Genomic DNA, 114,716 nt, shown 5'->3' with positions numbered 1-114,716 from the left:
GCAGGCGACGGGCCTCGGTAAGGACGCGCTCGATGTCCGGCCGCAGGGCGCCCAGGTCGACGCTGTCGCATTCATCCAGGATCAGTTCGCTGTAGCCCATGATTGCGTTCAGCGGCGTGCGCAGGTCGTGGCGCAGTTTGGCTTCGACAATCGCCAAGTCGCCGTCGGAAGCAATGTCCGGCATTCCTGCCGGATCGAGCAGACGGTCCAGCAACTCGGCCAGAGTTCGGACGGCGCCAAGAATGCGGCCCAGATCGGCCAGGATTGCATGGAGACCAAGGCGCTCGGCCTCCTCGACGACAATCTCCTGATAGCCGATGATCGAAGTGACCGGCGCGAGCAACTCTTGACGGATGTGAGCCAGGCTGGCGCGGCGCTGGCGCTCGATCAGAGAGTCGGTCGTGGTCACCGGTCGGCAGGCTCCGTGGCCACCTCGGCACGGGATGCCCCGAGGAGGCGTTCGATCTTGTCGAGCAACCGACCGAACTCCACCGGCTTGGTGTCATACTCGTCGCACCCCGCCTGAAGAGCCTGCTCGCGATCCGTGGACATGGCGTGGGCGGTCAGGGCGACGACTGGAATATCCCGCGTGTCGGGCCGTGACTTCAACCGCCTCGTTACTTCCCACCCGTCGAGCACGGGGAGGCTCATATCCATGAGGATCAGGTCTGGGCGCCGACCGACTGCGAGGTTGAAGCCGGCCTCTCCGTCTATCGCAATCAGGACCTCGAAGCCCTTGCGCACAAGCCTGCGCGAGAGCATGTCGCGGTTCATTTCATTGTCTTCGACCAGGAGGATTGTCGCCAAGCGTCCGCCTCCCCAGAGTTGCCAATAGCGGGGCGCCGGCCCGCGATTGGCGTTGGATTAAAGGTTACGACACGGCCAGACGCCGCGCCAGCATTTCACGGATGACCCGGATCAACTCCGACCGCCGATACGCACCCTTATGGAATACGCGTTCGGCGTGGTCCCGAAGCCACTCGGCCTCATTACGCGAGAGATCCTTGGCCGTTATCACGACCACCGGAATCGTCCGTAAGGTTTCGGCCTGCCGCATGGTCTCGAGCATCTCGAGGCCGTCCATCTCAGGCATCATGAGGTCAAGCAGCACGAGCGCCGGCGTGGAATCGCTGAGCGCCTCCAGGCCCTCTCGGCCATTGGTCGCCTCACGCACACGCCAGCCTTCCCTGGTCAGCATCCGCCGAAGCACGTCCCGTGTCGCGGGGTCGTCATCGACCACGAGCACTTCGCCCGTCCCGTCGACGGCGCGGTACCGCGTGAGCAGCCGGAGCAAGGATTCGGTATCGACCGGCTTGACGAGGAAGTCGGTCGCGCCGAGCGCATAGCCCATCTCCCGGTCGCCCAGGACGGTGACCATGAGCACAGGGATGTCGGACACGTCCGGATCCTGTTTCAGCGAGCGCAGGACGGACCAACCATCCATCTCGGGCATGATCACGTCGAGCGTGATTGCGTCCGGCCGGGTTTGTCGTGCCAGCCTCAGCCCTTCGGCCCCGCTCATCGCGTGGATCACGCGGTAGCCATGCGCGCCAAGTTCGCGCTCCAAGAGTGCATGAGTGGAGCGTTCGTCGTCGATCACGAGGATCGTGCCGCTACGGCCACGCACGAGGTCGACGGTGCTCCGCTCGATCGTTTCACCCTCCCGGATCGCCGGCAGAAGGACGGTGAACGTCGAACCCTTGCCATGTTCGCTCTCCACTCGCACGTCGCCGCCGAGCATGCGGCAGAAGTGCTTGGTGATGGCGAGACCGAGACCGGTGCCGCCGTAATGGCGCGTGGTCGAGGCATCGGCCTGCGTGAAGGGTTGGAACAGCTTGGCAAGTTGCTCCTGCGTCATCCCGATACCGGTATCGGTGACGCGAAACTCCAGCCATTGCCCCGAATCGTCGGCCAGCCGGCGCGCGCTCAACGTGATCTGGCCATCCTGGGTGAACTTCGCGGCATTGCTCAGAAGGTTGAAGAGGTTCTGGCGTACTTTCGTCGGGTCGGAGCGCATACGGCCAAGCTCGCCCTCGAACAGAACTTCGAGTGTGTTGTTCTTGCGCTCGATCAGCGGTTCGATTGTGGTCCGGACGTCGTTCAGCATCGCCGCAACGTCGAATTCCTCGATAAACACATCCATCTTCCCGGCTTCGATCTTCGACAGGTCAAGTATGTCGTTGATCAAGGCGAGCAGATGCCGGGCGGCCGAACGGATCTTCTCAAGGTCAGCCGCCAAACCGTGCTGTCCCAACTCGTCCGCCTCTTCGAGCAGCATCTCGCTATAGCCGATAATGGCGTTGAGCGGCGTCCGGAGTTCATGGCTCATGTTGGCGAGGAACTGGCTTTTCGACTGGTTTGCTTCCTCGGCTTGATCCTTGGCGACCAGCAGTTCGGCGTGCTTCAGGGCGCGGTCGCGCGCGGTCTCCTGGAATACCTTGAGCGCCGCTGCCATCTCGCCGATTTCATCGTGACGATGTAGTGCTGGCACCGTGATCTCGGTATTGCCCGCAGCAAGCTCCCTCATGGCGCCGATAATCCTGGCCATCGGCCGAACCAGATTGCTGGCGCCGAACCAGCCGAGTGCAAGCGCAAGCGCGCAGGATATGGCGCCAAGCACCAGGAATTGCGTCTGCAATCGTCCAAGACCGGCGAGCGCAACATCCGTCGCGACGGCGGCGTGGAGTTCCCAATGCGGGTCGGCGAACGGCGGCTGCGCCCGGGAGAACGCGGTCGCGACCAGGTACGGACGCTCGGCGAGTTGAACCTCGCGGATAGCGTCGTCTCCATGAGCACCGAAGGACGCGTCGGCCTCGATCAGGTCGGAGGCATAGGGAGTCGTGTAAAGGGTAACGTGACTCTGATCCTGGCCGCGTCCCCGGGGCTGTCCCTCGGTCTCTTCGGACTTCGCGTGCTCGCTCGTGAGCAGCGCCACGATCAGGTCCTGGCCTTGTTCCGTGCCGGCGATCGAAATCTGCTCGAGACGGCCCTGCACCCGGTCCCACCCGACGACGCCGACCAGGCTCCCGATCACCAGATCCGGATCGTAATTCGCCCGGATCGGCATGGCGAGGATCATCGAGAGGCCCGGCCGAAGCTCTACATGCTGGACATCGCCTTGGTAGATTTCGCCAACTTGCGTGGCCGCGAAGAACGGCTCTTCCGCAAGAGATCGGCCGATATTGGCCGGATCCGCCGCGGCAACCGCCGTGCCGTGCCGATTGACGACCAGCAGGTCGGCGAAGTGCGGATACTGCTCGCGAAGACGTGGTAGCTCGGCAGCGATGCCGCCGCTTGCATCGTCGATCAGGACCTCCTGCATGACTTGCAGTCGGCTCCAGGTCGACAAATCGACCAAGGCATCGCTGAAAAACAACTCGAACTGGCGAAGCGTGTCACGAGCGACGAGGGTCAATTCGGAATCGACCAGATGCCGCAGAGCCTGCTTCGCTGTGATGAAGGAACCGATCGCCACTGCACAGAGCGGCAGGAGCGCGCAGAGCACGAACAACGCGATCGACTTCTCGCGGATTTTCAGATGCGTGCGCCGTGGGCGGGGCGCATCACCGCCGACGGCCCGGCCAGGGTCGGCCGATACCGACCAATCTCCAGTCTTGGACGACCCGGAAGGCGACATCGCACCCCACACCGTCGGTAGTCAGGGTTGCCGAACCGATCCCGCCGTCCAAGCCGATCCCCGACCGGGGCGCCGGGAAATCGTCGTCACTCGATTATTTGTACGGTAGGCGGATGGCGCAACACAATGACAAATCAAAGCCGCCCGACGAAAGATTTTCGACTTTTAGTTCTCCGGCGACTGGTTACATCACCGCGATCAGCCGGCCGCCGCCGGCGGTGGTGGAGACGGGGGCGCGGGCGCCGGGGGCGAGGCGGAGGCGTTCGACGGAGCCGCCGTCGAGCTGGTAGACCACGACGATGGTCCGTGCGGAATGCCGGTTGCCGACGAAGATGGCGGGCCGGCCTTCGAAGGACCCGCGCGCCAGGTAGGCGGGCCCGTTCTCCGCGATGGTTTCCAGCCCGGCCGCGCCGGCGTCCTGGAGGCCCGTATCCTCATAGCCGTAGGGCCACAGCTCCTCCCCCGGCTTGGCGAGGTCCGCGCAAGCCGACAGGGCGAAGGCGGCCGCCGCCGTGATCAGGAGGCCCGGAATCTTGGTCATGATCGTCATGATATCTCCCTGATGTCTTCGTCGGACGACATGGATCGTGGCAGAACTCTATGATGGCTCGCGGCTTCGCGCCACCGGCCACCCTAATCGGGGGAGGAATCGCGAGGTCAGGAGCGTGAGGAACCGCCTCAGGGAATCGAGCGACCGACCCGGTCGCTCCGGGTCCAGCAGGTCGGTTTCCGTCAGCGCCTTCTCCTCCTCCGTCAGTTCGGGCGGGACGAAGGGGCGGAGCGAGCGTTCGGAACCGCGCAACCCCTCCACCGCCTGGATGAAGGAGGCCGACCGCGCGAAAGCCTCACCCGCCTCCTCCACGCTCTTCCCCAGATGCTCGGCCAGGAGCCGGTTGCGGAACGCGACGATGGCCCGGCGGAGGTCGCGATCCTCTTCCCCGGCTTCCACGGCCAGGTCGCACTCCGTGTCCAGCCCCAAGGACCGGTTGTTGAGGTTCGACGAACCGACCCGCAGCAGCCTGTCGTCGATCACCATCACCTTGGCGTGGACATAGATCGGCGTTCCACCCTCCGTCACCGGCGTATAGAGCCGGAAGCGTCCATGGGTGTCGGACCGTCCGATCAGGGAGAGAAGCCGCGCGCGGGCCGATCCCATCACCTCTTCCTCCAGCCAGCCGTCGGCGGTCTCCGGGTTCACGACCACGATCTCCGGCCCTTCGGGCTCTCCCAACCGCCGGACGATGGCCTCCGCGATCCGGCGGGAAGCAAAGTACTGGCTTTCCAGATAAATTGTCCGCTGTGCCGAACCTATGGCTTGAAGATAGAGCGCCTCGATCTCCCGCGCTTCCGGCTGGTCTTCATGTTCCGGCTGGGATCGGGCGATGGCGACGTCGATATCGCGCAGCATCGGCGCCAGCCCGTCCGGCCAGAGGTCGCCGCCTTCCGGCGGGACGGGAAGTCCCTCGCCGGTGGCTTGACGCCATCGCTCCCGCGCAAGTTCGCCCAGCGCCCTGGCGACTTCCCCGTCGACGGCCGTCGTCACGTCGTGCCAGGGGCCGTGAAGGCTGCCGTCCGGTCGCCGCCTGTTGGGGTTGCGGTCGGCATGGTCGGAGGTGTCCCAGCGATCCACCGTTATGTCGATGCCGCCGCAGAAGGCCAGGGCGTCGTCGATCACCACGATCTTCTGGTGATGGCAGGCGGCGACGGGATGGTGGCGGTCCAGCTTGAAGCGGACCCGACGCCGGCTGGCCATCTGCAGCAGGACCAGCGGCATGATGCCGTGCCCCAGCGACTGCACGATTCCCGGATCCCATTTCAGCAGGTGGATTCGGAGATCTGGTCGCTCCCGCACCAGCCAGCGGAGGAACCGCCCCAGCCGGTTCGGCGCATCCTGCCGGTGGCCGTCCCGTTCGAGCGTGATGCGGGTGTCGAAGTCCCAGCCGACCAGAAGGATCGAATGGCGCGCCTTCATCATCGCCGATTTCGCCGCCGTGAAGTAATCGGCGGCGTCAACGATCGGCGTCATCCGGCCGGCGCGGGCGATGCGCCAGCAGGTCTCTCCCGGACGGAGAATCGGCTTCCTGTCGGCTGGAGGGCTGTCCATCGCATCGTCCGTCATGGCCGGAGGCGTCCTGGGAGAACTATTCCCGCCGCCCGAGGAACTGGCCGAGGGGTTCCAGCGGTTCCAGATGATCGCAGAAGATCTTGACCGCGGCCAGTAGCGGAACCGCAATCAGCACGCCCGCCGCGCCCCACAGCCAGCCCCAGACCAGCAGGGAAAGGAAGATGACCACCGGGTTCAGGGTCAGACGCCGGCCCAGCAGCATCGGCGTGAGGAACTGGCCTTCCAGCGAGGTCAGGCCGAAGAAGATGAGCGGCGGGACCATTGCCTGGAACACCGTTTCGAAGGTCAGGAGCGAGATGGTCGCGATCACCGTCAGCGAGACCAGCGACCCCAGGTAGGGGATGAAGTTCAGGAGCCCCGCCATCGCGCCCCACAGATAGGGATTGGGCAGGCCGCACCACCACATGGCCAGCGTCGTCGCGATGCCCAGGCAGGTGTTCACCGCCGTGATGGTGAAGAGATACCAGGAGACGTCGCGCTGCGCGTGGCGCGCTATCTCCACCGCCCGCCGCTTGTCCTGGAGCCTCGGCAGCACCGTGACCAGCTTGCGAAGGAAGAGATCTCCCGACGCCAGAAGGAAATAGAGCAGGACGAGCGTAACCGCCGCCGACGCGATCACCGACGCCGTGCCGGTGAGGAAGCTGGCGGCGACGCTGGGTCCCTGGATGACGACCGGAACCGGGTTGACGCCTTCATCGCCACCGCCCTGGTCGCCATTGTCGGTCAGCGTCTGCACCTGCTGGGTCGCTTCCTCCATCCCCTGCATGGCGTCGCGGATGCCGGCTAGCTTCGATCGCGCCTCCAGGAAGGAATAGGGCGCGCGGTTGATCCAGTCCTGCGCCGGGCCGGACAGCCACCAGCCGACGACCGCGACCATGCCCAGCACCGAAATGAGCACTATCGCCGCGCCGACGCCGGTCGGAATCCTCATCCGCTCCAGCCGCTGCACCACGGGCGTCAGCAGCAGGTTGAACAGGAAGGCCAGCACGATGGGGATGAAGAGAGCCTTCGCCATATAGAGCGCGGCGAAGGTCATGATAACGAAGATGCCAGTGACGGAGATCGCCGTCACCATCTGCCGGTTGATCGCCACCTCCGCCGGCGGCGGGGGCGGATCGTCCTTCACGGCCTCGTCGGTGGTCTGGTCCTGAACGTTTTCGGAGATGCTGGCGCCGGTCATGCCAAGAGGAACGCTCCGGGGAGGCTGTTGATCCCGGCGATGTGAATATCCCGCCAACTGGACAGGTTGAACGCCGACAATGTAGCCGTTGACCCAACCTCTGGGGGGCTGCACCGTCGGCGGATCATTCGCCGGAGACGCCGCCATGCCCATCGCCCCAATCCAGCCCGTCACCCTTGCCGGCCGGTTCGTCCGGTTGGAGCCGATCGAGGAGCGCCATCGGGAAGGCCTCCGCGCCGCCGCCGACGATCCCCGCATCTGGCCCTACATGCCGATGAACGGCGCGCCGGGGGCGGATTTCGACCGGATGGTCACCGATGCGATCGCCGCGAAGGAAAGCGGGACGATGCTGCCCTTCGTCGTCCGCCGCCTGTCGGACGACACGGTCGTCGGGTCCTCCCGCTATCTCAACATCGCGGTCGAGGACGGCAATCTGGAGATCGGCTGGACCTGGTACGCGCCGGCCGCATGGGCGGGCGCGGTCAATCCAGATTCCAAGCGGCTGATGCTGAGCCACGCGTTCGAGACGCTGGGCGCGGTGCGCGTCGGCCTCAGATGCGACGGGCGCAACCAGAGAAGCCACGACGCCATCCTGCGGCTGGGCGCGGTGAAGGAAGGGGTGTTGCGCCGCCACAAGCTGGTCCATGACGGCTTCATCCGGGACACGGTCCAGTTCAGCATCCTGGCGGAGGAATGGCCCGCCGTGCGCGACGGGCTGGACCGCCGCCTCGCCCTTTTCGGCGAGGCCGCCGCCGTCTAAGGTGCGGCGTCCTTTAGACATCCTCATCCAACGGAGAGAAGCAGAATCATGGCCGGAACCATCGATGCGCGATTGAAGGAGCTGGGTGTAACCCTGCCGCAGGCCGCCGCCCCCGCCGCGAACTACGTGCCCGCCGTCCGGTCTGGCGCGATGCTCTATATCTCCGGTCAGCTGCCGATGGCGAATGGCGAGATCAAGGTCAAGGGCAAGCTGGGCGGCGGCGTCTCGCTTGAAGACGGCGCGGAGGCGGCGCGGCTCTGCGCGCTGAACATCGTCGCCCAGGCGAAGGCGGCGCTGGACGGCGATCTGGACCGGGTGGTCCGGGTGGTCAAGCTGGTCGGCTTCGTCAACTCCGCACCCGACTTCACGGACCAGCCGAAGGTGGTCAACGGCGCGTCGAACATGATGGCCGACATCTTCGGCGATAAGGGCAAGCATGCCCGGTCGGCCGTCGGCGTCGGCGCACTGCCGTTCGATGTCTCGGTCGAGGTCGAAGCGATTCTGGAAGTCTCCTGAGGTTGGAGGCCTTGTCGCGGGCGGGGCGGGCTTCCAGATGGAAGACGATATGAAGGCCCTCCCCCATGCCCGACGGCGATAGTCCCGTCATCCTGAAGCTGGTCGCCGACCTGACCGCGATCCCGGCGGAGGAGTGGGATGCCTGTGCCGGCCAGGACAACCCCTTCCTCACCCATGCCTTCCTGACGGCGCTGGAGGAATCCGGTTCGGCGACCGGCGAGGCGGGCTGGCAGCCCCACCATCTGATCCTGGAGGATGAGCGGACAGGCCGTCTGCTGGGCGCGGTCCCGATGTATCTGAAGGGTCATTCCTTCGGCGAGTATGTCTTCGACCATGGCTGGGCCGACGCCTATGAGCGCGCGGGCGGACGCTACTATCCGAAGCTGCAGGCCTGCGTCCCCTTCACGCCGGTTCCCGGCCCCCGGCTGCTGGTCCGGCCCGGCGTCGATTCCGGTCATGCGGCCGATCTGCTAGTCGACGGGCTGCGGCAGGTTTGCGACCGGATGGGCGTCTCCTCCGTCCATGTGACCTTCGCGACCGAACCGGAATGGGCGCGGTTCGGAGAGGCCGGATGGCTGCTCCGCACCGGAGAGCAGTTCCACTGGGAGAATCGCGGCTACGCCACCTTCGATGATTTCCTCGACACCCTGGCGAGCCGGAAGCGCAAGACCATCAGGCGGGAACGAAGGGCGGTGGAGGAAGCCGGGGTGAGCTTGCGGATCCTCACCGGCGACGATCTGAAGCCCCATCACTGGGACGCCTTCTTCGATTTCTACCAGAACACCAGCGACCGCAAATGGGGTTTTCCCTATCTGACGCGCGCCTTCTTCGAGTTGATCGGGGAGAGGCTGGCAGACCGGATCGCGCTGGTCATGGCGGAGCAGGACGGCCACCCGATCGCCGGCGCGCTCAATTTGATTGGCGGCGACGCGCTTTACGGACGCAACTGGGGATGCATCGTCGACGTTCCCTTCCTGCATTTCGAGGCCTGCTACCACCAGGCGATCGAATTTGCGATCGAACGGGGACTGAAACGCGTGGAGGCCGGAGCCCAGGGCCAGCACAAGATCCAGCGCGGCTACCTGCCGGTGCGGACCTACAGCGCCCACTGGATCCGCGATCCCGCGCTGCGCGGGCCGGTGGCGCAGTTCCTGGAACGGGAGAGGCAGCAAGTGGATTGGGAGATCGAGGCCCTTTCGGCCGATTCCCCCTACAGACGAACGGAGGATAACTGCCCATGAACGCTCAACGGCTCCTTGGAACCTTGCTGGGCGGCGGCCTTTCCGGCGCCCGGCGCGGAAGGTCTGGCGGCCTGATGATGCGGGGCGGCCTGGGCGGCGGCTTTGGCGGCACGCTCGGCCGCGCCGCGACCAGCCGCGGCGGCCTCGCCCTGCTGGGCGGGCTGGCGGCGGCGGCCTACGAGCATTTCAACCAGAGCCGGAACCGCCGACCGGGCCATGCGCCCTCCTCCGGCCCTCCGTCAGTTCCTCCTCCACCGCCGGGCATGACCGCCGGCCGTCCCGCGACCGAACCTCCGCCACCCCCGCCGGCCGCCGCGTCGGGAATGTCGGACGAGGATCTGGCGCTCCTGCTGGTCCGCGCCATGGTCGCCGCCGCCAAGGCCGACGGAGAGATCGACGCCGATGAGCGCGGGCGCATCCTGAAGCAGCTTGAAGAAGCCGGCGCGGATGCCGACGACCGGGCTTTCGTGGAGCGGGAGTTCGCGACGCCGCTGGATGTCGACGCGCTGGCGGCCGAGGCCCGCGATCCTACCGTCGCCGCGGAACTCTATGCCGCCTCCGCCATGGCGATCGACGCCGACACGCCGGCGGAGAAGCTCTATCTCCAGCTCCTGGCGACGAAGCTGGGCCTTCCGAACGATCTGGTCGCCTCCATCGATGCCCGGATCGAGGATTCCGCCCCATGAGCCAATGGTATTTCAGCCAGAACGGCCAGCAGACCGCGCCGATGAGCCATTCCGAAGCGGTGGCCTATGCCCGGACCGCGACTGGCGCCTTCTGCTGGCGGGAGGGTTTCGGCGAATGGCTGCCGGTCGCCCAGGTCCCGGAGTTGATGGGCGGCGGCGCCCATTCCCCGACCATGGTCGCGCCGCCCCAGCCCCCGGCGGCCCGCATCCGTGCGGACGACATCGACTTCAAGATCGTCGGCCATGAGATGCAGTTCGTGGAGATCGAGCTGGATTCGGGCGAGAGCGCGATCGCCGAGGCCGGGTCGATGATGTTCAAGGATTCCTCGATCGAGATGACGACCATCTTCGGCGACGGCTCCGGTCCCGAGGATGGCGGCTTCATGGACAAGCTGCTGGGCGCGGGCAAGCGGGTGCTGACCGGGGAGAGCCTGTTCACCACCGTCTTCACCCATAACGGGTCCGGCAAGGGCAGAGTCGGCTTCGGCGCGCCCTTTCCGGGAACCATCATGGCGATCCGGCTGACCGAGGTCGGCGGCCGGCTGATCTGCCAGAAGGACAGCTTCCTGGCCGCCGCGAAGGGCGTATCGGTGGGCATCCACTTCCAGCGCAGGATCCTGACCGGCCTGTTCGGCGGCGAAGGCTTCGTCATGCAGAAGCTGGAAGGCGATGGCTGGGTCTTCGTCCATATGGGCGGCGCTGTCATCGAGCGGGAACTGGCGGCCGGGGAGACCCTCCATGTCGACACGGGCTGCCTCGCCGCGCTGACCGACACGGTGGAGTACGACATCGTCCGGGCCGGCGGCATCAAGACCATGATGTTCGGCGGCGAAGGCGTCTTCTTCGCGACCCTGCGCGGCCCCGGCAAGGTCTGGCTGCAAAGCCTGCCCTTCTCCCGCCTCGCCGGCCGCATGCTGGCGGCCGCGCCGCAGCGGAACGGCAATCAGGGCGAAGGCGGGGCCTTCCGAATCACGCTGGGCGACCGGTGATAGGCTAAAAAATCGTCATGCCGGACTTGATCCCATAGGCGCTAACTTTGGTCGTAATTTTCCCCTCTCCTGCTTGCGGGAGAGGGAGGGACCCGCCGCGAAGCGGTGGGAGGGTGAGGGTTTTGAAGGCGAGGGTGTGAGGCTCACCGCCTCAAAGTTAGCGCCTATGGGACTTGATCCGGCATCCAGGGGCCTTGACCTCAGGAGCTGTCCGGTGTCCGGCAAAGGCTGAAGCGCCGGAGCCGCTGGATTCCCGATCGGGTCGGGAATGACCAAAAAGGGAATGGACAGGCTCAGTAAGGCACCTTGTCCGGCTTCACCGCCCATTCGCGGAAGACCTCCAGCGCCTCATCGCCCATGAAACGCTCCATCGGCAGGGAGCGGCCGTCCGGCGGCAGCGCGATTTCGCGATAGAGGAAGGCGTCGTCGAAATCGATCTCCGCGGCGTCGTCCTGGGTGTTGGCGAACCAGATCCGGTCGACCCGCGCCCAATAGGCCGACGCCAGGCACATCGGGCAGGGCTCGCAGCTTGTATAGAGATCGCATCCGGCAAGCGTGAAGGCGCCGAGAGTCCGGCAGGCTTCGCGGATCGCCATCACCTCGGCATGAGCCGTCGGGTCGTTGGTCGAGGTGACGGCGTTCCAGCCCTCCCCCACGATCTCCCCGTTCCTGACCACCACCGCGCCGAACGGCCCGCCGCGATTGGCCCGCATGTTCTCTCGCGACAGCTCGATCGCGCGCCGCATGAAGCGTTCTCTGCTCAAGGGAGGTTGGCTCCGGTGATGGGGGGGGAGGGAGTTTTCCCCTCACCCAGCCCTCTCCCCGGCGGGGAGAGGGCTACCTTTTACCCTCGCCCCGTTGGGGAGAGGGAGGGACCCGCGAAGCGGGAGGGTGAGGGGCGTTCGGTAGCTACTCGACCAGTTCGGGCTCCTTCTCACGGGCGTTGCCTTGGTCGGCGTCCGGATAGGTGAAGGTCAGTTTGTCGTCCGCCACGCCGATGCACACCGGTCCGCCCTGGGCCAGCTTGCCGAACAGAAGCTCGTTGGCGAGCGGCTTCTTGATGTGCTCCTGGATGACGCGGGCGAGCGGGCGGGCGCCGTAGAGCTTGTCGTAGCCCTTCCGGACCAGCCACTGCCTTGCGTCGTCATCCAGTTCGATGGTGACCCGCCGGTCGGCGAGCTGGGTTTCGAGCTGGATGATGAACTTGTCCACCACCTGCCCGACGATCTCCGGCGTCAGGTGGCCGAAGGGGATGATCGCATCCAGCCGGTTGCGGAATTCCGGCGTGAACAGGCGGTTGATCGCCTCCTGGTCCTCGCCGTCCCGGTCGGACCGTTCGAACCCGATGGCGTTCTTCGCCAGATCGGTGGCCCCGGCGTTGGTCGTCATGATCAGGATGACGTTGCGGAAATCGACGGACTTGCCGTTATGGTCGGTCAGCTTCCCGTAATCCATCACCTGCAGCAGGATGTTGAAGACGTCCGGGTGCGCCTTCTCGATCTCGTCCAGCAGCAGCACCTGATGGGGATGCTGGTCGACGGAATCGGTCAGAAGGCCGCCCTGGTCGAAGCCGACATAGCCCGGCGGCGCGCCGATCAACCGGCTGACGGCATGCCGTTCCATGTATTCCGACATGTCGAAGCGCGTCAGCTCGATCCCCAGAGCGTGGGCGAGCTGGCGGGCCACCTCCGTCTTGCCGACGCCCGTGGGGCCGGAGAAGAGGTAGTTGCCGATCGGCTTCTCCGGCTCCCGCAAGCCGGCGCGGGCCAGCTTGATCGCCGAGGCCAGCGCGTCGATCGCGTTCTCCTGCCCGAACACCAGCGTCTTCAGGTCACGCTCCAGGCCGCGCAGGACCTCCTTGTCGTCGCGGCTGACGCTCTTGGGCGGGATGCGCGCGATCTTGGAGACCACGTTCTCCACATCCTTGACGCCGATCGTCTTCTTCCGGCGCGAGGGCGGCAGCAGCATCTGCGCCGCGCCGACCTCGTCGATCACGTCGATCGCCTTGTCCGGCAGCTTGCGGTCGCCGATATAGCGCGCAGACAGCTCCACCGCCGTGCGGATGGCCTCCTTGGTGTAGCGCACATGGTGGTGCTTCTCGTAATAGGGCTTCAGCCCCTCCAGGATCTTGATCGCGTCGATCACCGAAGGCTCGTTCACGTCGATCTTCTGGAAGCGGCGGACCAGCGCCCGGTCCTTCTCGAAATAGTTCCGGTATTCCTTGTAGGTCGTGGACCCGATGCAGCGCAGCGCGCCCGAGGCCAGCGCCGGCTTCAGCAGGTTGGACGCGTCCATCGCCCCGCCGGAGGTCGCGCCGGCGCCGATCACGGTGTGGATCTCGTCGATGAAGAGGACGGAATTATCCATCGCCTCCAGTTCCGACAGCACGGCCTTCAGCCGCTCCTCGAAATCGCCGCGATAGCGGGTGCCAGCCAGGAGAGCGCCCATGTCGAGCGAGAAGATGGTCGCCGCCGCCAGCACCGGCGGCACGTCCAGATCGACGATCCGCTTCGCCAGACCCTCGGCGATGGCGGTCTTGCCGACGCCGGGATCGCCGACATAGAGGGGGTTGTTCTTCGACCGGCGGCAGAGGATCTGGATCGTGCGCTCGATCTCCAACTCGCGGCCGATCAGCGGGTCGATCTTGCCCTTCAGCGCCTTCTCGTTGAGGTTGACGCAATAGGCCTGGAGCGCTTCCGTCCCCTTCTTGACCACCTTCTCCGCCTGCGAATCCTCGTCCGCGCCGGATACCCGCCGGGTTTCCGTCGTGGTGCGCTGGGCGGTCTTGGCGATGCCGTGGGAGATGTAGTTGACGGCGTCGAACCGCGTCATGTCCTGCTCCTGCAGGAAATAGACGGCGTGGCTTTCCCGTTCGGAGAAGAGCGCGACCAGCACGTTGGCGCCCGTCACCTCCTCCCGGCCCGACGACTGGACATGGATGGCCGCGCGCTGGAGCACGCGCTGGAAGCCGGCCGTCGGCTTCGCGTCCTCGCCCCGCCCGGTGACCAGGTTGGCGAGTTCGGTGTCGAGATATTTGGTCAGATCCTGGCGCAGCCGGTCGATATCGACCGTGCAGGCGCGCATGACGGCAATGGCGTCCTGGTCTTCCGACAAGGCGAGCAGGAGGTGTTCCAGCGTCGCATATTCGTGTCGCCGGTCGTTGGCGAGGGCCAGGGCCCGGTGCAGGGTCTGCTCGAGGTTTCGTGAGAGCATGCCAACGTCCCTTAAGTCATCGTGCGGATGTCAATCCTTCTCCATAATGCATTGGAGAGGATGCTGGTGCCTTCGAGCGAAGTCCATGACCTGCGTCACCTTGGTCTCGGCGATCTCGTAGGTGAAGACGCCGCACACGCCCACCCCGCGGCGGTGGACATGCATCATGATCTGCGTCGCCTCGTCCCGGTTCTTGTTGAAGAACCGCTCCAGGACGTGAACGACGAACTCCATGGGCGTGTAGTCGTCATTCAGCATCAAGACCTTGTACATCGCCGGTTTCTTGGTCTTCGGCTTCTGCTGGACAATGACGCCGGTGCCCGTCCCGTCGTCGCCATTTCTCTCGATGTCGCTCATGCGTGAACGCCAAGCCCGTGCCTGAAAACCAATCTTACCCGCCCATCCGGTGGTGTGTCTGTCTTAAAGGATGATATTGGATCGCCGGGGCAGGAAGGAAGCCCCCATGGCGGAAGCGATGGGCCACGAGCCATCGTCTTCCCGACCCAGATGGATCGGGAAGCGAGGTGATTCAAGGATATCCGGCCGCCCCGGTCGCTATTGCGGATCGGCGAAACCCGCGCTCATCGCGGAGATGCGGCCCTGCCGCTTCGCCCCCAGCGCCCAGGCGAAATCGCCGCCGGCCGGGCTGACGGTCGATTGCAGCACCAGCCGGGGCGGCATCAGGGAGCGGGCGGGCCCGTGGGGCGACAGCGGCACCTCCGTCGTCACGTCTCCATCGGTGCGGAAGACCAGCGCGGTCGCGGCGTCGGGGATCAGGATCTCCGTCGGGCCTTCCGTCTGGGCGTAGCCGACCAGATACTCCTCCCCGTCGACCATGGCGAAGACCGATATCCGCTGGTCGTGGAGCCCGGTCCAGCCGGTATAGCCGTGATTGTCCAGCCTGGAGTCGATGGTCATCCAGACGGCGTCCGGCGGCTGGTAGAGCATCACCCTGCCCTGCTCGGCGGGCTGGGCGTAGGCCTGCCCGGCCAGGGTCGAGAAGGCCTCGGCGGAAAGGGAGCCGGTGTCGTTCACGCCCATCACGATGTTGGTGATGATGCCCGGCGCGGCGATCCCCAGCAGCAGCGCCTGGCGGGCGTCCCGCTTGTGGTTCAGCGCGAAGGAGATGCCCATGCCGACCAGGAAGAAGAGCAGCAGCCCGAACAGATAGCCGACGCCCGGAATGGGCGTCTCCGGCGCGGCGGCGAAGGTGGCCGCCGTTCGTGACAGGGTCGGCAGGCACCCGCCGAACCCGCCGACGATGATGTTGATCAGCCAGACCATAGCCTCCCCGGCGCCTCCCCTCCCCCGGCGTCGTCCGTCCTGACGGAAGAATGACGCTGTTGTTTGCCGCCGGGCGAGAGTTCTTCTAGAGTCGAAGGTGAAGAGCGTTGAATTATTTCAAATTTTGCTCAGAATTGATGCTTGATCTTTCGGGGAGGACTTCATGGCGCATCGTGGGAGCTGTCATTGCGGACGCGTGGCGTTCGAGGTCGAGGGCGAGATCGACCGGCTGATGGAATGCAACTGCTCCCATTGCAGCCGAAAGGGTTTCCTCCTCTGGTTCGGCCCACGCGACGCGTTGCGCATCACGACGCCCTCGCCCGGCCTGACCAGCTACCAGTTCAACAAGCACGTCATCACGCACCAGTTCTGCCCCACCTGCGGCTGCGCGCCCTTCGCCTTCGGCACGGACCCGTCCGGCAACGAGGTCGCGGCGATCAATGCCCGCTGCCTGGAAGATTTCGACCGGTCGGCCGTAGAGATCGTTCAGGTGGATGGGAGGAGCCATTAACCCCCTCACCCTCCCGCTTCGCGGGTCCCTCCCTCTCCCACAAGGGGAGAGGGTAAGTTGGTAGCCCTCTCCCCTTGTGGGAGAGGGTTGGGTGAGGGGGTGTACCCTTATTCCTCCCCCTCCTCCTCATGATCGTCATGGCCGCCCTCGACGTCGATGGGGACGCCGGGGAGGGCCTTGCCGGTGCGGATGGCGAGTGCGGATTTGACGTGGCTGACGTTCGGCGCGGCGGTGAGCTGGGTGGTCAGGAAGCGCTGATAGCTGTCCCAATCCTCCGCCACCACCTTCAGCAGGAAGTCCGTCTCGCCCGCCAGCATGTGGCATTCGCGGACCAGCGGCCAGGTCGCGACCAGCGATTCGAACTGCCGCAGGTCGCTCTCCGCCTGGCTGGAAAGACCCACCTGGGCGAACACGGTGACGCCGAAGCCAAGGGATTCGGCATGGATGTCGGCATGGTAGCCGCGGATGAAGCCCGCCTCCTCCAGCGCGCGGACGCGCCGCAGGCAGGGAGGGGCGGAAATGCCGGCGCGCCGCGCCAGCTCCACATTCGTCATCCGGCCGTCATCCTGGAGATCGCGCAGGATTCGGCGGTCGATGCGATCCAGCTTAACACGACGCATGGGTTGTCTCATGAAAGTAAGGTGCCAGTTTTGTGAAAGGATATTACGCAAACGCGGCGCGGACGCAAGTCTTAACGCCCCTATAGATATTGCCGATCCATATTGGTTGAGCGGTTGCGCCCGCCAATACCCAGGATCATAGTGCGGCGCACATAAATCACCGTCCGTTCATGACTTCAATCCCCACCTGCTGGATTCTCACCGACGGCAAGCAAGGCATGATCAACCAGTGCCTGGCCTTGGCCGAATCCGTCGCCCGGACCGTTATCGACAAGCGCGTCGCCCTGCGCACGCCCTGGCGGCAGTTGAGCCCCTGGCTGCGGCTGGGCGGCCTGCTGGCGATGGCGCCGGAGAGCGACCCGATCGAGCCGCCATGGCCGGACATCGTCGTCGCCTGCGGCCGCCAGTCCGTCGTCCCGGCATTGCGGGTCAGGCGGAAATCCGGCGGCGCCGTCTTCACGGTCTATGTCCAGGACCCGGTGATCGACCCCGGCCACTTCGACCTGGTGGTCGCCCCCCGGCACGACTGGCGGCCGGAATGGGAGAAGGCGACCAACGTCATCGTCACCACGGGCGCGCCCAACCGCGTCACAAGGGCGCAACTTGCCGAGGCGGCGGAGCGGTTCGGGCCGAGACTGGACCATCTGCCCCGGCCGCGCGCGGCGGTGCTGATCGGCGGCCCCAACGCAGTCTTCCGGTTCGACGCCTCCGACATGGCGGCGCTGGCCGACCGGCTGGCGGCGCTGGCGCGGAGCGGGATCGGCCTGATGGTCACGACCAGCCGCCGCACCGGGGCAGAGAACGAACGCATCCTGCGCGACCGCCTGGCGGGGTTGCCGGCGGAAATCTGGGATGGAACGGGGGAGAACCCCTATTTCGGCTATCTGGCCCTGGCCGACGCCGTGATCGTCACCGCCGACAGCGTCAACATGGTGTCCGAGGCGGCGATGACGGGAAAGCCGATCCATGTCTTCGAGATGGCGGGCGGATCGGACAAGTTCCGCGCCTTCCACGAGAATATGCGGCAGCGGGGCTACACCCGGCCCTTCGTCGGGCCGCTGGAAGAGTGGAGCTATGAGCCGCTGGACGACACCGCCATGGCGGCGGCGGAAATCCTGCGCCGCATCGCCGTCCGAAAGGGTGCGGAGGGGTTGGACGGAAGGCGCGAAAGGGCGTAAATCGGCAAAGCCTTGCAAAACTGCCCCGCGTACTCATTTTTTCGCGTGGAAGGATTATTCATGACCGCCATCGATCTGGACGCGTTCCGCGCCACCCCCCTCTCCCGCGATCCGTTCGATTATGTGATCGTGCCCCAGTTCGTGCGCGGCGAAGCCCGCGAGGCGATCCACCGCGATTTCCCCGAGATCGCGAAGCCCGGCAGCTTCCCGTCCTCAGAACTGAAGTTCGGCCCGGCCTTCAAGGGGCTGATGGACGAGATCCAGGGGCCGGAAATGACGGCCGCCTTCGCCGAGAAGTTCGACATGGACCTGACCGGCCGGCCGACCATGGTCACCGTCCGCGGGATGTGCCGGGCGAAGGACGGGCAGATCCATACCGACAGCACCACCAAGCTGATCACCGTCCTGATCTATCTCAACGGCGAGTGGGAGAGCGATTCCGGCCGGCTGCGGCTGCTGCGGTCCCCCGACAATCTGGACGACATGGTCGCCGAGGTGCCGCCGGAGGAAGGAACGCTGCTGGCCTTCCGCAACGCGCCCAATGCATGGCACGGCCACGGCTCCTACGAAGGACGCCGGCGGGCCATCCAACTCAACTGGGTGACGGATGACGAGGTCGTGCGCCGCGAGCAGGCGCGCCATCGCCTCTCCGCCAAATTGAAGAAGCTGAACCCCTTCGGCTGACGCCTTCCTTCCGCCGCTTCCCGCCCAAAGACGATCGGTTCCGCCAATGGCTCTCAACATCCAGACCTTCAGCAACGTCACGGGCGGCAGCACCTATTTCAAGGCGCTGGGACACCCATTGGCCGCCGAGGCCGGCCGGGCGCTGGCCCGCCGCCTCAGCGAGGACGGCTCGGTCGCGGTATATGATCCCAACGACATGCTGGAGGGCTTCGCCGCCTTCTTCGACCTCAGCGGTTTCAGGCCGGCGGGTGTGTTCGTCCAGGATATCGAGAAGATCGGCAGCGAGCGGCTGGGGCTGAAGGCGCGGCCGGTCACCGAACTGTCCGGAAGCGGCGCGCGCACGATCTTCGTCGTCGCCTTCGACGCCGACCGGCTGACGGCCCAGATCCGTCATCTGATCCCGGAGGGGACGGAGGTCGTGACGCTGGACGCCATGCGCCTGCCGGACGAGATGCTGACGAACCGGCGCGCCTATCTGGTGCCGCTCAATTTCGCGACCAACTTCGCCTTCTTCCGCGATGGCGACGGCCATCATAGCCGGGTCGTCACCGCGAATTACTGGAGCATGTACGGCGCGAAGGACCCGAAGGCCTGGCTGTGCCTGTTCGACGAGGCCGGCTCCGTGGTCGGGACCTGGACGGAAGAGCTTCCCGGCCCCGCCGGCACGGTCGTCTTCGACAGCGCGGAGATCGCGGCAAAGCTGGGGCTGGACCGGCCGGTGACGGGGCAGATGTTCGTCCACATCATCGGCGCGGCCGGGCACGACATCGTCAAATACGCGCTGGACACCTATGGCGACAGCGACGACGTCTTGTCCTGCACGCACGACGCCAACGCCTGGCCGGCCGATCTCTATGCCGGCCTGCCCGCGCCCAAGGAGGGCGAGCAGGTCATCCTCTGGGTCCAGAACAGCCATCCCTGCCCCATCCCGCGCGGCGGCGTCGGCCTCAATCTGATGGGGTCGCCGGAGATAAGCTGGCTCGACCGCGAGATCCCGCCCTTCGGCACCTACGCGCTGAGCGCGGCCGACCTGCTGCCCGACGCGCGCTGGCCGCAGCAGATCGAGATCCAGGCCGGCAAGCATTTCGTCCGCCCGCGCTATGAGGTCGTGACCGCGCCCAACGGGACGGCCGGCCGTCGGCGCATGGCCCATGTCAATGTGGAGCGCATCGACCTGAAGCCCGACCCGTCGATCGCGGAGATCGGCAATCTGATGGGCAAGGGCTTCCTGCTGCCGGCCCCGATCCTGCCGGCCGATCGCTTCCGGTCGATCGCGCTGCCGACGCCGATGTCGACGGCCCAGGCCAATTTGCCGCTGGCGGCGATCGTCTACGACGCGGGCGGACGGGAAATGCTCCACCGGCCGCTGGGCAAGCTGGACCGCGCCCAATCCGTCGCCTTCGACGCGGCGGAGCTGCTGGAAGACGTGGGCGCGGCGCTGCCGTCCGGGTTCGGCCATATGGAGCTGATCTACGATTTCGCCGAGGGCGGCGAGGCCGATGGCTGGCTCCACGGCCTGTTCCGCTATGAGGACATGAAGTCCGGCCATGCGGCGGAGACCAGCTTCGGCGCGCATATCTTCAACACGGCGCTCGTCTACAAGAACGAGCCGCAAAGCTATGCCGGCCGGCCCCCGGGGCTGACGACGCGCCTCTTCCTGCGGCTGGGCGTCAACGGGCACGACACGATCTGCCATCTGATCTACGCCGCCTCCACGCCCTGGCATGCGACCTCCGACACCCATCTGATCCTCCACGACCGCGAGGGGACGGAGATCGCGTCCCGCGCGGTCGCCATCCCGTGCAGCGGATCGCACTTCTTCAAGGTCAGCGAGACGTTCGAGAAGGACGAACTGGCCCGCGCCGGCGACCATGCCTACGTCATCGTGCGCGACACGACCTGCCGGCTGTTCGGCTATCACGGGCTGATGAACGGCGACGTATCGTTCAGCCTGGACCATATGTTCGGATTCTAGATCGGCCGGACCCTCCGGGTCCGCGCCCCTATATCTTGAGGCGGGGAGCAGGCTCGCCTATCTTTGAGAGACGCCGCTCAAGACACCATCCCCGCGAAAGCCGTTTCCATGCCCCAGACCATCCGCACCAAGGTTCTCATCATCGGCTCCGGGCCGGCCGGCTACACGGCCGCGATCTACGCCGCGCGCGCCAATCTGGCGCCGATCATGGTGCAGGGCATGCAGCCGGGCGGGCAGCTCACCATCACCACCGATGTCGAGAACTATCCCGGGTTCGCCGAGGCGATCCAGGGGCCGTGGCTGATGGAGCAGATGGCCGAGCAGGCGCGCAATTGCGGGACGGATCTGCGGTTCGACCTGATCACGGAGGTCGACTTCGCCAGCCGGCCCTTTCGCTGCGTCAGCGATGGCGGCGACATCTATCTCGCGGATTCCGTCATCATCGCCACCGGCGCCCAGGCCCGCTGGCTGGGGTTGGAGAGCGAGCAGCGGTTGCAGGGCAAGGGCGTATCGGCCTGCGCCACCTGCGACGGTTTCTTCTTCCGCGGCAAGGAGGTAGCGATCGTCGGCGGCGGCAACACGGCCGTCGAGGAAGCGCTCTACCTCACCAACCACGCCACGAAGGTCTGGCTGATCCATCGCCGCGACAGCCTGCGGGCGGAAAAGGTCATGCAGGACCGGCTGTTCCGCCACCCGAAGATCGAGATGATCTGGGACAGCGTGGTGGAGGAGGTGCTGGGCGGCGGCGAGCCGGAAGCGGTTTCCGGCCTGCGCCTGCGGAACGTCAAGACGAACGCCCTCCGGGACCTGCCGGTGGAAGGCTTCTTCGTCGCCATCGGGCACGATCCGGCGACGGCGGTCTTCAAGGGCAAACTCGCGATGGACGAGGAAGGCTATATCGTCACCGCCCCCGATTCGACCGCCACGGACATTCCGGGAATCTTCGCCGCCGGCGACGTGAAGGACAAGATCTACCGCCAGGCGGTAACCGCCGCCGGGATGGGCTGCATGGCCGCCCTGGAGGCCGAGAAATTCCTGGCTGAGCATGAGCAGTTCGACGCGACGCCCCAGCTTGAGGGCCGCGAACCGGCCGTCGCCATTGCCGGGGAGTGACTAAATGCGGGCTACGGCCTCACGGCGGTTGCGCCGGTGCGGCTGAACCGCAACACTGTGGCGCGCGTGCTATGATGAAAGTCCGCCGGGGGTGGGGATAGCTCCCGACGGCGGCGCGGGGTGGGCCTTGGGGAGAGGTTCGGCCGCCCGACCTAGCGAGGTGGCCTTCGGGGAGGAAGGATGGACTGGGACAAGCTGCGGGTGTTCCATGCGGTGGCCGAAGCGGGAAGCTTCACCCACGCGGGGGACAAGCTGAATCTGAGCCAGTCGGCGGTCAGCCGGCAGATCAGCGCGCTTGAGGAAAGCCTCAACGTACCGCTGTTCCACCGCCATGCGCGCGGCCTGATCCTGACGGAGCAGGGGGAGCTCCTGTTCAAGACGGCCCGCGACGTCTTCTCCAAGCTGTCGATGACCGAAGCCCAACTCACCGAAAGCCGGGAGATGGCGCGCGGCCCGCTGAAGGTGACGACCACGGTCGCCTACGGCTCCACTTGGCTGACTCCGCGGGTGCGGGAATTCCTGCAGATTCATCCGGAAGTGGCGTTGACGCTCCTGCTGGACGACAGCGAGTTGGACCTCGGCATGCGCGCGGCGGACATCGCCATTCGCATGACCGCGCCGCGCCAGCCGGACCTGATCCAGCGCCACCTGATGACGGTGCGGTTCCATATCTACGGCTCCGTCGATTATCTGAAGCGGCGGGGCATCCCGCAATCGGTCGATGACCTCAAGGAGCACGACCTGATCATCTACGGCACCGATTCCCGCGCGCCGGTGGAGAATGTGAACTGGCTGCTGGACATCGCCGGCCGGACGCCGATCGACCCCAACATCGTCCTGCGCGTCAACAACCAGTACGCCCTCTACCGGGCGGTGCGCAGCGGCCTCGGCCTCGCCGCCCTGCCGGACTTCATGGTCGACCAGAACCTCAACGTCGTGAAGGTCCTTCCCGACGTCGCCGGCCCCTCGACCGAGTGCTATTTCGTCTATGCCGAGGAGCTTCGCCACTCCAAGCGCATCGCCGTCTTCCGCGACTTCCTGGTCAAGAAGGTGGCGGAAAGTAAATTTTGACGCTTATTTTCCTTAAGCACGCATATTAGAAAACTGTGACGCACGTCATTTACGGCACCGTCTAAAGCCGTGGCAAAATTGGCATAAGCCATTGATAAAGATGTGAGAAAACGCATAACTCGAAAGCCATGCAGTGCGCGCATGGATGCGTCACGATTTTATGCATGGCACAAAGACGGCATATGACTATTTACTGTTCATGACCGCGCTGCATTGCAGCAACGTCCGTTTCCTCCGAACTTCGGTTCGGGGTTGAGGGCCCGGTTTCTCATCGGGTCCTACGTCTCCCAGACGTGAAGCCTCCCTGTTCAACTCGCCGGGCCCTGTGCCCGGCGTTTTTTTGCGCCTAACGTAAACTGGGGGGCGACAGGCTCATCATGAGGGGAGGCGGACCCCCGCCTGATTGGTCATTCCGGACTTGATCCGGAATCCATTGGCCGTCGACGCCGCGCCGCCGGCGAAGATGAAACACCGACCATGTTTAAGGCGGGCGGCGTATGGATGCTTGATCAAGCCAAGCATGACGAGCTTTTTCTGGCGTCAGCGACTGCATGGCTCGACGGTCTCACCAGCCGCGTTCGATCATCTTCGCCGGAACGGGCCCGGCGGGCCGATCGCTATTTCCTAGAATGATTATGGCTTGCCGCGCCCCATGCGATTGTTGCAACGCAGCATAGCAGGCGTTTCGCTTGTGCAACATTCGCCGGGACTCATATAAAGCCGCGCGAAAAGTGACCGGGCGGTTACTTCCGAAGGACCAGCCCGGCGGCGACGGAGGGAACGAATGGCGCAAGGCTGGCGGTACGACATCCACGGGTTCGGCGAGAACCCGCCCCTTTCGGGCCGCGCCGGTGAACTGTTCGACCTATGGCGCGACCATGCCGGCGATCGCCGCCCGCCGCGGCGACGAGATATCGATGTGGCGAAGCTCCGTCCCTGGCTCGGCCGCCTGATGATGGTCGACATGTTGCCGGGCAGCCAAGATTTCCGCTTCACCCTCGTCGGCACGATGGTCGCGGAGATGCTTCAGGCGGATATGACGGGGGAGCTTCTTTCGGAAACCTCCGCGCTCGGCTGCCATGCGAGCGAGCTCGGCTCGATCTGGCGCGAACTCGTCGGCGGACCGGCGACCGCAATCTCCGTCGGCACGCTGGACTGGCAGGACCGCCGGCATGTCAGCTTCTTCTCCCTCTTCCTGCCGCTGGCCAACGACAATGACGAGGTAACGAAGATCCTGGGCTTCACAAACTTCGACACCGTGTCGAGCGCGCAGGGCAGCGCCTGACGCCCGACGCCCGACGCATCGGGCGGGACTCCTTCATTAACACTTTGAAGTCATTCCGGACTTGATCCGGAATCCATGGGCCGTCGCCGTTTCACTGACGGCGAAGCCCGGACGCCGCTCAGGCAGGTTTCGAGGCCGCATGGATGCTGGATCAAGTCCAGCATGACAGTCTTTGGAAGGGCGCGGGCGCATGGTTCGAAGGCCCGCCACGCGGGGCGGACCGGAAGTCACGCCAGCATGCTGCGGAGCATCCAGGCCGTCTTTTCGTGGGTCTGCATTCACATGGCCTGCGGCTTCGATCCAGGCCATCCCCCGCGCCTGTCGCAGCCGAGACATAAGGACGCCCTTCAGCACCGGTCGCGAAGCGCCCGCCATTCGGTGTCGGTCAGGATGGATATTCCACTCTCCTCCGTCGCGGCCCGCCTCAGCGCATCGGCCCGCGACCGCGTGTCGGGGTGGGTGGAGAGGAAGGAGAGCGCTTCCATTGTATCGCCCTCCTTCTCCGCCAGCCGGTCGAACAGCGCCGCCGAGGGCTCCAGCGGGACGTCGGCCCCTTTCATGAGGTCGATGGCAAAGGCGTCGGCGGCCAGTTCGGCCTCCCGCGAATAGCTGGCGTCCAGCATCCGCTGGCCGACCGCCAGCATCGCCGCGCCGCCTGCGAAATCGCCAACCACCAGCCCCAGCAGGATGCCGGTCGCGCCGGTGCGGATGGCGGCCTCCGTCGGGTGGTTGAGCGCGGCATGGCCGATCTCATGCGCCAGAATGCCGGCCAGCGCCTCCGGCGAGCCGGCGAACTCGATCATCCCCTTCGGCATCAGGATATGCCCGCCCGGCAGGGCGAAGGCGTTGACGAGGTCGGCGTTGGCGATGTGGATTGTGTAGGCATGCGCCTTGTCTTCCGCCAACCGGCGAACGATCCCGTCCATCGCCTCCCGCATCGCCGGATCGGCGCATTCCGCCGGGCCGGCCGCGCTACTCTCCCCCTGCGCCAGCAGCCAGACGAGCCGGCCCGCGACACGCGCGCCCAACTGCCTCTCCCAGCTTTCGGGCATCGCCGCCGCGGCCTGTACGGCGAAGCGCGGGATCATCACCAGCACGATCAGCAGGATTGCCGCGGCGGCCGCCATACCCCAGCCGGCGACGCGCCAGACGGCTCGGTGGTCCTTCTCCGTCCGGCGCCAGAGATCGGGCAGGTGACGGCGGAGCGCGTCATGGGCGACGGGATCGTCGAAGACTAGCCGGCAGCCCGGCTGGCCTTCGCGGGACAGCACCACTGGCCCCGGCCTGGCCGGCAGGTCGACCGCCCTTATGGCGGCGGCGGGCCAGTGTTCCTGGAAGCCTTCCTCGCTCCTCAGCGTCAGGCCGTCCGGCGCGATCTCCACCAGTATGGGACGGGTGCGGGCGACAAGACCGTCATTGTAGCGTGCCGGGAACGGGCCCATGGGTCAGAAGCCGCCCACATCCAGAGCGTCGGCCAGCCCTTCGCCATGGGCCGGGCCGGGCCTGTCGCTCCTCAGCACCGCCTCGACCGAATGGAGGTTGCGGATGGAGAGTGAGGCACAGACTACTTTGTTGGTTTGATATTACACCCAGACGAGAGATACGACAAAATAACCACCTAACACAGACAAACCCCATGAAATTACTAACAACAACATTTCCGATTTTGTTGGTATTGCCCCTGGATTGAACCAGTAATCCACACGAAATAATATTACAGCGCATATCGATATAGTTATAATATATAATATTGGAGACATCGCATAAATGAATACAATCTTATAAGATGCCAACCTCGACGTTACTCGCAGATTCAGGAACCGCGTCGATTCCACGAAGTAACGGAACTCGACCACGTGATACCGGACGAAGGCAATGGTGGTTCCCAGCCCGCACGCCAAGGTCAGGATGCTCTGGCCGCCGAGCCAGTCGTCGCCATTCTGATGGATGTCGGTAAGCAGAATAGAGAGGATCACAGTGGCGACCGCCAGTCCCCAGACAATTAGCCACGTCGGCATCAACCGCGTGGCCGTGGCCTCAAGCGAGGCGCGTTCGTCACCGAACCAGGTGTTGCCGGTCCGGTAGCGCTGCAAACGCACGCGCTGCCACGGATAGGCGAGACCGAGCGTAATCATCACGACGCCAGCGCTCACCATCGCCATACGGGCGTAGTCTAACGCCCGCCCGCTCTGGTCGAACCGTACGCCGCGCCATTGCGTCCGGCTCAGCTTGTATCGCCGCGCCCGGTAGATCGCGACCTGGACGAGGAAAAGGAGGACCATCGTGTTCAGGGAACCAAGCAGACCCAGCAACGTCTCGTCGGCCACCAGATAGCCCAGCACGTAGGGCATTGCGAAAAGCGGCGCCAGGAGGACGATCGCGATCAGGAAGCCGATCAGCAGTTCCTTCGCCGTGCCGGTATATTCCAGCCGGTCGCCGGCGATGGAGATATTCCCCCACAGGAAGCGCCGGATCGCGGTCTTGCCCCAGAAGCGATAGAAGCCGAGCGTGACGATGGACAAGAGCACGGTCTTCACAGCCAGCTTCGCCAAGGGGCCGCGATAGGCGGTGAAGATGACCGATCCGGCCGTATCCTCCGGCGGGGCGGCGGAAACGGCGTCGAACGTGGCGTCTGTCATCACTAAGGGTCCTCCTGACCTCCAATCTTTCGATAAGGATCAGAAGCGATGGGCCGCCTTAACATCTTACTAAGGCGTGCAACCCGCCCACGAAAAAAGCCGCCGAGGTTGCGGCGGCTTCTTCCGGGAAGGGCTGTGAAGGCTACTGCGCCGCGACCGCCGCCTGCCGCATCTCCACCACCCGGTCGGCGGCCTTGCCCGTCAGTTCCGCCAGATGGTCGAAGCGCGTGGTGAAGGTGCCGATGCCCTGGGTCAGGGAGCGCAGTTCTATGATCAGGTCGTGGACCGCCTCCTGCGGCAGGTAGGCGCGGATCTCGTCCCAACCTTCCCAGCCGGGCCGGGCGTCGAAGCCCAGGATCTGGCCGCGACGCGACGACAGCAGCCGCTGCGCCTTGGGAGTGTATTCGCTGGGCACCTGGATCGCGATCTCGCAGATCGGCTCCAGCAGGACCGGCCCGCCCTGGGGCAGCCCGTCGCTCATCGCCATGCGCCCGGCGGTGCGGAACGCCTGTTCGGACGAATCCACCTGATGGTACTGCCCGTTCGTCAGGGTGACGGAGATGTCGACCACCGGGAAGCCGAGCGGCCCGCGGGACATGTAGTCGCGCACCCCCGCCTCCACCGCCGGGATGAAATTGCGCGGCACGGCCCCGCCGACGATGCTGTCGCCATAGCGGAAACCACGGCCGCGCGGCAGCGGCGCTATGTCCACATTCACGTCGGCGAACTGGCCGTGCCCGCCCGACTGGCGCTTGAACCGCGCATGCTGGCTCACCTTGTGGCGGATCGTTTCCTTGTAGGGCACCTGCGGCCGGCGGCCGCCGACCGCGACATTGCCCTTCCGGGCCAGCCGCTCCAGCGCGATCTGCAGATGGATGTCGCCCTGCCCGCTCACCGTCATCTCGCCCGTGTCCGGATCATGGCCGTAGCTCAATGACGGGTCTTCCTCCGACAGCTTGGCGAGCGCGGCCGACAGCTTGACCTCGTCGTTCCGGTTCTCCGCCGCGATGGCCAGCGTATAGACCGGCGGCGGCGGGTCGGCCCACAGTTCGGAGCGGGCGGCGCCGGCCGGCGTCAGCAGGTCTCCGGTGGAGACGCCGTCCATCCGGCCGAGCGCCACGACCTCGCCCTCCCCCGCTTTCGCGGTCTTGGCGTGCGCGCCGCCCTGGATGCCGTAGAGGCCGCTGACCTTATGGTCGCCGAAGGTCATCCCGTCGGCCACGGCGCCCCGCCAGACCCGGGCGTGGGACATCTTGCCGGTATGGGGAGCGTGGAGTGTCTTGAATATCTGAAGGACCGTCTCGCCCTCCGGCACGGCGAGGCGCGCCGCCGTCCGGTCGGGCGCGGGAACATCATGACGCAGCGCCTTCAGCAGCCGGTTGATTCCGAATCCCTGCGCGGCCGATCCCAGAAGCACCGGGACCACCAGGTCGCCGGCGACATCCTTCGCCATCTGCTCGTAGATATCCTGGCGCGCCGGCTGGACATCCTCCAGAAGCTGCTCCAGCAGGCCGTCGTCGAAATCCGCCAGAATCTCCAGCAGTTCCTGCCGCGCCTCCTGCTCCCGGTCCTGGACCGCGGCCGGCAGTTCGATCAGGTCGGACGGCGCGCCGGGCCGGTAGCGGTAGGCGCGCTCCGACACCAGGTCGACATAGCCGGTCACCGCCTCGCCGCCGTCGCCGGAAGTCCGGATCGGCACCTGGCGCAGCGCCAGCGGCCGCGCGGAGACGGCCTGGAGGCTGCCCATGAGATCCCTGAGGCGGGTGTCCCCGGTGTCCATCTTGTTGACGAACAGCATATGGGGGACGCCCAGCTCATCCAGCGTCCTGAGCACCGGGCCCAGCACCAGGACCTTCGCCGCGTCGGGCTCGCAGACCACGATCGCCGCGTCGGCGACCATCAGCGGTCCGGCGCTTTCCTGCGCCAGCTCCACCGATCCCGGGCAGTCCAGCACCGTCCAGGGATCGTCGAGATAGGTGAAATGCGCGATCGACAGTTCCGTCGACATCTGCCGCGCCCGCGCCTCCTCGGAGGAATCGCCGACGGTGCTGCCATCCTTCACGCTGCCCCTGCGCGGCGTCGCGCCTGTCGCCGCCAGCAACGCTTCCATAAGGGAGGTCTTGCCCGACGCCTGCGGCCCGACGATGGCCACGCAGCGGGGCGTTCCCGGTCTTCCTGCCGGGCGTGTCTCCTGGGTACTGGTCATGTGCGCCTCCGGATGTTCGTTGTCCGGGAGTGCGCCAGCGCGCCCCTGTACGGCGTCGCGCGGGAGTTTGGTTGGGATAAGCGCCGCGGCCTCAAGGAAGAGGTCGCGCCGCGACAGCGGGCGCCGGTTCCTCCCTATCGCCTTCATCGTCACACCGCCGCGATGGCGGAGTCTAGGGTAAAAAGGCGGACGTCAGACCCTCAGGACGCGACCTGCCTCATCGCTTCCTGGGGAAAGGACAGGGTAACGATGGTGCCCTGGCCCACCATGCTTTCGACATCGACGCTGCCGCCATGAAGCTCCGTCAGCCCCTTGACCAGCACCAGCCCGAGGCCGGAGCCGCCCTTCGCGCCGCTATAGCTGTTGTCGACCTGCTCGAACCGCTGGAACAGCCGGGCGACATGTTCGGGCGGAATGCCGGCGCCGGTGTCCCGGACGGCGAGAGTTACCCCGAAATCCACGTCGCGCCGCGCCGTCACCTCGATCGACCCACCGCGCGGCGTGAACCGCACGGCGTTCGACAGAAGGTTGAACAGGATCTGCTTCACCGCCCGTTCGTCGGCATGGAACGGCGCGAAGCCGGCGGGCACGTCGATCCGGAGATCGATCCCTTCCTCCATCGCCCGGATGCCGACCAGGTTGACGCAGGCGCGGATGGTCTGGCGCAGGTCGATCAACGACGGGTCGATCTCCATCCGGCCCGATTCGATCTTCGCCACATCCAGGATGTCGTTGATGAGCGCCAGCAGGAAATGGCCGCTGTCATGGACGTGGCCGGCATATTCGGCGTACTGGCGGATGCCGATCTCCCCCAGATGCTGATCGCGGATCAGCTCGGAGAAGCCGAGGATGGAGTTGAGCGGCGTCCGCAGTTCATGGCTCATCGTCGCCAGGAAATCGGATTTCGCGCGATTGGCGGCCTCCGCCGCGATCCGCGCCTGCTCAGCCTCGTAGCGGGCCGTCTCCAGGTTGGCCGCCAGATCCGCCAGTTCCTGGGTCTGTTCCGCCAGCGCGTCCTCCGCCTCCTTCCTCTGGGTGACGTCAACCACCGTGACCTGGGTCGCGGATACGCCCTCCCATTCGACCCGGCGGTCCAGGATCTCCACCCAGATGGGGGAGCCGTCGCGGCGGATGTTCTCGATGCGGGAGATGAAGTTGTTCAGCCGGCCGTCATGGATCTGCCGCCAGATCTCCGACGCGAACGGCCGGTCCCTGGGCGGGACGACGCAAAGCAGGCTGGGCAGGGCCATCATCTCGGCCGGGCTGTCATAGCCGTACATCCGGGCGTAGGCGGCGTTGACGAACAGCGGCGTGAAATTGTGATGGATGGCGATGCCCTGGGCCGATCCGGTGATCAGGTCGCTGAAGCGGGCCTTGCTTTCGACCAGGGCCTGTTCGGCGTCCTGGCGCCGCTTCTCCTGAAGCAGCAGCGTCCCCAGCAGCACCGGGCCGATGAAGTTCATCGCCATGTAGGGCAGACCGGTCGCCTGGAAGAGGGCGACCGTCATCTCCCATTTCGGCAGCATCAAAAGCCCGACGAGCGAAGTGACGGAAACCGCCGCGCCCAGCTTGAACAGATGCTGGTGGCGCAAGGGCCGGCCGCCGCCCGTGCAACGCTCTTTCATGCGGACGGCGGTGAAGGCCACGATGGCGATCGTGACGACGCCGCCGAGCGCCCCCGCCCCACCCATCCAGAAGCGGTATCCGGCGGTGATCGCGGCGGCGACCAGGGCCGCGAGCGGACCGCCGAAGAAGGCGGACAGCGCCACCACGACGGTTCGGCCGTCGATATAGACGCCGTCCTCGGCCACCAGGATCGGCATCAGCATGCAAATGATGCCGGACAGGCCGAACAGCGCCCCATGGGCGATCTGCGCGTTGCGGGAAGTCAGCCGGTCCAGCCTCTGACCCAGAACCGAGTAGGCCAGCACCACGAGGGCGGCCAGCCCCAGATTCTGGGCGAGGCCTGTCACCAGCATGTCGAAGGCGAGGCCCTTCATCGAAAGGTGGCCCTATCGCCCACCGGAGCGCGCGGGACCGCCGACGAAGGGCGAGACGCCCGACGTTCCGGGGTCGGTCCAGCCAAGCGGCGCACCCAGTCGTTCCATGCCCGGAACTTTGAACGACACTGGTTAAGAAAGTATCATTGTCGCCTTGATCGGCTGCGGTTTCGGACCCGAGGGAGGAGCTACCAGATCTCCTCGTTCCCCGAATTGGAGAACAGTTCCTGATCGTTGCCGATCATGCGCGCCACCGGAGACACCAGCAGCGGCTGGCCGATGAAGCTTTCGATCGGTCGGGTGGCCATCAGGCGAATGACGGCCAGCGGATCGGGGCAGATCGTGCCGATCGTGCAGTCGTTCATCTGGAAGTCTTCGGGAATCGGGTAGTTCGGGTTGTTGAAGGGCAGATCCAGAAGCCGCCGCCGCCGCGCCTCGTAGGCCGCCCCGAAATGGTGGAACTGGGCGACCTTCCCATAGACCGTCGCCCACCGCCCGCTGACGAACAACGCCCCGACGTCGAAGGCGCGGTTCGGGTGGGGCTGGGTGGTGACGCTGCCATGGATCAGGTCGGCCGTCATGACGACCGCGCCCGTGGTCCGGAACAGACCGTTCACGACGATATTGCCATCCGTGTCGCCGACCGCGTCGGCGGCGGCGAGGATGGTGTCGCTGGTCAGGTCGGCAAGGTCCACGCCGGGCGGAAAATCATAGGAGGACCCGACGATGACGCCGCGCAACGGCGCTTGCGCGCCGACCGCGGCGTTGAAGAACACGTCGCGCAGCGCCAGCACGTAGAGGTCATGGCCGCCATCGATCCGGCCGTTGAAGATCGCCCGCCCGTCCGGCGCGCGCAGGATGTTGCGGCCGCCCATGAAATGGTTGGCGTCGAAGATCAGGTCGCCGCCGGTCGCCGTCAGATCGACCGGCCCGGCATCGATGCCGTAAACGCCGGCGACGGTCCCGACGCGAAGCGTGCCGTCATTGACGAAGCTGAAGGCTCGCCCCGGCGCCCGCACCGCCAGGACGCCGATCCGGTTCGGATGGGTGAGGTCGACGGTTCCGTCCGAGATGATCGCCAGACGCCCCGCCGCCAGCCCGGCCCCGTTGCTGGTGACGCCGCCCGTCCCGGCGTCCAGCACCATGGTCCCGCCGCCGGAATCGACCGATGCGTTGACGATGACGCCACCCGCCGGGCCGCTGCGCAGCGACACCGCGCCGGCCTGGATGCCGGAATCGACGGTGAGGTCGCCGCTGCCGGCGGCGAGGTTGGCGGAGCCGGCGGTGATTCCGGCGATCCCGCCGACCGTCCCGATGCTGAGCGGGCCGGAGGAGGCGAAGTCCAGCGCCTGCCCGGCGGCGTCGACGGCGATGGTCGAGATATCGTGCGGGCCGGCGAGATCGATCGGCCCGCCCGACACGATGCCCAACCCGTCGGCCGTCATCGTCGCGCCGGCGGTCACGTCGATCCCGCCTGTCCCCGCCGTCAGCAGGATGTCGTTGCCGGCGGCATCGAGGTCCGCGCCGATGGCGAGACCGCTGCCCGTGAGGCTGAGATCGCCGGAGGTCGCAGCAACAGCGCCGACAGTCGTCAGCAGTCCGCCGGCCGAAATGTCCACGCTGTCGCCGCTCGCGTCCGCCACGGTCAGCGCGTTGGCGTCGGCGAAGGCGAGCGAGCCGCCGGCGGAGGCGGATAGGGTGGTGACGTCACCATCCAGATCGATGTTCCCGCCGGCGTCGACATCGAGAAGGCCGGCCGTCACCGATCCCGTCGAGGAAGCGATGTCGCCATCGGTCGCGGTCAGCGTCGCCGCGCCGGTCCCGACATTGAGGGCGGAAGCCAGGGTGATGTTGCCGGCCGAGGCGGTGAGGTCCGCGCTCGCCGCGCTGATGCCGGCCACGCCGTCCACCGCACCCACCGTGAGGCTGCCGGCGTTGGTGAAAGCCAATGCCTGACCGGCGGCGTTCACGGCGATGGTGTCGACATCATGCGTCCCCGTCAGGACCAGCGCGCCCCCGGAGGTGAGCGCCAGCCTGTCGGCCGTTAGGGTCGCGCCTGTGGCGTCGATGCCACCCGCGCCGGCCGTCAGGATCAGATCGTCGGCGGCGGTGAGATCGGCATCGATGTCGAGCTTGGTGGCGCTAGCCAATTCCAGATTGCCGACCGTCGCTTCGGTCGCGCCGATAACGGTCAGAAGCCCGCCGGCTGAAACGTTCACGCTTCCCGCCGTCACATCGACCGTCACATCGTCGCTGTCGTCGAAAGTCACCGTCCCCAACGCATCGGCAGTCAGGCTGTCGACATCGCCGTCCAGCGTCACATCCTCGGCGGCGTCGATGTCCAGCGTCGCGGCGGTGACCGAACCGCCGGTCGAGAGGATGTCGCCGCCGGCGTCGAAGGTCACCGTGCCCGTGCCGACATCCAGGTCGGACGCCAGGGTCAGCGCGCCGTCGGCGGTCACGTCGGCGCCCGTCGCGGTCACGCCGTCGAGGATCAGCCCATCCTCGTCGGCAAATTCGAGCGCACCTGTCAGCGTCGCCTGCAAGCTGTCCACGTCGTTCGCGCCATCGAGCGTCAGATCCTCCGCCGCGTCGATATCCAGCGTGCCGACGATGGCGACCCCGCCGGAGGTGGTGATGTCGCCAACCACGCTGAGCGTCGCATCGGCGGCGGTCATGTCCGAGGCGAGGTCGAGCGCGCCGCCGGTATCGAGGGTCAGGCTGTCGACCGCGACGCCGTCGATGGTGGAACCGCCGATGCCTGTGACCGACCCGATCTCCAGCGCGCCGGTGGCGGAGAAATCGAGATCTTGCCCGGCCGCATCGACAGCCAGCGTGCCGACGCTATGGTCGCCGGACAGGTCCAGCGCGCCGCCCGACCGGATGCCGAGTTCGGCGGCGGCCAGCGTCATGCCGTTCGCCAGTGCGATGCCGCCCGCCCCGGCGTCCATGAAGATCGTGCCTGTCGCCGTCAGGGACCGGTCGAGGGCAATGCCGTCGCCCGCGGCAAGGTCGATATTGCCGGCCGACAGCGCGCTTCCGACCGTCAGGTCCCCGGCGGTCGCCGTAGCCTCTATGTTCGCCGCATCGATGGCGCCGAGGCTGATCGTATCGGCGTCGAGGAAAGCGAAATCATGGCCGGTGAGGGTCGCGGTGACGCTGTCGACATTGCTGGCATTGTCGCTCAGATCCACGTCGCCGCCGGCGACGATGGTGAGGGCGTCGCCGGTGATCGCGCCGCCCGACGAGCCGATGCCGCCGCCGGTCGCGGTCAGGGAAACGTCGCCGTCCGCGCCGTCCACATCCTCCGCCAGGTCCAGCGCGCCGCCGGCCGTCAGTGTCACGCCATCGCCGCTGACGCCGGCGATGGCGTCGATTTCGCCGACTTCCAGCGCGTCTGTAGACTCAAAGGCGACGTCTCCGCTCCCGGCGTCGACGGCCAGCACATCGACATCATGCGCGCCCGAAAGATCGACCGCGCCCGTCGATTCGATCCCCAGCCCGGCGGCGCTGAACAAATTGCCGTTCGTATCCACGCCGCCATCGATCGCGCGGAGCACGATGTCTCCGGCGGTCGCGGTGACGCCGTCATTCAGGCTGAAGCTGTCGGCGGTCAGTTCCATGCCATCCGCCGAAACGCCGTCGAGATCGAGCGCATTCGCCGATCCGAACGCCAGCGTTCCGTCAACGCCAGTCACGCCGGTGGAGAGACCGTCGATGTCGTGCCCGGTGCCGAGCGACGCCGCGCCGCCGGAGGTGACGGAGAGGTCCTGCGCCTTCAGCAGCCCGTTGCCGGAGGTGATCCCCCCGGCTCCGGCGGCCAGGGCGATATCGCCATCCCCGCCATCGGCGGTCACCGCCGCCGTGACGGACAGCCCATCGGCGGCGGAGATATCCACATTCGTCGCGGTCACCACGCCGACCTCGAGGTCGCCGCTCGCCCCGAAGGACAGGTCGCCGCCGGCCGTGCTCGAAAGGTCGGAGACGGCGTGGTTGCCGCCGAGCGTGGCGTCGCCGCCGGAATCGACCGAGAGGCTGGCCGCCGTCAGGACGCCCGCGGCGTGCGATATCGCGCCATCGACCTCCAGGGAGATGGCTCCGGTACCGGCATCGACATTCCCGTTCAGCATCAGGTCGCCGCCCGTGCCGACCGTGACCGAAGACGCTTCGACGCCGTCCAGGCTCAGATCGCCGGAAGCGCCGAAGGTTAGCGCGTCCGCCACAACGGCCGAGAAGCCGTCGATATCGTGCCCGTCGCCGAGGGCCGCCGCGCCGTCCGAGGTGACGTCCAGATCCTGCGCCGCGATCGTGACGCCGGTCGCGACCGTGACGCCGCCCGTGCCTGCATCCAGCGTCACATCGTCGGGGCCGGCATCGATGTCCGCGTTGACGGCAAGAGTCCCGGCGCTTCCCGTCGTCAGGCTGACATTGTCTGCGGTCACGGCCGAGGCGACGGTCAGGTTGCCGCCGGCGCCGATGGTGAGGTCCTGCGCCGTGATGCCGTCGAGGGTGAGGCCGCCGGTGACGCTGAAGGTCAGATCGCCGTCGACCGTACCGGAAAGTCCGGCGACGGTATGGCCGTCGCCCAGCGAAGCCGCGCCATCGGACGTGACGGAGAGGTCCTGGGCGATGATGACGGCGTCGGTACCAGTCGTGATGCCGCCCGTCCCGGCGTCCAGCGTCACGTCGCTGGAACCGGCGTCCATATCGGCATTGATGGCGAGCGCGCCCGAATCTCCTGTCGTCAGCGTCACGTTGGCGCCATCGATAGTGGAGGCGACGGTCAGGTTGCCGCCGGACGAGACGTCGACATTCGCCGCGGTGACCCCCTCCACCGTGCCGACCGTGCCGATGGTCAGGGCAATGGAAGAGTCGAAGGTCAGATTCTCTCCCGCCGCGTCGACCGCCAGCGTCCCGACAGCATGGGTCCCCGACAGGTCCAGCGAACCGCCGGATGTGATGGCGAGGCCAACGGCGGACAGGGTCGCCCCGTTGGCAAGCGCGACGCCGCCGGTCCCGGCGGTGAGGAAGATATCTCCGGAAGCGGCGCTCAGGTTCTCGCCGAGGCTGAGACTTCCCGCCGCACTCGTGGTCAGCGTGATATCGCCGCTCGCGGCGGTGACCGGCGCGGCGTCGGCGACAGTGATATTGCCGGCTGCGGTCAGGGCGACATTGTCGGCAGCCACCCCGTCCAGCGTCCCGCCGGCCTGATCGTCGACCGATCCGACTGTCAGCGCCGCGCTATTGGACAGCGTCAGATTGCCATCGACATCGGCGGCGAGCGTGCCGATCGCGTTGCCTGCGCCGTTCAGCGTCGCATCGCCATCCGAAACGATTCCGAGGGTGCCGGCCGTCAGGTCGCCGCCGGCCGTGACACCGCCCGTCCCAGCGTTGACGAAGATCGCGCCGGCCGCGCCGGCATCAAGATCACCGTCGACCGTCACCGTGCTGTTGGAAGCTCCGGACAGCACGATCGTGCCGTTCTGGCTGCTGGCGGTCAGCGCCTGGATGGTCCCCGACATGTTAATTGTGCCGCCGACCAGATCGGTCAGCGCGCCGGCGCTCAACCGGACATAGCCGCCATCGGCGGTGATGTCGCCCGACTGGGTGACGGAAGTCGCGATGCCAGTATCGAAGGTCAGCAGCCCGTCGCCGGCAAGATCGACCGTGAAGGTTTCCGCGCCCGCCAGTTCGACCCTGCCCAGTTCGGCTGTGATCGTGCCGGAATTGATGACATTGGGGGCGACCAGGGCGGCGAGGCCGGTGTCAGCGACGGTGATCGTGCCGGCGTTTTCGATCGTCGCACCGGCGACGGCGGAAGCTGCATCGAAATTGTAGTTGCCGGCCATGAAATCGGCATTGGCGATGCCTGCGGTCGTCGCTACCAAACTGCCGACATTGACGGTAGAGCCCGCGCCAAACACCACGCCGTTGGGATTGATCAGGAAGATCGTCCCCGTCGCGCCGAGGCTGCCGAGGATGGAGGAGGCCGTAGCGCCACCGATGCGGTTCAGCGCGACGCCGCCCGCCGGCTGATTGAATTGGGTGCTTTCGCCGGCGCCGATATCGAAGCTGGCCCAATCGATGATCGCCCGGTCACTGGTCTGGTCGATGGTGACCGCGTCGGTGCCCTCGCCGCCGATCGTCGCCGTTCCGCCGTTAACGACTCCGCCCGTCGGATTCGCCCGGACATAGCCCGGCGCGACCATCGCCGTGGTCGCCATGAGGACGGCAAGGGGCAGCGCAACCGGCGAACCGCCGGTGCCAATCCTGCGTTCCTGCTTCCCCTTGCCCATCCTGGTTTCGACCCTCGGTTTACCCTTTTGGCCGATAAATATCAGATTCCGCTGTTATCTTTCAAAATATATAAAATGCCATTAACACTTTCCCGACTCCGGGCATCTCAGCGCAACGCGCCGGCCGCCCGCTGGATGCGCAGGCACGCCTCCTCCAGCGCCTCCGTCGACGTCGCGTAGGAGACGCGGAAGAAGGGCGCCATGCCGAAGGCCGATCCCTGCACGACCGCCACGCCCTCGGACTCCAGAAGGTACGTGACAAAGTCCTCGTCGGTTTCGATCACCTTGCCGTCCGGCGTCTTCTTGCCGATCGCGCCGGCGCAGGACGGGTAGACGTAGAACGCGCCTTCCGGCCGGTGGCAGGTGATGCCGTTCGCCTGGTTCAGCATGGAGACGACGAGGTCGCGGCGGGCCTTGAACGCCTCCGCCCGCTCGCCGATGAAATCCTGCGGGCCGTTCAGCGCCTCGACCGCCGCCGCCTGGCTGACGGAGGACGGGTTCGAGGTCGATTGCGACTGCACCTTCGCCATCGCCTTGATGAGGTCCTTCGGCCCCGCCGCGTAGCCGATGCGCCATCCGGTCATCGCATAGGCCTTGGAGACGCCGTTGACCGTCAGGGTCCTGTCGTAAAGGCGCGGCTCCACCTCGGCCGGGGTCACGAAGCGGAAATCGTCATAGACCAGGTGTTCGTACATGTCGTCGGTCATCACCCAGACATGCGGATGGCGAACCAGCACGTCGGTCAGCGCCTTCATCTCCGCTTCGGAATAGGCCGCGCCCGTCGGGTTGTTGGGCGAATTCAGGATCAGCCATTTGGTCTTCGGCGTGATCGCCTTCTCCAGGTCGCCCGGCTGCAGCTTGAAGCCCTTCTCCGCCGGGCAGTCGACGATGACCGGCTGGCCGCCGCACAGCAGCACCATGTCCGGGTAGGAGACCCAGTAGGGCGCCGGCACGATCACCTCGTCCTCCGGGTCCAGCGTCGCCACCAGGGCGTTGTAGAGCACCTGCTTGCCGCCGGTGCCGACGGTCACCTGGTCGGGCGTGTAGTCCAACCCGTTCTCGCGCCTGAACTTGGCGCAGATCGCCTTCTTCAGCGCAGGCGTGCCGTCGACGGCCGTGTACTTGGTCTCGCCGGCCCGGATCGCCTCGATCGCCGCCTGCTTGATGTTGTCCGGCGTGTCGAAATCCGGTTCGCCCGCGCCCAGCCCGATCACGTCTCGGCCGGCTTCCTTCAGCTCGCGCGCCTTCTGGGTGACGGCGATGGTCGGCGACGGCTTGATGCGGGCAAGCGACTGCGCGAGGAAAGGCATGACCGGACGCTCTTGGGATGTTGTGCGGGGATGGATTAAGCGGCGGAACCCTAGCGCCGCTCCGGCTCCGCCGCAAGCGGTCGCGGCCGCATGTTCGCCGCAATTCTTCCCCGAAAAGCCGCGATCGGGTCGGTTCATGGACATGGGCTCCGGCCACCGTCGGAGAACAAGGATCGGACGATCACGAACGGGGACGCGAAACAATGGCCAAGGGACGACCCTCTCACATCAGGCGGCATTTCCGGTCACCCGCCATCCGCGCCGGCATCGTCTTCGGCCTGGCCCTCGCCTTCGTGCTGATCGCCGCCGTCGCCGGGCTTCAGGGGGATTATCGCCAGGTCGCCCATGTCGCCAGCGAGCCGGCTGTGCTGACGCGGCTTTAGGCCCGGCAAGAACGGCCGCCGCCCGGCAAGTCCTGCCCCGCCGCACGCCGCCGCCTGTCGCCGCGGCGGCGGAAAACGCCGATCCGCCCTTTGGCATCGCGCTTGCTTATCCAGGAACGGATCATTTTTTGCGGAGCGATCGGCGACATGGCGATCTCGCACAGTATCGGCGGCTATCAGGTGCCCGACCGCGTCCTCAGCGCGGTGCGCGAAGCGAGCGCGGCGACGGGCATGGATTTCTCCTACATGATGGCCAAGGCCGCGCGGGAGAGCGGGTTCGACGCCGACATCCGCGCGTCGACCTCCAGCGCGACGGGCCTCTACCAGTTCATCGACCAGACCTGGCTGAGCATGGTCAAGGCCCATGGCGCGGAACACGGCCTGGGCCGCTACGCCGACCGGATCGTGGAGCGGACGGGCGGCGGCTATACCGTCCATGACAGCGCGCTGCGGCAGGAGATACTGGAGCTGCGCACCGATCCGCGGCTCAACGCGTTGATGGCCGGGGAATACGCCAACGACAACCAGGCGCATCTGGAGCGCAGCGTCGGCGGCGATATCGGCCCGACCGAACTCTATCTGGCCCACTTCCTGGGAGCCGGCGGGGCGACCGATTTCCTGAACGAGATGCGGCGCAACCCCGACCGCGCGGCGGCCGACCTGTTCCCGGCGGCGGCCGAGGCCAACCGCGCAATCTTCTACGACCGCGCCGCCGGCCGCCCTCGCACGCTGGAGGAGGTCTACGCCAATTTCGACACCAAGGTCGCGTCGGACATGGCGATGGCGGAGTCGATCTCGCCCGGCGAGTTCCAGGACATCGGCCCGACCCTCTGGCGGCCGCTGCGCGACCCGTCGCCGCTGATCGACGAGGGCGGGGTGTTCGACCCGTTCCGGATGGCGTCGACCGCGCCGCTGGAAACCCCGACGCCGCCCATGGCCGGCGACCGCAACCTGTCGCTCTGGACCGTGCTGACCCTCTCCTCCCTGCCGGTACCGGGAGAGAAGGGCCAGGACGGCATCGCCGACTTCCAGTCCGACCGCATGGCGGGGACGCTGTTCGGGTAACCAACACCCTCACCCTCCCGCTTCGCGGGTCCCTCCCTCTCCCGCAAGCGGGCGAGGGTAAAGTTGGTAGCCCTCGCCCCTCCGGGGAGAGGGTTGGGTGAGGGGCCTTCCATGGTTCCCGTTCCGTTCTTGCCTCTGGCAAAGCGGCCGGCGCGCGCGATATAAGGGGGCATGACGACCGCCCCCCTCCTCGCCGCCCTTCCCGAACGTCCCAGCCTGCCGGCGACCGAACTGGTCGCGCCGCTGGAGATCGTGTCCGACTACAAGCCCTCCGGCGACCAGCCGACGGCGATCCGCGAGCTCGTGACCGGGCTTCGCAACGGCGAGCGCGACCAGGTGCTGCTGGGGGTCACGGGGTCGGGCAAGACGTTCACCATGGCCCACGCGATCCAGGAGCTTCAGCGCCCGACCCTGGTGCTGGCGCCGAACAAGACGCTGGCGGCCCAGCTGTACGGGGAGTTCAAGAGCTTTTTCCCCAACAACGCGGTCGAGTACTTCGTCTCCTATTACGACTATTACCAGCCGGAAGCCTACGTCGCCCGGACCGACACCTATATCGAGAAGGAAAGCTCGATCAACGAGCAGATCGACCGGATGCGCCACGCCGCGACCCGCGCGCTGATGGAGCGGAAGGACGTGATCATCGTCGCGTCCGTCTCCTGCATCTACGGCATCGGCGACGTGGAGACCTATACCGGCATGACGATCAATCTGGAGAAGGGCCAGCGGTTGAACCGCCAGCACTTCCTCCAGCAGCTTGTCGAGATCCAGTACAAGCGCAACGACATGGCGTTCGGCCGCGGCGCCTTCCGGGTGCGCGGCGACGTGGTCGAGATCTTCCCGGCCCATCTTGAGGATCGGGCGTGGCGGATATCCCTGTTCGGGGACGAGCTTGAATCGATCCACGAGTTCGATCCGCTGACCGGGGAGAAGTACGCGACGCTGCCGAAGGTCCGTATCTTCGCCAACAGCCACCATGTGACGCCGAAGCCGACCCTCCACCAGGCCACCCGCCAGATGAAGGAGGATCTGAAGGTTCGGCTGAAGGAGTTCGAGAGCCAGGGCAAGCTGCTGGAGGCCCAGAGGCTGGACCAGCGCACCCAGTTCGACATCGAGATGATCGAGGCGACGGGAGCCTGCGCCGGGATCGAGAACTATTCCCGCTACCTCACCGGCCGCGCGCCGGGAGACCCGCCGCCGACCCTGTTCGAATACCTGCCGGATGACGCGCTGCTGTTCGTCGATGAGAGCCACGTCATGGTGCCGCAGATCGGCGGCATGTATCGCGGCGACCGGGCGCGCAAGACGATCCTGTCGGAATACGGCTTCCGACTGCCCGCCTGCGTCGACAACCGGCCGCTGAAGTTCGAGGAATGGGAGGCGATGCGCCCCCAGACGGTCTTCGTCTCCGCCACCCCGCAGGCGTGGGAGATGGAGCGCACCGGCGGCGTGTTCGTGGAGCAGATCGTCCGCCCGACCGGCCTGATCGACCCGGTGGTCGACATCCGCCCGACCGCGACCCAGGTCGACGACGTGATGGCCGAATGCCGGGAGGTGATCGCCAAGGGCCAGCGCGTGCTGATCACGACGCTGACCAAGAAGATGGCCGAGGCGCTGACCGAGTACATGACCGAGGCCGGGCTGAAGGTCCGCTACATCCATTCCGACGTGGAGACGCTGGAGCGGATCGAGATCATCCGCGACCTGCGGCTGGGCGTCTATGACATCCTGATCGGCATCAACCTGCTGCGCGAGGGGCTGGACATCCCCGAATGCGGCCTGGTCGCCATCCTGGACGCCGACAAGGAAGGCTATCTCCGCTCCCGCACCTCGCTGATCCAGACGATCGGCCGGGCGGCGCGGAACATCGACGGGCGGGCCGTGCTCTATGCCGACCGGATGACGAAGTCCCTCGAAGCGGCGATTGAGGAAACAAGCCGCCGGCGGGAGAAGCAGCAGGCCTACAACGCCGCCCACGGCATCACGCCGGAAAGCATCCGCAAGAACATCTCCGACATACTGGAAAGCGTCTATGAGCGCGGCGACCGGGTGACGGTGAAGACCGGCGACAAGGACGTCCTGCACCTCACCGGCAAGACGCTGAAGGACCATATCGCCGATATCGAGAAGCGGATGCGCGCCGCCGCCGCCGACCTGGAGTTCGAGGAGGCGGCCCGCCTGCGGGACGAGCTGCGCCGGCTGGAGGCGATGGATCTGGGGCTGCCCGATACGGACATAACGTCGAGCGCCTCGGCCCGCTCATCTTCGGAGAAATCGGGCCGCAGGCCGCGCCGGTCGCGCAAGGGCCCCTGAACCGCCGCGCCATTCCGATTGCGGCGGGCGTCCGGCGGGACTAGGGTGCGCGCCGCCAGACGGTCGGATGGCCGCTCCCGGCGCTCTAGGGCGATCGGGGGAGGAAAGTCCGGGCTCCACGGAAACACGGTGCCGGGTAACGCCCGGCGGGGGCGACCCTAGGGAAAGTGCCACAGAAAGCAAACCGCCCCGCCTTCTTCGGATGGCTGGGCAAGGGTGAAAGGGTGCGGTAAGAGCGCACCGCGCGCCTGGCAACAGGGGCGGCACGGTAAACCCCACCGGGAGCAAGACCGAATAGGGGCGGAAGGGTCCTTGAGGCCCACGGGCGTTTCCGCCCGCCGCCCGGGTTGGTCGCGAGAGGCGTCCGGCAACGGGCGTCCCAGAGGAATGGCCATCCCCCGTCCGACTTCCCTTAAGGGGAAAAGCGGCGGGGACAGAACCCGGCTTACAGACCGTCTGGCGCTTTCCGGTCGAAACCTTGCGGACCTACGCTACATTCAAGTCCGCGAGGCTGACGCGAAAAGGATGGAAATGCCCCATCGGATCATGATCGTCGGCGGCGGCGCCGGCGGGCTGGAACTGGCCTGCAGGCTCGGCCGGAAGCGGCGCGCCGGGACGGAGATCGTCCTGGTCGACATGAGCCCCTCCCATCTGTGGAAGCCGCTGCTCCACCAGGTCGCCGCCGGCACCCTGAATTCCTACCATGACGAGATGAGCTACATCGCGCTCGCCAGAGCGAACGGGTTCCGGTTCCTGCTGGGCGCGCTGTCGGGGCTGGACCGGCAGGCCCGGACGATCGGCCTGTCGTCCGTCAGGGACGATTCCGGCAAGGTGATCTTTCCCGAACGAACGGCGGAATACGACACGCTGGTGATCGCGATCGGCAGCGTCGGCGCGGATTTCGGCGTTCCGGGCGTGCGGGAGCATTGCCGGTTCCTGGACCGGCGCGACCAGGCGGAGCGGTTCCACCGCGCCCTTCTGGGCCTTCTCGCCCGCAATTCGATCGCACCTGCCCGGCCGCCGGCGCGGGTGGCCATCGTCGGCGGCGGGGCGACCGGCGTGGAGCTGTCGGCGGAAATTCGGGAAGCGGCGCAGATGCTTCGCCGCTACGGCGTCGACCTTCCCGACCCGGCCCTGTCGCTGACGCTGATCGAGCGCGCCGACCGCATCCTGGAGCCGCTGCCGCCGGAAGTGTCCGAGGCGGCGGCGGAGACGCTGGAGAAGCTGGGCGTGCGCATCCTGACCGGCCGGAGCGTCACCGGCGTCGAGGCGGCCTGCGTCCATCTGGACGACGAGACCCGGCTGGAGAGCGACCTCACCGTCTGGGCGGCCGGCGTCAAGGCGCCCTCCTTCCTGAAGGGTCTGGGCGGGCTGGAGACCAGCCCGAAAACCGACCAGATCGTCGTCGGCCCGACGCTCCAGTCGGCGACCGATCCCACAATCTACGCGATGGGCGACTGCGCCTACGCTCCTGGTCCCGACGGCCGTCCGCTGCCGCCACGAGCCCAGACGGCGCATCAGCAGGCGAGCTATCTGGCGAAGGCGCTGCCGGACCATCTGGACCGCAAGACTGTCGCGCCCTTCGTCTATCGGGATCGCGGCTCGCTGGTGTCCCTCGCGCACTATTCGACCGTCGGTAATCTGATCAGCCCACGCCTGCGCCGCAGCATGATGATCGACGGATGGGCGGCGTTCATTGCCTACCGCCTGCTTTACCGCAACCATCAGTCGGTCCTGCTGGGGCCGGCCCGCACCGCCGCCATGATGATGATCGACCAGCTTCGCCGGACGGCGCAGCCCGAACTGAAGATGCATTGAGGCGGCTTCCCTTGGGATTTCATGGGGAAAGTCCTGGCCGGATCAGAACATAAATAGAACAAACTTGTCCGGCCATATTAACTCCACACGCAAAACTCTATTAAACCTTGAACCAGTGGAATAGGTTCACGGGCTTGGTAATCGCGACCAGATCGATGGCGAAACCTCTTGGAAAGCCAAGGTTTTACTGCCAATTCGATTGACGGCCCACAATTTCCCATGATATCCCATAACATCCCAAATCAAGATGGGATGCGCCTCACTTCATCCCGGTGACGGCGTCGAGCAGTCGGGAGGCGCGACCTAAGGGCGGAGGGATCGCCGACGTCGGGGGAATGAAGTGGCCCTGTTTCTGTCCACCTACGTGAATCGGATCGACAAGAAAGGCCGCGTCAGCGTGCCCGCGTCGTTCCGTGCCGCGCTGGAGGCGTCGGGCTCCCCCATCCTGTTCGTCACCCCGCACCACGAACTGCCGACGATCGACGCCAACAGCCATTCCTGGATGGAACAGCTCGTCAGCCGCCTGGACGAACTGCCGATGTTCTCCCGTGAGCGCGGCAATCTGGAACACACGATCCTGGGCAAGACCCGGGACCTGGCGCTCGATCCGGAGGGCCGGATCATGCTGCCCCGCCCGCTGCTGGAGCAGTGCGGGATCGACGGGGAAGCCGCCTTCGTCGGCCTTGGCCGCTACTTCCAGATCTGGCGTCCGGAGACGCTGGAGGCTCACCGGGCCGAGGCGCAGGAAGCCACGCTGAAGAACGGGCTGACCCTGCCGAAATCGCCGGCGGCCGCACCGTCGGGAGAGGCCCGATGACCGGCTTCGCCCACATTCCGGTTCTCCTCAAGGAAGTCGTCGCCGCGCTCTCTCCTCAGGATGGCGACGTGATCCTGGATGGCACGTTCGGCCGCGGCGGCTATGCCCGCGCGCTGCTGACGGCCGCGCGCTGCAAGGTCATCGGCATCGACCGTGACCCGGCGGCAATCCTGGCTGGCAAGGCGCTGCAGCAGGAATTCGGCGACCGGCTGGACCTCTCGCGCGGATCGTTCGGCGATATGGAGCGGCTGGTCGGCGGCCGAGCGATGGACGGCCTGACGCTCGACCTCGGAATCTCCTCCCCCCAGATCGACGATCCGGCGCGCGGCTTCTCCTTCCGCGCCGACGGCCCGCTGGACATGCGGATGGGCGATGACGGCCCCAGCGCGGCCGATGCGGTGAACACTCTGGAGGAAACCGAACTCGCCCGCGTGATCTACGAATTCGGAGAGGAAAGACTGTCCCGCCGCGTCGCCCGCGCCATCGTCGCCGCGCGCAAGGACGCGCCGATCGAGCGAACGGCCCGGCTGGCGGAGATCGTGCGCGGCGTGGTGCCTAAATCGAAGGACGGGATCGACCCCGCCACCCGCACCTTCCAGGGCCTGCGCATCTATGTGAATGACGAACTTGGGGAACTCGACCGCGGCTTGAGCGCCGCCGAACGCCTTCTGCGTCCGGGCGGGCGGCTCGCCGTGGTCTCTTTCCACAGCCTGGAGGACCGCCGGGTGAAGCGGTTCCTGGCCGAACGGTCCGGCCGGACGGGCGGCGTCTCCCGCCACCGGCCCGCGATCGACGCGGAGCATCGCCCGCCGACCTTCACGATCGTCGACCGCAAGGGCGTCTCGCCCGGAGAGGCGGAGCTTCGCGACAACCCCCGCGCCCGCTCGGCCCGCCTGCGCGCGGCGGTCAGGACCGACGCCCCGGCCTGGGAGGCGCTGGCGGCATGATCAAGCTTCCCACCCTCCTGGTGATGGGGCTCGCCGGCGCGGCCAGCGGCCTTCTCTTCCATATCAGCTACGAGGTCCAGGCGCTGGACGAGGAACTGACCTCGCTCAACCGCGAGATCCTGTTCGAGCAGGAATCGATCCGCGTCCTACGGGCGGAATGGGCGTTCCTCAACCGGCCGAGCCGCCTGCGGGAGCTGGGTGCGCAATTCTCCGAGCTTTCCCCGATGACCGCCGGACAGATCGTCGCAAGCATCGAGGAGATCCCGATGCCGCTGCCCGGCCCGCCGGAGATGCCGGGCTATCCCGTGCCTTCCCGCAAGCCCGACCCATCCGCGCCGCCGCTCTCGACCGACGGTCCCGCGCTGGTCGCGGAGCAGGCCCCGGCGCTGATGGATCGCGAAGGAGTGGTCCCGGCGATGGTCGAGGCGACGCCGGAGGTTCCGGCCTTCCAGCCGACCGGGCCGCTGGTCCGCGTCTCCGCGCCGGCGGCCGATCCGCTGGCCGCCGTGCTGGCCGATTTCCGCGCCCGCCGGACGGGAGGCGCGCAATGAGCGACCTGACCGCCGACCGTTTCGCCGAAACCCTGCCGTCGTCGGAGCGCCGCGTCCGGATCAACGGCCGCGCCGCGCAGGCGCTGGAGACCGGCCGCATGCGGCTGATGATCACCGGCGTCGTCTTCGCGCTCGCCTTCGTCACGGTCGGCGGACGGCTGGTCGACGCGACCGTGCTGCAAAGCGGCGTCGAACCCCGGCTGCCCAGCGCCGTCACCGGATCGGCGCCGACCGGCACGCGGGCGGAGATCACGGACCGCGACGGCACGATCCTGGCGACCACCCTGTCGGTCGCCTCGCTCTACGCCGACCCGGCCCTGATCCTCGATCCCATAGAGGCCGCGGACAAGTTGGTCACCATCCTGCCGGAGCTGGACTACGCCAATCTTGTGGAGGATCTGGCGGGCGACGGCCGGTTCGTCTGGATCAAGCGCGGCCTGACCCCGACCCAGCATTACGAACTCAACCGGCTGGGCATCCCCGGCATCGCCTTTCAGACCGAAGAGCAGCGCATCTACCCGATGGGGCCGCTGACTTCCCACATCGTCGGCTTCACCGATATCGACGGGCGCGGCCTGGCCGGGATCGAGCGGTATTTCAACGAACAGCTCATGGTCGGCGGGGAGCCGCTGGCGCTGTCCATCGACATGCGCATCCAGTCGCTGGTGCGCGACGAGCTGGCCGCCAATATCGAGGAATTTCAGGCCATCGGCGGCGCCGGCATAGTGATGGACGTGAATACGGGCGAAGTGCTGGCCATGGTCTCCATGCCGGACTTCAACCCCTACGAGCCGGCTACCGTGCCGCCGGAGACGCGGTTCAACCGCGCCACGCTGGGCGTCTACGAGATGGGGTCGACCTTCAAGATCCTGAACACGGCGATGGCGCTGGAGACGGGCGTCGTCGACATGGATGACGGGTTCGACGCGACCAACCCCATCCGGGTCGGGCGCTTCACCATCAATGACGACCATCCCAAGGCGCGCTGGCTCTCCGTGCCGGAAATCTTCATGTACTCCTCGAATATCGGTTCGGTGCAGATGGCGATGGCCGCCGGCACCCCGGTGCAGCAGGAATTCATGAGCCGGATGGGGATGCTGGACCCCTCCCCGATCGAGGTGCCGGAGGTGGCGGACCCGATCATCCCGGACCCCTGGCGGGAGATCAACACGATGACGATCGCGTTCGGGCACGGCATGGCCGTAAGCTCGATGCAGCTCGTCAGCGCCGTCTCCGCGACCGTCAATGGCGGCATTCTCCACGACGCGACCCTGCTGCGCCACGATCCGGGCGAGGAGTTGGTCGGGACGCGCGTCATTTCCGAGCAGGTGTCCGATCAGATGCGGCGGCTGATGCGGCTGGTCGTGGTCGGGGGCACCGGCGGGAACGCCGACGCCGCCGGCTACATCGTCGGCGGCAAGACCGGAACGGCCGAGAAGGCGGTCGGCGGCGGCTATGACAGGCACGCGCTGATGTCCTCTTTCATCGCCGCCTTTCCGATGACCGACCCACAATATGTCGTATTCATCATGCTCGATGAACCCAAGGGGAACGAGTCAACCTACGGCTATGAGACAGGCGGCTGGGTCGCGGCGCCGGTCGTCCGGCGGGTGATCGAGCAGATGGCCCCGATGGTCGGCATTCCGCCGATCGACGAAGAAAATCCGGAGGTCCGCGAAGCGCTCTACGTGGACCTCAATTCCAGAGTGCCCCTGGAAGGCCGGCTGGCCTCCTACATGAACTGATGACCGTCTTGACCGAACATCGCCCCGCCTCCCCCAGCCCCTCGAGCAATCTCCGGGGGCTTACGTCCGATTCGCGGGAAGTGCGTTCCGGCTACCTGTTCGCGGCGCTGCCCGGCAGCAAGGCCGACGGGCGGACCTTCATCCTGGACGCGATCCGGGCCGGCGCGTCCGCCGTCCTCGCGCCCGCCGGCACGATGCTGCCGCCCGGCGCGGCGGGCAAGGTCGCCCTCATCACCGACGAGAACCCGCGCCGCCGCTTCGCGCTGATGGCCGCGGAATTCCACGGCGCGCAGCCGGAGACTATCGCCGCCGTCACCGGCACCAGCGGCAAGACCTCCACCGTCAGCTTCGCCCGCCAGATGTGGGAACATCTGGGCTGCAAGGCCGCCAGCCTGGGCACGCTCGGCATCACCGCGTTGGGAATGGAGACCTATGGCGCGTTGACGACGCCCGACCCGGCGACGCTCCATGCCGGGCTCGCCGACCTGGCGGCAGCCGGCGTCACGCACCTGGCGATGGAGGCGTCGTCCCACGGGCTGGACCAGCATCGGCTGGACGGGGTGCGGGTGACGGTCGCCGGCTTCACCAATCTGAGCCGCGACCATCTGGACTATCACGCCGACATGGAGACCTACCTGGCGGCCAAGACGCGGCTGTTCACCGACGTTCTGGCGCCCGGCGGCATGGCCGTCCTCAACGCCGACACGCCGGAGAGCATCCGCATCGGATCGGCCGTCGCCCGCGCCGGGCGCAAGATGATGACCTATGGAGCGAAAGGCGCGGACATCCGGATCGAGGAGATCGCGGCCGTTGCCCACGGCACGCAGTTGAAGCTGCTGGTCCGCCGCCGTTCCGTCACGCTGGCGCTGCCGCTGGTCGGCCCGTTCCAGAGCTGGAACGCGCTCTGCGCGCTGGGCCTCGTCATGGCCGGCGGTGTGGAGGACATGGATGCGATCTCGGCGCTGGGCCGACTGAAGGGCGTGCGCGGCCGGATGGAATTGATCGGCCGCCTGCCCAACGGCGCCTCGATCTATGTCGACTACGCCCACAAGCCCGGCGCGCTGGAAACCGTGCTGACCGCGCTGCGCCCGCATACGGAGGGTGCTCTGGTCTGCCTCTTCGGCTGCGGCGGCGACCGGGATTCCGGCAAGCGCCCGGTGATGGGCGGGATCGCTGCGCGGCTGGCCGACCGGGTCATCGTCACCGACGACAACCCCCGGACGGAGGATGCGGCCGCAATCCGGCGGGAGATCATGGCCGCCTGTCCCGGCGGGACGGAGATCGGCGACCGGGCGGAAGCTATCGACCACGCCATCCGGGGACTGGGCGCGAAGGATTTGCTGGTGATCGCCGGCAAGGGGCATGAGACGGGCCAGATCGTCGGCGATACGGTCCGGCCGTTCGACGATGCGGAGACGGCGCGCAAGACCATCGCGGCGCTTGGCGGAGAGGCGGCATGACCGGCGACGCGCTCTGGACCTCTCTCGACGCCGAGGCGGCGACCGCCGGCCGTGCGACGGGTCCCGCCTGGGCGGCGACCGGAATCTCGATCGACAGCCGCTCGGTCCGGCCCGGCGACCTCTTCATCGCGCTGCAAGGGCCGAACTTCGACGGCCATGATTTCGTCGGCGATGCGCTGGCGAAGGGCGCGGCGGCGGCCATGATCCACCGGCCGGTCGAGGGGCTGCCCGGCGACGCGCCGCTGCTGACGGTCGACGATACGATGGATGGCCTGGTCTCGCTGGGCGGGGTGGCGCGGGAACGCAGCCCGGCCCTGATCGCCGCCGTGACCGGGTCGGTCGGCAAGACCGGCACTAAGGAGGCGCTGCGTCTGGCCCTGGAGGATCAGGCCCCGACCTACGCCAATGTCGGCAACCTCAACAACCATTGGGGCGTGCCGCTGTCGCTCGCCCGGATGCCGGAGGAAGCGCGCTACGGCATCTTCGAGCTGGGGATGAACCATGCGGGTGAGATCGCGCCCCTCTCCCGGCAGGTGAAGCCTCATGTCGCGATCGTCACGACGGTCGAACCGGTGCATCTGGAGCATTTCGACTCGGTCGAAGCGATCGCCGACGCCAAGGCGGAGATCTTCGCCGGCATGGGGCCGACCGGCATCGCCATCCTGAACCGCGACAACCCGCATTTCGCGCGGCTTCTCGCCCATGCCCGCACCCAGGGCGTCGGGCGCATCTGGAGCTTCGGGGACCATCCCGACGCCGACGCCCGCCTTACTGATTGCTCGCTCCACGCCAACGCCAGCGCGGTCAGCGCCGTCGTGATGGGCGAACCCGTCCAATATTCCCTTTCCGCGCCCGGCCGCCACTGGGTCACGAACAGCCTCGCCGTCCTCCTTGCGGTCAAGGCGCTGGGCGCGGATCTTTCCTCCGGCGCGCGCGGCCTCGCGCGCATCACCCCGCCCAAGGGCCGGGGCGCGCGGTCCCGCATCCGCTTCGGGCGGGACGGCCGCTCGGGATCGTTCCTGCTGATCGATGAAAGCTACAACGCCAGCCCGGCCTCGCTCGCGGCGGCGCTGACGGTGCTGGGCCAGACCGATCTGGGGCCCCAGGGCCGCCATGTCGCGGTGCTGGGCGACATGCTGGAACTGGGCGAACAGGCGGCGGCCCTCCATGCCGGCCTGCGGGAGGACCTGATCGCCCGTAAGGTCGATCTCGTCTTCGCCTGCGGACCGCTGATGGCGAACCTCTACGACACCCTGCCCCCCGCCATGCGCGGCGGCTACGCGCCGGACAGCGCCGCCCTGGCCCCGCTGGTGGCGGACGCGGTCCGCGACGGCGACGTAGTGATGGTCAAGGGATCGCTGGGCAGCCGGATGGCGCCGATCGTGGCTGCCCTCCAGGCGCTGGAGCCGGGCGGCGACGCCCAAAACGGCCTTCGCACGGCGACGGGGGCCTGACCGAAATGCTGTATGCCCTTCTCGCCCCCATGGCCGATGAATTCATCGCCTTCAACGTCTTCCGCTACATCACCTTCAGGACCGGCGGGGCGCTGCTGACGGCGCTGATCGTCGCCTTCGTGATCGGCCCGCGCCTGATCGCCTGGCTGAAGCGCAAGCAGCGCGACGGTCAGCCGATCCGCGAGGACGGTCCGGAGAGCCATCTCGCCAAGAAGGGTACGCCGACCATGGGCGGGCTGATGGTGCTGGTCTCCATGATCGTCTCCACGCTCCTCTGGGCCGACCTCTCCAACCAGTATGTCTGGATCGTCCTCTTGGTGACGCTGGGCTTCGGGCTGGTCGGCTTCGGCGACGACTATCTGAAGCTGACGCGGCGCAACACCAAGGGGCTGCCCGGACGCGGCAAGCTGGCCTTCCAGATCCTGGTCAGCGCCGTCGCGGCATCCTGGTACATCGCCATCACCCCCAGCCCGCTCGATACCGGCCTGGCGATCCCCTTCTTCAAGGACCTGCTGATCAATCTCGGCTTCCTCGCCGTGCCGTTCGCAATCTTCGTCATGGTCGGCGCGTCGAACTCGGTCAATCTGACCGACGGGCTGGACGGGCTGGCCATCGTGCCGGTGATGATCGCGGCGGCCTGCTTCGGCCTCATCTCCTACCTCGCCGGCAACGCCATCTTCGCCGAATACCTCCAGATCCATTTCGTCATCGGGTCGGGTGAGCTTTCGGTCTTCTGCGGCGCGCTGATCGGGGCCGGGCTCGGCTTCCTCTGGTTCAACGCGCCGCCGGCCATGGTCTTCATGGGCGACACGGGCTCGCTGTCCATGGGCGGCGCGCTGGGGTCGATCAGCATGATGACCAAGCATGAGCTGGTGCTGGCCATCATCGGCGGCCTGTTCGTGCTGGAGACGGTGTCGGTGATCGTCCAGGTCGCCAGCTTCCGGATGACCGGCCGCCGCGTCTTCCGCATGGCCCCGCTGCACCATCATTTCGAAAAGAAGGGCTGGGCCGAACCGACCGTCGTCATCCGCTTCTGGATCATCGCCGTCGTGCTGGCGATGATCGGCCTGTCCACGCTGAAGCTGAGGTGACCATGACCGGCATCGATCTCAGCTTCCTGGAAGACCGGACCGTCGCAATCCTCGGCCTCGGCAAGTCCGGGCTGACGGCGGCCAAGGCGCTGAAGGCGTCCGGCGTCCGCGTCGTCGCCTGGGACGATGGCGCGCCGGCCCGCGCGGCGGCCGAAGCGGCCGGCATTCCCACCGCCGACCCGGCCAACGACGATTTCGCCCGCGCCGACATGCTGGTGCTGAGCCCCGGCATCCCGCGCCGCCACCCCGCGCCGCACCCCGCCGTGGCGGCCGCCCTGGCGCGCGGCGCGGTCGTCGCCAACGACATCGACCTGCTGGGCATGGTCCAGGCCGGCGCAAACTGGCTGGGCGTCACCGGCACCAACGGCAAGTCGACCACCACCGCCCTGATCGGCCATTTGCTGAAGGAAACCGGAATCCGGGCGGAGGTCGGCGGCAATCTGGGCACACCGGCCCTGGCGCTCGCGCCGCTGGGTCCCGAAGGTTGGTACGTGCTGGAGCTTTCCTCCTACCAGCTTGAGACGGTGAGCGCGGTTCGCTGGGACGTCGGCGTGCTGCTGAACGTCACGGCCGACCATCTGGATCGCTATGCCGGGATGGACGATTACGTGGCGGCGAAGGCGAAGCTGTTCGCCCACCAGCCGACCGGCGCGGTGGCGATCATCGGAATCGACGACGATTGGTGCCGCGGCCTTCATGAGACGCTGGCGAAGCGGCCGAACCGCCGCGCCATCGCGATCTCCTCCCAGCACCCCGTTCCGGGCGGCGTCCATGCCGTGGACGGGAAGCTGATCGACGATCTGGATGGCAAGGCCGCGCCGGTCGCGGACCTTCGCGCCATCCCCACCCTTCCCGGCGCCCATAACTGGCAGAACGCAGCCGCCGCCTACGCCGCCATCCGGTCCGTCGGCGTGCCGGCCGACCGGATCGCGGCGGCGCTGAAATCCTTCCCCGGCCTTGCCCACCGGCAAGAGCTGGTGGCGACCATCGACGGCGTCCGCTTCGTCAATGACAGCAAGGCGACCAACGCCGACGCGGCGGCCAAGGCGCTGGGCAGCTACGACCGCATCTACTGGATCGCGGGCGGCAAGCCCAAGCCCGGCGGGCTGGAGGCGCTGGATCCCTGGCTCGACCGCATCGCCCACGCCTATCTGATCGGCGAGGGGGCGGAGAAGTTCGCCGGCTATCTCGGCGCGCGGGTTCCGCACGAGATATCGGGCGATCTGGAGACCGCCGTCCGCGCCGCCGCCGCCCGCGCCCGCCGCGACGGGGCGAGGAACGCGGTGGTGCTGCTGTCGCCGGCCTGCGCCAGCTTCGACCAGTTCGCGAATTTCGAGGAGCGGGGCCGCGCCTTCGCGACCGCCGTCAACGGGCTGACCGAGGGCGGCCGCACCGCGTTGGCGGGGGGAGGACGCTGATGGTCCTGCTCGACCGCACCGATACCTCCGTCCTTGGCCGCTGGTGGTGGACCGTCGACCGCTGGACGCTGGCGGCGCTCGGCCTCCTGGTCGGATTCGGCGCGATCCTGATCGCCGCCGCCAGCCCGCCGGTGGCCGAACGGATCGGCCTGGCCGAATTCCACTTCGTCTATCGGCACATCACCTATCTGACGCTGTCGCTGGGCGTGCTCTTCATCACCTCGCTGCTCAGCCCCACCGGCGTGCGGCGGCTGTCGGCGCTGATGCTGGTCGGCGGCATCCTTGGCCTCGCCGCGACGCTGGTCGTGGGTGTGGAGATCAAGGGCGCAACCCGCTGGGTCCAGCTTCCCGGCATCTCCGTGCAGCCTTCGGAATTCGTGAAGCCGGCCTTCGCGGTGATCGCCGCCTGGCTGTTCGCCGAACAGAAGCTGCGCGACGGCTTCCCCGGCTACCTCGTCTGCACCGCGATCTTCGCGGTGATCGTGACGCTGATGCTGATGCAGCCGGATCTTGGCATGGCGGTGGTGATCACCGCCGTCTGGGGCACCCAGTTCTTCCTGGCCGGCCTGCCGATGGCGCTGGTGATCGTGCTGTTCGTCCTGGCGGTCGGCGGCATGGTCGGCAGCTACTTCGCCTTTCCCCACGTCGCCAGCCGCATCGACCGGTTCCTCGACCCGTCCAGCGGCGACAGCTACCAGATCAACCGGTCGCTGGAGGCGTTCATGAATGGCGGCGCCTGGGGCGTCGGCCCCGGCGAGGGAACGGTGAAGCTCTACCTTCCCGATGCCCACGCGGACTTCATCTTCGCCGTGGCGGGAGAGGAATTCGGCCTCTTCTGGTGCCTCATTCTCGTCGCGCTTTTCGGCTTCATCGTGCTGCGCGGCTTCGTCCGCGTCAGCGACGACAACAACCTTTTCGTCCTCCTGGCCTCCGCCGGATTGCTGATCCAGTTCGGCCTGCAGGCGCTGATCAACATGGGTTCCACACTGCATCTCATCCCCACCAAGGGCATGACTCTGCCCTTCGTCTCCTATGGCGGCTCCTCCCTTCTCGCGATCGGCTTCGGCATGGGCATGACGCTGGCCCTGACGCGCCGACGCCCCGGCGCGGGAGGCTCGCCATGACCGCCGCCGCGATGGACCGGAAGACGATCGTGCTGGCCGCCGGGGGCACCGGCGGGCACATGTTCCCGGCCGAGGCGCTGGCGGGCGAACTGCTGGATCGCGGCCATCGGGTCGTTCTGGTGACCGACCGGCGCGGCCAGACCTTCGGCGACCGGCTGGCGCAGGTGGAGACCTTCCGCATCCGCGCCGCGACCATGGGACGCGGGTTTGTCGGCAAGGCCCGCACCGCGACGGAGCTTCTGATCGGCTACGGCCAGGCGCGCGGCATCCTGCGCGGGCTGAACGCCGATGCCGTGGTCGGCTTCGGCGGCTATCCCTCCGCCCCCACCGTCTTCGCCGCCGGCCGGCTGGGCCTGCCCGTCGCGCTGCATGAGCAGAATGCCGTGCTGGGCCGGGCGAACCGGATGCTGTCGGGCAAGGCGAAGCTGATCGCCACCTCCTTCCCCGGCATCGTGGGGCTGAAGCCGGAGCAGCGGACGCTGATCACGCTCACCGGCAATCCCGTCCGTCCCGCGATCGCCGCCGTCGCAGGCGCGCCCTACCGGACGCCGCGCGGAAGCGACCCGGTGCGGCTGCTGATCCTCGGCGGCAGCCAGGGCGCGCGCATCTTCAGCGAGATCGTGCCCGCCACCCTGGCCCTCCTTCCGGCGACCCTGCGGGCGCGGCTGCATGTCAGCCAGCAATGCCGGCCGGAGGATCTGGAGAAGGCGCGGAAGGCCTATGCCGGAACCGGTATCGAGATCGATTTGTCGGACTTCTTCAAGGACGTGCCCCGCCGCCTGACCGACGCGCATCTGGTCATCTGCCGGTCCGGCGCCTCCACCGTCGCGGAGCTGGCGGCCGTCGGCCGGCCGGCGATCCTGGTGCCCTACCCCCACGCCATGGACGATCATCAGAGCGCCAACGCCCGCGGCTTCGTCACCGCCGGCGGCGGCTGGCTGGTGCCGCAATCCGACCTGGACCCCGAAAGCCTGGCCCGCCAGATGGCCGACCTGATCGACCAGCCCGACCGGCTGGCGCAGGCGGCCGCCAACGCCGCCGGCTTCGGCGCGCTGGACGCCGCCTCGCGGCTGGCCGACGCCGTGCTGAAGCTGGCCGGGGCGGCGACCAACGGCAATGGCGGCCACGCCCATCGGGAGGCCGCCGAATGAGACAGATGCCCCTCGACATCGGGACCATCCATTTCGTCGGCATCGGCGGCATCGGGATGAGCGGCATCGCGGAGGTGCTGTGCAATCTGGGTTATTCCGTGCAGGGATCGGACGTGGCGGAGAACGCCAACGTCCAGCGCCTCCGCACGCTGGGCGTCCGGGTCGCCATAGGCCATGCGGCGGAGAATATCGGCGACGCCGCCGTCATCGTCGTCTCCTCGGCCATCAAGCCCGACAATCCGGAGCTTCAGGCAGCCCGCGCCTCCATGGTTCCGGTCGTCCGCCGGGCGGAGATGCTGGGCGAGCTGATGCGGCTGAAATGGTCGATCGCCATCGGCGGCACCCATGGCAAGACGACCACCACCTCGCTGGTCGCCACCATGGTCGACGCCGCCGGCTTCGACCCCACCATCATCAATGGCGGCATCATCAACGCGCTGGGCACCAACGCCCGTCTGGGCGCGGGCGAATGGATGGTGGTGGAGGCCGACGAGAGCGACGGCACCTTCACTCGGCTGCCGGCGACGATCGCGGTCGTCACCAACATCGATCCGGAGCATCTGGATTTCTACGGCGATTTCGACGCCGTCCGGCACGCCTTCGAACAGTTCGTGACCAACATCCCGTTCTACGGGTTCGCCGCGCTCTGCATCGATCATGCGGAGGTCCAGGCGATGATCCCGCGCGTGCTGGACCGGCGCGTCGTCACCTATGGGATGAGCCCGCAGGCCGATGTCCGGGCGATGAATGTCCGCATCACGTCCGGCGGGTCCAGCTTCGACGTGGTGCTGACCGACCGCGCCTCGGGCCGCCGCCGGACGCTGCGGGACCTGTTCCTGCCGATGCTGGGCCACCACAACGTCCAGAACGCGCTGGCCGCCATCGCCATCGGCGCGGAGATGGAACTGTCGGACGAGAAGATCGCCCAGACGCTGGCCGCGTTCGGCGGCGTCAAGCGGCGCTTCACCAAGACCGGCACGGTCAACGACATCACCGTGATCGACGATTACGGCCACCACCCGGTGGAGATCGCGGCCGTGCTGAGCGCCGCGCGAGCCGCCGTCTCTCAAGCGGGTGGCCGGGTGATCGCGATCGTCCAGCCGCACCGCTACAGCCGGCTTCAAAGCCTGTTCGAGGAATTCTGCACCTGCTTCAACGACGCCGACGCCGTCATCGTCGCCGATGTCTACGCCGCCGGCGAAGCGCCGATCGAGGGCGCGAGCCGCGACGCGCTGGTCGAGGGGCTGCGGACCCACGGCCATCGTCTGGCGATCCCCCTGCCCGGCCCCGACCATCTGGCCGACATCGTCAAGGAAGCGGCGAAGCCGGGCGATCTGGTCGTCTGCCTGGGCGCCGGCAACATCACGCAATGGGCCAACGCCCTGCCGGCGCAGCTTGCCGAGCGGCTGGGCGTGGCCTTGACGGAGGCGCGCGGATGATGCCGGCCGTCAGCCCCCTTCCCCGCCTGATCGACCGGCTGCCCGCCGTCCGCGGCCGGCTGACCGAGAACGCGCCCCTGTCCCAGGTGACCTGGTTCCGCGTCGGCGGACCGGCGGACGTTCTCTTCAAGCCCGCCGACCGCGACGATCTCGCCGCCTTCCTGGCCGGCTGTCCGGAAGACGTGCCGATCACTGTCATCGGCGTCGCCTCCAACCTTCTGGTCCGCGACGGCGGGGTGCGCGGCATCGTCATTCGGCTGGGCCGCGACTTCGCCGGCATCGAGGCGGCTGGCGACACGATCGTCGCCGGCGCCGCCGCGCTGGATGTCAACGTCGCCCGCGTCGCGCAGGAAGCCGGCCTTTCCGGCATCGAATTCCTGGTCGGCATCCCCGGCACGATCGGTGGCGCGCTCCGGATGAATGCCGGCGCCTACGGGCGGGAGGTGAAGGATGCGCTGCGGGAGGCGACGGCGCTGGATCGACAGGGGAACCTCCACACCCTGCCGCTCGCCGAGTTGGGGCTCGCCTACCGACATTCGGACGTCCCGGCGGACTGGATCTTTACCGGCGCGGTCTTCGAGACGGCTCCCGGCGATCGCAACGCCATCGCAGCGCGGATGAAGGAGATCACCGACGCGCGGGGCTCCACCCAGCCGATCCGGTCGCGCACCGGCGGGTCGACCTTCGCCAATCCGGACGGCCACAAGGCCTGGCAGCTTATCGACGCCGCCGGCTGCCGGGGGCTGCGGATCGGCGGCGCGCAGGTCAGCGAGCAGCATTGCAACTTCCTGCTCAATACCGGCGACGCCACCGCCACCGACATCGAAGGGCTGGGCGAGGAGGTCCGCCGCCGGGTGCGCGACGCGTCGGGAATCGAGTTGCGCTGGGAGATCAGGCGCATCGGGGAGGCCGCCCATGGCTGAGCGGATCGCCATCCTCCATGGCGGCTGGTCCGCCGAGCGTCCGGTCAGCCTGGTCAGCGGCGCGGCGGTGGCCAAAGCGCTGAAGGAGCGCGGGCACGATGCCTACCTGATCGACGTGACCCGCGACCTGCCGGCGCTGATCGACGCGCTGACGCCGCGCCCGGCGATCGTCTTCAACGCCCTGCACGGTCATGGCGGGGAGGACGGCACGATCCAGGGCGTGCTGGACATGCTGGGCCTGCCCTACACCCATTCCGGCCTGCTGCCGTCCGCCATCGCCATGTCCAAGCCGGTAACCAAGCGCCTGCTGGCCGACCACGGCGTGCGCAGCCCGAAGGGCGTTGTCGCGCCGCGCGACCGGGTGGCGACCAGCCATGTCATGCCGCCGCCCTATGTGGTGAAGCCGGCGGCCGAGGGCTCCAGCTTCGGCGTCCGGATGGTCGGATCGAACGACAACGCGCCGCCGCTGGACGTGAAGGATTGGACCTTCGGCGAGGACGTGCTGGTGGAGGAATACATCCCCGGCCGGGAGCTGACCGTGGGCGTCATGGGCCACCGCGCGCTGACCGTCACGGAGATCACCCACCAGCACGGCTTCTTCGACTACGACGCCAAATACACGGCCGGCCACGCCGTCCATGTCCTGCCGGCGGAGATTCCGCAGGACGTGTTCGACGAGGCGATGCGCGTGGCGCTGCTGGCCCACCAGGCGCTGGGCTGCGCCGGCATCAGCCGCAGCGACTTCCGCTATGACGACGGCCGCCCCGGTCTGGAGGGGCTGTACTTCCTTGAGATCAACACCCAGCCCGGTTTCACGCCGATCAGCCTGGTGCCGGAGCAGGCGGCCCATGTCGGCGTGTCCTTCGCCGATCTGTGCGAATGGCTGATGGAGAACGCGACATGCCCCGCATGAGCGCCCAGCGTCAATCCACCGCACGCGGCCGGTCCGCGCCCGCCAGGCGGCCCGCCCCCTCCCGGACGCGCCAGCGCATGATCCGCTTCGGCCTGCCGGGCGCGGCGCTTGTCCTGCTGCTGGGCTTCGGGACATGGGCGTGGGCGAGCGGCTGGGCCGCCGCCACCGCCACCCGGCTGAACGAGGGCTTCTGGCGGATGACCGCGGACGTCGGCTTCTCCGTCCAGGAGGTTCTGGTCGTCGGCCGGGGAGAGACGGACAGGGATCGGATTTTGGCGGCGCTGGGGATCGAGCGGGGCGATCCGATCCTGCGCTTCGATCCCGACGACGCGCATGCCGCCCTCGCCGCCCTGTCCTGGGTCCGCAGCGCGACCGTGGAGCGCCGCCTGCCGAACACCATCTTCATCCGGCTGGAGGAACGCCGGCCGCTCGCCATCTGGCAGAACGAACATGACCTGAAGGTCATCGACCAGGACGGACGGGTTCTGGCCGACGGCGGCATCGCCGCCTTCTCCGACCTGCCGCTCCTGGTCGGCCCGGACGTGCCGGAGCATGCGGCGTCGTTCCTCTCTCAGGTCTACGCCGAACCGACGATCGCCGAGCGTATGGACGCGGCGGTCAGGGTCAGCGGCCGGCGCTGGGACCTTCAACTGGAGAACGGCGTCACCATCCGGCTGCCGGAAGGCGACGAGGCGGAGGCGCTGGCCCGGCTGGCCGACGCGGCGGCCGCTTCGGAACTGTTCGAACGGGACATCGTCGCGATCGACCTGCGGCTGGCCGATCGGCTGGTGATCCAGACATCTCCGATGGCGGCCGAGCGGCGGCGGCTGCCGGAAGAGAACACGTGAGCCGGCGGGAGGCATCGAGGGGGAATCATGGGATTTAACGGCGTCCGCAAAATACGCACGAAGCCCAGGGGCGAGGTCATGGCCGCGCTCGATGTGGGCAGCACGAAGGTCGTCTGCTTCATCGCGCGGATCGAGGACAATGGCCGTCCGCGGGTCATCGGCATCGGCCATCAGGTCAGCCGTGGCGTCCGGGCCGGGGCCATCATCGACATGGACGCGGCGGAGAAAGCCATCGGCCACGCCGTCTCTTCGGCCGAACAGATGGCCGGCGAACAGATCCGCGACGTCATCGTCAACATCTCCGGCGGCAACCCCGCCTCCCAGATGATGGGGGTGGAGGTCTCCATCGCCGGCCACGATGTCGGCGAGGACGACCTGCGCCGCGCGCTGCGCGCCCAGGGGCCGAACCGCATCCCGCCGGACAGCGAGATCCTGCACGCCATCCCCGTCAGCTACGCCATCGACGGCGCGCGCGGCATCCGCGATCCGCGCGGCATGTTCGGCGACCGGCTGGGCGTGGACATCCATCTAGTGACCGCCGGGTCGGGCCCGCTACGCAACCTGGCGACCTGCATCAGTCGCTGCCATCTGGAAACCGACGGCTACGTCGTCAGCCCCTATGCCGCCGGCCTGGCCTGCCTGGTCGAGGATGAGATGGAACTGGGCTGCACCGTGATCGACATGGGCGGCGGGGCCACCTCCATCGCCGTCTTCATGGAAGGCAACCTCGTCTTCGCGGACTGCGTGCCGGTGGGCGGCGCGCACGTCACCAACGATATCGCGCGCGGTCTGACGACGCCGGTCGTCCATGCGGAGCGGATGAAGACGCTCTACGGCTCCGCCATTCCCAGCGTGTCGGACGAGCGGGAGATCATCGACGTTCCCCAGGTCGGCGAGGAAGAGCCCGCCCAGGCGAACCACGTCCCCCGCTCCCTCCTGACCGGCATCATCCAGCCGCGCATGGAGGAGATGTTCGAACTGGTGCGCTCCCGCCTGGAGGCCAGCGGCTTCGAGAAGGTCGCCGGCCGTCGGGTGGTGCTGACCGGCGGCGGCTCGCAGCTCCAGGGCGTCCGCGAGCTGGCGCAACTGATCCTGGACAAACAGGTCCGCATGGGCCGCCCGCTGGCGATCCACGGGCTGGCCGAATCGACCTGCGGTCCAGCCTTCTCCACGGCCACGGGGCTTCTCGCCTACGCCGTCCGCAACCAGGGCGACCTGGCCCTGGTCGGGGTCGGCGCGGACGAACCGCCCGAGGGGCTGTGGAGCAAACTAGGAGGATGGTTCCGTGACAACCTCTGATCCCCCCAGACCTGAATCCATCCCGGAACCGACAACCAGACCAACCGCCGTTCTCGCGGCGGGCCCTGCGCCGGGGTCTAGCGGCGAGACAATGGCAACCACGAAATCGAGCGAGAGGGAGACGGCACGTCATGATTAATCTCGGAATTCCCCAGAACACCGTCCAGATGCATCCGCGTATCACCGTGGTTGGCGTCGGCGGCGCCGGCGGCAACGCCGTCAACAACATGATCAAGTCCAACCTGGAAGGGGTGGAGTTCCTGGTCGCCAACACCGACGCCCAGTCGGTGCAGGGCAGCCTGGCCGACCGCAAGATCCAGCTCGGCAACGGCATCACCCAGGGCCTCGGCGCCGGGTCGCGGCCGGACATCGGGCGCGCCGCGGCCGAGGAGGCGCTGGAAGAGGTGATCAGCTACCTCGAAGGCAGCCACATGGTGTTCATCACCGCCGGCATGGGCGGCGGCACCGGCACGGGAGCGGCCCCCGTCATCGCCCGTGCGGCGCGGGAGCAGGGCATCCTGACCGTCGGCGTGGTGACCAAGCCCTTCCATTTCGAGGGCGCGCACCGCATGCGCATCGCCGAGGCCGGGCTGAACGAGCTGCAGCAATATGTCGACACGCTGATCGTGATCCCGAACCAGAACCTGTTCAGGATCGCCAACGAGAAGACGACCTTCGCGGACGCCTTCAAGATGGCCGACGACGTGCTGCATTCCGGCGTCCGGGGCGTCACCGACCTGATGGTCATGCCGGGCCTCATCAACCTCGACTTCGCCGACATCCGCACCGTGATGTCAGAGATGGGCAAGGCGATGATGGGCACGGGCGAGGCCGAGGGCGACCGCCGGTCGGTGATGGCGGCCGAGGCCGCTATCTCCAACCCGCTGCTGGACGACGTGTCGATGAAGGGCGCGCGCGGCGTCCTCATCAACATCACCGGCGGCCTGGACATGACCCTCTATGAGGTCGACGAGGCGGCCAACCGCATCAGGGACGAGGTCGACGCCGACGCCAACATCATCTTCGGGTCGACCTTCGACGAATCCATGGAAGGACGGGTCCGCGTCTCGGTCGTGTCCACGGGCATCGATCTGGAGGCGGCCGCCGGCAACCGGCCGGGGGTGACCAATCTCAGCCTGGTCAGCGACCGCACGGCCAAGACGGCTCCGGAAGCCCCGCGTCCGGCCGCCGGCGGGTTCAGCGCGGCGACCGCCATGCGGCAGCCCTCCTCCGTCCGTCAGCAGCCGATGGGCGGCGCCCCCTCCCCGGCGGCCCGCGCTTCGGCCGGCCCGGCCATGGCATCTGCCGCGGCCCTCAAGCAGCCGGAGCCTTATGAGGAGCACATGATGGGCGAGGCCGAGATGCAGGCGGAGCCCGAGGCCATCGACCCGATGTCCTATGCCGAACCGCTGCCGGAAGCGCCCCGCGCCGAACGCCGGGAAGGCAACTTCATCGCTCCCCGCCCGATGGAGGCTCCGGCCCGCGCCGCCGGCCCGGCCTATGGCCATGCCGAAGGCCACGGCCGGGGCATGGTCGACACCGCCCGGCGCGGGTTCAGCCTGTTCCGCCAGGTGACCGGCCTGATGCGCGATGGAGAGGACGCCCATCACGCTCCGGCCGAACACCGCCCGGCGCCCCAGCAGGCGGCCGCTCCCGCCCCGGCCCCGCGCCAGGCCCCACCGGCCACGTCCTACGGCCAGCCGGCGCAGCCCGCCCAGACGCGGTTCAGCGGCTTCGACAACAGCCGGGGGCCGCTGCCCAGCGCGGAGGACGAACAGCTGGACATCCCGGCCTTCCTGCGCCGCCAGGCCAACTGACCGGCCGTCGTTACCGTCCCCCGACAGTTGTGTCGCGGGACGGTAATAAACGGTAACAAAGAGTGATTTGTATGCTCCAGGCGATGTTGCTACCTAATCGCCTGGAGCTTTTTATTTTTGATCTTCCGGGGAAGAGTTCCGCCGCAGCCTTTTGACAGGGCTCGGATTTTCCAAGGCCGGCGGATCGGTCGTCGGCCCCCAACGATGGTAGCGCACCTTGTCCTTCCCGACCGTCACCTCCGAGGGTTCTTCCCAGAAGACCCTGAAATCCGCGATCCATTGCAGCGGCGTCGGCCTCCATTCGGGCCGCAACGTCTCCATGACGCTGCGTCCGGCGGACGTGAACACGGGCATCACCTTCATCCGCACCGACCTTAAGGCCGGGATGCGGGTCATCCCCGCGATCTGGGACCGGGTGGTCGACACCCGCCTCTGCACCGTCGTGGGCAATGAGGACGGCGCCACCGTCGGGACGATCGAGCATCTGATGGCTGCCCTCCGCGGCTGCGGCGTCGATAATGCGGAGATCGAACTGGACGGGCCGGAAGTGCCGGTCATGGACGGCAGCGCCGCGCCCTTCGTCTTCCTGATCGAATGCGCCGGGATGACCTCCCAGGCCGCCGCCCGCCGGGCCATCCGCCTGCTGCGCCCCGTGGAGGTCTCCGACGGCGACAAGCTGGCAAGCTTCACCCCGTCCGTCGGCTGCTCCTACAGCATGCTGATCGACTTCCCCAGCCGGGCCATCTCCCGCCAGCAGGGCTACGTCAAACTGGAGAACGGGTCCTTCAAGGATGAGATTTCCCGCGCCCGCACCTTCGGCTTCCTCCAGGATGTCGAGATGTTGAAGCGCAACGGCCTGGCGCTCGGCGGCTCGCTCGACAACGCCGTCGTCGTCAATGGCGACAAGGTGCTGAACGAGGACGGGCTGCGCTTCCAGGACGAATTCGTGCGCCACAAGATCCTGGATTCGATCGGCGACCTCTACCTCGCCGGCGCTCCGGTGCTGGGCCATTTCCACGGCGTCAAGTCGGGCCACGCGCTCAACAACAAGCTGCTGCGGGAACTGTTCGCGGACGAGAGCGCCTGGATCTACGACACGATGGGCGCCGTCGAGACCCTCCCCACCTGGGAAGCCGCCCCCCTCGCCCGTACGGCCTGACGCCGGCCGGCCGTTCTGGCCCTCCCCTCCCTCGCGTCGTCATGCCGGACTTGATCCGGCATCCATGCGCCGTCCGCCATTTGCACGGGCGGCGCTTCTTCTTCGCCGGCGGCGCGGCACAAACGGCCTATGGATTCCGGATCAAGTCCGAAATGACCAACAAAAACAACGTCATGCTGGACTTGATCCAGCATCCATGCGCCGCCGGCCGGGAACGACCGTCTTGCCGACGCCCCATCAAAGGACTAAATTCCTTTGACCGGACGGCGAACGGAGACGGAAATGATGACGAATGATAACAAATGATGACGCCGGAGAAAGCGTCCTTTGCCCGATGTCGCATCCTGGAGTCCGTGTGCTATAAGGGGCGCCACGGCATGACCTTATGGATTCGATATCGGATGTACCGCCAGCGCCTCCTCGCCGCCGCCGGCTTGGCCCTGCTTCTCTCCGCCTGCTCCAGCGACGAAGAAGTCGTCTATATGGAGCGGCCGGCGGAGGAGATCTACGCCGCCGCCCAGGCCGAACTGGCCGAGGGCAACGAAAGCCAGGCCGCCGACCTGTTCGACGAGGTGGAGCGCCAGCACCCCTATTCCCAATGGGCGACGCGCGCGCAGTTGATGGCCGCCTACGCCCATTACGAGGACCTGGAATATGACGACGCGATCATCGCGCTCGACCGCTTCATCCAGCTCCATCCGGGCAATGAGGATATCGCCTACGCCTATTATCTGAAGGCCCTGTCCTATTACGAACGCATCTCCGACGTTCAGCGCGACCAGCGGATGACCGAACAGGCGATGGGCGCGCTGCGGGAGGTCGTCCAGCGATTCCCCGCGACCGAATACGCCCGTGACGCGTCGCTGAAGATCGACCTGACGCTTGACCAGCTTGCCGGCAAGGAGATGTCGATCGGCCGCTGGTATCTGGGCCAGGGCCACTACAACGCCGCGATCAACCGCTTCGAGAACGTCGTCGAGAACTACCAGACGACGACCCATGTGCCCGAGGCGCTGCACCGGCTGACGGAGGCTTATCTGTCGCTTGGCCTGGTCCAGGAGGCGCGCCAGACGGCGTCCGTGCTGGGCTATAACTATCCCGGCAGCGAATGGTATCTGGACAGCTACGCCGTGCTGGTCGACGAGAGCGTCCGGCCGGAGGATGAGGGCGGCCTGCTGGATATGATTTTCTGATCGCCATGCTGGTTGGCCTGTCGATCCGGAACATCGTTCTGATCGAGCAGTTGTCGCTGTCTCTGGGGCCGGGGCTTTCGGCCCTGACCGGCGAGACTGGCGCCGGCAAGTCCATCCTGCTGGACGCGCTGGGCCTCGCGCTTGGCGGACGCGGCGATAGTTCCCTTGTCAGGCACGGCGCCGATTCGGCGTCGGTGACGGCCGAATTCGACCTTGCCCCGAGCCACCCCGCCATCGCCCTGCTGCGCGAGCAGGAGCTGGAGGCCGAAAGCCCGCTGGTGCTGCGCCGCAGCGTCTCCGCCGACGGCCGCAGCCGCGCCTTCGCCAATGATCAGCCGGTCAGCGTCGGACTGCTGCGCCAGATCGGCGAGACGCTGGTCGAGGTCCATGGCCAGTTCGACACCCATGGCCTTCTGAACCCCCAGACCCACCGCGACGTGCTGGATGAATTCGCCCAGTCGGCAGGCGCGCTGAACCAGGTGTCCGGCCTCTGGTCCGAGTGGCGGGGGGCCGAACAGGCGCGCGCCGAGGCCGAGTCCGACCTCGCCCGCATCAGGGCGGAGGAGGATTACCTTCGCCATGCGTTGGAGGAGTTGGACCAGCTTGGCCCCGAGGCGGGCGAGGAGGACCGGCTGGCCGAGCGCCGGTCGATGCTGATGCACCGGGAGAAGCTGGCGGAGGCGATCAACGCCGCGCTGGCCGACCTCAGCCTCGGCGACCGCAGCGCCGAACGGCTGCTGGGCGCGGCGCAACGCCACCTCCAGCGGGTCGCTGACAAGGCCGGCGGACGGCTGGACCCGATCCTGGAGACGCTGGACCGGGCGCTGACCGAGGCGGTCGACGCCGTCGCCGACATCCAGAGCCTGAGCGCCGACATGGAGCTGGATGTGGACGATCTGGAGACGCTGGAGGAGCGGCTGTTCGCGATGCGCGCCGTCGCCCGCAAGCATAATGTCGAGGTCGACGCCCTGCCGGACCTGCGGGCCGATTTCCGGCGTCGCCTGGACCTCATCGACGATCAGGGCGGCGCGATGGGCGCGCTGGCGACAGCGGCGCGGCAGGCGAAGGAACGCTATCGCGCGGCCGCCGCCGCCCTGTCCGACGCGCGCAAGGCCGCCGCCGCCCGTCTGGACAAGGCGGTGGGCGGGGAGCTTGCGCCCCTGAAGCTGGAGAAGGCGCGCTTCGCGACTCTGGTCGAGCCGCTGGAGGAAAGCGATTGGGGGCCGGCGGGGACCGATCGAATCGCCTTCCAGGTCTCCACCAACCCCGGCGCGCCGCCGGGCCCGCTCAACCGCATCGCGTCGGGCGGCGAGCTGGCGCGCTTCATGCTGGCGCTGAAGGTCGTGCTGGCCAGGTCGGGCAGCGTCGCGACGCTGGTGTTCGACGAGGTCGACACCGGCATCGGCGGGGCGGTCGCCGACGCGGTGGGCGAACGGCTGGGCCGGTTGAGCGAGCATCATCAGGTGCTGGTCGTCACCCACAGCCCGCAGGTCGCGGCGCGGGCGGAGGCGCATCTGCGGGTCGCCAAGGCGGCGGCGGGCGACCATGTGGCGACCACCGTTTCGACCCTGGACGCGACGGAAAGGCGGGAGGAGATTGCCCGCATGCTGTCCGGCGCCACCATCACCAACCAGGCTCGCGCCGCCGCCGACAGCCTGATGGCCGGGCGCGCCTGACAGACAGGAAAAGGGCAGAAGAGGATGGGCGAGGAATTGCGCCGCCGGCCGGTCGAGGACCTGACGCAGGAGGAGGCGGCCGAGGATCTGGCAGCCCTGGCCGGAGAGATCGCGCATCACGACAAGGCCTACCACCAGAAGGACGCGCCGGAGATCTCCGACGCCGATTATGACGCGCTGCGCCGCCGGAACGACGCGATAGAGGCGCGCTTCCCGGAACTGCGGCGCGAGGACAGCCCTTCCCGAACCGTCGGCGCGGCGCCGGCGGCGGGGTTCCGCAAGGTCCGCCACGCGGTCCCGATGCTGTCGCTCTCCAACGCCTTCGACGATGACGATGTGCGGGAGTTCGAGGCGCGGGTCCGGCGGTTCCTCAATCTCGGTTCCGACGCCGACCTGGCGATCGTCGCGGAGCCCAAGATCGACGGGCTGTCCGCCAATCTGCGCTATGAGGATCGGAAGCTGGTCCACGCCGCGACCCGAGGCGACGGCGCGGAAGGCGAGGACGTGACCGCCAACGCCCGGACCATAACCGACATCCCCGACACACTGCCGCCCGACGCGCCGTCGATCGTGGAGATCAGGGGGGAGGTCTATATGGACCGGCGGGAGTTCGTGGCGCTGAACGAACGGCAGGCCGAGGCGGGAAAGCCGGTCTTCGCCAACCCGCGCAACGCGGCCGCCGGATCGATGCGGCAGCTCGACCCCAGGATCACGGCGGCGCGGCCTCTCGGCTTCTTCGGATATAGCTGGGGAGAGGTCTCCGAACCGCTGGGCGACAGCCAGTGGGAAATCCGCAAGCGGCTGAAGGCCTGGGGCTTCAGATTGAACGAACCCAGCCGCCTCTGCCACGGCATTGAGGAGATGCTGGAGCATTACCACGAGATCGGCGACGGCCGGGCGGAACTGCCCTTCGACATCGACGGCGTGGTCTACAAGGTCGACAGGATGGACCTTCAGGAACGGCTGGGCTTCGTCAGCCGCGCGCCGCGCTGGGCCACGGCGCACAAATTCCCCGCCGAACAGGCGCAGACCGTCCTGAACGAGATCACCATCCAGGTCGGCCGCACCGGCGCCCTGACCCCTGTCGCCAATCTGGAGCCGATCACCGTGGGCGGCGTCGTGGTCAGCCGGGCGACCCTGCACAATGAGGATGAGATCGCGCGCAAGGACGTTCGCCCCGGCGACACCGTCATCGTCCAGCGCGCCGGCGACGTCATCCCGCAGATCGTCTCCGTGGTGCTGGAGCGGCGGCCGGAAGGCGCGGAACCCTTCGCCTTCCCCGACAAATGCCCAGAATGCGGGAGCGACGCCGTGCGGCCGGAGGGCGAGGTCATCCGCCGCTGCACCGGCGGGCTGGTCTGCCCCGCCCAGGCGGTCGAACGGCTACGCCACTTCGTCAGCCGCGACGCCTTCGACATCGAAGGGCTGGGCGACAAGCAGATCCGGGCGTTCCATGAGGATGGCCGGGTCATGCGGCCGGCCGACATCTTCACCCTTGAGGCGCGGGAGGATCGCCGGCTGGACAAGCTGGCGAACAAGCCCGGCTGGGGCAAGACCTCCGTCGCAAACCTGTTCAAGGCGATCCACGACAGGCGGCGCATCCCGCTCGACCGCTTCGTCTATGCGCTGGGCATCCGCCAGGTAGGCCAGGCGACGGCCCGGTTGCTGGCCCGGCATTACGGCGCGCTGGACACGCTGGCCGAGGCCATGGAGGCGGCCGGCGACCGGGAGGGCGACGCCTACCGCGACCTGACGAACATCGACCAGGTCGGCCCGTCGGTCGCCGACGACCTGGTCGCCTTCTTCGGCGAAGAGCACAACCAGCAGGTCATCGACGATCTGCTGGAGACCGGGCTGGAGGTGGAGCCGTTCAAATCCTCCGGCAAGGTCGAAAGCCCGGTCGCGGGCAAGACCGTGGTCTTCACCGGATCGCTGGAGACGATGAGCCGGCCCGAAGCCAAGGCCAAGGCGGAGAATCTGGGCGCGAAGGTCGCGGGCTCCGTCTCCAAGAAGACCGATTATGTGGTGATCGGCGCCGACGCCGGGTCGAAGGCCGCGAAGGCCCAAGAGTTGGGCGTGACGACGCTGACCGAGCAGGAGTGGCTTGAGCTGATCGGCGGCTAGTCGGCCAACGTCAGCCCCTCATCGCCTATCCGCATGGTGACGCGTCGGCCGATCGGCAGGGTCGCCTTGTCCTGGGCGTGGCCGATCGCGGCGTTGGTCGCCACCGGATAGGGGGCGTCGGCGAAATGTTCGGCCAGCAGATGGTCGATATCGCCGCCCAGCCCCGCCGGCCGCTCGTCGATCTCCGCGATCCGGCCGACGATGAGGCCGGCCAGCCCCTCGAACAGGCCGGTCTGGCGCAGATGGAACAGCATCCGGTCCAGATGGTAGAGCGGCTCCCGCCAATCCTCCACGAAGAGGATGCGGCCGGTAAGGTCTTTCGGCATCCAGGGCGTCCCGACGAGGGAATGCAGGAGCGTCAGGTTCCCGCCGATGAGCCGGCCGGTCGCCTCCCCCGCCACGATGGGCCGGGCAGCACGGTTGAGGCTTGCGATCTCCGCCGCCGGGAAGCGGCCCTCCAGCAGCGCAAGCAGGGCCCGCTCCCCTACGGGAACCTCGCCCTTCGCGATCTCCTTCAGCACCGGACCATGGAACGTCTCCATCCCGGTCTCCGCGTGGATCGCGATAAGCAGCGCGGTAATGTCGCTGTAGCCGACCAGCGGCTTCGGATTGCGGCCGATCAGCCCGTAATCCAGCGATCCCAGCAGCCGTCCGCTGCCATAGCCGCCGGCGACGCACAGCAGCGCCGCCATCTCGGGATCGGCAAATCCCTCCTCGACCGCGCGGCGGCGCATCTCGTCCGGCCCGGCGAGCCGTCCCTTGCGCCCCGTCAGCCCCGCATGGCGCCTGGTCCGGTAGCCCAGCGCCTGGAGCCTTGCCTCCCCGGCCTCCAGCAGATCATCGGGCGTCCAGTCCGCCGGCGCGATCAGTCCGATCGTGTCGCCGGAGCACAGAAGCCTCACAGCGCCGCCGTCGCAGCATCCAGCCAGGCGCGATCGGCATCGTCCAGCCCGGGCGACACGATTTCCCGGACCCGGGCGTGGTAGGCGTCGACCCACTCCCGCTCCGCCTGGAACAGGAGCGAGGCGTCGATCAGCCGCCGGTCGATCGGCGCCAGGGTCAGAATCTCGAAGGAATGGAACGGCTTGCCGCCCTCGCCCGCAACTTCGTCCGTCTGGACGGCGAGAAGGTTCTCGATCCGGATGCCATAGGCCCCGGTCTTGTAGTAGCCGGGCTCGTCGGAAAGGATCATCCCCGGCTCCAGCGCCACGGTATTGGGCAGCTTGGATATCCGGGCCGGCCCCTCATGGACGCCCATATAGCTGCCGACGCCATGGCCGGTGCCATGGTCGTAATCCAGCCCCTCCTCCCACAGGAAGCGGCGGGCCAGCACGTCGAGCTGACTGCCGCTGGTACCCTTGGGGAACCGTGCGACGGCCAGAGCAATATGGCCCTTCAGCACCAGGGTGAAGTGGCGGCGCATGGCCGCTTCGGGTTCCCCGACAGCGATCGTCCGGGTGATGTCGGTGGTGCCGTCGAGATATTGCGCGCCGCTGTCGACCAGATAGAGCGTCCCCGGCTCCAGCCGCCGGTTGGTTTCGGGGGTCGAGCGGTAATGCACGATGGCCCCGTTGGGCCCCGCGCCGGAGATGGTGTCGAAGCTGAGATCGCGATAGAGCGCATCCTCCGCCCGGAAGGCGCGCAGCCGTTCGGCGGCCGTCAATTCGTCGATCGCGCCGCCCGGCGCTTCGCGGTCGATCCAGGCCATGAATCGTGCGATTGCGACGGCGTCCCGTTCATGCGCATTGCGCGCGCCCGCCAGTTCCACCGGGTTCTTCCGGGCGCGAGGCAGGGCGCAGGGGTCCGGCCGCCTGCGGATATCCGCTCCCGCCTTCTTCAGCCGGTCCAGCGTCCAGGCCGACGCCGTCCCGGGATCGACGGAAACCGGCCGGCCGGACGCGAGGCCATCCAGCGCCTCGCCGAACGAATCCATGGGCAGGATGACGACCCGGTTGCCCAGATGCCCTTCCAGACCCGGCGCCAGCTTCCTGCGATCGATGAACAGATCGACATCGCCGGAAGCCTTGAGGATCGCGAAGGATAGCGGCAGCGGCGTGCGCGGCACGTCGCCGCCTCGGATATTGAGCAGCCAGGCCACGGATTCCGGGGAGGTCAGCACGGCGGCGTCGATACCGTCCTTCTCCAGCCCGGCAGCCAGTGCCGTCCGCTTCTCTTCCGCCGACCGGCCGGCATACTCGATCGGATGAGGCAGCACCGGCGCCAGCGGCATCGGCGGCTGATCGGTCCAGACTGCGTCGACGGGATTGTCCTCGACCGACACCAGCGCCGCGCCCTTGCGCTCCAGCGCCTTGCGCATCCCATCGGCCCAGGGGGCGGTGTGCAGCCAGGGGTCGAAGCCCAGCCGGCTGCCTGCGGTCAGCGCCTCGGCCGCCCATTCGGCGTGCGGATCCTCCGTCAGATGCCTGAACTCGAACGCCTCGCCGTCGACCTGGTCGCGCACCTGCAGGGTGTAGCGCCCGTCGACGAACATGGCGGCCCTGTCCCGCAGCACGATGGCGAGGCCGGCCGATCCGGTGAAGCCGGTCAGCCAGGCCAGCCGTTCCGTCCGGGCCGGCATGTATTCGCCCTGGAACTGGTCGGCGCGCGGAATGACGAAGCCGTCCAGATCGCGGCGCACCAGTTCTTCCCGCAAGAGCCGCAGCCTGTCGCCGGGCGCGGTCAGAGAAGGCTTGGCGGAGAGACGGCGCAGGGCGTCGTTCAGCCGCCGTTTCAGATCGTCGGATGCATCGGGCGCGACCAGCACGGTCCAGGCATCGGGGTCCGCCGCCTCCGGCGCGGCCGCGACCCCTTCCAGAAGGGAACGGAAGGCGTCGAGGGTTCCCCGGAACCCGGTCTCCTCCATCAGCGGGGCGAGCAGGCTATCGTCGGCGAAGGCGGTCTGGTCGGGGGTCATGAGGGAAAGCGTCTCCATCTGCGCGTTCGCGGCAGGCTAGAGAGGGGCTGCCGGGCGCGCAAGATGGCAGCCGGCCGGCCGCCATACCATGCGTCATGCGGCGCTCGAATTGCTGCGCTGCAAAAATAGCTGAATCGGAAGGCCGAAGCTTAACCCACCATAAGGATGCGGCGGTGCATTGTGCGCCGCAGCAGCAGTGATTTCCAAGGCTTCAGGACGATGACTTTCCAGACCGCCCTCCCCGCCCGCAGCGGCTTCCTCAATTCGGCGTTCGACGCGTTCCGGCGCTCGTTCGGTTTCGGCGTCCGGAACCGCAACCGCCGGATCGCCTACCGCGAGCTGATGAACCTGTCCGACCGGCAGCTTGAGGATATCGGGCTGACCCGCGCGCTGGTGGAAACCGTGGTCCTTCAGGGGCCGCAGAGCATCCGCGCGCTGAACCCCGACAGCTCGATCCATCCCGCCGCCAACGCCAACCAGGCCGGCGCGGCCCCCGCGGCCGAGGTCGCGTAAGGCTTCCCCCGCTATCGGGCCTGGCGCTTGCGCAGGACCAGCGTCGTCCATCCCTTGATGGTGATGCGGTCAGCCAGCGTCAGGCCGCAGGCGCGGTGGGCGTTCCTGACCTGCGTTTCCTGCCAGGACAGGAGGCCTGACAGGATCGCGAAGCCGCCGGGCTTCAAATTGGCGGCCAGGTCGGGCGCCATCTTGGTCAGCGGCCGCGCCAGGATGTTGGCCAGGATCAGGTCGTAAGGCCCCGCCTCCGGCGCCTCGCGGCCGGCATAGCCGTCGCTGACGATCGCGCGCACCCGGTCCGCCACCCGGTTGGCCCGCGCGTTGATCCGGGCGACCCGGACCGATTCGGGATCGACATCGGCCGCCAGCACCGACGCCCCCCAGATCCGCGCGGCGGCGAAGGCCAGGATGCCGGTGCCGCAGCCCATATCCAGCGCGCGGGCGACGGCGATCTTCTTCCCCAGTCTCTCAATCGCCAGCAGGCACCCTTCGGTCGTCGGATGCTCCCCCGAACCGAAGGCCGTGGCGGCGTCGATGCGCAGCCCGATCGCCGAGGCGGGAACGCCGCCTTCGACATGGGACCCGTGGATGAAGAAGCGGCCGATCCGGATCGGCGGGAAGGAACGATAGCTGGCCGCCAGCCAATCCGTTTCGGGCAGGCGCTCCTGTTCCAGAACGGGTTCGGGAACGCCCATGGCCGAGGCCAGCAGCGCGAGGCGGAGCGCCAGCGGCCGCGTATCCTGCTTTTTCGCCGAAAACCCCTCGACCACCCAGATCTTGTCCTCTTCGACCTCGAAGGTCGAGACGGTGGTGAAATCCTCGGCGAAAGCGTCCTCGAACGCCGCCAGCGCCCGGAACGGGACCAGCGCCGAAACGCGCCAGGCCGGCGGGCCTTCAGTATGGACCATGGGTTTCCTTCGAACGGGTGAGGCGACAATAGGCAGATGCCTACCCGAACCCCGCCCCCGCACGCAATCAAACCGGAAGGCGAACCACGGCCGGCACAGAAAAGGGGTCCGCCGAAGCGAACCCCCGGAGGAAATTCTGGATCAAGGGGGTCAGCCGCCCTGCTGGTCGGCCTCCGTGATCATCTGCGTCAGTTGCTGGTAGAGATCGGGATCTTCCTGGGCGGCGCGGGTGATCTCGTTATACTGCTCCGCCGACAGCCCCTCGGCCTCCACGGCGGAAACCATCTCCGCCTCGGCCTGTGCCTGGAGATCGGTCATCTCCTCGGGCGTGCCGGCTTCGGCCATGCGGCCTTCCCATTCCTGTCCGATATCCTGAAGCTTCACCGAAGCATCGACATAGGATTGAAGGGTTGCTTCGTCGAAGTTCGCCGCCGGCGCGGTCGTGGTCGGAGGCGTTGTCTGGGGCGGCGTCGCTTCCTGGGCAAGGGCGGGAGCCGCCCCGAAGGAAAGGGTCAGGGCCACGGCGGCCGCGGTCAGCGGGGTACGGTAAAGCCGTGTCATTGGCGTCAACTCCATCTGTGATGAGGACGGGCGAACGCCCGCCGCTGACCTAACCGACACCAGGGTTCGGCGCCGGTTCCCCGTGGAATTTCAAGGTCCGAAGTTTGTCCCAACGGAACCGGAATCGGCTTTTCGTTGTCTTTATTAACAGGCACGGACAATCCGGCGGAGACGCCCCCAGATGAGCGACATGAAATGGATGATCGCGCGGGAAATCCCGCACCTTCGCCGCTATGCGCGGGCATTGACCCGCAGCGCGGACGAGGCGGACGATCTTGTGCAGGACTGCCTGGAGCGGGCGCTGCGCAAGCGTCATCTGTGGCGGCGCAGCGGGCGGCTTAGAAGTTGGCTGTTCCGAATGCTCTATAACATCTATCTGAACCACCGCCGGACGCTGTCCCGGCGACCGGCGGTGCGCTCCATAGACGAGGAATCCGTGCCCGAGCCGGTGGCCCCGGCTTCCCAGGAAAGCCGCATCGAATGCCAGCGCGTGGGGGAGGCGCTGGAGCGGCTGCCCGTGGCGCAGCGCGACGCCATCCTGCTGGTCAGCCTGGAAGGCATGCCCTACGACGAGGCCGCCTGGATCCTGGACATTCCCGTCGGCACCTTGCGGTCGCGGCTGTCGCGGGGACGCGACGCCTTGCGCGAGACCCTGGTGGCGACCAGACCGACACCCTTGTTGAGGAGGGTCAAATGACGACCTCCAGCACCATCACGGAACTGGATCTCCAGGCCTTTACCGACGATCTGCTCGACCCGTCCCGGCGGTCGGAGGTCGCGAGCTATCTTCGCGACAATCCCGAGCAGGCGGAGCGGGTGGAGATTTTCCAGGCCCATCGGGCGGCGATCCGGGAAACCTACATGGCGGCCTTCCATGAGGAGATCCCCAAGCGCCTGCTGACGCCGCTGGAGCGTCCCGACCGGTCGTTCAGGCGGTCCGTCGCGCCGGCGGCGGTAAAGATGGCGGCGGCGATCGCGCTGACCGTGACCGCCGGCTATGGCGGCTGGTGGCTGAGGGGCGAGCCTGAGATCCCGCCCTCCCCCATGACCATGTTCCTGACCGACGCCGCGACCGGCCAGATGGCCCCGGTGGCCCTCGCGGCCTCGCCCGCCGCGCCGGTTCCCACCGGCTCCACGCCGGATTTGGGCGCGCTGGGCTATGAGATGGTCGGCCGGACCGTCCACAACGGTTCCATCGGCCAGATCGAACGCCTTTATTACGAAGGCCCCAACGGCCCCGTCGTCCTTCAGCGCGGCCATCTGCATCAGGGGCTGGCCGATCCCCGCCCCTTTGCCTCCCCCCAGGGCGGCGGCCTCTACTGGGTCGACGGTTCCTACGCCTACGCGCTGACCGGCCCCGGCGCGATGCTGGGCCAGCTATCCACGGTCATCCAGGCGCAGTCACCATCCATGACCGAAGCGGCCGGCAGGCAGTCGCTCGCCGTCCCGGACGGCTCCACGGCCGCGCCCGCCGCCGTGTCGCCCGGCCTGGAGGTGCTGCCCGCGCCGACGATGGAGGTCGACCACCTCTGAGGTTTCCCCCGTTCAGTTCTCCTCACCCTGAGCCAGTCGAAGGGTGTGGGCACACATGGTTCGACAAGCTCACCATGAGGAGAGAAGCTAGGAAAAGGGGACTGTCCTACGAAACAGCAGACAGCAAAACGGCCCGCCGGTTGCCCGGCGGGCCGTTCGCTTCAAGGACCAGGAGCGCCGGCTTACTGCGGCGTCGCCGGAGCGGTCGGCGCGGACTGTTCGGGGGCCGCGCCGTCACCGCCGCCCTCGTTGCACGCGCTGAGCGTGACAGCAGCCAGAAGGGCACCGGCCAGAATGATCATCTTGCGCATGGTGTGATCCTCTTTTCTCAATCTCGCGGCGACGGCCATCAGGGCCGTCCTCGTGCCGCACATATAGACTGACACCGCGCGGATCGGTCGGTTCCGCTTCCGGTTCAAAAAATCATCCCGCCCGATCCGCGGGGACGACGAAGCTGTCCATCACCTTCTTCTCCCCCGAATGATCGAAGGCGATCGCCAGCTTGTCATTGTCCGTCCCGCGCACCGTGCCGTAACCGAATTTCTGGTGGAACACCCGGTCGCCGACGGCGAAGGGCTTGTCCGGCCGCGCTCGTTCCTCCACCGCATAGGCCGTGCCCTCGATCGTCGGGGCTGCCTTGCGCATGAACCCGCCCAACCGCTGGCTGGGGAAGGCGAATCCGGAGCGGGGCTCCGCGCCCAGGCCGCTATCGCTCTGGACATCGACATGATCGGCCGGCAACTCCTCGACGAAACGGGAGGGGATGGAGCTCTGCCAGGTGCCGTGGATGCGCCGGTTGGCGGCGGAGGTCACGTAGGCGCGGCGTTTCGCGCGGGTCAGGCCGACATAGGCCAGCCGGCGTTCCTCCTCCAGCCCGGCGATGCCGGTTTCGTCCAGCGCGCGCTGGTTGGGGAAGACCCCTTCCTCCCACCCCGGCAGGAAGACATGTTCATACTCCAGACCCTTGGCGGCATGGAGGGTCATCAGGGTCGCCATCGGCTCCCCCTTCGCGCCTTCGGTGTCCATGACCAGCGAGACATGTTCCAGGAAGCCGCCCAGCGTCTCGAACTCCTCCATCGCGGCGACCAGCTCCTTCAGATTCTCCAGCCGCCCCGGCGCCTCGGGCGTTTTGTCGGCCTGCCACATGGCGGTGTAGCCGCTTTCGTCCAGCACGATGCGCGCGAGGTCGGGATGCGGCATCTTCCCGGCCATGTCGCGCCAGCGGTCGATGTCGGTCATCAGGGCGCGCAGCGCGTTCCTGGCCTTCGGCTTCAACTCGTCCGTCTCGACCACCCGCCAGGTCGCCTCGGTCAGTGGAACCTGCGCCGCGCGGGCGACCTGATGGAGCGTCTGGAGCGTCGCCGTGCCGATGCCTCGCCTGGGCGTATTGACGATCCGTTCGAACGCCAAATCGTCGTCCGGCTGGGCTATGACGCGCAGATAGGCCATCGCGTCCCTGATCTCCAGCCGCTCATAGAAGCGCGGGCCGCCGACCACGCGGTAGGGCATGCCGGTGGTGATGAACCGTTCCTCGAACTCCCGCATCTGGAAGCCGGCACGCACCAGGATCGCGACCTCGTCCAGCGAGACGTTCTTGCGCTGGAGCGCCTCAATCTCCTCCACCACCCAACGGGCCTCCTCCTCTCCGTCCCAGACGGCGCGGACGACGATCTTCTCGCCGCCATCGGCGGTGGTGAACAGCGTCTTGCCGAGCCGGCCCTGATTGTGGGCGATAAGGCCGGAGGCCGCGCCCAATATCTGGTCGGTGGAGCGGTAGTTCTGCTCAAGCCGGATCACGCGGGCGCCGGGGAAATCCTGCTCGAACCGCAGGATGTTGGAGATCTCCGCCCCCCGCCAGGAATAGATGCTCTGGTCGTCGTCACCGACGCAGCAGATGTTGCGGCGAGCCTGCGCCAGATAGCGCAGCCACTGGTATTGGGCGGAGTTGGTGTCCTGGTATTCGTCGACCAGTATGTAGCGGAACCGGTTCTGGTATTCCTCCAGGATCGGGAAGCGCGTCTTGCCCGCCACCTCCTCGGTCTTCGCGAAGAGGGTCAAATTGTGCAGCAGCAAATCGCCGAAATCGCACGCGTTCAGCGACCGCAGCCTTTCCTGATAGGCATGATAGAGCGCCACCACCCGGCCCCCGGCAACGTCGCCGCCATCCTCCGGCTTCAGCCGCGCGGGGGTCAGCCCGCGATCCTTCCAGCGTTCGAACGTGCCGAGGATCATGCGCGCCGGCCAGCGCTTGGAATCGACCTGCTCCGCCTCCAGCAACTGCTTGACCAGACGGATCTGGTCGTCCGTGTCCAGGATGGTGAAGTTGGATTTCAGCCCAACCTCTTCGGCATGGCGGCGCAGGATGCGGGCGGCCAGTGCGTGGAAGGTGCCCATCCACCAGCCTTCCGTCGGCCCGCCGACCAGCGTCGAGACGCGCTCCCGCATCTCCCGCGCCGCCTTGTTGGTGAAGGTGACGGCCAGGATCTGGCTGGGCCAGGCGCGCCTGGTCATCAGCAGGTGGCCGAGGCGGGTGGTCAGCACGCGGGTCTTGCCGGTGCCGGCCCCCGCCAGCACCAGGACGGGCCCGTCCAGCGCCTCCACAGCCTCCCGCTGCGGGGCGTTGAGGCCGTCGAGATAGGGGAAAGCGTCGACCGGCGCGGCGGCGGCCTCGTTCAGGGGATCATCGGACCAGGTTCGGGACATGCCGGCTCCTATAGCACGAACCGTCCGTCGATAAATTTCCGTATGCAAGTGTCATCATTTGTCATCATTCGTCATCATCCTCCGACTCTCGCGCCGCATCGTTTCAGGAATTATATCCTACATCCGGCTTGTTGAAAACCTGCATCGGCGAGGTTCCCGCCTACGGGGAGTCGAGGTCGAGACCGTGGCCGTTCCTTCACCGTCGGCGAAGCGGCGCTGGCCCATGGATTCCGGATCAAGTCCGGAATGACGAGGAGGGGAGGTACGCGCCTCTCCTCTCATGGCGGGTTTCGGATTCTACGAAACGGGCGGCGTCTCGAATGGATCGAGATAGTCCACGTCCAGCGACGCGAAATGTTTTCCGTTCCTGGTCAGCAGCGTCAATTGGTGAACGATGGCGGTGGCGGCGATCGCCACGTCCGGGAATCCCGGATGACGGCCGATGGAGACGGCGTTGCCGGAAAGGATTCCCGCCGCCCTGGCCACATGGAAATCCACAGCCAGGACACGATCGCCTGTCCGCGCCTGAAGGTCGTCAAGCCATTCCGTCAGCCGGCGCGCCCGCTCAATGCCGCCTAGGCGGCGCAGCTTGCATATTCCCTGTTCGATCTCCGCCACGGTGATGGCTGAAAGGTAGAGCCGCTCGTCATTGGTCTCCAACCAGGCTGCCATATCCTCGGGAATTGGCGGCCTGTCGGGCGCCAGCATGGATAATACCGAGGCATCGACCAGATAGCCGGCGGTCAAAGGTCCACCTCTTTCAAGGGATTCTGGTCGCGTTCGAAATCAAGATCGAGACCGAATCCCGGGAAGGCGAGCAGCGTCGCCGCGAAGGACGGCCCGTCATCGTGGTAGAGCCGCCGGGCGTCATCGACGGGGACCACGACCGCCGCCGCCCTTCCATGACGCGTGATCGTCGTAGGCTGTCCTCGTTCCGCCGCATCGATCAACGCGGAGAATTTGGCTTTCGCTTCCCGGACCTGGAAGGATTTCATGGCCGGCTCCGTCATGTGACCACGTGAGGTCACAATAGGGCGGCTATCGGGCGGTTTCAAGCACCGGCCGGCCAATGCTGGCTCCAGGATCGAGTCATGATGAGGATTCTGCCCTGAACACCGTCATGCTGGACCCCGATCCAGCATCCATACGGCGTCGATGGCCGGCGGGGCGACATCGGGACTTCGCCGCCGGTGAAGCGGCGCTGGCCCATGGATTCCAGATCAAGTCTGGAATGACCAAAAAAAACAACGTCATGCTGGACCTGATCCAGCATCCATGCGGTGCCGACGGACGCCGGGACCGCACCCATTCCTTCGCCGCCGGTGAGGCGGCGACGATCTATGGATTCCGGCTCGGGGGCCGGAATGACCAACAAGGAGAAAGGCTCGTTCCTTCCCCTCATGGTGAGCTTGTCGAACCATGCGGGCCCCACATCCTTCGACGGGCTCAGGATGACGTTTTCTTGGCCTCTCCTGCTTCAAGCTTCGGCCGATAGATGCTAGCTCTGGCGGCCTGTCGCTCCGTCACCATGCCAGAGCCCATGACCCGAACAGCGATCCGCACCGCCACGCCCGACGACGTTCCCGCCATCCTGGGCCTGATCCGCGAACTGGCGCGGTTCGAGGAGGCGGAAGATCAGGTAAAGGCGACCGAGGACGATCTGCTGCGCGACGGCTGGGGCGTCTCGCCGAAATTCGAGGCGATGGTCGCGGAGATGGATGGTGCGGTAGAGGGATTCACGCTCTTCTTCCACAACTACTCCACCTGGGAAGGGCGGGCCGGCATCCATATTGAGGACCTCTATGTCAGCGAGAAGACGCGGGGCACGGGGCTGGGCCGGAAGCTGGTTTCCGCCGTCGCCGCCCTGGCCGTCGAACGCGGCTGCCGCCGCCTGGACCTCAGCGTCCTGGACTGGAATCCCGCGCGCGGCTTCTACGATGCGCTGGGATTCGCGCATATGGATGAATGGCTGCACTATCGGGCGACCGGCGACGATCTGAACCGGTTGGCGGCCGAAGGGAAAGGAAGCGTCACATGAGCCTTGTCGTCCCCGTCATCCTCGGGTCCGTCCGATCCGACCGGCAAGGCATCAAGGCCGCCCGCTACATCGTCAGGCGGCTGGAAGAGCGGGGCCACGAGGCGGTACTGGTCGATCCGCTTGAGAAGCAACTGCCGCTGCTGGACCGGATGTACAAGGAGCATTCGGCCGGTTCGGCCCCGCCGGTGCTGGAGGAGCTGGCGACGCTCTACCGGCGCGCGGACGGCTTCGTCATCGTGACGGCGGAATACAACCAGTCCGTCCCGCCGGCGCTGAAGAACCTGCTGGACCATTTCCTAGAGGAATATTTCTGGCGGCCGTCGACCATCATGTCCTATTCGGCCGGCCGGTTCGGCGGCGTCCGCGCGGCGGTCGCGCTGAGGACGATCCTGACCGAGCTGGGCATGCCGAGCCTGCCCTCGGTCCTCGCCATTCCCTCCATCGGCAAGGCGCTTTCCGACGATGGCGAGGCCGCCGAACCCTGGATAGACAAGGCGGCGACGCGCTTCCTGGATGAATTCGAATGGTACGCCACGGCGCTGGCGGCCAAACGCGCCGCCGAGGGAACGCCTTACTGAACCCAATACCTACCTGCCAGGCGAGATTGGTATGAGCGAAACATCAGGCGTCGTTCCACATCTCGTCGGTATAGGCCTTCATGTCGAAATCAGGATCGTTCGGCCCCATTGCGTCGGCGAGCGCCTTGGCGCGGGCCAGACGGTCCTTCAAAGGCAGCGCATGGCGAGCTGCCCGTGAATCCGGTTCCGGACGCGGCTTACGATTGCGCCGCATACTCCGCGATCAGCGGTCCAAACGCCTCCATCGGCGGGAATGTCTCAAAGCTGTGCCTGGCGCCCGTGACCGCCCAGGGGAGCTTTTCGCTGGCATAGGTTTCGATGAAGGGCGTGGAGAGGGCGGTGGGATCCTCGAGCATCGTCGGGCGGATATTGACGAACTCGTCCATGCCTTCCGCGCGGGTGAACATCCAGCTCATGCATCGCGGACAGAAATAGTGGTGGGTTTCGCCTCCCTGGAGGCCGCCCTCCACCGGCTCCCCCTGGATGACCGAGAAGCCTTCGCTGGGGATAATGGCCGTGAGGGAAAAGGCGCTGGAACTCATGCGCTGGCAACCGGTGCAATGGCAGGCGGCCGTCGCGAGCGGCGGGGCGGTGATCCTTAAGCGCACCTGTCCGCACCGGCACGTGCCTTCCATCGGCAACTTCACGTCAGCCATATCGTCTCTCCCTGATTGCTAGCCTGCCTTCGAGAAGGCCGGATGGTATTCGACGGCGCCCTGGGGCACGTCTTCGGCAAAGGGCAGGATGAGGAAATATTCCGGCGGGACGCCCTCCAGCCGCAGGCGGGAGTCCGCCTTGAAGCCGAAGCGGCCGTAGAAGGCGGGTTCACCCAGCAGAACGCACCCCGCCGCGTCCAGCGCCTTCAGTCGGTCGAGGCCGGCGCGGACCAGCGCGGCGCCAATTCCTCGCCCCTGCCGGTCGGGCCGGACGGCGATTGGGCCGAGGCCGTGCCAGCGGCCCTCCCGGCCGTCGATCCGAACCAAGGAGAAGGCGACCTGCCCCACGACCTCGCTCGCCTCTTCCGCCACCAGGGCGACCGTCAGCGCGCCATCCTCCCGCAGATCGTCCAGCAGGAAATGCTCCCGCTTGTTGCTGTAGGGCTGCGGCCGGAACGCCTCTTCCACGAGCTGCCGGATCGCCGGGATGTCCTCCGGCCGTTCCTCCCTGATCTCCATCAGACCCTCCCCGTCCTGAGCGCCCGCGCCCATTCCGGCTGGCCGTTGGCTTCGGCCAGCGCAGCGGCGCCTTCCCAATCGTAAGAGACCTTCAGCAGTTCGACCGACCAGCCCTCGCCGGTACGCTCGATCATCGCGTAGCGGGCATGGGGGGAGCCGGTCTCCATGTTGTGCGGATAGATATGATCGTCCCGGAAGGCCTGGAGGCCCACGCTGCCCGGATTGACGATTTGGCGGCCACCCTTCAGCCGCACCGATCTTGGGATATGCGAATGGCCGCAGAGGATGAGGGAGGCGTCGGCGTCGGCGGCGCGGGCCGCGATCTCGGCCTCCATCGCCGGGCGGCAGCCCGTCCGCTCCACCGTCTCCAGGAAATAGGTCAGGTCGCTGCCCGGCGTGCCGTGGACCAGCAGGACGTCGTCGAACAGGCGCAGCGTCTCCGGCAGGCCGGCCAGCCATTCGCGGTGACGGGGATCGATCGCTTCGGCCGCGTGACGGTCGGAATAGCCCATCCGTTCAGGTTCGAAGGTCAGGATCTGGCGTTCGTGGTTTCCCCGGATCGTCGGCATGTCGAGCGCCATCAGCCGGTCGGCGGTCTCCGCCGGCCGGAGCGCGCCGGACAGAAGATCGCCCAGATTGACGGTCGCGTCCGCACCGCGCCGGGCGATGTCGGCCAGCACGGCGTCGAGTGCAGCCAGATTCCCGTGTATGTCTGAAATGACGGCGATTCTCATGAGGCGACGGTAAATGAAGATCAGGCCCGCCGTGAAGGGCGACGTCGCCGTCCGGACCTCGTCATGGTTCGCCGGAAGGGCTGAGCATCGGCCGCAGGGCGGCCAGAAGCTCCGCCGCGCAGGCCTCCATCGTCCGGCCCGCCGTGTCGATCACGATGCGGGGCCTGTCCCAGGGCTCGCGCTCCCGTTCGACGACCTGCCGCCAGTCGGGGAGCGCCAGCCCCTCTATGTCGGGTGCCCGGCTCTCCACCCGCCGACGGTGTTCCTCCGAATCGGAGCAGTCGATTTCGACCTCCGCGCAAGGGAGTTGGAGACAGTCGGCGACCGTCCGCCAGGCGTCGCGAGTGATCTTCAGCGCGTTGACCGAATCGCCGATGACGATATGGCCGAGCCTGAGATTGTCGGCGGCGACGCGGAAGGCGACCTCATAGCCTTCCTCCCCGACCTCTCCGCCGACGACCGACCGCAGCGCCTGCTCGATCGTGTCGACGCGCACATGGACCGCGCCCAGCGCGAGCGCCGCGGCCCGCGCGAGGCTCGTCTTGCCGGTCGCGGGCAATCCGCTGAACGCTATCAGCATCGGCCGGTTTCTGACGGTCATGGCTCCCTCCCGCGAAGCCATGCAAGATAGGCGATCATCGATCGGAGTCGAAAGTGACCGCGCCTCGGCCGTTGTCGGTCGAGGATCGGCAGACATTTAGGAATGGTGCCGTATTCCGCCGCCTCGATATCCGCGACGACATCATCGGGAAGCGATCCGACCACAAGAATCTGCCGTTCGAAAGACATGACGCATGCTCCATCAAGCATGCGCAAAATACGCAAATCGCGTACCGACGCCAATCCGGCGACATTCGCCCTAATGCGCCCTACCCGACCATCCTGACCTGGTGGGCGGGGTGGAGTTCGGCTGTCACGCGGTTGCGGCCGCCATCCTTGGCGGCGTAGAGGGCGGCGTCGGCGCGGCCGATCAGCGCCGACAGCCCTTCGCCGTGATGGTATTGCGCCGCGCCGATGGAAAGCGTGATCGATCCCATCGCCTTCCCCGTATCGCGCCGGACGATGCTGCGCGACGCCATGCGCGACCGGATCTGCTCCGCCAGGACGACGGCCTGTTCGATCGCCGTGTCCGGCAGCACGATCGCGAATTCCTCGCCGCCATAGCGGGCGGCGGTGTCGCGGCCCTTGACCGAATCCCGCAGCACCCTGGCGACCAGCTTCAGCACCTGGTCGCCGGTCTGGTGGCCGTAACTGTCGTTGAACTTCTTGAAACAGTCTATATCGACCATGAGCAGCGACAGCGCCGCGCCGCCCTCCATCGACGCCGCCGCGGCATGGCGCAGCATCAAATCGAAGCTCTTCCGATTGGGCAGGCCCGTCAGATTGTCGGTCGCCGCCTCCCGGCGCACCGCTTCCAGATCGCGGCGCATCTTGTCCATCTTCTGGGAGGTGTCTGACAGTTCCTGGCCGAGGCGGCGGTTATGGTCCGACATCGCCTGGGTTTCGGCCGCCAGCCTGTCCACGACCTCCCGCAGCCGCCGGAAATCGTGCACCGCCTCCAGATCGTCCGTCAGCGCGGCAAGATCGTCGCCATAGCGCCGGGCGCGGCCGTCGGCGCTGGTGATGACCGCCATCACAGCCTCCAGCGCCTCCTGGATGCGGGCGCTGGCCTGGCGCAGCGTCTCGCCTTCCCGGTCCTGCCCGAAGAAGCGGTGATGAAGGTCGGCGTTGCGTTCGTCGGAAAAGCCCTGATCGTTGGACAGCAGGATGTCGATCGCGCGGACAAGGTCGCTTTCGCCGCCGGCGGCGTAGGCGTACCAGACGCTGTAGTTCTGAGGCGTGGGCGGCACCTCGTTGGCGGCCATCAGCGACATCGCAATATCGGCGATGCGCCGGATGGAGTCCCGATCGGTATTGCTCGGCACGGCTTCTTTGTCCCTGGCCGGTCGGACGGACGCCGCAATCGCTGACGCGGGCGGCATCGACCCTGTTCGTTTCGCCCCGCAACGTTAATCAGGAATGGTGAAGGGAGGATTAATTAGAGCCAAATGCGATCTTCATAGCCGATCCCGTGCTCGGGATGGTTCAGGCCTGCGCGGTCGGCGGCTCCTCGCCCTCCCGCCGCGCCGCCGCCGGCACATCGCCGCTGCCGTCCGCCCGGTCGCGGAACAGGGCGGCGCGCGCCAGCAGCATGAAGGTCACGGGCGTGGTGACGCCCACGAAGACGAAGATCAGGAAGGCCTGGAGGACGAGCGTGGATTCCAGCATCGAGAAGAATAGCGTGAAGGCGATGACGATACCGATCACACCCCCGCTGGAACCAAGCGTCGGTGGGTGGAGGCGATCATAGAACCGCTTCAGCCGCACTAGGCCGATCGACCCGGCGAGGGTCAGGGCGGATCCGGCCAGGAGGAAGAACGCGATGAGCAGCGCAGCCCAGACCGGCATGTCGGCGGCATGGGTCATTCGATCACCTCCCCGCGCATCAGGAACTTCGCCAGCGCAACCGTTGAAACGAAGCCCAGCAGCCCGATCACCAGCGCCGCCTCGAAATAGAGCGTGCTTCCCGTGCGGATGCCGAACGTCAGCAGCAGGAGCATGGAGTTGACATAGAGCGTGTCGAGACCCAGCACGCGATCCTGCGCTCTCGGGCCGTGAACGAGGCGGTAAACCGTGCACACCATCGCCAGGCCGAGCAGGACCTGCGCGATGCCGACGGACCAGGTCAGGATGGCGAGGCTCATTCGAAAATCTCCATCAGAAGGCTCTCGTAGCGGGACTTGACGGTGTCTATCCAGGCGGCCTCGTCAGCCAGATCCAGGACATGGATCAGCAGCACGCTGCTCACCGAATCGTACTCCACCCACGCCGTGCCGGGCGTGCTGGTGATGATGCAGGCCAGGACGGCCAGGGCCGTCCGGTCGCGCAAATCCAACGGGACAGCGACGAAGCCCGACGCCGGCGCGCGCGCCTGGAAGATGAGCCGGGCCACCGCGACGTTCGACCGGAAGACGTCGATCAGGACGGTTCCGACCAGCTTCGGGATAAGGTCCCACCGGCGCAGCCTGGGTTTCGCGGGCGTCAGCAGGGACATCGCCCACGACGCGAAGATCGCGATCACCCCGCCCAACAGGACGTGGCCGGGCGTGAATCCGTTGAGCAGGATCCACATGACCAGCAGCGAGAGCGTCAGCAGGGGGTAGGGCAGCAAACGGCTCATCGGCCCTCCCCTACCGCCGGCCCCTCGATGGGCGCGGCGGTCAGGACGCCGTCGACATAGCCTTCCGGCGCGTGGAGCGAGCGGGCGGTCTCATCCATGTATTCCATCACCGGCCCGCCCGCCACGGTCAGGACCGCGCACAGCAGCAGCAACATGGCGACCGGCGCGATCTCGACCGCATGAACGCGCGGCACGGTGCGATCGACCGGCGCCCAGAAGGTGCGAACGCCCGCCCGGGTCATGGCGATCAGGGCCGACAGGCCGGACAGGATCAGAAGCGCCGTGAAGGTCCAGGTCACGGTCGAGACGAGGACGCCCCCGCCGATGCCGTCGGGATTGAAGATGGCGGTCAGGATGGCGAATTTGGCGATGAAGCCGGAGAGCGGCGGCAACCCCGCCAACAGCAGGGCGCAGCCGGCGAAGCCTATGCCGAGGATCGCCATGGTGGCCTGAAACGGGATGCCTACCTCTTCCTCCGCTTCCTCTTCGTCATCGTCGTCGCCGAAGGCTTCCATCGTCACGGCCAGGATGTCGGCGGCGGGGTTCTGGTCGCGCTCGACCAGTTCGATCAGCAGAAAGAAGGCGCAGATCGCCAGCGTCGAACTCACCAGATAGAACAGGGCGCCGGCGGTCACGCCGGCATTGCCGATCCCGATCGCGGCCAGCAGGGTGCCGCTGGAAACAAGCACGCTGTATCCGGCAAGCCTCCCCATGGCCTGGGACGCCAGTACGCCAATCGCCCCGAACGACAGCGTGGCCAGCCCGCCGATCAGCAGCACGTCGCCGCCCAGCCCGGCCGAAGCTCCGGCGCCATCGCCGAACAGCAGCAGCGACAGGCGCAGCAGGATATAGATTCCGACCTTGGTCATGATCGCGAACATCGCGGCGGCCGGCGCGGCGGCGGCGCTGTAGGTCGTGGGCAGCCAGAAATTGAGCGGCCACATGCCGGCCTTGACGAGGAAGGCGACCCCGAGGAGGGCCGCGCCGGCTTCCAGCATCATCCGGTCCTCCGCCGCCACCGTCGGGATCCGCGCGGCAAGGTCAGCCATGTTGAGCGTGCCCGCGACGCCGTAGATCAGGCTGACGCCGATCAGGAACAGGAACGATGAAGCCAGGTTGATCGCGATGTAGTGGAGCCCCGCCTTGACCCGCACCAGGCCCGAACCATGCAGCACCAGACCGTATGACGCCGCCAGCAGCACCTCGAAGAAGACGAAGAGGTTGAACAGGTCGCCGGTCAGGAAGGCCCCGTTCAGCCCCATCAGGAGCAACAGGAAAAGGCTATGAAAATAGGGGCCGGCTTTGCTCCAGCGCGCCAGCGCGAACACCAGCGCCGCCAGTCCCAGGACAGACGTCAGAACCAGCATCATCGCCGAGAGCCGATCGACCACCAGCACGATCCCGAACGGCGCCGGCCAGTTGCCCAGCAGATAGACGCCCATGGCGGCGGGCTGGCCCGGCCCGGTGCCGGCGGCGGAGCGCAGCAGCGCGATGGAAACGACAAGAAGCCCCAGGACCGCGCCCACGCTCACCATCGCCTTTCGCGCATGGCGACGCTCGTTCATGAACAGCAGCGCGCCGGCCGCAACCAGAGGCAGCAGGATCGGCGCGATCATGAGATGATCCGTCCAGTTCCCGGTCATCCCCGCTCCCTGCCATCAACATGGTCGGTCCCGGTCAGACCGCGCGACACCAGCAACACCACAAGGAACAATGCCGTCGTCGCGAAGCCGATAACGATCGCCGTCAGCGCCAGCGCCTGGGGAACAGGGTCGGTATAGGCCGCCGGATCGACATTCGATCCGGAGCCAAGCACCGGAGGCGCGTCGATGCGGAGCCTCCCCATGCTGAAGATGAAAAGATTGACCGCATAGGAGATCAGCGACAGCCCGATGATGACCTGATAGGTGCGCGGCCGCAGCAGCAGCCACACCCCGGACCCGGCCAGGACGCCGATGGCGAGGGAGAGGATGGCCTCCATCACGTTTCCTCCGCCTCGGGCGTCGCGGCGATGCGCGCGGCGCGGAGGCTGCGGATCGATTGGTGGGCCAGCGCGATCAGCATCAGGACCGTGGAGCCCATGACCAGGGAGAAGACGCCGAAGTCGAACAGGCTGCCGGTGGCGAACGGAACCTCCCCAATAAACGGCAGCTCCACGTAGCGCGCATGGGATGTCAGGAACGGATATCCCAGCAGCCATGCCCCCGCCCCGGTCAATGCCGAAAACATCATACCGAAGCCCATCCACCGCAGCGGCAGGACGCGCAGCCGTTCCTCCACCCATCTCGTCCCGGCGGCCATGTATTGCAGGACGAAGGCGATCGTCATCGCGATGCCGGCTACGAAACCGCCGCCGGGCAGGTCGTGCCCGCGCAGGAAAAGATGCGCCGCCAGCACGATGATGACCGGAAAGAGCCACTGCATGATCACCGACGGGATCATGAGATAGTCGCTGACCGTCTCCCCGACTTCGCGGCCTGGCTGGGCTTCTTCAAAGGCCTGCAGATACCGTTGCTGCTCCGGCCGGTCGACACTGTCCGGCGCCGGCCTGAAACGGCGGAGCAAGGCGAACACCGTCAGGCCGACGATACCCAGCACGGTGATCTCGCCCATCGTGTCGAAGCCGCGGAAATCGACCAGGATCACATTCACGACATTCCTGCCGCCACCTTCGGTATAGGAGCGTTCAAGGAAGAAATCCGCAATCGTTTCGCCCGCCGGCCGCGTCATCACGGCGTAGGATATGAGCGTCATGCCCACGCCGGCCGCGACCGCCATCGCGAGGTCGCCATAGCGTCGCAACCTTACCCTGACGCTGACGGCCACCGCTTCCGGGGAGCGTTTGGGCAGCCAGCGCAGCCCAAGCAGGATCAGCACCGAGGTAATAATCTCCACCAGCAATTGGGTCACGGCCAGGTCGGGCGCGGAAAACCATATGAAGGTGATGCAGACGGCGATGCCGGCGCCGCCCAGAAGCGCCAGCGCGGCCAGCCGGTGGAACTTCGCCTGATAGGCGGCGCAGACCGCGCAAACGGCGCCCACCGTCCAGACCAGCGCCAGCCCCAAATCGCCCCCCGCCAATGAGATTCCGCCGGGGTCGAACCCCTGTGTGTAAAGCAGCCAGAAGGCCGTCACGAGGGCGATGAGCACGAGCAGCCGAAGCTGCGGCTGGAGGCGGCGGGCGCCGAGATATTTTTCAGCCGCCCTCGCCCATTTCCACGACAGGGTCACCATGACGCTAGTGAAGATGCGCTGGCCGTTCATGCGACGAAAGAAGGGTGCGCCGTCCGGGCAACTGGCAAGATAGCTTTTCAACAGGCGGTACAGGACCACCCCCGCGACGAGCGCGATCGTGCTCATCAGCAGCGGTATGGTGAATCCGTGCCAGACGCGCAGGCTGTGCGGCGGCATCTCTGGCCCCAGAACGGCCATCACGGCGGTGTCGAGAAAGGAACCGATCGTCACTGCGGGCACGATTCCAACCACCAGGCACGCCAGCACAAGAAATTCGATCGGGAAGCGCATCCAGCGCGGGGGCTCATGGGGCGTCCGGGGCAGATCCACCGGATCGGGCCCGAAGAACACGCAATGGACGAAACGCAGCGAATAGGTGACGCCGAGCAGGCTGGCCAGCAACGCTATATAGGGCGTTGCGGTGTCGAGGATGGAATCGGCGTGAGTCTCGATGACTTCGGCGAAGAACATTTCCTTGGACAGGAAGCCGTTGAGCAGCGGCACCCCGGCCATGGCGGCGCTTGCCACCACGGCCAGCGTCGTGGTGATCGGCATGTATCGTCGGAGGCCGCTCAGCCTGCGCATGTCGCGGGTGCCGGTTTCATGGTCGATGACGCCGGCGGCCATGAACAGCGACGCCTTGAAGGTGGCGTGGTTCATCATATGGAAGATCGCCGCCACGGCGGCCAGCGGGCTGCCGAGGCTGAGCAGCGTCGTGATCAGGCCCAGATGGCTGATCGTGGAATAGGCCAGAAGTCCCTTTATGTCCTGCTGGAAGATCGCGAAATAGGCGCCGAGCAGAAGCGAACTCAGCCCGGCGACGCCGACGATCCAGAACCATTCCGGCGTTCCCGACAGGACCGGCCATAGCCGCGCCATCAGGAACACGCCGGCCTTCACCATGGTCGCGGAATGGAGGTACGCCGAAACGGGGGTCGGCGCGGCCATCGCGTTGGGCAGCCAGAAATGGAACGGGAACTGGGCGCTCTTGGTCAGCGCGCCGATCAGGATGAGGACAAGCGCCGGCACGTAGAGATCGTGGGACCGGATCTGTTCGCCCGCCTCCAGCACACGATCGAGATCGTAGCTTCCGACGATGTGGCCGATCACCAGCACGCCGGCCAGCAGGGCCAGCCCGCCTATGCCCGTGACGGTCAACGCCATCCGTGCGCCGTCCCGTGCGTTGGCGTTGTGGTACCAGTATCCGATCAGGAGGAACGAGAAGACGCTGGTCAGTTCCCAGAAGATGACCAGCAGGATGAGATTCCCCGAAAGCACCATGCCAAGCATGGAGCCCATGAACCCCAGGAAATATGAGAAGAACCGCCCCGCCGCGTCCTCGGGCGCCAGGTAATACCGCGCGTAAAGGACGACCAGGAAGCCGATGACGCTCACCAGCATCGCGAACAGCAAGGCGAAGCCGTCCATCCGCAGGGTGAAGTTCAGCCCCAGCGAGGGCAGCCACTCAATCTCGGCGCGAAGAACCTCTCCCGCCGATATGGCGGGGTAAGCCGCAGCCGCCAGAATGGCGCAGCCAAGGGCGACTACCCCGGCCATCCACGCTTCGGCGTTCCGTGTGCTGTGGGGCAGGGTCGCGGCGACAAGGCCGCCCGCGAAGGGAAGGATGACCAGGAGAATCAGTAGCGCATCGGTCATCCCACGTGTCGGCGCCTCATGATTGCGTCCAAGGAACAGGAGCGTTGCCTGATTTCAACCATTATGGTTGACTTCGCCGTTATGGGGCAAGGGTCATTCGTGACGAATCTTCATCCTGAACAGTGTCGGGCGGCCCGTGGCCTTCTGAACTGGACGCAGGAGCAATTGGCCGCGCTGGCGGGCGTGTCCCGCAGCACGATCAAGGATTTCGAATGCCATCGCCACGCGCTTCACCGTGCGACGGAGACGCTGCTGGTGGAGGCACTCGAGAAGGGCGGGGTCCGTCTGCTCTATTCCGGCAAGGAGGGGCCGGGCGTCCGCCTGAAGGCACCGCTGTCCCTTCAGCCTTCGGCCGCCGGCCTGAATATCGGGATGCTCGGAGCCGCCATTATTCCTGCGGAGAAGCCGCGCCGCCACCGGTGACGCCGATCCGGGCGCGGCCCCAGCGTCCATCGACACCGTATGGATGCTGGGTCAGGTCCCATAGGCGCTAACTTTGAGGCGGTGAGCCTCACACCCTCGCCTTCAAAACCCTCACCCTCCCACCGCTTCGCGGCGGGTCCCTCCCTCTCCCGCAAGCAGGAGAGGGGAAAATTACGACCAAAGTTAGCGCCTATGGGGTCAGGTCCAGCATGACATTGTTTTTATTGGGCGGCGCGTCACTGGCAGCGCCCGACCGAGCCTTCCGCGCAGATCCGGTCGCCGTCGATCCAGGTGGCGCCGGAGAGGATGGCGTTCCTGAGTCTCGCGCCGCCGAGATTGGCCCCTGTCAGATCCGCCCCGGTCAGATCGGCGTCGATCAGGATCGCCTGGCGCAGGTTGGCCTCCACCAGCGACGCGCCGGTGAGGTCGGCCTTGGTGAGGTCCGCCTGCTGCAGCCGCGCGCCGTCCAGCGTCACGCCGACCATGCTGGCGCTGATGAAGCGGGCGCGGTAGGCGTCGACGCCGGACATGTCGCTGCCGTCGAGGGTGGAGCGGATGAAGGTGCTGTCACGGAGCTGGGCGTTGCTGAGATCGACGCCGGTCAGGTTGAGGTTGTCCTGAAGGCATCGCCGCCAGACCACCTCCGGCGCCGGCGGGTCGGAGCAGGCGGCTTGGGCCTGGAGGGGGAGAAGGACGGAAAGCAGGAACGCGATCCCGGCCAGTGCTGCATAAATCATGTTCCATGATGTAGAGGCACGGGACGGCGAAGGCAAAGCGGGAACGTTCCGCCCTTGCGGCGGAAGGACGAGGCACCACCTTCAACCCCGGGCTTCAACCATGGGCGGCGAAGGGAAACGATCGACATGCTGACGCGACGGGAACTGGTCGCCGCCTCGGCGGCGGCGCTGGCGTTCGGACCGGCGCGGGCGGCGGAATCCCGGCGGCTCAAGCTCTACAATCCCCATACCGGCGAGAGCTTCGACGGCCCGTGGCATGACGGGGCGCAACCGATCCCGTCGGCGCGGGCCGAACTGAACTGGCTGTTCCGCGATCACCGGGAGGGAATCTCCCGCACCATCGATCCCGGCGTTTTCGCGATACTGTGGGAATTGCAGCAGCATTATGTGGTGGCGCGCGGCCATACGCCGACGCTCAACATCCATTCCGGATATCGCACCCACGCGACGAACGAGGCGCTGCGGCCGGAAGGGGCGGCCTTGAACAGCTATCATCTGCGCGGACAGGCCGTGGACGTCTCCGTCCAGGGCTACGGCATCCATATCCTGGCGAATTTCGCCCAGGCGGTGCAGAGCGGCGGGCTGGGCATCTACTGGCGGTCGGACTTCGTCCATCTGGACACCGGGCCGAAGCGGTTGTGGTATCGGCGATAGGCTGTCTCAGACCACTGGCTCAGACCGTCGGCTCAGACCGCCGGGGGGGTCGGAGCGCCGCCGGCGCGGCGGACGCGGGCGCGTTCGATCCCCAGCCGGTGTTCGCGCCAGAGGATGAAGATGCCCGACGACATCACCACCGCGGCCCCCGCCAGCACCAGCGGCCGGGGCAGTTCGGCGAAGACGAAATAGCCGATCAGCAGCGCCCAGAGCATGGTCACATAGTCGAAGGGCGCCAGCGTCGCCACCGGCGCATGGCGGTATGAGGAGGTCATCACGACCTGCGCGAACCCGCCCAAAAGGCCGATCATGACCAGGAGAAGGATGTCCCAGCCCGTGGGGATCACATGGTCGAACGGCAGGGTCAGGGCGCCGAAGATGGTGCAGGTGAGCGTGAAATAGAAGACGATGGCGATCGACGGCTCCGTCCCCGACATGCGGCGGATGGCGATCTGGGCCAGCGCCGTGAAGAAAGCGCCGCAAAGCGCCAGCATGACGCCCAGCGGGACGATCCCCGCGACCAGAAAGCCGCCGCCTTGCGCGCCCTGGGGCTGCACCATCAGCAGCACGCCGCAAAAGCCGATGGCGACCGCCGTCCAGCGATAGACGCGCACCGCCTCCCCCAGCAGCAGGCTGCCCAGCGCTGTGGCGATCAGCGGCGCAACGAAGCCCAGAGCCGTGGCGTCGGCGATCGGCAGCATGGTCAGCGCGCTGAACGAGAGGCTCATGGCCGTAATGCCGGAGAGCGACCGCAGGAGATGCGCGCCGGGCCGGCGGGTGCGCAGCGCCTTCAGGCCCCCGGCCCAGCGGATCAGCAGGAAGACGGGGATAAGGGCGAAGAAGCTCCGCACGAAGACGAGCTGGCCTATCGGATAATCGTCGCCGACCCATTTGATGATCGCGCTCATCGACGCGAAGAGTCCCGTGGCGCAGACCTTGTAGAGGATGCCGCGGAAGGGCGTGGCGTCGAGTGCGGCGGAGCCGGGTTCTGCGACGGCGGACATTCGAGGAGCCAGGGGATTCTTAGAAGGGAGGGCACGACGGCAACCCTGCCATGGCTTCCGCCGATCCAGGAAGAGACAATCACGCAGGGGAGCGTTGCGTATCCTATCGCGGCGGCCCAATCGCGGGATCGGTCGTTTCTTCGAGATGCCGGCGCAGGAGGCGGATATTGCGCCGGTTCGCCTTCCAGCCGAAATCGAACAGGCTGCCCAGCACCGGGACGCTGCCGACCACCACGTCGATCCCGACATTCCAGATCATGCGGGCGAGGATGGCGTTGGGAACGCCGAGCTTCCGCGCCCGCCACACCAGATAGGCCGAAACCGAGCCCGACGCCGCGTCACCCACCCCCGGCGCCAGCCCCACCAGACCGTCCAGGCCGAAACGCCAGCCCAGCCCCGGCACGCGGAACCGGTCGTCAAGCCACCAGGCAATCCGGTCAAGCTCCTCTATGAGCTTCCGCCGTTCGTGATGGGACGGGCTTCCGGCCATCGGCGGCTATTTCCGCACGATGACCCAGATGGCGTGGATGATGCCGGGGATGTAGCCGAGGATCGTCAGCAGGATGTTCAGCCAGAAATGCAGCCCGATGCCGACCTGGAGGAAGACGCCGAGCGGCGGGATGAGGATCGCGATGAGGATGCGGAGGATGTCCATGGAACCGTCCCTGCTGGTATTGAAGTCCCCTCACCCTCCCGCTTCGCGGGATCGACGTATACGTCGATCCCTCTCCCACGAGGGGAGAGGGGAAGGTGGGGCTTGGACCTTAACCGCCTTACAGGGTGCTTGTTCCGCCTTCAGACGCCGAAATACTTCGCCTTGGGGTGGTGGACGACGATGGCCGAGGTGGACTGTTCCGGATGGAGCTGGTGTTCGTCGGAAAGGTCGACGCCGATCTGGCCGCCATCCAGCAGCCGCAGCAGCAGGTCCTGGTCCTCAAGGTTCGGGCAGGCGGGATAGCCGAAGGAATAGCGGCTGCCACGATAGCCCTGCTGGAGCATACGGTCGATATCGCGATCGTCCTCCGCCGCGAAGCCCAGCTCCGCCCTGATCCGCTTGTGGACATATTCGGCCATGGCCTCGGCCATCTCCACCGACAGGCCGTGGAGATAGAGATAGTCCTGGTAGCGATCCGTCGCGAACCAGTCGCGCGCCACGTCCGACGCCCGCTGGCCCATGGTGACGACCTGGAGGCCGATCACGTCGCGTTCTCCGGAATCGACATCGCGGAAGAAGTCGGCGATGCAGGCCCCCGCTTCCTCCCCGCGCGCGGGCTGCGCCTGCCTGGGCAGGGTGAAGCGCCCGACTTCCGTCTGGCCGTCCTCTTCGAACAGGATCACGTCGTCGCCCTGGGCGGCCGCCTTCCAATAGCCGTAGACGGCCTGCGGGACGAGGATGTCCTCATTCTCGCAACGGTCGACCAGTTCCTTCAGCAGGGGCCGAAGCTCCCGCTGCGCCCATGCCATGTAATCGTCCAGCCGGCGGCCTTCCTTCCGGTAGCCCCACTGCATCTGGTAGAGCATCCGTTCGTTGACGTAGGGGACCAGCGTCTTCAGCGGCACGCGCGCGATGACGCGCGGCCCCCAGAAGGGCGGCGCCGGGATCTCGATTCCGTCCGAGAATGCCAGCCGGCGCTTCCGCGCCGTGGCGGGATCGACCTTGCCGGTGGGCTTCGTCGCGCGGCCCAGCTTCCGGTTCTGGTTCGACGGCTTGCCTACCCGCTTCTTCTGCAGCGTCTCCAGATGGCCGTCGAACTGGCCGTGGACCACCTTGTCCATCAAGGACAGCCCGTCGAACGCGTCCCGCGCATAGGCGACCCGGCCGGAGGCGTAGGTCCTGACGCAATCCTCCTCCACATAGTTCCGGGTCAGCGCCGCTCCACCAAGGAAGATCGGGATGTCGAAGCCCTCCCGCGTCATCTCCGCCAGATTGTCCTTCATCACCACGGTCGACTTGACCAACAGGCCGGACATGCCGATGGCGTGGGCCTTGTGCTCGCGCGCCGCCGTCATGATGGTCGCGATCGGCTGCTTGATGCCCAGATTGACGACCTTGTATCCGTTGTTGGTGAGGATGATGTCGACCAGGTTCTTGCCGATGTCGTGAACGTCGCCCTTGACGGTCGCCAGCACGATCGTCCCCTTCTCCTGGCCCTCCAGCCGCTCCATGTGCGGTTCCAGGAAGGCGACGGCGGTCTTCATCGTCTCCGCCGATTTCAGCACGAAGGGAAGCTGCATCTTGCCGGCCCCGAACAGGTCGCCGACCACCTTCATGCCGTCCAGCAGATGGGTGTTGATGATGTCCAGCGGCGGGTAGGATTTCATCGCCTCGGCAAGGTCGTCCTCCAGCCCCTGGCGGTCGCCGTCGACGATCCGTTCCTTCAGCCGCTCCTCCACCGTCTCCGCGCGCTTCCGCGTCTCCGCCTTCGCCGCCTTGCGGTCGGCGAACATCTCCAGAAGCGCCTCCAGCGGGTCGTAGCCGGGGCGGCGGCGGTCGAAGATCAGATCCTCCGCCACCTCGACCTCCTTCGGGTCGATGGCGTGGAGCGGCATGATCTTGGACAGATGGACGATCGCGCCGGTCAGCCCGCGCCGCTGTGCGTGGTCCAGGAAGACGGAGTTCAGCACGTGGCGCGCGGCGGGATTGAGGCCGAAGGAGATGTTGGAGAGGCCGAGGATGATCTGGCAGTCCGGCATCTCCTGGGAAATCCGCTCGATCGCGTCCAGCGTCTCCAGCCCCAGCTTGCGGTCGTCCTCATTGCCCGTGGCGATGGTGAAGGTCAGCGGATCGAACATCAGGTCCGACGCCGGCAGGCCGTGCCGGTTGACCGCGAAATCGTAGAGCCGGTGCGCGACCCGAAGCTTGTCGTCGGCCGTCTTGGCCATGCCGGCTTCCTCGATCGTCAGCGCGATCACGGCCGCGCCGAACTTCCGCGCCAGGGTCAGGCGGGCGGCGGCGGGCTCCTCCCCATCCTCGAAATTGATCGAGTTCAGGATCGCCTTCCCGCCATAGAGCTTGAGGGCGGATTCCAGCACCGGATATTCGGTCGAATCGATCACCAGCGGGGCGGTGACGGCCCCGGTCATGCGGGTCACGACCTCCGTCATGTCGGCGATCTCATCCCGGCCGACGAAGGCGGTGCAGACATCCAGCGTGTGGGAGCCTTCGCGCACCTGCTCCTTCCCCATGGCGACGCAGGAATCCCAATCGCCGGAATCCTGAAGCTCGCGGAATTTCCTCGATCCGTTGGCGTTGCAGCGCTCCCCGATCGAGAGATAGGCGTTCTCCTGCCGGAGCGGCGTCGCGCCGTAGAGAGAGGCGACGGAAGGAATCCAGTAGGACGTGCGGGCGGCGACCGCGGGGCGCGGGGCGGAGCCGGCGCGGCGGCGCAGCATCGCGTCCAGCGCCTCTATGTGCGGAACGTCGGTGCCGCAGCAGCCGCCGATCAGGTTCAGCCCGTCCTCCTCCACGAACCGTTCCAGCCACGCCGCCAGGTCCCGCGCGCCCAGCGGGTAGACCGTCTGGCCGTCGATCAGTTCCGGCAGGCCGGCGTTCGGCTGGACGGAGAGGAGGCCGTCCCAGTTCTCCGACAGCCATTTGACATGCTCCGCCATCTCCTGCGGGCCGGTGGCGCAGTTGAGGCCGATCAGCGGCACGTCGAGCGCGCGGACCACGGTCGCGGCGGCGGCGATGTCCGCGCCGACCAGCAGCGTGCCCGTCGTCTCCACCGTCACCTGGACGAAGACCGGCGTGTCGGTTCCGGCATCCAGCCGGGCGAGCTTCACGCCGTTGACCGCCGCCTTGATCTGGAGCGGGTCCTGGCAGGTTTCGATCAGGATCGCGTCGACCCCGCCATCGATCAGGCCGCGCGACTGGGTCGCGAAGGCGGCTTCCAGATCGTCATAGGCGACATGGCCCAGGCTGGGCAGGCGCGTGCCCGGCCCGATCGAGCCGATGACGAAGCGCTGCCGGCCGTCGGAGAAGCCTTCCGACGCCTCCCGCGCGATCTCCGCTGCCACCCTGTTGATCTCCCGCGCCCTGTCCTGAAGATCGAATTCCGCCAGCGTCAGGGGGGAGCCGCCGAAGGTGTTCGTCTCCACCATGTCGGCCCCGGCCTCGAAATATCCGCGATGGATGCCGCGGACCAGGTCGGGGCGGGAGAGGTTCAGTACCTCCGTGCAGTTCTCCTTGCCCTGGTAGTCGCGCTCCACGTCGAGGTCCAGCGCCTGGACGCGGCTGCCCATGCCGCCGTCGCACAGCAGCACCCGGTCGCGGAGCATGTCGAGAAGATGAGCCAAGGGATTTCGATCCTTCCGGTCAGGCGGCGACGGCTTCGCGCGCGGCGCGGACGCCCAGCGCCCGGCAAATGGCGAGTGTCAGTTCCGCCCGGTTCAGCGTGTAGAAATGGAATTCGGAGACGCCCTCGTCGCGCAGGGCGCGGCACTGGTCGACGGCGGCGCTGGCGGCGACGAGCTGGCGGGTCTGCGGATCGCCGTCCAGATCGTCGAACAGATGGGCCAGCGCCGGCGGGATCGCGGCGTTGCAGGCGCGCGCGAACTCCACCGTCCGGGCGAAATTGGTGATCGGCAGGATGCCGGGCACGATCGGCACGCCGATCCCGGCCGCCGCCGCGCGGTCGCGGAACCGCAGGAATGCGCTATTGTCGAAGAAGAACTGCGTGATCGCGCGGGTCGCGCCGGCATCGACCTTGCGCTTCAGGTTCTCAAGGTCCGAATCGGCGCCAGGCGCTTCGGGATGGGTTTCGGGGTAGGCCGCGACGCTGATCTCGAACGGCGCGACGGCGCGGATGCCGGCGACGAGGGAAGCCGCATAATCGTAGCCACCGGGATGGGGGGCGTAGGAAGCTCCCTGCCCGTCGGCCGGATCGCCGCGCAGGGCGACGATATGGCGGATGCCGGCCCGCCAGTAGGCGCGCGCGACCTCATCCACCTCACCCCTGGTCGCGCCGACGCAGGTCAGATGGGCGGCGGCGCGGAGGGGGGTTTCGTCCTGGATGCGGGCGACGGTGGCGTGGGTGCGCTCCCGCGTGCCGCCGCCCGCCCCGTAGGTGACGGAGACGAATCGCGGGGACAAGGGGGCCAGCCGGGTGATCGACTGCCACAGCGTCTCCTCCATCTTCTCGCTCTTCGGCGGGAAGAATTCGAAGCTGACGGCGATGTCGCGGGTCATGGCGTCTCTCCGGCGAAGCGGTCGGGGCGCGGCAGGGTGGCGACGGGAGCGTCCGGGGCACGGACGGCCCGCCAGAGGGTGACGGTCAGGGGCTGGCCCGGCAGATGCACCGGCGCATCGCACTGGAAGCCGGCGGCGCGCAGCCAGCGGACCACGTCGGCATCCTCGAACCCCAGCCAGCGGTGGGCGTGCTCCTCCCGCAGCGATTCGACGCCGTGATGGGCGAAATCGGCGACCAGGAGCGTGCCGCCGGGGCGCATGACGCGGGCGGCCTCCGCCAGCGCGTCGTCGGGATCCTCCAGATAGTGGAGGACCTGATGCATCACAGCGACGTCGAAGGCCGCGTTGGGCAGCGGAAGCTGGTAAAGGTCGCCCTGGCGAACCTGCCAGCGGCGCAGGCCGGATCGTTCCAGATTGGCCCGCGCTACGGCCAGCATCTCCCGCGACAAATCGATGCCGACGGCGCGCTCGGCCCGGTCGGCGAGGATGGTCAGCATCCGTCCGGTGCCGGTGCCGAGGTCCAGCAGATCGTCGATCCCCTCCTCCGGCAGCAGGTCCAGGACGGCGCGCTCGACCTCGCTGTCGGCGATGTGGAGGGCGCGGATCTCATCCCAGCGGCCGGCGTTGGTGCGGAAATACCGGGCAGCGGCCGCCGCCCGGTCCCGCTTGATGCCGGCCAGCCTTTCATGGTCCAGCACGACCTGGGGGTCGTCGGCAGGGATCAGCCCGGCCAGCGTCCGGGCGAGTTCGGCGTAGCCGCCCCGGTCCGCCAGCCGGAAGAAGGCGTAGGTGCCTTCCCGGTAGCGCGCCAGCAGGCCGGCGTCGCACAGGAGCTTGAGATGGCGGGAGACGCGCGGCTGGCTCTGCCCCAGGATCTGCGTCAGGTCGGTCACCGTCAGCTCGCCCTGGGCGCACAGCGCCAGGATGCGCATCCGCGTCGGCTCCGCCGCCGCCCGCAATCCCTGCAACAGATTTTCCATGCGCGGATTCCTTCCTTCGCGACCGAATGGACTTTATCAAAGGGAGCCGGCAGAATAAAGACATATATAAAGATATCTTTATACGCACATGCAACACGTCACATCGAATGCGATCTATCTGCAACAGGCGTTGCATATTGATCGCTCCCGATGGCGACCTTGCTGGTCAAATCGGGGCAGGCTGTGATAGTGCGAAGACTTCGAGAGTCCGTCAGGGTGCCGCCGTCAGGCCCGCCGGGACGGGTGGATGCGGTTCGCGACCGCCGATTTGCTGGAGATTCGGGATTGAGCCTGAACCGTATCGACGCCATTCGCCCCCAGCCGGGAAACGCCGGCCGGATCAAGGGAATGGCCACAGCGCTGATCGCCCTGTCGCTGGCGGCCTGCGCCTCCACCGGACAGATGGCCGAAAGCAACGCGCGGGACGTGAACGACCCGCTGGAGCCGATCAACCGGGTCATCTTCTCCGTCAATGACGCGGTCGACACCGTCATCATCCGGCCGATCGCCACTACCTACACCTTCGTGACGCCCGACCCGATCGAGAACAACGTCACCAACTTCCTGCGCAATCTGCGGTCGCCCGTCATCATCGCCAACCAGCTCCTTCAGGGTGACTGGCATGGCGCGGAGGTCGCGGCGACCCGGTTCTTCATCAACAGCACGATCGGGCTGGGCGGCATCGTCGACGTCGCCGCCTACAACAAGCTCTATTTCGAGCCGGAGGGTTTCGGCCAGACGCTGGCGGTCTGGGGCGTCGGCGAGGGTCCCTATCTGGTGCTGCCGCTGCTGGGGCCGAGCAACCCGCGCGACGCGGCGGGCCTGGCCGTGGACATCCTGTCCGATCCTGTTTGGATGGTATCCACGGAAGCACAGAATTGGGGCCGCTCGGCCGCCGAAGTGATCGACGCCCGCGCCCGCACGCTGGACGTCACCGAGGATCTGAAGCGGAACTCGCTGGATTACTACGCCACCGTCCGCAGCGCCTACCGGCAGCTTCGCGCGGCGCAGATCCGCGACGGCGCGCCCGACGCTTCCGCGCAGATGCCCGAGATCCCCGACTACAGCGCCGCGGAGATGCCGGAGATCCCGGACTACGAGCCGGAGTCCGAACCGGAGTCCGAGCCCGCGCCCGGAAGCTGAGAATCCGGAACGGGGCGGTCGGTGCAACTCCGGCCCGCCCCGCTCGGTTTAACCTCATAACGATCCATCACGGGAACGAGTCGTGAGCATCATGAAGAAGCTGGCAAAGATCGCCGCCCTGCTGCTGATGGTGTCGGCCGCGCCGGCCGCCGCAGCGGACGATCAGGGCGCGCGCGACTTCATCGCCGAACTGGGCGACCAGACCATCGAAATCCTGCGGCAGCCGGACCTCGACGCCGAACAATCGGTCGCGCAGTTCCGGGAAGTGTTCCGCGAGGGCTTCGACGTGCCCACGGTCGCCCGCTTCGTGCTGGGCCGCTACTGGAACGTCGCCACGCCGGAGCAGCAGCAGGAATATCTCCAGCTGTTCGAGCAGATGGTGCTGGAAACCTATGCGCGGCGGTTCGTCGAATATTCCGGGGAGACCTTCACCGTCACCGGCGCCCGCCCGGCGGGCGAAAGCGACGTGATGGTGGAAAGCCGGATCGTCCGCCCCGACGGCCCGCCGGTCAATGTCGCCTGGCGCGTCCGGGAGCGGGAGGACGGCTTCCAGATCATCGATGTGGTGGTCGAAGGCGTCTCGATGAGCGTGACCCAGCGCAACGAGTTCGCCTCGGTCATCCAGCGCAATGGCGGACAGGTGGAAGCCCTGCTGCAAGCCATGCGCAACCAGATCGCCCACGCCCGCGCGGGGTGAGGAGGGGCTTTGCCCCTCCCCTCATTCTGAGCCTCTCCTCCTCATGGTGAGCTTGTCGAACCATGCGGGCACACATCCTTCGACAAGCTCAGGATGAGGAGAAGAGGGCGGTCCGCCACCAAAGTTCGTCATGCCGGACTTGATCCGGCATCCATACGATGTCGAGGGAGCCGGAGCCTCGCCCATTCTTCGCCTTCGGTGAGGCTGCGACGGCCCATGGATTCCGGATTAAGTCCGGAATGACCAATAAAAACAACGTTATGCCGGACCCCGATCCGGCATCCATGGGATGTTGAAGGCGAGCGGAGCCGCGCTTGGTTCTTCGCTGCCGGTGAAGCGGTGACGGCCTATGGATTCCCGATCAAGTCGGGAATGACGAATAGGGAAGGGTCTTCGCCCCTCCTCTTCAAGGTGAGCCTGTCGAACCATGCGGGCGCCGCGCCAGAAGCCCGTCATGCTGGACTTGATCCAGCATCCATGCGGTATCGACGGCCGTCGGGACTACGCCCAGTCCTTCTCGCCGGTGAAGCGGCGCCGTCCCATGGATTCCCGATCAAGTCGGGAATGACGAATGGGGAAGGTCGCCGCTCCTCCCGCTACCGGGTCAGGGGCTTGTATTTGATGCGGTGGGGCTGGTCGGCTTCGGCGCCGAGGCGGCGTTTGCGGTCGGCTTCGTAATCCTCGTAATTGCCCTCGAACCAGGTCACCTGGCTGTCGCCCTCGAAGGCGAGGATGTGGGTGGCGATGCGGTCGAGGAACCAGCGATCGTGGCTGATGACCACGGCGCAGCCGGGGAAGTCCAGCAACGCCTCCTCCAGCGCGCGGAGCGTCTCCACGTCCAGATCGTTGGTCGGTTCATCGAGCAGGATCAGGTTCGCGCCCGACTTCAGCATCTTGGCGATGTGGACGCGGTTGCGCTCGCCGCCCGATAGTTGGCCGACCTTCTTCTGCTGGTCGCCGCCCTTGAAGTTGAAGGAGCCGACATAGGCGCGGCTGGGCATCTTGCGCTTGCCAAGATCGATCTCGTCCAACCCGTCGGAGATCTCCTCCCACACCGTCTTCTTGTCGCGCAGGCTGTCGCGGCTCTGGTCGACATAGCCGGGCACCACCGTGTCGCCGACGCGGAAGCTGCCTTCGTCGGGCGTATCCTGCCCGGTGATCATCCGGAAGAGGGTGGTCTTGCCGGCGCCGTTCGGGCCGATCACGCCGACGATCCCGCCCTTGGGCAGGTTGAAGGACAGATCCTCGATCAGCAGCCGGTCGCCGAAGCCCTTGGCCACGTCGTCGGCCTGGATGACGAGATCGCCCAGGCGCGGCGGCGTCGGGATGACGATCTGGCCGGGGCCAGCCGACTGTTCCTTCGACTTGGCCAGAAGCTCCTCATAGGCGTTGATGCGGGCCTTCTGCTTGGCCTGGCGGCCGCGCGCGCCGGCCCTGATCCATTCCAGCTCGGAATCCAGCGTCTTCTGCCGGCCAGCCTCCTGTTTCGCCTCCTGGGCGACGCGTTTCTTCTTGGCCTCCAGATAGGCCGAATAGTTGCCCTCATAGGGGATGCCCTGGCCGCGATCGAGTTCCAGGATCCAGCCGGTGACGTTGTCGAGGAAGTAGCGGTCGTGGGTGACCATGACGACGGTGCCGGAATATTCGCGCAGGAACCGCTCCAGCCAGGCCACGCTTTCGGCGTCCAGATGGTTGGTCGGCTCATCCAGCAGCAGCATGTCGGGCTTGGACAGCAGCAGGCGGCAGAGCGCGACGCGCCGCCGTTCGCCGCCGGACAGCTTCGTCACGTCGGCGTCGGCCGGCGGGCAGCGCAGCGCGTCCATCGCGATCTCCACCGTCCGGTCGAGATCCCAGGCGTCGGCGGCGTCTATCTTCTCCTGAAGCTCCGCCTGCTCCTCAATCAGGGCGTTCATCTCATCATCGTCGGTGACCTCGCCGAACTTGAGGCTCACCTCCTCGAACCGCTTCACAAGATCATGGATTTCGCCCAGCCCCTCCAGCACGTTCTCCTGGACGGTCTTGGCGGGGTCCAGATGGGGTTCCTGCGGCAGATAGCCGACCTTCGTGCCCTCGGCCGCCCAAGCCTCGCCGGTGAATTCCTTATCGATGCCGGCCATGATCCGCATCAGGGTCGACTTGCCTGAGCCGTTGGGGCCCAGGACACCGATCTTCGCGCCGGGCAGGAAGGACAGCCAGATATTGTCCAGGACCTTCTTGCCGCCGGCGAAGGCCTTGGTCATGCCCTTCATGACGTAGATATATTGATAGGAGGCCATGACGGTCCTTGCTCTCCGGTGCTTCGGGAATGGGATCGGCGGTCGTCGCGCGCGGCCCGCCTTTTAACGCACAAGACGGCCTATGCCCAGAGGGTAGGGTTTCAGCCCCTGCCCTGCCCCATCGCCTTCCCTGGTTCGTCCTCCTTCTCGACCGGCAGGTCCAGCCCCAGCGCCTCCCGCGCCACCCTGGCGAGGTCGGGGCTGATGGGTCGGGGGCTGAGGTCGACGCCGCGCGACAGCGTCTCGACCACCGTCTCGATCGCGGCGATGCGGGCATAGTCCTTGTCGTTCGCGGGTATGGCAGTCCAGGGCGCGGCCGCGGTGGAGGTCCGATCGATCATCTCCTCTATCGCCCCGACGTAATCGTCCCATTTTTGCCGGTTGCGCAAATCCTCATAGGACAGCTTCCAGCGCTTCAGCGGGTCTTCCAGGCGCTTGCGAAACCGCTCAAGCTGCTCTTCCGGCGTGATGTGCAGGAAAAGCTTCACGATGCGCACGCCGTCATCGATCAGCATGCGTTCGAATTCCGCGATCTCATGGTAGGCGCGGGTCCATTCCTCCCTGCTCGCCAGACCCTCCACCCGCTCCACCATCACCCGCCCGTACCAGGAGCGGTCGAAGATCGCGATTGAGGACGGGTCCGGCAGCCGCTGCCAGAAGCGGAACAGGTAGTGCTTTCCCTGCTCCCTGTCCGTCGGCGCGCCGATCGGCCAGACATGGCAGGAGCGCGGGTCCATCACCGAGGTCATGCGGCGGATCGCGCCGCCCTTGCCGCCGGCGTCCCAGCCTTCGAAGACGACGATCGCGCGATCGCCGGAAACCAGATAGGCCTGCTGGATAGCCTGGAGCTTGCGGTGGAGGCCGGCCAGCTTCTCGTCATAATCCTTCCGCGAGAGCTTACGGTCCATCGGCAGGTCGGCGAGGCGGAAATGGTGGTGCTTGGGCTTGTGGGACAAGGGCGGCGGGCCTCCGGCAAACGAAAGGGGAGCGCCGGCTGACCGGCGTTCCCCTTTCAAATGACGCTGAAGGCCGGACGTTCCGGCCTTCCGTTCAGGCGGCCTTCACCGTCTTCAGGAAGGCGTCGATGGTCCGGCGCAGCTTTTCGCTGCCGGAGGAGAGCTCGCCGCTTTCCTTGAGTACGGAAGACGCGGCGTGGCCGGTCTCCTCCGCCGCACGGGTGACGTCCAGGATGTTGCGGCTGACTTCCGCGGTGCCGGAGGACGCCTCCTGGATGTTGCGGGAAATCTCCGCCGTCGCGGCCCCCTGCTCCTCCACCGCGGAGGAGATGCCGACCGAGATGGTGTTCATCCGGTCGATGACCGCGCCGACCGACCCCATCGCCGTGACCGCGGTTTGGGTGGTCGACTGGATGGAGCCGATCTGTTCGGAAATGTCGCCCGTCGCCTTGGCGGTCTGGTTGGCGAGATTCTTGACCTCCGACGCCACGACGGCGAAGCCCTTGCCGGCCTCCCCGGCGCGGGCGGCTTCGATCGTCGCGTTCAGCGCCAGGAGGTTGGTCTGCTCCGCGATGTCGTTGATGATCTTCACGATCTCACCGATCCGGGCCGCGGCTTCGGACAGGCCCTGGACGGTGTCGTTCGTCCGGCGCGCCTCTTCGACGGCCTCGCCGGCGATCATGGTCGACCGCTCGACCTGCTGGGCGATCTCCGCGATGGAGGCGGTCAATTCCTCCGCCGCCGCGGCGACGGTCTGGACGTTTGCCGACGCCTGCTCCGACGCCACGGCGACGGTGCTGGCCTGGCGGTTCGTCTCCTCCGCGATCGAGGACATCTGGGTCGAGGTCGAGCGCAGATGGTCCAGCGACGTGCCGACCTCGGCCATCAGGGAGGCGACTTCGCTGTCGAAGGCGCGGGTGGCGGTTTCGATCTCCGCCGCGCGGCGGGTCTTGACCTCCTGCTCGCTCTCCCGCTCCGCCTGGAGACGGGCCGTTTCGATCATGCTGTCCTTGAAGACCTGGACGGCCCCAGCCATCCGGCCGACCTCATCCCTGCGGTCGGCCCCCGCGATCTCCACCGAAGTATCGCCGGAGGCCAGCACGCCCATGGTGCCGGTCAGCGCCACGATCGGGCGGGAAATGGCGCGGATCAACAGGATGGCCGCGGCGACGGAAACGATGACGGCGGCAAGCGCGCCGATGATGGCGGCCCACAGCATGGTGGAGAAGGTGGATTGCATGGCGGCCTGATTGGCCGCGACCTCGGCGTCCACCTGCGCGATCAGGTCCGCCATCTCGCCCTCCACCAAATCGAGGAGAGCTTGGCTGCGGCCGGTCGTCTCGATCACCCGCGCCTCGTTGACCGTGAGCGGCCGGCGCATCAGGTCGATCTGCCGGTCGGCGGCGCCGGTGCGCCAATCGACAAGCGCGGTTTCCAGCGTCGCCAGTTGGGCCAGCGCCGCCTCATCATCGGTCAGCGCCCGCGCCTCCTCCATCAGTTCCTGGAACCGGTCGAAACCCGCCTGGTAGCGGTCGACCAGTGTCCGGTCCCCGCTCAGGAGGAAGCCGCGCACGGCGCCCTGCTGCGTGGCCACGGCGGACCGCATGGCAGCGACGCTGTCCTGAAGCCGGAGAACTTCGCGCACGTCGCGGTTGAGATTGGAGGCGACCTGGATGCTGAGGCCGGTGAACAGTCCGACGCCGACGATGATCAGCGTCAGGAAGGTGAAGGCAACGGTCAGCTTCCGGCCGATGGACCAGGACGCGAAACGTTCCATGATGGTGAATCCTTTTTTGGAAGCCACGTCAGATGCCCAGGGCCTGGCGGCGGGCGAGTTCGGTCAGGTTGACCTCCACGGTCACGGCGCCGGTCGGCTGGCCGGCATCGTCGACAACGGTCATATTGATCTGCGCCCGCCAGGTGCCGGTGCCGTCGTGATATTCAGCGGCGTCGATGAAAACGGCGTCCGCGCCTTCGGGATAGGTCTTGAGGAACTTGTCCTCGTCGCCCTGCCAGAAATCGCTGGTGATGGCGCTCTGTCCGGCGGAGAGGCCGTTGGCGTCCATGACGAAGATCTCGCTGTAGAGCCCGAGAGACCCCGCCTGTATCTGGAGGAGATAGCTGGACAGCGGGCTGGACAGGGTGGCCGCGATCAGCGGCTGGTCGTCCTTCTCCGTCTCGGCGCGCCATTGCTGGTCGAGCACGTCGATCGCCGACTGGTCGAGGTCGGCGTAGCGCGCGTTCTGGGCCTCCAGCGTCATCGCGACGACCGGGGTCTCCACCCATTCCCGCACCTGCGCGACCAGCGCGTCATCGATGATGTCGGCGCTGACCTCCGGTTCCGAGGCCGAAACGGCCGTCGAAATAAGCGAAGTCCCCAATGCGAAAATCGCAAAACGAGCGAGGTGCATGACTTTAATTCTCCGAAGCGAAATCTTCGAAGAACGTCATTAACCAATGATCATTAAAGAATTGTTATATTAGCGACTAAGAACAGTTTCGAGTTAATTACAATTCCGAAACGAATTTCTCTTAATTTTCTTGAGCGGATGGCGGGGAGATCAGGACCTTGTCTATCCGCCTTGCATCCATGTCCACGACCTCGAACCGCAACCCCTCCCAGGTGAAGTGCTCGCCGGCCTTGGGCACATGGCCCAGCTGCCACAGGACGAAGCCGGCGAGCGTCGTGTAGTCGTCATCATCCGACATGCCGCGACGGCCCAGCAGCCGCTCCACGGCGTCGATCGCCAGCCGGCCGTCGACCAGCCAAGACCCGTCCTCCCGCGCCACCACTTCCGGAGCGCCGTCCTCCTCGCCCTCCGGCAGGGCGCCGGCGATGGCGGTCAGGACGTCGGTGGGCGTGACGATGCCTTCGATGCCGCCATATTCGTCCAGCACCACGGCCATGTGGACGGGAGAGGAGCGGAACAGCTCCATCAGGCGGAGCACGGGCATGCTTTCATGGACCGTCAGCGGCTGACGCGCCGAAGCGGCCAGGTCGAACTCCTCCCCGGACAGGCGGCGGTCCAGTATGTCCTTGGTGTGGATGATGCCGACGACATCGTCCAACTCCCCCTTCGACACCGGATAGCGGGAGTGGCCGGCGTCCGCGATTTCCTGGCGCACCGCCTCCATCGGGTCGGACGGGTCCAGCCAGACGACGTCGTGGCGGGGCGTCATGATCGACCGGACCGACCGGTCGGCCAGCCGCATCACACCGTCGATCATCTCCTGCTCCGCCTTCTTGAAGATCCCGGCTTCCGTGCCCTCGGCGATCATCGTCTTGACCTCCTCCTCCGTCACGGTGGAGGCGGGCGACGGTTTGACGCCGATCAGCTTCAGCGTCACCTTGGTCGAGACGCCGAGGAACCAGACGACCGGCGCGGCGATTTTGGCCACGATGGTCATCGTCGGCGCGACGAAGGCGGCGATGCCTTCGGCGTTGTTCATCGCGATCCGCTTGGGAACCAGCTCGCCGACGATCAGCGACAGGTAGGTGATCGACACGACGACCACGGCCAGGGCGATGGTGTCGGCCGACCGCCCGACCACCGGCATCGTGCGCAGCCATTCGGCGAAGGGTTCGGAAAGGGTGGCGCCGGAATAGGCGCCGGCGAAGATGCCGACGAGCGTGATGCCGATCTGGACGGAAGAGAGGAACCGCGTCGGGTCCTCGATCAGCCGCAGGGCGGACCGGGCGCCGCGGCTGCCGGAATCGGCCATCTGCTGAAGGCGCGCGCGCCGCGCCGACACCACCGCCAGCTCCGACATCGCGAAGAAGCCGTTCAGCACGACCAGCAGCACGACGATCAGGATTTGCCACACCAGCATTGGCTTCGATCTTCCCGTTGGTTAGAGGCCGAGGGCCTGGGCGATGAGGAAGATGATGGCCTTGGCGATGGCGACCAGCACTCCGAAGACGATGACGACCGACAGCACGGCCAGCACGGAGCCGACGGCGACGAAGACGCCGTCCTTCTCCAGGATGCCGAGCGCCAGCAGGGAGATCGCGAGCCCCGGCAGCATGTTGCCGAGCGGGATGGGGAAGAAGAGGATGATCGACAGGCCGAGGCAGATCGCCCCGATCAGCCGCTCCGCCGACGGGTTGACCAGCAGGTCGAGCCGGGGCTTCAGCATCCGTTCGGCCTTGATGACCCAGGGCAGGATGCGGTCGACCATGGCCTCGAAATCCAGCGCGGAGATCGAGCGTTCGGCGATCCAGCGCGGCAGCCAGGGCCGGTCGTGGCCGAGCATGAGCTGGGCGGCGAGATAGAGCAGCGGCGCGGAGAGAAGCGTCGATATCCCGGGAATCGGGATCGGGATGACGTTGGGCGCGGCGAAGACCAGCATCAGGGCGCCAAAGGCGCGGTCATGAAGCGCGTCGAGCAGCGTGCCGAACGATATTCTTTCACCCGGATCGGCGGCGTCGGCGAGGGACCGCAGCACGTCTGAGAAACTTTTCCCGTTCCGCATGGCGTTCGCGGAACGGGCGCCGGTACTCGGAGGATCTTCGTTCTGGCTCACTGGCTATACATCGTGACGACTGAAAAGAAGCGTCCGGCGAAGACCGCCGGCGCCGGCGACCCTATCGCATGGAACGTGCCGTGCGCCAGGGCGGGACACTTTCAAATGGTGAAGCCCCGGCGCCGGACCAAGGGGGCGAATGGAAATGGACGGCCTCAATCGTGGATGCGGCGGGGGATGCGGGTGTCCCTGTGGACCGAGACGCTGAGCAGGATGCCGCAGCCGATCAGCAGGGTCAGCATCGCCGTCCCGCCGTAGGAAACCAGCGGCAGCGGGATGCCGACGACCGGGATCAGCCCCGTCACCATCGCGACGTTCACGAAGAGATAGAGGAAGAACGCGAAGGTCAGCCCGACCGCGACCAGCCGGCCGAACTGGTTGCGGGCGCTGAGCGCGATGACGAAGCCGTAGGCCAGCACCATGGCGTAGAGCGCCAGCAGCAGCATCGCACCGGCCATGCCCATCTCCTCCGCCAGCACGACGAAGATGAAGTCGGTATGCTTCTCGGGCAAGAACATGAGCTGGCTCTGCGTGCCCAGCCCGAAACCCTTGCCAAACATGCCGCCCGAGCCCAGCGCGATCTGCGATTGCAGGATGTTGTATCCCGCCCCCAGCGGATCGCTGCCGGGGTTAAGGAAGGTCAGCACCCGCTGCTTCTGGTAATCGTGCAGGAACTGCCAGCCGATCGGCAGCATGGCGAGCCCGGCCAGCGACACCACCACGAACTTCCACAGCCGGACGCCGGCGGCGAAGAACAGGGCGGCGCTGCCCAGCAGCAGCAGCATCGCCGTGCCGAGATTGGGCTGAAGCAGGACGAGCGCGACCGGCAACAGCACCATCAGGATCGGCGGGATCAGCACCACCGGACGATGGATCTCCTCCGTCGTGCGGGTGTGGAAATAGCGCGCCAGCGCCAGCACCAGGGCGATCTTCATCAGTTCCGACGGCTGGATGACGATGACGCCCAGATCGATCCAGCGCTGCGCGCCCATGCCGACCTGGCCCATGATCTCCACCGCGACCAGCATGACGAGGCCGACCGCGTAGCCGAGATAGGCGACCTTCAGCCAGAACCGGACATCGATCATCGCCAGGACCAGCATGACGCCCATGCCGGCGATGAAGCGGATGAGCTGCCGGGAGGCCCACGGCTCCCACGACAGCCCGCCCGCCGAATAGAGCAGGGCGACGCCGATCGCGCCGATCATCACGATCAGCATGACGAACCCCCAATTGAGCATCCGCAGCTTCTCAAGCAGCGAAAGACGGGGTTCGGACGGTTGCCAGTAGCCGGTTACCATGATCCCTGAGGCGGGTTCGCGCGTTACGGGTGGGAGGGGGCGGTCCAACACCCCTCACCCTCCCGCTTCGCGGGTCCCTCCCTCTCCCCTGAGGGGCGAGGGTAAGGGTGTTGGGTGAGGGGGCCATTTCGTCTTCCCCGTAACAAGCACCTTAACCCGGAGACTATCAAGAACAGGTTTACGGACGCATGGTCACACCGTCTCCCAACAGGATCGAACGAACCGGCGACGACACGCCGGCCGCCACGCTCTATGGCTATGTCTGGCGGATGAGCGGCGGCCATCAGGCGGGCCTGTCGCTCGTCGCGATCGTGGTGGCGGCGCTGAGCATGGCGCCGCTGGAACTTCAGCGCCGCATCGTCAACGACGCGATCGGCGGATCGGATGTCAGGCTGCTGGCGATCCTGGGCGTCCTCTATCTCGCCGTCATGCTGCTTGAGGCCGGGCTCAAATTCTTCCTGCACCTCTATCAGGGATGGGTCGGGGAAAGCGCCATCCGCTATACCCGCCTCCATCTCGCCCGGCTGAACGCCGAGCACAGGCGCGCCGAGGCGACGCCCGACGACAATGGCGGCGGCAGAGCGGTGTCGATCATCGGCGGAGAGGTCGAGAAGCTGGGCGGCTTCGTCGGCGAAAGCGTGTCCGAGCCGCTGGTGAGCGCCGGCACGCTGATCGCGATCCTGGGCTACATGCTGGTGATGGAGCCGCTGCTGGCGCTGATCAGCCTCTGTTTCCTGGCGCCCCAGGCGATCGCCGCGCCGCTGATCCAGCGGCTGGTGAACCGGCTGGTGGAGCGCCGGGTCGGCCTTCTTCGCGACATGGGTGAGCAGGTGGCGGCCGAAACCGGCCAAGAATCCGGTCAGCAATCCAGCGGCGGCGATTATGGACCGTCGCTGGAGAGCATCTATCGGAACCGGATAAAGATCTATTTCTGGAAGTTCGCCGGCAAGGGCGCCACCAATTTGATGAACAATCTGGCGTCCCTGAGCGCGCTCGTTGTCGGCGGCTATCTGGTCACCCGGGGCGAGACGACGCTGGGCGTCGTCGTCGCCTTCGTTTCGGGATTCGACCGGCTGGTCGACCCTTCGCGGCAGTTGCTGACCTTCTACCGGATCATGGAGCAGACCCGGGTCCAGCACCGCATGATCGCGCGCTGGATGTAGCTATGCCTGCCGGTCGGCGGCCTCCAGTTCGTCGATGAAGCCCTCGATCACGCTCAAGCCCCGGTCCCAGAAGGCGGGGTCGGTGGCGTCGAGGCCGAAGGGCGCCAGAAGCTCCTTGTGCCGCTTGACGCCGCCAGCGCGCAGCATGTCGAGATATTTCTCGGCGAACCCGGATTCGGCGTCCTGATAGACCGCATAGAGGGAGTTCACCAGGCAATCGCCGAAGGCGTAGGCATAGACATAGAAGGGCGAATGGATGAAGTGGGGGATATAGGCCCAGAACCCGCCATAGACATCGTCGAAGCGCAGCGCGGGGCCCAGGCTCTCTCCCTGGATATCCATCCAGATCTCCGCGATCCGCTCCGGCGACAGCTCGCCCTCCCGCCTTTCGGTATGGACCCGCCGCTCGAAATCGAAGAAGGCGGTCTGGCGGATGACGGTGTTCAGCATGTCCTCCACCTTGCCGGCCAGTAGCTGGCGGCGGCGCGCCGGGTCCGTCTCCGCGTCCAGGAGCGAGCGGAAGGTCAGCATCTCCCCGAAGACGCTGGCGGTTTCCGCGAGCGTCAGCGGCGTGTCGCTGAGCAGATGGCCCTGGTCGCCGGCCAGCACCTGATGGACGCCGTGCCCCAGCTCATGGGCCAGGGTCATCACGTCGCGCGTCTTGCCCAGATAGTTCAGCAGGATATAGGGGTGGGCGGACGGCACGGTCGGATGGGCGAAGGCCCCCGGCGCCTTGCCGGGGCGGGCCGGCGCGTCGATCCAGCCTTCCTCGAAGAAGCGCCGGCCGACATCGGCGAGATCGGGGGAGAAGCGGCCATAGGCGTCCAGCACGATCGACCGGGCGTCGTCCCAGCCGATGGTCTTGTCGGCCTCGTCCGGCAGCGGCGCGCCGCGATCCCAATAGTCCAGCCGGTCGCCGCCGAACCATTTCGCCTTCATCGCGTAATAGCGGTGGGACAGGCGCGGGTAGGATCGCCGCACGGCGTCGAGCAGCGCGTCGACCACCTCATCCTCGACATGGTTGGAGAGGTTGCGGGAGGACCAGGGCTCCGGGAACTCCCGCCAGCGATCCTCGATCTCCTTGTCCTTGGCCAGCGTGTTGGTGATGTGGGCGAAGAGGCGGATATTGTCGCCGAACACCCGGCCGATGGCTTCCGCCGCCTCCTTGCGCCTTGCGCCGTCGTGGTGGGAGAGGCTGTCCAAAGCTTCCGACGCCGTCATCTCCCTGCCGGCGACGGGGAAGCGCAGGGCCGCCACCGTCTCGTCGAACAGCCGCACCCAGGCCGCGCGTCCGGCGACCGACTTCTCATGCAGCAGCTTCTCCAGCTCGTCGGAAAGCTGATGGTCGCGGAAGGCGCGGGTGTCGCGGAGCCAGGGGGCGTAGCGCGCCAGTTCCGGGGCCGCCAGCTTGCGCTCCAGGTCCGCCTCGTCCAGCCGGTTGATCTCAAGCGAGAAGAAGATGAGGAAGCTGGAGATGTCCGTCGCCTTCTCCTGCATCGCCTGGAGGAAGCGGGCGTTCGCGCCATCCGACATGTCGCCGGCATAGATGAGGTAGGCGTAGCTCATCACCCGGCTGAGCGTTTCGTCGATCGCCTCGAATTCGGCGATCGCCCGACCCAGTGCCGCGCCGTCCAGTTCGGCGACCTTGCCCTGGAGCCGGTCATGGAAGGATTTCGCCGCTTCCTCCGCCTTCGCCAGATCATCCTTCAACGCCTCTGAGTCGCGGCCGGGATAGAGGTCGTCGACCCGCCATGTCGGCAGGTCGCCCAGATCCGGAGCATCGGCAGCGGAAGCGGCGGCGCTGTCGGCGGCGGTGAAGGTCATTCAGAATCTCCTCGTCATCGGTCAGAGCGACATATGGCGAGAAAACCGCCCGCCGCCAAGCCGAAGCCTCGTGAGGAGGCTGCCGTATGTTACAAATTACGAGACATGCTATTCCAGGATGGCGGGAGAGGACGTGACGATGGCGAACGAACTTCACCCTCTGCGCACCCGGATCGCCAACGCCCACCGTGTCATGAAGGACACCGCCGACGTGGTGGGCGGGTTCCTTGTCGAGGCATTTCATTTGCTGGCGCTGTTCACCATTGGCGCCACCACCGTCTGGTCGGCGGCAGTCGCCTTCATCGGCATGGTCGAACAAGGCCATGCGCGGCTCGAAGACATCCTTCTGCTGTTCATCTATCTTGAGATCGGCGCGATGGTCGGTATCTACTTCAAGACCACGCGCTTGCCGGTCCGATACCTGATCTATATCGCGATCACCGCGCTCGGCCGCGTCCTGATCGAAATCGTGGGCGCGGAGCACCGTACCGGCATGGATCTTCTTTACATAACCGGCGCGATCCTGATTCTCGCCATCGCGGTGCTGGTGCTGCGCTTCGCCTCCTATCGTTATCCCTCGGACAGGCGAGAGCCGGAACCAGACCCGAATCCATAGATAGTCACCGCTTCACCGGCGGCGAAGGACCGGGCGCGGTCCGCTCGCCATCGACGTCGTATGGATGCTGGATCAAGTCCAGCATGACATTGTTTTTTATTGGTCATTCCAGCGGAAGCTGGCAACTGTGTTGTCAGGCCCAGGCTTTACGGTCTCTGAGCATGGCGTTGAGGTGGGTGAGGAGCTTTCTGGCGACGGCGATGATGGCGACTTTCT

100 protein-coding genes and 1 other RNA gene (1 of these 101 running past the window's edge) are annotated in these 114,716 nt (G+C 66.9%); 49 read left to right on the top strand and 52 right to left on the bottom strand.

From position 1 onward, the window contains the following. The 6 genes from AAFN89_RS14690 to AAFN89_RS14665 form a co-directional block, all read right to left on the bottom strand. Nucleotides 1-409, bottom strand: partial view of an adenylate/guanylate cyclase domain-containing protein gene (locus AAFN89_RS14690; RefSeq protein WP_347539828.1) — the start only. 1,208 nt of this gene lie to the left of the window's left edge; the window shows 409 of its 1,617 coding nt (coding positions 1-409); it begins with the start codon at nt 407-409; its stop codon lies off the left edge, out of view. After that, on the bottom strand, nt 406-807 hold the full coding sequence (locus tag AAFN89_RS14685) for a response regulator (protein WP_347539827.1): 402 nt from the start codon (nt 805-807) through the stop codon (nt 406-408). Before AAFN89_RS14685 ends, AAFN89_RS14690 begins: the two co-directional genes overlap by 4 nt. Nucleotides 808-871: 64 nt before the next feature. After that, entirely contained in the window at nt 872-3,637 is a 2,766-nt protein-coding gene (locus AAFN89_RS14680; RefSeq protein WP_347539826.1) for a response regulator, read from the bottom strand. A 184-nt stretch (nt 3,638-3,821) separates the two neighbouring features. Beyond that, a complete protein-coding gene (locus tag AAFN89_RS14675) occupies nt 3,822-4,187 on the bottom strand; it encodes a hypothetical protein (protein WP_347539825.1) in 366 nt (121 codons plus the stop codon). A 48-nt stretch (nt 4,188-4,235) separates the two neighbouring features. Further along, nucleotides 4,236-5,756: a phospholipase D-like domain-containing protein gene (locus AAFN89_RS14670; RefSeq protein ID WP_347539824.1), complete on the bottom strand. Its 1,521-nt coding sequence runs from the start codon at nt 5,754-5,756 to the stop codon at nt 4,236-4,238. A gap of 22 nt (nt 5,757-5,778) precedes the next feature. Continuing rightward, complete coding sequence (locus tag AAFN89_RS14665; protein WP_347539823.1) at nt 5,779-6,942, bottom strand: AI-2E family transporter; 1,164 nt, start codon at nt 6,940-6,942, stop codon at nt 5,779-5,781. A gap of 145 nt (nt 6,943-7,087) precedes the next feature. Between AAFN89_RS14665 and AAFN89_RS14660 the strand changes: the two genes are divergently transcribed. From AAFN89_RS14660 to AAFN89_RS14640, 5 genes are all read left to right on the top strand, one after another. Further along, entirely contained in the window at nt 7,088-7,702 is a 615-nt protein-coding gene (locus AAFN89_RS14660; protein ID WP_347539822.1) for a GNAT family protein, read from the top strand. Nucleotides 7,703-7,750: 48 nt separating this feature from the next. Continuing rightward, entirely contained in the window at nt 7,751-8,218 is a 468-nt protein-coding gene (locus tag AAFN89_RS14655; RefSeq protein WP_347539821.1) for a RidA family protein, read from the top strand. Between the two features lie 65 nt (nt 8,219-8,283). After that, nucleotides 8,284-9,459, top strand: coding sequence for a GNAT family N-acetyltransferase (locus AAFN89_RS14650; protein WP_347539820.1), 1,176 nt, complete (start codon nt 8,284-8,286; stop codon nt 9,457-9,459). Next, nucleotides 9,456-10,145, top strand: coding sequence for a tellurite resistance TerB family protein (locus AAFN89_RS14645; protein WP_347539819.1), 690 nt, complete (start codon nt 9,456-9,458; stop codon nt 10,143-10,145). The genes AAFN89_RS14650 and AAFN89_RS14645 overlap by 4 nt, the downstream gene beginning before the upstream one ends. Beyond that, the gene (locus tag AAFN89_RS14640) at nt 10,142-11,134 is read left to right on the top strand and encodes a TIGR00266 family protein (protein ID WP_347539818.1); all 993 of its coding nucleotides are present in this window, start codon (nt 10,142-10,144) and stop codon (nt 11,132-11,134) included. The genes AAFN89_RS14645 and AAFN89_RS14640 overlap by 4 nt, the downstream gene beginning before the upstream one ends. A gap of 293 nt (nt 11,135-11,427) precedes the next feature. Here AAFN89_RS14640 and AAFN89_RS14635 read toward each other — a convergent pair whose 3' ends face one another. The 4 genes from AAFN89_RS14635 to AAFN89_RS14620 all read right to left on the bottom strand — a co-directional run bounded on the left by AAFN89_RS14635 (nt 11,428) and on the right by AAFN89_RS14620 (nt 15,631). Continuing rightward, a complete protein-coding gene (locus AAFN89_RS14635) occupies nt 11,428-11,898 on the bottom strand; it encodes a nucleoside deaminase (protein WP_347539817.1) in 471 nt (156 codons plus the stop codon). A 145-nt stretch (nt 11,899-12,043) separates the two neighbouring features. Further along, nucleotides 12,044-14,347, bottom strand: coding sequence for an ATP-dependent Clp protease ATP-binding subunit ClpA (gene clpA, locus AAFN89_RS14630; RefSeq protein ID WP_347539816.1), 2,304 nt, complete (start codon nt 14,345-14,347; stop codon nt 12,044-12,046). Nucleotides 14,348-14,377: 30 nt separating this feature from the next. Then, nucleotides 14,378-14,704, bottom strand: a complete 327-nt coding sequence (clpS, locus tag AAFN89_RS14625) for an ATP-dependent Clp protease adapter ClpS (RefSeq protein WP_347539814.1) — start codon at nt 14,702-14,704, stop codon at nt 14,378-14,380. Nucleotides 14,705-14,902: 198 nt separating this feature from the next. Next, complete coding sequence (locus AAFN89_RS14620) at nt 14,903-15,631, bottom strand: hypothetical protein (RefSeq protein WP_347539813.1); 729 nt, start codon at nt 15,629-15,631, stop codon at nt 14,903-14,905. 163 nt (nt 15,632-15,794) lie between these two features. Between AAFN89_RS14620 and AAFN89_RS14615 the strand changes: the two genes are divergently transcribed. Continuing rightward, complete coding sequence (locus AAFN89_RS14615) at nt 15,795-16,142, top strand: GFA family protein (RefSeq protein ID WP_347539812.1); 348 nt, start codon at nt 15,795-15,797, stop codon at nt 16,140-16,142. 107 nt (nt 16,143-16,249) lie between these two features. Here AAFN89_RS14615 and AAFN89_RS14610 read toward each other — a convergent pair whose 3' ends face one another. Continuing rightward, a complete protein-coding gene (locus AAFN89_RS14610; protein ID WP_347539811.1) occupies nt 16,250-16,762 on the bottom strand; it encodes an Lrp/AsnC family transcriptional regulator in 513 nt (170 codons plus the stop codon). Between the two features lie 170 nt (nt 16,763-16,932). On the opposite strand from AAFN89_RS14610, the gene AAFN89_RS14605 reads away from it, so the two are divergent. The 6 genes from AAFN89_RS14605 to AAFN89_RS14580 all read left to right on the top strand — a co-directional run bounded on the left by AAFN89_RS14605 (nt 16,933) and on the right by AAFN89_RS14580 (nt 24,068). Then, nucleotides 16,933-17,940, top strand: coding sequence for a mitochondrial fission ELM1 family protein (locus AAFN89_RS14605; protein ID WP_347539810.1), 1,008 nt, complete (start codon nt 16,933-16,935; stop codon nt 17,938-17,940). A gap of 60 nt (nt 17,941-18,000) precedes the next feature. Continuing rightward, nucleotides 18,001-18,624 carry a 2OG-Fe(II) oxygenase gene (locus tag AAFN89_RS14600; protein ID WP_347539809.1) on the top strand — a complete coding sequence of 208 codons (624 nt, stop codon included), beginning with the start codon at nt 18,001-18,003 and terminating at the stop codon, nt 18,622-18,624. A gap of 46 nt (nt 18,625-18,670) precedes the next feature. Beyond that, a complete protein-coding gene (locus tag AAFN89_RS14595) occupies nt 18,671-20,599 on the top strand; it encodes a hypothetical protein (RefSeq protein WP_347539807.1) in 1,929 nt (642 codons plus the stop codon). A gap of 108 nt (nt 20,600-20,707) precedes the next feature. Next, nucleotides 20,708-21,712, top strand: a complete 1,005-nt coding sequence (gene trxB, locus AAFN89_RS14590) for a thioredoxin-disulfide reductase (protein ID WP_347539806.1) — start codon at nt 20,708-20,710, stop codon at nt 21,710-21,712. Nucleotides 21,713-21,892: 180 nt separating this feature from the next. After that, a complete protein-coding gene (locus AAFN89_RS14585) occupies nt 21,893-22,783 on the top strand; it encodes a LysR family transcriptional regulator (RefSeq protein ID WP_347539805.1) in 891 nt (296 codons plus the stop codon). A 784-nt stretch (nt 22,784-23,567) separates the two neighbouring features. Beyond that, nucleotides 23,568-24,068 carry a PAS domain-containing protein gene (locus tag AAFN89_RS14580; RefSeq protein ID WP_347539804.1) on the top strand — a complete coding sequence of 167 codons (501 nt, stop codon included), beginning with the start codon at nt 23,568-23,570 and terminating at the stop codon, nt 24,066-24,068. Between the two features lie 347 nt (nt 24,069-24,415). On the opposite strand, the gene AAFN89_RS14575 is transcribed toward AAFN89_RS14580, so the two are convergent. The 6 genes from AAFN89_RS14575 to AAFN89_RS14550 all read right to left on the bottom strand — a co-directional run bounded on the left by AAFN89_RS14575 (nt 24,416) and on the right by AAFN89_RS14550 (nt 38,519). Further along, nucleotides 24,416-25,510 (bottom strand): M48 family metallopeptidase, encoded by a 1,095-nt coding sequence (locus AAFN89_RS14575; RefSeq protein ID WP_347539803.1) that lies wholly within the window; start codon nt 25,508-25,510, stop codon nt 24,416-24,418. Between the two features lie 141 nt (nt 25,511-25,651). Beyond that, on the bottom strand, nt 25,652-26,707 hold the full coding sequence (locus AAFN89_RS14570) for a DUF898 family protein (RefSeq protein ID WP_347539802.1): 1,056 nt from the start codon (nt 26,705-26,707) through the stop codon (nt 25,652-25,654). A 142-nt stretch (nt 26,708-26,849) separates the two neighbouring features. After that, nucleotides 26,850-28,913, bottom strand: a complete 2,064-nt coding sequence (locus AAFN89_RS14565) for an elongation factor G (RefSeq protein WP_347539801.1) — start codon at nt 28,911-28,913, stop codon at nt 26,850-26,852. A gap of 200 nt (nt 28,914-29,113) precedes the next feature. Beyond that, complete coding sequence (locus AAFN89_RS14560) at nt 29,114-30,913, bottom strand: ATP-binding protein (protein WP_347539800.1); 1,800 nt, start codon at nt 30,911-30,913, stop codon at nt 29,114-29,116. A 188-nt stretch (nt 30,914-31,101) separates the two neighbouring features. Next, a complete protein-coding gene (locus AAFN89_RS14555) occupies nt 31,102-37,209 on the bottom strand; it encodes a filamentous hemagglutinin N-terminal domain-containing protein (RefSeq protein ID WP_347539799.1) in 6,108 nt (2,035 codons plus the stop codon). A 107-nt stretch (nt 37,210-37,316) separates the two neighbouring features. After that, nucleotides 37,317-38,519: an aspartate transaminase gene (locus AAFN89_RS14550; protein WP_347539798.1), complete on the bottom strand. Its 1,203-nt coding sequence runs from the start codon at nt 38,517-38,519 to the stop codon at nt 37,317-37,319. A gap of 203 nt (nt 38,520-38,722) precedes the next feature. Between AAFN89_RS14550 and AAFN89_RS14545 the strand changes: the two genes are divergently transcribed. The 26 genes from AAFN89_RS14545 (at nt 38,723) to ligA (ending at nt 69,247) form a co-directional block, all read left to right on the top strand. Next, the gene (locus tag AAFN89_RS14545) at nt 38,723-38,902 is read left to right on the top strand and encodes a hypothetical protein (protein WP_347539797.1); all 180 of its coding nucleotides are present in this window, start codon (nt 38,723-38,725) and stop codon (nt 38,900-38,902) included. 147 nt (nt 38,903-39,049) lie between these two features. After that, complete coding sequence (locus AAFN89_RS14540; RefSeq protein WP_347539796.1) at nt 39,050-39,967, top strand: hypothetical protein; 918 nt, start codon at nt 39,050-39,052, stop codon at nt 39,965-39,967. A gap of 171 nt (nt 39,968-40,138) precedes the next feature. Continuing rightward, entirely contained in the window at nt 40,139-42,280 is a 2,142-nt protein-coding gene (uvrB, locus tag AAFN89_RS14535) for an excinuclease ABC subunit UvrB (RefSeq protein WP_347539795.1), read from the top strand. A 55-nt stretch (nt 42,281-42,335) separates the two neighbouring features. Next, nucleotides 42,336-42,744: RNase P RNA component class A (gene rnpB, locus AAFN89_RS14530), an RNA gene on the top strand. A gap of 67 nt (nt 42,745-42,811) precedes the next feature. Next, nucleotides 42,812-44,098, top strand: a complete 1,287-nt coding sequence (locus tag AAFN89_RS14525; protein WP_347539794.1) for an NAD(P)/FAD-dependent oxidoreductase — start codon at nt 42,812-42,814, stop codon at nt 44,096-44,098. A gap of 340 nt (nt 44,099-44,438) precedes the next feature. Then, nucleotides 44,439-44,915, top strand: coding sequence for a division/cell wall cluster transcriptional repressor MraZ (locus AAFN89_RS14520; protein ID WP_347539793.1), 477 nt, complete (start codon nt 44,439-44,441; stop codon nt 44,913-44,915). Further along, complete coding sequence (rsmH, locus tag AAFN89_RS14515) at nt 44,912-45,862, top strand: 16S rRNA (cytosine(1402)-N(4))-methyltransferase RsmH (RefSeq protein WP_347539792.1); 951 nt, start codon at nt 44,912-44,914, stop codon at nt 45,860-45,862. Before AAFN89_RS14520 ends, rsmH begins: the two co-directional genes overlap by 4 nt. Beyond that, nucleotides 45,859-46,413: a hypothetical protein gene (locus tag AAFN89_RS14510; protein WP_347539791.1), complete on the top strand. Its 555-nt coding sequence runs from the start codon at nt 45,859-45,861 to the stop codon at nt 46,411-46,413. Before rsmH ends, AAFN89_RS14510 begins: the two co-directional genes overlap by 4 nt. After that, on the top strand, nt 46,410-48,158 hold the full coding sequence (locus AAFN89_RS14505; RefSeq protein WP_347539790.1) for a penicillin-binding protein 2: 1,749 nt from the start codon (nt 46,410-46,412) through the stop codon (nt 48,156-48,158). The genes AAFN89_RS14510 and AAFN89_RS14505 overlap by 4 nt, the downstream gene beginning before the upstream one ends. Continuing rightward, nucleotides 48,158-49,618 carry a UDP-N-acetylmuramoyl-L-alanyl-D-glutamate--2,6-diaminopimelate ligase gene (locus AAFN89_RS14500; protein WP_347539789.1) on the top strand — a complete coding sequence of 487 codons (1,461 nt, stop codon included), beginning with the start codon at nt 48,158-48,160 and terminating at the stop codon, nt 49,616-49,618. Before AAFN89_RS14505 ends, AAFN89_RS14500 begins: the two co-directional genes overlap by 1 nt. Further along, complete coding sequence (locus AAFN89_RS14495) at nt 49,615-51,072, top strand: UDP-N-acetylmuramoylalanyl-D-glutamyl-2,6-diaminopimelate--D-alanyl-D-alanine ligase (RefSeq protein ID WP_347539788.1); 1,458 nt, start codon at nt 49,615-49,617, stop codon at nt 51,070-51,072. The genes AAFN89_RS14500 and AAFN89_RS14495 overlap by 4 nt, the downstream gene beginning before the upstream one ends. A 5-nt stretch (nt 51,073-51,077) precedes the next feature. Next, nucleotides 51,078-52,163, top strand: a complete 1,086-nt coding sequence (mraY, locus tag AAFN89_RS14490) for a phospho-N-acetylmuramoyl-pentapeptide-transferase (RefSeq protein ID WP_347539787.1) — start codon at nt 51,078-51,080, stop codon at nt 52,161-52,163. Nucleotides 52,164-52,165: 2 nt separating this feature from the next. Then, on the top strand, nt 52,166-53,581 hold the full coding sequence (murD, locus tag AAFN89_RS14485; RefSeq protein WP_347539786.1) for a UDP-N-acetylmuramoyl-L-alanine--D-glutamate ligase: 1,416 nt from the start codon (nt 52,166-52,168) through the stop codon (nt 53,579-53,581). Continuing rightward, on the top strand, nt 53,581-54,705 hold the full coding sequence (locus AAFN89_RS14480) for a putative peptidoglycan glycosyltransferase FtsW (protein WP_347539785.1): 1,125 nt from the start codon (nt 53,581-53,583) through the stop codon (nt 54,703-54,705). Before murD ends, AAFN89_RS14480 begins: the two co-directional genes overlap by 1 nt. Further along, nucleotides 54,702-55,856 carry an undecaprenyldiphospho-muramoylpentapeptide beta-N-acetylglucosaminyltransferase gene (murG, locus tag AAFN89_RS14475; protein ID WP_347539784.1) on the top strand — a complete coding sequence of 385 codons (1,155 nt, stop codon included), beginning with the start codon at nt 54,702-54,704 and terminating at the stop codon, nt 55,854-55,856. The genes AAFN89_RS14480 and murG overlap by 4 nt, the downstream gene beginning before the upstream one ends. After that, nucleotides 55,853-57,295, top strand: a complete 1,443-nt coding sequence (gene murC / locus AAFN89_RS14470; protein WP_347539783.1) for a UDP-N-acetylmuramate--L-alanine ligase — start codon at nt 55,853-55,855, stop codon at nt 57,293-57,295. Before murG ends, murC begins: the two co-directional genes overlap by 4 nt. Then, nucleotides 57,292-58,218 carry a UDP-N-acetylmuramate dehydrogenase gene (gene murB / locus AAFN89_RS14465; protein ID WP_347539782.1) on the top strand — a complete coding sequence of 309 codons (927 nt, stop codon included), beginning with the start codon at nt 57,292-57,294 and terminating at the stop codon, nt 58,216-58,218. Before murC ends, murB begins: the two co-directional genes overlap by 4 nt. Beyond that, nucleotides 58,211-59,131, top strand: a complete 921-nt coding sequence (locus AAFN89_RS14460) for a D-alanine--D-alanine ligase (protein ID WP_347539781.1) — start codon at nt 58,211-58,213, stop codon at nt 59,129-59,131. The genes murB and AAFN89_RS14460 overlap by 8 nt, the downstream gene beginning before the upstream one ends. Next, nucleotides 59,119-59,979 (top strand): cell division protein FtsQ/DivIB, encoded by an 861-nt coding sequence (locus AAFN89_RS14455; protein ID WP_347539780.1) that lies wholly within the window; start codon nt 59,119-59,121, stop codon nt 59,977-59,979. The genes AAFN89_RS14460 and AAFN89_RS14455 overlap by 13 nt, the downstream gene beginning before the upstream one ends. A gap of 78 nt (nt 59,980-60,057) precedes the next feature. Next, complete coding sequence (ftsA, locus tag AAFN89_RS14450) at nt 60,058-61,278, top strand: cell division protein FtsA (RefSeq protein ID WP_347539779.1); 1,221 nt, start codon at nt 60,058-60,060, stop codon at nt 61,276-61,278. 131 nt (nt 61,279-61,409) lie between these two features. Continuing rightward, entirely contained in the window at nt 61,410-63,095 is a 1,686-nt protein-coding gene (ftsZ, locus tag AAFN89_RS14445; RefSeq protein ID WP_347539778.1) for a cell division protein FtsZ, read from the top strand. A gap of 217 nt (nt 63,096-63,312) precedes the next feature. Next, nucleotides 63,313-64,254 (top strand): UDP-3-O-acyl-N-acetylglucosamine deacetylase, encoded by a 942-nt coding sequence (lpxC, locus tag AAFN89_RS14440; protein WP_347539777.1) that lies wholly within the window; start codon nt 63,313-63,315, stop codon nt 64,252-64,254. A 41-nt stretch (nt 64,255-64,295) separates the two neighbouring features. Continuing rightward, entirely contained in the window at nt 64,296-64,550 is a 255-nt protein-coding gene (locus AAFN89_RS14435; protein WP_347539776.1) for a hypothetical protein, read from the top strand. Between the two features lie 105 nt (nt 64,551-64,655). Beyond that, on the top strand, nt 64,656-65,447 hold the full coding sequence (locus AAFN89_RS14430; RefSeq protein WP_347539775.1) for an outer membrane protein assembly factor BamD: 792 nt from the start codon (nt 64,656-64,658) through the stop codon (nt 65,445-65,447). A gap of 5 nt (nt 65,448-65,452) precedes the next feature. Further along, on the top strand, nt 65,453-67,123 hold the full coding sequence (gene recN / locus AAFN89_RS14425) for a DNA repair protein RecN (protein ID WP_347539774.1): 1,671 nt from the start codon (nt 65,453-65,455) through the stop codon (nt 67,121-67,123). A 24-nt stretch (nt 67,124-67,147) separates the two neighbouring features. After that, nucleotides 67,148-69,247 carry an NAD-dependent DNA ligase LigA gene (gene ligA / locus AAFN89_RS14420; RefSeq protein ID WP_347539773.1) on the top strand — a complete coding sequence of 700 codons (2,100 nt, stop codon included), beginning with the start codon at nt 67,148-67,150 and terminating at the stop codon, nt 69,245-69,247. On the opposite strand, the gene AAFN89_RS14415 is transcribed toward ligA, so the two are convergent. Together AAFN89_RS14415 and AAFN89_RS14410 are read right to left on the bottom strand one after the other, a co-directional pair. Then, nucleotides 69,244-70,149 (bottom strand): LD-carboxypeptidase, encoded by a 906-nt coding sequence (locus tag AAFN89_RS14415; protein ID WP_347539772.1) that lies wholly within the window; start codon nt 70,147-70,149, stop codon nt 69,244-69,246. The two genes, ligA and AAFN89_RS14415, sit on opposite strands and share 4 nt — an antisense overlap. Continuing rightward, nucleotides 70,146-72,179, bottom strand: coding sequence for an aminopeptidase P family protein (locus tag AAFN89_RS14410; RefSeq protein ID WP_347539770.1), 2,034 nt, complete (start codon nt 72,177-72,179; stop codon nt 70,146-70,148). Before AAFN89_RS14410 ends, AAFN89_RS14415 begins: the two co-directional genes overlap by 4 nt. A 201-nt stretch (nt 72,180-72,380) precedes the next feature. Between AAFN89_RS14410 and AAFN89_RS14405 the strand changes: the two genes are divergently transcribed. Beyond that, nucleotides 72,381-72,674 (top strand): DUF1127 domain-containing protein, encoded by a 294-nt coding sequence (locus tag AAFN89_RS14405; RefSeq protein ID WP_347539769.1) that lies wholly within the window; start codon nt 72,381-72,383, stop codon nt 72,672-72,674. 11 nt (nt 72,675-72,685) lie between these two features. On the opposite strand, the gene AAFN89_RS14400 is transcribed toward AAFN89_RS14405, so the two are convergent. Both AAFN89_RS14400 and AAFN89_RS14395 read right to left on the bottom strand, forming a co-directional pair. After that, nucleotides 72,686-73,582, bottom strand: coding sequence for a 50S ribosomal protein L11 methyltransferase (locus tag AAFN89_RS14400; RefSeq protein WP_347539768.1), 897 nt, complete (start codon nt 73,580-73,582; stop codon nt 72,686-72,688). A gap of 150 nt (nt 73,583-73,732) precedes the next feature. Beyond that, nucleotides 73,733-74,143 (bottom strand): DUF4168 domain-containing protein, encoded by a 411-nt coding sequence (locus tag AAFN89_RS14395; RefSeq protein ID WP_347539767.1) that lies wholly within the window; start codon nt 74,141-74,143, stop codon nt 73,733-73,735. A 181-nt stretch (nt 74,144-74,324) separates the two neighbouring features. Between AAFN89_RS14395 and AAFN89_RS14390 the strand changes: the two genes are divergently transcribed. Both AAFN89_RS14390 and AAFN89_RS14385 read left to right on the top strand, forming a co-directional pair. After that, complete coding sequence (locus tag AAFN89_RS14390) at nt 74,325-74,840, top strand: sigma-70 family RNA polymerase sigma factor (RefSeq protein WP_347539766.1); 516 nt, start codon at nt 74,325-74,327, stop codon at nt 74,838-74,840. Beyond that, nucleotides 74,837-75,676 (top strand): hypothetical protein, encoded by an 840-nt coding sequence (locus AAFN89_RS14385; protein ID WP_347539765.1) that lies wholly within the window; start codon nt 74,837-74,839, stop codon nt 75,674-75,676. Before AAFN89_RS14390 ends, AAFN89_RS14385 begins: the two co-directional genes overlap by 4 nt. A gap of 182 nt (nt 75,677-75,858) precedes the next feature. Here the strand turns inward: AAFN89_RS14385 and AAFN89_RS14380 are convergent, their stop codons facing one another. The 5 genes from AAFN89_RS14380 to AAFN89_RS14360 form a co-directional block, all read right to left on the bottom strand. Then, nucleotides 75,859-76,026 (bottom strand): hypothetical protein, encoded by a 168-nt coding sequence (locus AAFN89_RS14380; protein ID WP_347539764.1) that lies wholly within the window; start codon nt 76,024-76,026, stop codon nt 75,859-75,861. A 73-nt stretch (nt 76,027-76,099) separates the two neighbouring features. After that, nucleotides 76,100-78,379 carry a UvrD-helicase domain-containing protein gene (locus AAFN89_RS14375; RefSeq protein ID WP_347539763.1) on the bottom strand — a complete coding sequence of 760 codons (2,280 nt, stop codon included), beginning with the start codon at nt 78,377-78,379 and terminating at the stop codon, nt 76,100-76,102. A gap of 297 nt (nt 78,380-78,676) precedes the next feature. After that, complete coding sequence (locus AAFN89_RS14370; protein ID WP_347539762.1) at nt 78,677-79,126, bottom strand: type II toxin-antitoxin system VapC family toxin; 450 nt, start codon at nt 79,124-79,126, stop codon at nt 78,677-78,679. After that, nucleotides 79,123-79,374, bottom strand: coding sequence for a type II toxin-antitoxin system Phd/YefM family antitoxin (locus AAFN89_RS14365; protein ID WP_347539761.1), 252 nt, complete (start codon nt 79,372-79,374; stop codon nt 79,123-79,125). Before AAFN89_RS14365 ends, AAFN89_RS14370 begins: the two co-directional genes overlap by 4 nt. A 56-nt stretch (nt 79,375-79,430) precedes the next feature. Further along, nucleotides 79,431-79,754, bottom strand: a complete 324-nt coding sequence (locus AAFN89_RS14360; protein ID WP_347539760.1) for a hypothetical protein — start codon at nt 79,752-79,754, stop codon at nt 79,431-79,433. Nucleotides 79,755-79,919: 165 nt separating this feature from the next. Between AAFN89_RS14360 and AAFN89_RS14355 the strand changes: the two genes are divergently transcribed. Together AAFN89_RS14355 and AAFN89_RS14350 are read left to right on the top strand one after the other, a co-directional pair. After that, complete coding sequence (locus AAFN89_RS14355; protein ID WP_347539759.1) at nt 79,920-80,417, top strand: GNAT family N-acetyltransferase; 498 nt, start codon at nt 79,920-79,922, stop codon at nt 80,415-80,417. Next, entirely contained in the window at nt 80,414-80,995 is a 582-nt protein-coding gene (locus AAFN89_RS14350) for an NAD(P)H-dependent oxidoreductase (RefSeq protein ID WP_347539758.1), read from the top strand. Before AAFN89_RS14355 ends, AAFN89_RS14350 begins: the two co-directional genes overlap by 4 nt. A 197-nt stretch (nt 80,996-81,192) precedes the next feature. Here the strand turns inward: AAFN89_RS14350 and AAFN89_RS14345 are convergent, their stop codons facing one another. The 11 genes from AAFN89_RS14345 to AAFN89_RS14295 form a co-directional block, all read right to left on the bottom strand. After that, on the bottom strand, nt 81,193-81,651 hold the full coding sequence (locus tag AAFN89_RS14345) for a GFA family protein (protein WP_347539757.1): 459 nt from the start codon (nt 81,649-81,651) through the stop codon (nt 81,193-81,195). A gap of 18 nt (nt 81,652-81,669) precedes the next feature. Beyond that, nucleotides 81,670-82,170, bottom strand: a complete 501-nt coding sequence (locus tag AAFN89_RS14340; protein WP_347539756.1) for an N-acetyltransferase — start codon at nt 82,168-82,170, stop codon at nt 81,670-81,672. Next, entirely contained in the window at nt 82,170-82,904 is a 735-nt protein-coding gene (locus AAFN89_RS14335) for a metallophosphoesterase family protein (RefSeq protein ID WP_347539755.1), read from the bottom strand. Before AAFN89_RS14335 ends, AAFN89_RS14340 begins: the two co-directional genes overlap by 1 nt. A 61-nt stretch (nt 82,905-82,965) precedes the next feature. Next, complete coding sequence (locus AAFN89_RS14330) at nt 82,966-83,505, bottom strand: AAA family ATPase (protein WP_347539754.1); 540 nt, start codon at nt 83,503-83,505, stop codon at nt 82,966-82,968. Nucleotides 83,506-83,773: 268 nt separating this feature from the next. After that, entirely contained in the window at nt 83,774-84,829 is a 1,056-nt protein-coding gene (locus tag AAFN89_RS14325; RefSeq protein WP_347539753.1) for a diguanylate cyclase, read from the bottom strand. A 160-nt stretch (nt 84,830-84,989) separates the two neighbouring features. After that, entirely contained in the window at nt 84,990-85,370 is a 381-nt protein-coding gene (mnhG, locus tag AAFN89_RS14320) for a monovalent cation/H(+) antiporter subunit G (protein WP_347539752.1), read from the bottom strand. Further along, complete coding sequence (locus AAFN89_RS14315) at nt 85,367-85,648, bottom strand: K+/H+ antiporter subunit F (RefSeq protein ID WP_347539751.1); 282 nt, start codon at nt 85,646-85,648, stop codon at nt 85,367-85,369. The genes mnhG and AAFN89_RS14315 overlap by 4 nt, the downstream gene beginning before the upstream one ends. Continuing rightward, nucleotides 85,645-86,124, bottom strand: a complete 480-nt coding sequence (locus AAFN89_RS14310) for a Na+/H+ antiporter subunit E (protein WP_347539750.1) — start codon at nt 86,122-86,124, stop codon at nt 85,645-85,647. The genes AAFN89_RS14315 and AAFN89_RS14310 overlap by 4 nt, the downstream gene beginning before the upstream one ends. Continuing rightward, a complete protein-coding gene (locus tag AAFN89_RS14305; RefSeq protein ID WP_347539749.1) occupies nt 86,121-87,767 on the bottom strand; it encodes a monovalent cation/H+ antiporter subunit D in 1,647 nt (548 codons plus the stop codon). The genes AAFN89_RS14310 and AAFN89_RS14305 overlap by 4 nt, the downstream gene beginning before the upstream one ends. Continuing rightward, nucleotides 87,764-88,105 carry a Na+/H+ antiporter subunit C gene (locus AAFN89_RS14300; protein WP_347539748.1) on the bottom strand — a complete coding sequence of 114 codons (342 nt, stop codon included), beginning with the start codon at nt 88,103-88,105 and terminating at the stop codon, nt 87,764-87,766. The genes AAFN89_RS14305 and AAFN89_RS14300 overlap by 4 nt, the downstream gene beginning before the upstream one ends. Next, nucleotides 88,105-91,014 carry a monovalent cation/H+ antiporter subunit A gene (locus AAFN89_RS14295; RefSeq protein ID WP_347539747.1) on the bottom strand — a complete coding sequence of 970 codons (2,910 nt, stop codon included), beginning with the start codon at nt 91,012-91,014 and terminating at the stop codon, nt 88,105-88,107. The genes AAFN89_RS14300 and AAFN89_RS14295 overlap by 1 nt, the downstream gene beginning before the upstream one ends. An 18-nt stretch (nt 91,015-91,032) precedes the next feature. Between AAFN89_RS14295 and AAFN89_RS14290 the strand changes: the two genes are divergently transcribed. Beyond that, the gene (locus AAFN89_RS14290) at nt 91,033-91,437 is read left to right on the top strand and encodes a helix-turn-helix domain-containing protein (protein ID WP_347539746.1); all 405 of its coding nucleotides are present in this window, start codon (nt 91,033-91,035) and stop codon (nt 91,435-91,437) included. Nucleotides 91,438-91,673: 236 nt separating this feature from the next. Here the strand turns inward: AAFN89_RS14290 and AAFN89_RS14285 are convergent, their stop codons facing one another. Beyond that, a complete protein-coding gene (locus AAFN89_RS14285) occupies nt 91,674-92,174 on the bottom strand; it encodes a pentapeptide repeat-containing protein (RefSeq protein ID WP_347539745.1) in 501 nt (166 codons plus the stop codon). Between the two features lie 126 nt (nt 92,175-92,300). On the opposite strand from AAFN89_RS14285, the gene AAFN89_RS14280 reads away from it, so the two are divergent. Further along, nucleotides 92,301-92,828, top strand: coding sequence for a DUF882 domain-containing protein (locus tag AAFN89_RS14280; protein ID WP_347539744.1), 528 nt, complete (start codon nt 92,301-92,303; stop codon nt 92,826-92,828). 32 nt (nt 92,829-92,860) lie between these two features. Here AAFN89_RS14280 and AAFN89_RS14275 read toward each other — a convergent pair whose 3' ends face one another. From AAFN89_RS14275 to AAFN89_RS14250, 6 genes are all read right to left on the bottom strand, one after another. Further along, nucleotides 92,861-93,832, bottom strand: coding sequence for a DMT family transporter (locus AAFN89_RS14275; protein ID WP_347539743.1), 972 nt, complete (start codon nt 93,830-93,832; stop codon nt 92,861-92,863). A gap of 103 nt (nt 93,833-93,935) precedes the next feature. Then, the gene (locus AAFN89_RS14270) at nt 93,936-94,322 is read right to left on the bottom strand and encodes a DUF4112 domain-containing protein (protein ID WP_347539742.1); all 387 of its coding nucleotides are present in this window, start codon (nt 94,320-94,322) and stop codon (nt 93,936-93,938) included. A gap of 6 nt (nt 94,323-94,328) precedes the next feature. Then, the gene (locus tag AAFN89_RS14265) at nt 94,329-94,487 is read right to left on the bottom strand and encodes a YqaE/Pmp3 family membrane protein (RefSeq protein WP_347539741.1); all 159 of its coding nucleotides are present in this window, start codon (nt 94,485-94,487) and stop codon (nt 94,329-94,331) included. Between the two features lie 140 nt (nt 94,488-94,627). Further along, a complete protein-coding gene (gene metH / locus AAFN89_RS14260) occupies nt 94,628-98,110 on the bottom strand; it encodes a methionine synthase (protein ID WP_347539849.1) in 3,483 nt (1,160 codons plus the stop codon). Between the two features lie 37 nt (nt 98,111-98,147). Continuing rightward, a complete protein-coding gene (gene metF / locus AAFN89_RS14255; protein WP_347539740.1) occupies nt 98,148-99,020 on the bottom strand; it encodes a methylenetetrahydrofolate reductase [NAD(P)H] in 873 nt (290 codons plus the stop codon). Further along, the gene (locus tag AAFN89_RS14250) at nt 99,017-100,000 is read right to left on the bottom strand and encodes a metalloregulator ArsR/SmtB family transcription factor (protein ID WP_347539739.1); all 984 of its coding nucleotides are present in this window, start codon (nt 99,998-100,000) and stop codon (nt 99,017-99,019) included. Before AAFN89_RS14250 ends, metF begins: the two co-directional genes overlap by 4 nt. A 285-nt stretch (nt 100,001-100,285) precedes the next feature. Here AAFN89_RS14250 and AAFN89_RS14245 point away from each other — a divergent pair, with 285 nt between their 5' ends. Both AAFN89_RS14245 and AAFN89_RS14240 read left to right on the top strand, forming a co-directional pair. Further along, nucleotides 100,286-101,143, top strand: a complete 858-nt coding sequence (locus tag AAFN89_RS14245) for a VacJ family lipoprotein (protein WP_347539738.1) — start codon at nt 100,286-100,288, stop codon at nt 101,141-101,143. Nucleotides 101,144-101,234: 91 nt separating this feature from the next. Beyond that, complete coding sequence (locus AAFN89_RS14240) at nt 101,235-101,840, top strand: ABC transporter substrate-binding protein (RefSeq protein WP_347539737.1); 606 nt, start codon at nt 101,235-101,237, stop codon at nt 101,838-101,840. 596 nt (nt 101,841-102,436) lie between these two features. Here AAFN89_RS14240 and ettA read toward each other — a convergent pair. The 7 genes from ettA to rodA form a co-directional block, all read right to left on the bottom strand. Further along, a complete protein-coding gene (gene ettA / locus AAFN89_RS14235; protein WP_347539736.1) occupies nt 102,437-104,116 on the bottom strand; it encodes an energy-dependent translational throttle protein EttA in 1,680 nt (559 codons plus the stop codon). Between the two features lie 101 nt (nt 104,117-104,217). Next, on the bottom strand, nt 104,218-105,072 hold the full coding sequence (locus tag AAFN89_RS14230; RefSeq protein WP_347539735.1) for a polyphosphate kinase: 855 nt from the start codon (nt 105,070-105,072) through the stop codon (nt 104,218-104,220). A 94-nt stretch (nt 105,073-105,166) separates the two neighbouring features. Next, nucleotides 105,167-106,849 (bottom strand): methyl-accepting chemotaxis protein, encoded by a 1,683-nt coding sequence (locus AAFN89_RS14225; protein WP_347539734.1) that lies wholly within the window; start codon nt 106,847-106,849, stop codon nt 105,167-105,169. Nucleotides 106,850-106,877: 28 nt separating this feature from the next. Next, a complete protein-coding gene (locus AAFN89_RS14220) occupies nt 106,878-107,453 on the bottom strand; it encodes a hypothetical protein (RefSeq protein WP_347539733.1) in 576 nt (191 codons plus the stop codon). 151 nt (nt 107,454-107,604) lie between these two features. Further along, nucleotides 107,605-108,903, bottom strand: a complete 1,299-nt coding sequence (locus AAFN89_RS14215) for a hemolysin family protein (RefSeq protein ID WP_347539732.1) — start codon at nt 108,901-108,903, stop codon at nt 107,605-107,607. 21 nt (nt 108,904-108,924) lie between these two features. Further along, nucleotides 108,925-109,518 (bottom strand): exopolysaccharide biosynthesis protein, encoded by a 594-nt coding sequence (locus AAFN89_RS14210; protein ID WP_347539731.1) that lies wholly within the window; start codon nt 109,516-109,518, stop codon nt 108,925-108,927. Between the two features lie 233 nt (nt 109,519-109,751). Next, nucleotides 109,752-110,897 carry a rod shape-determining protein RodA gene (gene rodA, locus AAFN89_RS14205; protein ID WP_347539848.1) on the bottom strand — a complete coding sequence of 382 codons (1,146 nt, stop codon included), beginning with the start codon at nt 110,895-110,897 and terminating at the stop codon, nt 109,752-109,754. 188 nt (nt 110,898-111,085) lie between these two features. On the opposite strand from rodA, the gene AAFN89_RS14200 reads away from it, so the two are divergent. Then, the gene (locus AAFN89_RS14200; protein WP_347539730.1) at nt 111,086-112,060 is read left to right on the top strand and encodes an ABC transporter ATP-binding protein; all 975 of its coding nucleotides are present in this window, start codon (nt 111,086-111,088) and stop codon (nt 112,058-112,060) included. On the opposite strand, the gene AAFN89_RS14195 is transcribed toward AAFN89_RS14200, so the two are convergent. Then, a complete protein-coding gene (locus tag AAFN89_RS14195; protein ID WP_347539729.1) occupies nt 112,061-113,884 on the bottom strand; it encodes a M3 family oligoendopeptidase in 1,824 nt (607 codons plus the stop codon). It abuts the gene before it with no gap. Between the two features lie 118 nt (nt 113,885-114,002). Here AAFN89_RS14195 and AAFN89_RS14190 point away from each other — a divergent pair, with 118 nt between their 5' ends. Then, nucleotides 114,003-114,500, top strand: a complete 498-nt coding sequence (locus tag AAFN89_RS14190) for a phosphate-starvation-inducible PsiE family protein (RefSeq protein WP_347539728.1) — start codon at nt 114,003-114,005, stop codon at nt 114,498-114,500. Nucleotides 114,501-114,716: the final 216 nt, after the last annotated feature.

This window comes from Inquilinus sp. CAU 1745 (assembly GCF_039839375.1).
Lineage (GTDB): Bacteria > Pseudomonadota > Alphaproteobacteria > DSM-16000 > Inquilinaceae > JBDOQU01.
This window is presented reverse-complemented; position numbering and strand designations above follow the sequence as displayed.

Excerpts from the sequence above, each read along its gene's own strand:
- AAFN89_RS14680 (WP_347539826.1), bottom strand. The coding sequence starts at position 3,637 with ATGTCGCCTTCCGGGTCGTCCAAGACTGGAGATTGGTCGGTATCGGCC.
- AAFN89_RS14675 (WP_347539825.1), bottom strand. The coding sequence starts at position 4,187 with ATGACGATCATGACCAAGATTCCGGGCCTCCTGATCACGGCGGCGGCC.
- AAFN89_RS14670 (WP_347539824.1), bottom strand. The coding sequence starts at position 5,756 with ATGACGGACGATGCGATGGACAGCCCTCCAGCCGACAGGAAGCCGATT.
- AAFN89_RS14665 (WP_347539823.1), bottom strand. The coding sequence starts at position 6,942 with ATGACCGGCGCCAGCATCTCCGAAAACGTTCAGGACCAGACCACCGAC.
- AAFN89_RS14660 (WP_347539822.1), top strand. The coding sequence starts at position 7,088 with ATGCCCATCGCCCCAATCCAGCCCGTCACCCTTGCCGGCCGGTTCGTC.
- AAFN89_RS14655 (WP_347539821.1), top strand. The coding sequence starts at position 7,751 with ATGGCCGGAACCATCGATGCGCGATTGAAGGAGCTGGGTGTAACCCTG.
- AAFN89_RS14650 (WP_347539820.1), top strand. The coding sequence starts at position 8,284 with ATGCCCGACGGCGATAGTCCCGTCATCCTGAAGCTGGTCGCCGACCTG.
- AAFN89_RS14645 (WP_347539819.1), top strand. The coding sequence starts at position 9,456 with ATGAACGCTCAACGGCTCCTTGGAACCTTGCTGGGCGGCGGCCTTTCC.
- AAFN89_RS14640 (WP_347539818.1), top strand. The coding sequence starts at position 10,142 with ATGAGCCAATGGTATTTCAGCCAGAACGGCCAGCAGACCGCGCCGATG.
- clpA (WP_347539816.1), bottom strand. The coding sequence starts at position 14,347 with ATGCTCTCACGAAACCTCGAGCAGACCCTGCACCGGGCCCTGGCCCTC.
- clpS (WP_347539814.1), bottom strand. The coding sequence starts at position 14,704 with ATGAGCGACATCGAGAGAAATGGCGACGACGGGACGGGCACCGGCGTC.
- AAFN89_RS14620 (WP_347539813.1), bottom strand. The coding sequence starts at position 15,631 with ATGGTCTGGCTGATCAACATCATCGTCGGCGGGTTCGGCGGGTGCCTG.
- AAFN89_RS14615 (WP_347539812.1), top strand. The coding sequence starts at position 15,795 with ATGGCGCATCGTGGGAGCTGTCATTGCGGACGCGTGGCGTTCGAGGTC.
- AAFN89_RS14610 (WP_347539811.1), bottom strand. The coding sequence starts at position 16,762 with ATGCGTCGTGTTAAGCTGGATCGCATCGACCGCCGAATCCTGCGCGAT.
- AAFN89_RS14605 (WP_347539810.1), top strand. The coding sequence starts at position 16,933 with ATGACTTCAATCCCCACCTGCTGGATTCTCACCGACGGCAAGCAAGGC.
- AAFN89_RS14600 (WP_347539809.1), top strand. The coding sequence starts at position 18,001 with ATGACCGCCATCGATCTGGACGCGTTCCGCGCCACCCCCCTCTCCCGC.
- AAFN89_RS14595 (WP_347539807.1), top strand. The coding sequence starts at position 18,671 with ATGGCTCTCAACATCCAGACCTTCAGCAACGTCACGGGCGGCAGCACC.
- trxB (WP_347539806.1), top strand. The coding sequence starts at position 20,708 with ATGCCCCAGACCATCCGCACCAAGGTTCTCATCATCGGCTCCGGGCCG.
- AAFN89_RS14585 (WP_347539805.1), top strand. The coding sequence starts at position 21,893 with ATGGACTGGGACAAGCTGCGGGTGTTCCATGCGGTGGCCGAAGCGGGA.
- AAFN89_RS14580 (WP_347539804.1), top strand. The coding sequence starts at position 23,568 with ATGGCGCAAGGCTGGCGGTACGACATCCACGGGTTCGGCGAGAACCCG.
- AAFN89_RS14575 (WP_347539803.1), bottom strand. The coding sequence starts at position 25,510 with ATGGGCCCGTTCCCGGCACGCTACAATGACGGTCTTGTCGCCCGCACC.
- AAFN89_RS14570 (WP_347539802.1), bottom strand. The coding sequence starts at position 26,707 with ATGACAGACGCCACGTTCGACGCCGTTTCCGCCGCCCCGCCGGAGGAT.
- AAFN89_RS14565 (WP_347539801.1), bottom strand. The coding sequence starts at position 28,913 with ATGACCAGTACCCAGGAGACACGCCCGGCAGGAAGACCGGGAACGCCC.
- AAFN89_RS14560 (WP_347539800.1), bottom strand. The coding sequence starts at position 30,913 with ATGAAGGGCCTCGCCTTCGACATGCTGGTGACAGGCCTCGCCCAGAAT.
- AAFN89_RS14555 (WP_347539799.1), bottom strand. The coding sequence starts at position 37,209 with ATGGGCAAGGGGAAGCAGGAACGCAGGATTGGCACCGGCGGTTCGCCG.
- AAFN89_RS14550 (WP_347539798.1), bottom strand. The coding sequence starts at position 38,519 with ATGCCTTTCCTCGCGCAGTCGCTTGCCCGCATCAAGCCGTCGCCGACC.
- AAFN89_RS14545 (WP_347539797.1), top strand. The coding sequence starts at position 38,723 with ATGGCCAAGGGACGACCCTCTCACATCAGGCGGCATTTCCGGTCACCC.
- AAFN89_RS14540 (WP_347539796.1), top strand. The coding sequence starts at position 39,050 with ATGGCGATCTCGCACAGTATCGGCGGCTATCAGGTGCCCGACCGCGTC.
- uvrB (WP_347539795.1), top strand. The coding sequence starts at position 40,139 with ATGACGACCGCCCCCCTCCTCGCCGCCCTTCCCGAACGTCCCAGCCTG.
- AAFN89_RS14525 (WP_347539794.1), top strand. The coding sequence starts at position 42,812 with ATGCCCCATCGGATCATGATCGTCGGCGGCGGCGCCGGCGGGCTGGAA.
- rsmH (WP_347539792.1), top strand. The coding sequence starts at position 44,912 with ATGACCGGCTTCGCCCACATTCCGGTTCTCCTCAAGGAAGTCGTCGCC.
- AAFN89_RS14510 (WP_347539791.1), top strand. The coding sequence starts at position 45,859 with ATGATCAAGCTTCCCACCCTCCTGGTGATGGGGCTCGCCGGCGCGGCC.
- AAFN89_RS14505 (WP_347539790.1), top strand. The coding sequence starts at position 46,410 with ATGAGCGACCTGACCGCCGACCGTTTCGCCGAAACCCTGCCGTCGTCG.
- AAFN89_RS14500 (WP_347539789.1), top strand. The coding sequence starts at position 48,158 with ATGACCGTCTTGACCGAACATCGCCCCGCCTCCCCCAGCCCCTCGAGC.
- AAFN89_RS14495 (WP_347539788.1), top strand. The coding sequence starts at position 49,615 with ATGACCGGCGACGCGCTCTGGACCTCTCTCGACGCCGAGGCGGCGACC.
- mraY (WP_347539787.1), top strand. The coding sequence starts at position 51,078 with ATGCTGTATGCCCTTCTCGCCCCCATGGCCGATGAATTCATCGCCTTC.
- murD (WP_347539786.1), top strand. The coding sequence starts at position 52,166 with ATGACCGGCATCGATCTCAGCTTCCTGGAAGACCGGACCGTCGCAATC.
- AAFN89_RS14480 (WP_347539785.1), top strand. The coding sequence starts at position 53,581 with ATGGTCCTGCTCGACCGCACCGATACCTCCGTCCTTGGCCGCTGGTGG.
- murG (WP_347539784.1), top strand. The coding sequence starts at position 54,702 with ATGACCGCCGCCGCGATGGACCGGAAGACGATCGTGCTGGCCGCCGGG.
- murC (WP_347539783.1), top strand. The coding sequence starts at position 55,853 with ATGAGACAGATGCCCCTCGACATCGGGACCATCCATTTCGTCGGCATC.
- murB (WP_347539782.1), top strand. The coding sequence starts at position 57,292 with ATGATGCCGGCCGTCAGCCCCCTTCCCCGCCTGATCGACCGGCTGCCC.
- AAFN89_RS14460 (WP_347539781.1), top strand. The coding sequence starts at position 58,211 with ATGGCTGAGCGGATCGCCATCCTCCATGGCGGCTGGTCCGCCGAGCGT.
- AAFN89_RS14455 (WP_347539780.1), top strand. The coding sequence starts at position 59,119 with ATGCCCCGCATGAGCGCCCAGCGTCAATCCACCGCACGCGGCCGGTCC.
- ftsA (WP_347539779.1), top strand. The coding sequence starts at position 60,058 with ATGGCCGCGCTCGATGTGGGCAGCACGAAGGTCGTCTGCTTCATCGCG.
- ftsZ (WP_347539778.1), top strand. The coding sequence starts at position 61,410 with ATGATTAATCTCGGAATTCCCCAGAACACCGTCCAGATGCATCCGCGT.
- AAFN89_RS14435 (WP_347539776.1), top strand. The coding sequence starts at position 64,296 with ATGCCGGACTTGATCCGGCATCCATGCGCCGTCCGCCATTTGCACGGG.
- AAFN89_RS14430 (WP_347539775.1), top strand. The coding sequence starts at position 64,656 with ATGTACCGCCAGCGCCTCCTCGCCGCCGCCGGCTTGGCCCTGCTTCTC.
- recN (WP_347539774.1), top strand. The coding sequence starts at position 65,453 with ATGCTGGTTGGCCTGTCGATCCGGAACATCGTTCTGATCGAGCAGTTG.
- ligA (WP_347539773.1), top strand. The coding sequence starts at position 67,148 with ATGGGCGAGGAATTGCGCCGCCGGCCGGTCGAGGACCTGACGCAGGAG.
- AAFN89_RS14410 (WP_347539770.1), bottom strand. The coding sequence starts at position 72,179 with ATGGAGACGCTTTCCCTCATGACCCCCGACCAGACCGCCTTCGCCGAC.
- AAFN89_RS14405 (WP_347539769.1), top strand. The coding sequence starts at position 72,381 with ATGACTTTCCAGACCGCCCTCCCCGCCCGCAGCGGCTTCCTCAATTCG.
- AAFN89_RS14400 (WP_347539768.1), bottom strand. The coding sequence starts at position 73,582 with ATGGTCCATACTGAAGGCCCGCCGGCCTGGCGCGTTTCGGCGCTGGTC.
- AAFN89_RS14395 (WP_347539767.1), bottom strand. The coding sequence starts at position 74,143 with ATGACACGGCTTTACCGTACCCCGCTGACCGCGGCCGCCGTGGCCCTG.
- AAFN89_RS14390 (WP_347539766.1), top strand. The coding sequence starts at position 74,325 with ATGAGCGACATGAAATGGATGATCGCGCGGGAAATCCCGCACCTTCGC.
- AAFN89_RS14385 (WP_347539765.1), top strand. The coding sequence starts at position 74,837 with ATGACGACCTCCAGCACCATCACGGAACTGGATCTCCAGGCCTTTACC.
- AAFN89_RS14380 (WP_347539764.1), bottom strand. The coding sequence starts at position 76,026 with ATGGCCGTCGCCGCGAGATTGAGAAAAGAGGATCACACCATGCGCAAG.
- AAFN89_RS14375 (WP_347539763.1), bottom strand. The coding sequence starts at position 78,379 with ATGTCCCGAACCTGGTCCGATGATCCCCTGAACGAGGCCGCCGCCGCG.
- AAFN89_RS14365 (WP_347539761.1), bottom strand. The coding sequence starts at position 79,374 with ATGAAATCCTTCCAGGTCCGGGAAGCGAAAGCCAAATTCTCCGCGTTG.
- AAFN89_RS14355 (WP_347539759.1), top strand. The coding sequence starts at position 79,920 with ATGACCCGAACAGCGATCCGCACCGCCACGCCCGACGACGTTCCCGCC.
- AAFN89_RS14350 (WP_347539758.1), top strand. The coding sequence starts at position 80,414 with ATGAGCCTTGTCGTCCCCGTCATCCTCGGGTCCGTCCGATCCGACCGG.
- AAFN89_RS14345 (WP_347539757.1), bottom strand. The coding sequence starts at position 81,651 with ATGGCTGACGTGAAGTTGCCGATGGAAGGCACGTGCCGGTGCGGACAG.
- AAFN89_RS14340 (WP_347539756.1), bottom strand. The coding sequence starts at position 82,170 with ATGGAGATCAGGGAGGAACGGCCGGAGGACATCCCGGCGATCCGGCAG.
- AAFN89_RS14335 (WP_347539755.1), bottom strand. The coding sequence starts at position 82,904 with ATGAGAATCGCCGTCATTTCAGACATACACGGGAATCTGGCTGCACTC.
- AAFN89_RS14330 (WP_347539754.1), bottom strand. The coding sequence starts at position 83,505 with ATGACCGTCAGAAACCGGCCGATGCTGATAGCGTTCAGCGGATTGCCC.
- mnhG (WP_347539752.1), bottom strand. The coding sequence starts at position 85,370 with ATGACCCATGCCGCCGACATGCCGGTCTGGGCTGCGCTGCTCATCGCG.
- AAFN89_RS14315 (WP_347539751.1), bottom strand. The coding sequence starts at position 85,648 with ATGAGCCTCGCCATCCTGACCTGGTCCGTCGGCATCGCGCAGGTCCTG.
- AAFN89_RS14310 (WP_347539750.1), bottom strand. The coding sequence starts at position 86,124 with ATGAGCCGTTTGCTGCCCTACCCCCTGCTGACGCTCTCGCTGCTGGTC.
- AAFN89_RS14305 (WP_347539749.1), bottom strand. The coding sequence starts at position 87,767 with ATGACCGGGAACTGGACGGATCATCTCATGATCGCGCCGATCCTGCTG.
- AAFN89_RS14300 (WP_347539748.1), bottom strand. The coding sequence starts at position 88,105 with ATGGAGGCCATCCTCTCCCTCGCCATCGGCGTCCTGGCCGGGTCCGGG.
- AAFN89_RS14295 (WP_347539747.1), bottom strand. The coding sequence starts at position 91,014 with ATGACCGATGCGCTACTGATTCTCCTGGTCATCCTTCCCTTCGCGGGC.
- AAFN89_RS14290 (WP_347539746.1), top strand. The coding sequence starts at position 91,033 with ATGATTGCGTCCAAGGAACAGGAGCGTTGCCTGATTTCAACCATTATG.
- AAFN89_RS14285 (WP_347539745.1), bottom strand. The coding sequence starts at position 92,174 with ATGATTTATGCAGCACTGGCCGGGATCGCGTTCCTGCTTTCCGTCCTT.
- AAFN89_RS14280 (WP_347539744.1), top strand. The coding sequence starts at position 92,301 with ATGCTGACGCGACGGGAACTGGTCGCCGCCTCGGCGGCGGCGCTGGCG.
- AAFN89_RS14275 (WP_347539743.1), bottom strand. The coding sequence starts at position 93,832 with ATGTCCGCCGTCGCAGAACCCGGCTCCGCCGCACTCGACGCCACGCCC.
- AAFN89_RS14270 (WP_347539742.1), bottom strand. The coding sequence starts at position 94,322 with ATGGCCGGAAGCCCGTCCCATCACGAACGGCGGAAGCTCATAGAGGAG.
- AAFN89_RS14265 (WP_347539741.1), bottom strand. The coding sequence starts at position 94,487 with ATGGACATCCTCCGCATCCTCATCGCGATCCTCATCCCGCCGCTCGGC.
- metH (WP_347539849.1), bottom strand. The coding sequence starts at position 98,110 with ATGCTCCGCGACCGGGTGCTGCTGTGCGACGGCGGCATGGGCAGCCGC.
- metF (WP_347539740.1), bottom strand. The coding sequence starts at position 99,020 with ATGACCCGCGACATCGCCGTCAGCTTCGAATTCTTCCCGCCGAAGAGC.
- AAFN89_RS14250 (WP_347539739.1), bottom strand. The coding sequence starts at position 100,000 with ATGGAAAATCTGTTGCAGGGATTGCGGGCGGCGGCGGAGCCGACGCGG.
- AAFN89_RS14240 (WP_347539737.1), top strand. The coding sequence starts at position 101,235 with ATGAAGAAGCTGGCAAAGATCGCCGCCCTGCTGCTGATGGTGTCGGCC.
- ettA (WP_347539736.1), bottom strand. The coding sequence starts at position 104,116 with ATGGCCTCCTATCAATATATCTACGTCATGAAGGGCATGACCAAGGCC.
- AAFN89_RS14225 (WP_347539734.1), bottom strand. The coding sequence starts at position 106,849 with ATGGAACGTTTCGCGTCCTGGTCCATCGGCCGGAAGCTGACCGTTGCC.
- AAFN89_RS14215 (WP_347539732.1), bottom strand. The coding sequence starts at position 108,903 with ATGCTGGTGTGGCAAATCCTGATCGTCGTGCTGCTGGTCGTGCTGAAC.
- rodA (WP_347539848.1), bottom strand. The coding sequence starts at position 110,897 with ATGGTAACCGGCTACTGGCAACCGTCCGAACCCCGTCTTTCGCTGCTT.
- AAFN89_RS14200 (WP_347539730.1), top strand. The coding sequence starts at position 111,086 with ATGGTCACACCGTCTCCCAACAGGATCGAACGAACCGGCGACGACACG.
- AAFN89_RS14195 (WP_347539729.1), bottom strand. The coding sequence starts at position 113,884 with ATGACCTTCACCGCCGCCGACAGCGCCGCCGCTTCCGCTGCCGATGCT.
- AAFN89_RS14190 (WP_347539728.1), top strand. The coding sequence starts at position 114,003 with ATGGCGGGAGAGGACGTGACGATGGCGAACGAACTTCACCCTCTGCGC.